This window comes from Stenotrophomonas sp. 62841_Sma (assembly GCF_056482945.1).
The window spans coordinates 4591791-4704247 of sequence record NZ_CM151224.1 but is presented as its reverse complement, the minus strand read 5'-3'; the positions used below and the strand labels follow the sequence as shown (position 1 = coordinate 4704247).

Annotated in this window: 103 protein-coding genes, 1 tRNA gene and 2 pseudogenes (2 of these 106 cut by a window edge); 64 read left to right on the top strand and 42 right to left on the bottom strand. The window is 67.0% G+C overall.

Annotated elements, in window-relative coordinates:
- The 7 genes from ACZK5G_RS21885 to ACZK5G_RS21855 all read right to left on the bottom strand — a co-directional run.
- Nucleotides 1-1439 carry the 5' portion of a hypothetical protein gene (locus tag ACZK5G_RS21885; protein WP_478464818.1) on the bottom strand. Its footprint begins 82 nt before the window's first position, so the window shows 1439 of its 1521 coding nt (coding positions 1-1439); its start codon is at nt 1437-1439; its stop codon lies off the left edge, out of view.
- Between the two features lie 96 nt (nt 1440-1535).
- Nucleotides 1536-2432, bottom strand: a complete 897-nt coding sequence (gene hemF / locus ACZK5G_RS21880; RefSeq protein ID WP_049424225.1) for an oxygen-dependent coproporphyrinogen oxidase — start codon at nt 2430-2432, stop codon at nt 1536-1538.
- Between the two features lie 54 nt (nt 2433-2486).
- A complete protein-coding gene (locus tag ACZK5G_RS21875) occupies nt 2487-4103 on the bottom strand; it encodes a hypothetical protein (RefSeq protein ID WP_478464816.1) in 1617 nt (538 codons plus the stop codon).
- A 37-nt stretch (nt 4104-4140) separates the two neighbouring features.
- A complete protein-coding gene (locus tag ACZK5G_RS21870; RefSeq protein ID WP_478464815.1) occupies nt 4141-5259 on the bottom strand; it encodes a hypothetical protein in 1119 nt (372 codons plus the stop codon).
- A gap of 35 nt (nt 5260-5294) precedes the next feature.
- Nucleotides 5295-5855 (bottom strand): hypothetical protein, encoded by a 561-nt coding sequence (locus ACZK5G_RS21865; RefSeq protein WP_049398641.1) that lies wholly within the window; start codon nt 5853-5855, stop codon nt 5295-5297.
- A gap of 30 nt (nt 5856-5885) precedes the next feature.
- A complete protein-coding gene (locus ACZK5G_RS21860; RefSeq protein WP_277778826.1) occupies nt 5886-6305 on the bottom strand; it encodes an NUDIX hydrolase in 420 nt (139 codons plus the stop codon).
- Nucleotides 6302-8671: a S9 family peptidase gene (locus ACZK5G_RS21855; RefSeq protein WP_478464814.1), complete on the bottom strand. Its 2370-nt coding sequence runs from the start codon at nt 8669-8671 to the stop codon at nt 6302-6304. The genes ACZK5G_RS21860 and ACZK5G_RS21855 overlap by 4 nt, the downstream gene beginning before the upstream one ends.
- Nucleotides 8672-8838: 167 nt before the next feature.
- Here ACZK5G_RS21855 and ACZK5G_RS21850 point away from each other — a divergent pair, with 167 nt between their 5' ends.
- The 31 genes from ACZK5G_RS21850 to ACZK5G_RS21700 all read left to right on the top strand — a co-directional run bounded on the left by ACZK5G_RS21850 (nt 8839) and on the right by ACZK5G_RS21700 (nt 38664).
- A complete protein-coding gene (locus tag ACZK5G_RS21850; protein ID WP_005414880.1) occupies nt 8839-9168 on the top strand; it encodes a hypothetical protein in 330 nt (109 codons plus the stop codon).
- A gap of 36 nt (nt 9169-9204) precedes the next feature.
- Nucleotides 9205-9849 carry an RNA polymerase sigma factor gene (locus ACZK5G_RS21845; protein WP_478464812.1) on the top strand — a complete coding sequence of 215 codons (645 nt, stop codon included), beginning with the start codon at nt 9205-9207 and terminating at the stop codon, nt 9847-9849.
- Nucleotides 9846-10061 carry a hypothetical protein gene (locus ACZK5G_RS21840; protein WP_125893349.1) on the top strand — a complete coding sequence of 72 codons (216 nt, stop codon included), beginning with the start codon at nt 9846-9848 and terminating at the stop codon, nt 10059-10061. The genes ACZK5G_RS21845 and ACZK5G_RS21840 overlap by 4 nt, the downstream gene beginning before the upstream one ends.
- A 279-nt stretch (nt 10062-10340) precedes the next feature.
- A complete protein-coding gene (locus tag ACZK5G_RS21835) occupies nt 10341-10652 on the top strand; it encodes a hypothetical protein (protein WP_180889480.1) in 312 nt (103 codons plus the stop codon).
- A gap of 51 nt (nt 10653-10703) precedes the next feature.
- Entirely contained in the window at nt 10704-11915 is a 1212-nt protein-coding gene (locus tag ACZK5G_RS21830; protein WP_478464811.1) for a hypothetical protein, read from the top strand.
- Nucleotides 11912-12730, top strand: a complete 819-nt coding sequence (locus ACZK5G_RS21825; RefSeq protein WP_478464809.1) for a hypothetical protein — start codon at nt 11912-11914, stop codon at nt 12728-12730. The genes ACZK5G_RS21830 and ACZK5G_RS21825 overlap by 4 nt, the downstream gene beginning before the upstream one ends.
- Nucleotides 12731-12763: 33 nt before the next feature.
- On the top strand, nt 12764-14062 hold the full coding sequence (locus ACZK5G_RS21820; RefSeq protein WP_478464808.1) for an ABC transporter permease: 1299 nt from the start codon (nt 12764-12766) through the stop codon (nt 14060-14062).
- Nucleotide 14063: 1 nt separating this feature from the next.
- Nucleotides 14064-15263, top strand: a complete 1200-nt coding sequence (locus tag ACZK5G_RS21815) for an ABC transporter permease (protein ID WP_478464806.1) — start codon at nt 14064-14066, stop codon at nt 15261-15263.
- 128 nt (nt 15264-15391) lie between these two features.
- Nucleotides 15392-16789 (top strand): cytochrome ubiquinol oxidase subunit I, encoded by a 1398-nt coding sequence (locus tag ACZK5G_RS21810; RefSeq protein ID WP_049462287.1) that lies wholly within the window; start codon nt 15392-15394, stop codon nt 16787-16789.
- A 1-nt stretch (nt 16790) separates the two neighbouring features.
- Complete coding sequence (gene cydB, locus ACZK5G_RS21805) at nt 16791-17804, top strand: cytochrome d ubiquinol oxidase subunit II (RefSeq protein WP_478464805.1); 1014 nt, start codon at nt 16791-16793, stop codon at nt 17802-17804.
- 218 nt (nt 17805-18022) lie between these two features.
- Nucleotides 18023-18766, top strand: a complete 744-nt coding sequence (locus ACZK5G_RS21800; protein ID WP_164080044.1) for a beta-ketoacyl synthase chain length factor — start codon at nt 18023-18025, stop codon at nt 18764-18766.
- Nucleotides 18759-19556 carry a lysophospholipid acyltransferase family protein gene (locus ACZK5G_RS21795; RefSeq protein ID WP_006402207.1) on the top strand — a complete coding sequence of 266 codons (798 nt, stop codon included), beginning with the start codon at nt 18759-18761 and terminating at the stop codon, nt 19554-19556. The genes ACZK5G_RS21800 and ACZK5G_RS21795 overlap by 8 nt, the downstream gene beginning before the upstream one ends.
- A complete protein-coding gene (locus ACZK5G_RS21790; RefSeq protein ID WP_005411610.1) occupies nt 19543-19800 on the top strand; it encodes a phosphopantetheine-binding protein in 258 nt (85 codons plus the stop codon). Before ACZK5G_RS21795 ends, ACZK5G_RS21790 begins: the two co-directional genes overlap by 14 nt.
- A gap of 17 nt (nt 19801-19817) precedes the next feature.
- On the top strand, nt 19818-20075 hold the full coding sequence (locus tag ACZK5G_RS21785) for an acyl carrier protein (protein ID WP_006402206.1): 258 nt from the start codon (nt 19818-19820) through the stop codon (nt 20073-20075).
- A gap of 22 nt (nt 20076-20097) precedes the next feature.
- A complete protein-coding gene (locus tag ACZK5G_RS21780) occupies nt 20098-20649 on the top strand; it encodes a COG4648 family protein (RefSeq protein WP_478464804.1) in 552 nt (183 codons plus the stop codon).
- Nucleotides 20642-22327 carry an ApeI family dehydratase gene (locus tag ACZK5G_RS21775; RefSeq protein WP_478464802.1) on the top strand — a complete coding sequence of 562 codons (1686 nt, stop codon included), beginning with the start codon at nt 20642-20644 and terminating at the stop codon, nt 22325-22327. The genes ACZK5G_RS21780 and ACZK5G_RS21775 overlap by 8 nt, the downstream gene beginning before the upstream one ends.
- The gene (locus ACZK5G_RS21770) at nt 22317-23087 is read left to right on the top strand and encodes a glycosyltransferase family 2 protein (protein ID WP_478464800.1); all 771 of its coding nucleotides are present in this window, start codon (nt 22317-22319) and stop codon (nt 23085-23087) included. Before ACZK5G_RS21775 ends, ACZK5G_RS21770 begins: the two co-directional genes overlap by 11 nt.
- A gap of 1 nt (nt 23088) precedes the next feature.
- Nucleotides 23089-24030 (top strand): LpxL/LpxP family acyltransferase, encoded by a 942-nt coding sequence (locus ACZK5G_RS21765; RefSeq protein WP_014038933.1) that lies wholly within the window; start codon nt 23089-23091, stop codon nt 24028-24030.
- A complete protein-coding gene (locus tag ACZK5G_RS21760; protein ID WP_478464798.1) occupies nt 24020-25570 on the top strand; it encodes an HAL/PAL/TAL family ammonia-lyase in 1551 nt (516 codons plus the stop codon). Before ACZK5G_RS21765 ends, ACZK5G_RS21760 begins: the two co-directional genes overlap by 11 nt.
- Nucleotides 25557-25988 (top strand): acyl-CoA thioesterase, encoded by a 432-nt coding sequence (locus ACZK5G_RS21755; protein ID WP_478464796.1) that lies wholly within the window; start codon nt 25557-25559, stop codon nt 25986-25988. The genes ACZK5G_RS21760 and ACZK5G_RS21755 overlap by 14 nt, the downstream gene beginning before the upstream one ends.
- The gene (locus tag ACZK5G_RS21750) at nt 25985-26614 is read left to right on the top strand and encodes an outer membrane lipoprotein carrier protein LolA (protein WP_032129174.1); all 630 of its coding nucleotides are present in this window, start codon (nt 25985-25987) and stop codon (nt 26612-26614) included. The genes ACZK5G_RS21755 and ACZK5G_RS21750 overlap by 4 nt, the downstream gene beginning before the upstream one ends.
- Entirely contained in the window at nt 26586-28961 is a 2376-nt protein-coding gene (locus ACZK5G_RS21745; RefSeq protein WP_478464795.1) for an MMPL family transporter, read from the top strand. Before ACZK5G_RS21750 ends, ACZK5G_RS21745 begins: the two co-directional genes overlap by 29 nt.
- A gap of 53 nt (nt 28962-29014) precedes the next feature.
- A complete protein-coding gene (locus ACZK5G_RS21740) occupies nt 29015-30265 on the top strand; it encodes an NAD(P)/FAD-dependent oxidoreductase (RefSeq protein WP_478464793.1) in 1251 nt (416 codons plus the stop codon).
- Nucleotides 30253-30810 (top strand): DUF3261 domain-containing protein, encoded by a 558-nt coding sequence (locus tag ACZK5G_RS21735; RefSeq protein ID WP_478464791.1) that lies wholly within the window; start codon nt 30253-30255, stop codon nt 30808-30810. The genes ACZK5G_RS21740 and ACZK5G_RS21735 overlap by 13 nt, the downstream gene beginning before the upstream one ends.
- Nucleotides 30807-31991 (top strand): beta-ketoacyl-[acyl-carrier-protein] synthase family protein, encoded by a 1185-nt coding sequence (locus tag ACZK5G_RS21730; RefSeq protein ID WP_478464790.1) that lies wholly within the window; start codon nt 30807-30809, stop codon nt 31989-31991. The genes ACZK5G_RS21735 and ACZK5G_RS21730 overlap by 4 nt, the downstream gene beginning before the upstream one ends.
- On the top strand, nt 31988-32443 hold the full coding sequence (locus ACZK5G_RS21725) for a hotdog family protein (protein ID WP_032129169.1): 456 nt from the start codon (nt 31988-31990) through the stop codon (nt 32441-32443). Before ACZK5G_RS21730 ends, ACZK5G_RS21725 begins: the two co-directional genes overlap by 4 nt.
- Nucleotides 32440-33171, top strand: coding sequence for a 3-ketoacyl-ACP reductase FabG2 (locus tag ACZK5G_RS21720; protein WP_049398676.1), 732 nt, complete (start codon nt 32440-32442; stop codon nt 33169-33171). The genes ACZK5G_RS21725 and ACZK5G_RS21720 overlap by 4 nt, the downstream gene beginning before the upstream one ends.
- A complete protein-coding gene (locus ACZK5G_RS21715; protein WP_032129167.1) occupies nt 33171-34409 on the top strand; it encodes a beta-ketoacyl-ACP synthase in 1239 nt (412 codons plus the stop codon). Before ACZK5G_RS21720 ends, ACZK5G_RS21715 begins: the two co-directional genes overlap by 1 nt.
- A 62-nt stretch (nt 34410-34471) precedes the next feature.
- Nucleotides 34472-34912, top strand: a complete 441-nt coding sequence (locus ACZK5G_RS21710; protein WP_478464788.1) for an excinuclease ATPase subunit — start codon at nt 34472-34474, stop codon at nt 34910-34912.
- 160 nt (nt 34913-35072) lie between these two features.
- On the top strand, nt 35073-35333 hold the full coding sequence (locus ACZK5G_RS21705) for a YcgL domain-containing protein (protein ID WP_010482302.1): 261 nt from the start codon (nt 35073-35075) through the stop codon (nt 35331-35333).
- On the top strand, nt 35326-38664 hold the full coding sequence (locus tag ACZK5G_RS21700) for an ankyrin repeat domain-containing protein (protein ID WP_478464786.1): 3339 nt from the start codon (nt 35326-35328) through the stop codon (nt 38662-38664). Before ACZK5G_RS21705 ends, ACZK5G_RS21700 begins: the two co-directional genes overlap by 8 nt.
- Nucleotides 38665-38790: 126 nt before the next feature.
- Here ACZK5G_RS21700 and ACZK5G_RS21695 read toward each other — a convergent pair whose 3' ends face one another.
- Nucleotides 38791-40569: a monovalent cation:proton antiporter-2 (CPA2) family protein gene (locus tag ACZK5G_RS21695; RefSeq protein ID WP_049398672.1), complete on the bottom strand. Its 1779-nt coding sequence runs from the start codon at nt 40567-40569 to the stop codon at nt 38791-38793.
- Between the two features lie 346 nt (nt 40570-40915).
- On the opposite strand from ACZK5G_RS21695, the gene mgtE reads away from it, so the two are divergent.
- Together mgtE and ACZK5G_RS21685 are read left to right on the top strand one after the other, a co-directional pair.
- Nucleotides 40916-42286: a magnesium transporter gene (gene mgtE / locus ACZK5G_RS21690; protein ID WP_014038917.1), complete on the top strand. Its 1371-nt coding sequence runs from the start codon at nt 40916-40918 to the stop codon at nt 42284-42286.
- Nucleotides 42287-42429: 143 nt separating this feature from the next.
- Complete coding sequence (locus ACZK5G_RS21685) at nt 42430-45150, top strand: bifunctional acetate--CoA ligase family protein/GNAT family N-acetyltransferase (protein WP_478464784.1); 2721 nt, start codon at nt 42430-42432, stop codon at nt 45148-45150.
- A gap of 63 nt (nt 45151-45213) precedes the next feature.
- Here ACZK5G_RS21685 and ACZK5G_RS21680 read toward each other — a convergent pair.
- Nucleotides 45214-45321, bottom strand: a pseudogene (locus tag ACZK5G_RS21680) (YbjQ family protein); the annotation flags it as partial.
- Nucleotides 45322-46293: 972 nt separating this feature from the next.
- Here ACZK5G_RS21680 and ACZK5G_RS21675 point away from each other — a divergent pair.
- The 4 genes and pseudogenes from ACZK5G_RS21675 (at nt 46294) to ACZK5G_RS21660 (ending at nt 48042) form a co-directional block, all read left to right on the top strand.
- Complete coding sequence (locus tag ACZK5G_RS21675) at nt 46294-46671, top strand: hypothetical protein (protein ID WP_478464782.1); 378 nt, start codon at nt 46294-46296, stop codon at nt 46669-46671.
- A 172-nt stretch (nt 46672-46843) separates the two neighbouring features.
- Nucleotides 46844-46990 (top strand): hypothetical protein, encoded by a 147-nt coding sequence (locus ACZK5G_RS21670; RefSeq protein ID WP_478466554.1) that lies wholly within the window; start codon nt 46844-46846, stop codon nt 46988-46990.
- Nucleotides 46991-47036: 46 nt separating this feature from the next.
- Nucleotides 47037-47294 (top strand): annotated as a pseudogene (locus tag ACZK5G_RS21665) (ATP-binding cassette domain-containing protein); the annotation flags it as partial.
- Nucleotides 47295-47334: 40 nt separating this feature from the next.
- Nucleotides 47335-48042: an alpha/beta fold hydrolase gene (locus tag ACZK5G_RS21660; protein WP_478464781.1), complete on the top strand. Its 708-nt coding sequence runs from the start codon at nt 47335-47337 to the stop codon at nt 48040-48042.
- A gap of 113 nt (nt 48043-48155) precedes the next feature.
- Here ACZK5G_RS21660 and dkgB read toward each other — a convergent pair whose 3' ends face one another.
- Together dkgB and ACZK5G_RS21650 are read right to left on the bottom strand one after the other, a co-directional pair.
- Nucleotides 48156-48965, bottom strand: coding sequence for a 2,5-didehydrogluconate reductase DkgB (gene dkgB, locus ACZK5G_RS21655; RefSeq protein ID WP_478464780.1), 810 nt, complete (start codon nt 48963-48965; stop codon nt 48156-48158).
- An 88-nt stretch (nt 48966-49053) separates the two neighbouring features.
- Nucleotides 49054-50268 carry an MFS transporter gene (locus tag ACZK5G_RS21650; protein WP_478464778.1) on the bottom strand — a complete coding sequence of 405 codons (1215 nt, stop codon included), beginning with the start codon at nt 50266-50268 and terminating at the stop codon, nt 49054-49056.
- 107 nt (nt 50269-50375) lie between these two features.
- Here ACZK5G_RS21650 and ACZK5G_RS21645 point away from each other — a divergent pair, with 107 nt between their 5' ends.
- A complete protein-coding gene (locus ACZK5G_RS21645; RefSeq protein ID WP_423164268.1) occupies nt 50376-51278 on the top strand; it encodes a LysR substrate-binding domain-containing protein in 903 nt (300 codons plus the stop codon).
- 197 nt (nt 51279-51475) lie between these two features.
- Here ACZK5G_RS21645 and ACZK5G_RS21640 read toward each other — a convergent pair whose 3' ends face one another.
- Nucleotides 51476-53596, bottom strand: coding sequence for a methyl-accepting chemotaxis protein (locus ACZK5G_RS21640; RefSeq protein WP_478464776.1), 2121 nt, complete (start codon nt 53594-53596; stop codon nt 51476-51478).
- 183 nt (nt 53597-53779) lie between these two features.
- On the opposite strand from ACZK5G_RS21640, the gene ACZK5G_RS21635 reads away from it, so the two are divergent.
- Nucleotides 53780-54235, top strand: a complete 456-nt coding sequence (locus tag ACZK5G_RS21635; RefSeq protein WP_033833804.1) for an Rrf2 family transcriptional regulator — start codon at nt 53780-53782, stop codon at nt 54233-54235.
- Complete coding sequence (locus ACZK5G_RS21630; RefSeq protein ID WP_049398662.1) at nt 54225-55130, top strand: NAD(P)/FAD-dependent oxidoreductase; 906 nt, start codon at nt 54225-54227, stop codon at nt 55128-55130. Before ACZK5G_RS21635 ends, ACZK5G_RS21630 begins: the two co-directional genes overlap by 11 nt.
- Before the next feature lie 151 nt (nt 55131-55281).
- Here ACZK5G_RS21630 and ACZK5G_RS21625 read toward each other — a convergent pair whose 3' ends face one another.
- The 4 genes from ACZK5G_RS21625 to ACZK5G_RS21610 all read right to left on the bottom strand — a co-directional run bounded on the left by ACZK5G_RS21625 (nt 55282) and on the right by ACZK5G_RS21610 (nt 59750).
- The gene (locus ACZK5G_RS21625) at nt 55282-56502 is read right to left on the bottom strand and encodes an RtcB family protein (RefSeq protein WP_478464774.1); all 1221 of its coding nucleotides are present in this window, start codon (nt 56500-56502) and stop codon (nt 55282-55284) included.
- Nucleotides 56503-56558: 56 nt separating this feature from the next.
- Nucleotides 56559-57683 (bottom strand): slipin family protein, encoded by a 1125-nt coding sequence (locus tag ACZK5G_RS21620; protein WP_478464773.1) that lies wholly within the window; start codon nt 57681-57683, stop codon nt 56559-56561.
- 357 nt (nt 57684-58040) lie between these two features.
- Nucleotides 58041-58114 (bottom strand) — tRNA-Thr (locus ACZK5G_RS21615).
- Nucleotides 58115-58793: 679 nt separating this feature from the next.
- Complete coding sequence (locus tag ACZK5G_RS21610) at nt 58794-59750, bottom strand: aldo/keto reductase (RefSeq protein ID WP_478464771.1); 957 nt, start codon at nt 59748-59750, stop codon at nt 58794-58796.
- A gap of 169 nt (nt 59751-59919) precedes the next feature.
- On the opposite strand from ACZK5G_RS21610, the gene ACZK5G_RS21605 reads away from it, so the two are divergent.
- From ACZK5G_RS21605 to ACZK5G_RS21595, 3 genes are all read left to right on the top strand, one after another.
- Nucleotides 59920-60777: a class I SAM-dependent methyltransferase gene (locus tag ACZK5G_RS21605; protein WP_478464769.1), complete on the top strand. Its 858-nt coding sequence runs from the start codon at nt 59920-59922 to the stop codon at nt 60775-60777.
- Nucleotides 60778-60872: 95 nt separating this feature from the next.
- Nucleotides 60873-61139: a hypothetical protein gene (locus ACZK5G_RS21600; RefSeq protein WP_012481577.1), complete on the top strand. Its 267-nt coding sequence runs from the start codon at nt 60873-60875 to the stop codon at nt 61137-61139.
- A 64-nt stretch (nt 61140-61203) separates the two neighbouring features.
- Complete coding sequence (locus ACZK5G_RS21595; protein ID WP_049460607.1) at nt 61204-61743, top strand: pseudouridine synthase; 540 nt, start codon at nt 61204-61206, stop codon at nt 61741-61743.
- A 94-nt stretch (nt 61744-61837) separates the two neighbouring features.
- Here the strand turns inward: ACZK5G_RS21595 and ACZK5G_RS21590 are convergent, their stop codons facing one another.
- Both ACZK5G_RS21590 and hrpB read right to left on the bottom strand, forming a co-directional pair.
- On the bottom strand, nt 61838-62212 hold the full coding sequence (locus tag ACZK5G_RS21590; protein ID WP_019336760.1) for a hypothetical protein: 375 nt from the start codon (nt 62210-62212) through the stop codon (nt 61838-61840).
- A 155-nt stretch (nt 62213-62367) separates the two neighbouring features.
- On the bottom strand, nt 62368-64872 hold the full coding sequence (gene hrpB / locus ACZK5G_RS21585) for an ATP-dependent helicase HrpB (protein ID WP_478464767.1): 2505 nt from the start codon (nt 64870-64872) through the stop codon (nt 62368-62370).
- A gap of 67 nt (nt 64873-64939) precedes the next feature.
- On the opposite strand from hrpB, the gene ACZK5G_RS21580 reads away from it, so the two are divergent.
- The gene (locus tag ACZK5G_RS21580) at nt 64940-65737 is read left to right on the top strand and encodes a TatD family hydrolase (RefSeq protein ID WP_478466549.1); all 798 of its coding nucleotides are present in this window, start codon (nt 64940-64942) and stop codon (nt 65735-65737) included.
- Between the two features lie 89 nt (nt 65738-65826).
- Here ACZK5G_RS21580 and ACZK5G_RS21575 read toward each other — a convergent pair whose 3' ends face one another.
- The 5 genes from ACZK5G_RS21575 to ACZK5G_RS21555 all read right to left on the bottom strand — a co-directional run bounded on the left by ACZK5G_RS21575 (nt 65827) and on the right by ACZK5G_RS21555 (nt 70857).
- Nucleotides 65827-66696 carry a Rossmann-fold NAD(P)-binding domain-containing protein gene (locus tag ACZK5G_RS21575; RefSeq protein ID WP_478466547.1) on the bottom strand — a complete coding sequence of 290 codons (870 nt, stop codon included), beginning with the start codon at nt 66694-66696 and terminating at the stop codon, nt 65827-65829.
- A 50-nt stretch (nt 66697-66746) separates the two neighbouring features.
- Nucleotides 66747-67685 (bottom strand): 2-dehydropantoate 2-reductase, encoded by a 939-nt coding sequence (gene panE / locus ACZK5G_RS21570; protein WP_110714088.1) that lies wholly within the window; start codon nt 67683-67685, stop codon nt 66747-66749.
- Nucleotides 67686-67985: 300 nt separating this feature from the next.
- On the bottom strand, nt 67986-68753 hold the full coding sequence (locus ACZK5G_RS21565) for a hypothetical protein (protein ID WP_478464765.1): 768 nt from the start codon (nt 68751-68753) through the stop codon (nt 67986-67988).
- Between the two features lie 347 nt (nt 68754-69100).
- Nucleotides 69101-69892, bottom strand: a complete 792-nt coding sequence (locus ACZK5G_RS21560; RefSeq protein WP_010482250.1) for an ABC transporter permease — start codon at nt 69890-69892, stop codon at nt 69101-69103.
- Nucleotides 69889-70857 carry an ABC transporter ATP-binding protein gene (locus ACZK5G_RS21555; RefSeq protein ID WP_049400895.1) on the bottom strand — a complete coding sequence of 323 codons (969 nt, stop codon included), beginning with the start codon at nt 70855-70857 and terminating at the stop codon, nt 69889-69891. The genes ACZK5G_RS21560 and ACZK5G_RS21555 overlap by 4 nt, the downstream gene beginning before the upstream one ends.
- A gap of 84 nt (nt 70858-70941) precedes the next feature.
- Between ACZK5G_RS21555 and ACZK5G_RS21550 the strand changes: the two genes are divergently transcribed.
- Entirely contained in the window at nt 70942-71691 is a 750-nt protein-coding gene (locus tag ACZK5G_RS21550) for a ferredoxin--NADP reductase (protein ID WP_080291795.1), read from the top strand.
- Nucleotides 71692-71804: 113 nt separating this feature from the next.
- Here the strand turns inward: ACZK5G_RS21550 and ACZK5G_RS21545 are convergent, their stop codons facing one another.
- The 3 genes from ACZK5G_RS21545 to ACZK5G_RS21535 form a co-directional block, all read right to left on the bottom strand.
- A complete protein-coding gene (locus ACZK5G_RS21545) occupies nt 71805-72947 on the bottom strand; it encodes a lytic polysaccharide monooxygenase auxiliary activity family 9 protein (protein WP_478464763.1) in 1143 nt (380 codons plus the stop codon).
- A 178-nt stretch (nt 72948-73125) separates the two neighbouring features.
- Complete coding sequence (locus ACZK5G_RS21540) at nt 73126-74298, bottom strand: lytic polysaccharide monooxygenase (protein WP_478464762.1); 1173 nt, start codon at nt 74296-74298, stop codon at nt 73126-73128.
- A 233-nt stretch (nt 74299-74531) separates the two neighbouring features.
- Nucleotides 74532-75017 (bottom strand): DUF1203 domain-containing protein, encoded by a 486-nt coding sequence (locus tag ACZK5G_RS21535; protein ID WP_478464760.1) that lies wholly within the window; start codon nt 75015-75017, stop codon nt 74532-74534.
- 155 nt (nt 75018-75172) lie between these two features.
- Here ACZK5G_RS21535 and ACZK5G_RS21530 point away from each other — a divergent pair, with 155 nt between their 5' ends.
- The 4 genes from ACZK5G_RS21530 to ACZK5G_RS21515 all read left to right on the top strand — a co-directional run bounded on the left by ACZK5G_RS21530 (nt 75173) and on the right by ACZK5G_RS21515 (nt 79894).
- The gene (locus ACZK5G_RS21530) at nt 75173-76375 is read left to right on the top strand and encodes a GGDEF domain-containing protein (protein WP_478464759.1); all 1203 of its coding nucleotides are present in this window, start codon (nt 75173-75175) and stop codon (nt 76373-76375) included.
- A gap of 68 nt (nt 76376-76443) precedes the next feature.
- Complete coding sequence (locus ACZK5G_RS21525; RefSeq protein ID WP_197615696.1) at nt 76444-77970, top strand: alpha/beta hydrolase; 1527 nt, start codon at nt 76444-76446, stop codon at nt 77968-77970.
- Nucleotides 77967-78713 (top strand): ABC transporter ATP-binding protein, encoded by a 747-nt coding sequence (locus ACZK5G_RS21520; RefSeq protein WP_012512433.1) that lies wholly within the window; start codon nt 77967-77969, stop codon nt 78711-78713. The genes ACZK5G_RS21525 and ACZK5G_RS21520 overlap by 4 nt, the downstream gene beginning before the upstream one ends.
- Nucleotides 78710-79894 (top strand): ABC transporter permease, encoded by a 1185-nt coding sequence (locus tag ACZK5G_RS21515; protein WP_478464758.1) that lies wholly within the window; start codon nt 78710-78712, stop codon nt 79892-79894. The genes ACZK5G_RS21520 and ACZK5G_RS21515 overlap by 4 nt, the downstream gene beginning before the upstream one ends.
- 34 nt (nt 79895-79928) lie before the next feature.
- Here ACZK5G_RS21515 and ACZK5G_RS21510 read toward each other — a convergent pair whose 3' ends face one another.
- Nucleotides 79929-80627: a transposase gene (locus tag ACZK5G_RS21510; protein WP_478464756.1), complete on the bottom strand. Its 699-nt coding sequence runs from the start codon at nt 80625-80627 to the stop codon at nt 79929-79931.
- 101 nt (nt 80628-80728) lie between these two features.
- Nucleotides 80729-81526, bottom strand: a complete 798-nt coding sequence (locus ACZK5G_RS21505) for an AraC family transcriptional regulator (protein WP_478464754.1) — start codon at nt 81524-81526, stop codon at nt 80729-80731.
- Nucleotides 81527-81603: 77 nt separating this feature from the next.
- Between ACZK5G_RS21505 and ACZK5G_RS21500 the strand changes: the two genes are divergently transcribed.
- A complete protein-coding gene (locus ACZK5G_RS21500) occupies nt 81604-81858 on the top strand; it encodes a hypothetical protein (protein ID WP_478464752.1) in 255 nt (84 codons plus the stop codon).
- 84 nt (nt 81859-81942) lie between these two features.
- On the opposite strand, the gene ACZK5G_RS21495 is transcribed toward ACZK5G_RS21500, so the two are convergent.
- Both ACZK5G_RS21495 and ACZK5G_RS21490 read right to left on the bottom strand, forming a co-directional pair.
- On the bottom strand, nt 81943-82944 hold the full coding sequence (locus tag ACZK5G_RS21495; protein ID WP_132810991.1) for an energy transducer TonB: 1002 nt from the start codon (nt 82942-82944) through the stop codon (nt 81943-81945).
- 201 nt (nt 82945-83145) lie between these two features.
- Nucleotides 83146-83775 carry a TIGR00645 family protein gene (locus tag ACZK5G_RS21490; RefSeq protein ID WP_032129129.1) on the bottom strand — a complete coding sequence of 210 codons (630 nt, stop codon included), beginning with the start codon at nt 83773-83775 and terminating at the stop codon, nt 83146-83148.
- Between the two features lie 110 nt (nt 83776-83885).
- Here ACZK5G_RS21490 and ACZK5G_RS21485 point away from each other — a divergent pair, with 110 nt between their 5' ends.
- From ACZK5G_RS21485 to ACZK5G_RS21475, 3 genes are all read left to right on the top strand, one after another.
- Complete coding sequence (locus ACZK5G_RS21485) at nt 83886-84575, top strand: glutathione binding-like protein (RefSeq protein ID WP_032129128.1); 690 nt, start codon at nt 83886-83888, stop codon at nt 84573-84575.
- 144 nt (nt 84576-84719) lie between these two features.
- The gene (locus ACZK5G_RS21480; protein ID WP_121504164.1) at nt 84720-86945 is read left to right on the top strand and encodes a S9 family peptidase; all 2226 of its coding nucleotides are present in this window, start codon (nt 84720-84722) and stop codon (nt 86943-86945) included.
- A gap of 25 nt (nt 86946-86970) precedes the next feature.
- On the top strand, nt 86971-87486 hold the full coding sequence (locus ACZK5G_RS21475) for a cytochrome c oxidase assembly factor Coa1 family protein (protein ID WP_032129126.1): 516 nt from the start codon (nt 86971-86973) through the stop codon (nt 87484-87486).
- Nucleotides 87487-88114: 628 nt separating this feature from the next.
- Here the strand turns inward: ACZK5G_RS21475 and ACZK5G_RS21470 are convergent.
- Nucleotides 88115-88669 (bottom strand): DUF6990 domain-containing protein, encoded by a 555-nt coding sequence (locus ACZK5G_RS21470; protein ID WP_478464750.1) that lies wholly within the window; start codon nt 88667-88669, stop codon nt 88115-88117.
- A gap of 159 nt (nt 88670-88828) precedes the next feature.
- Here ACZK5G_RS21470 and ACZK5G_RS21465 point away from each other — a divergent pair, with 159 nt between their 5' ends.
- The gene (locus tag ACZK5G_RS21465) at nt 88829-89146 is read left to right on the top strand and encodes a hypothetical protein (RefSeq protein WP_478464748.1); all 318 of its coding nucleotides are present in this window, start codon (nt 88829-88831) and stop codon (nt 89144-89146) included.
- A gap of 38 nt (nt 89147-89184) precedes the next feature.
- A complete protein-coding gene (locus ACZK5G_RS21460; RefSeq protein WP_478464746.1) occupies nt 89185-90984 on the top strand; it encodes a DUF885 domain-containing protein in 1800 nt (599 codons plus the stop codon).
- A gap of 1134 nt (nt 90985-92118) precedes the next feature.
- Here ACZK5G_RS21460 and ACZK5G_RS21455 read toward each other — a convergent pair.
- Complete coding sequence (locus ACZK5G_RS21455) at nt 92119-92583, bottom strand: hypothetical protein (RefSeq protein ID WP_014038879.1); 465 nt, start codon at nt 92581-92583, stop codon at nt 92119-92121.
- A 184-nt stretch (nt 92584-92767) separates the two neighbouring features.
- On the opposite strand from ACZK5G_RS21455, the gene ACZK5G_RS21450 reads away from it, so the two are divergent.
- The 4 genes from ACZK5G_RS21450 to ACZK5G_RS21435 all read left to right on the top strand — a co-directional run bounded on the left by ACZK5G_RS21450 (nt 92768) and on the right by ACZK5G_RS21435 (nt 95367).
- Nucleotides 92768-93016 carry a hypothetical protein gene (locus ACZK5G_RS21450; RefSeq protein WP_006475755.1) on the top strand — a complete coding sequence of 83 codons (249 nt, stop codon included), beginning with the start codon at nt 92768-92770 and terminating at the stop codon, nt 93014-93016.
- Between the two features lie 122 nt (nt 93017-93138).
- Nucleotides 93139-94056: a bestrophin family protein gene (locus ACZK5G_RS21445; RefSeq protein ID WP_010482217.1), complete on the top strand. Its 918-nt coding sequence runs from the start codon at nt 93139-93141 to the stop codon at nt 94054-94056.
- A 19-nt stretch (nt 94057-94075) separates the two neighbouring features.
- Nucleotides 94076-95065, top strand: a complete 990-nt coding sequence (hemB, locus tag ACZK5G_RS21440; RefSeq protein ID WP_164162331.1) for a porphobilinogen synthase — start codon at nt 94076-94078, stop codon at nt 95063-95065.
- A gap of 32 nt (nt 95066-95097) precedes the next feature.
- Nucleotides 95098-95367 (top strand): hypothetical protein, encoded by a 270-nt coding sequence (locus tag ACZK5G_RS21435; protein ID WP_049400875.1) that lies wholly within the window; start codon nt 95098-95100, stop codon nt 95365-95367.
- A 150-nt stretch (nt 95368-95517) separates the two neighbouring features.
- Here ACZK5G_RS21435 and ACZK5G_RS21430 read toward each other — a convergent pair whose 3' ends face one another.
- A complete protein-coding gene (locus ACZK5G_RS21430; RefSeq protein WP_478466545.1) occupies nt 95518-96390 on the bottom strand; it encodes a TolB family protein in 873 nt (290 codons plus the stop codon).
- A gap of 48 nt (nt 96391-96438) precedes the next feature.
- Between ACZK5G_RS21430 and aroE the strand changes: the two genes are divergently transcribed.
- From aroE to dinG, 3 genes are all read left to right on the top strand, one after another.
- Complete coding sequence (gene aroE, locus ACZK5G_RS21425) at nt 96439-97284, top strand: shikimate dehydrogenase (protein WP_071228545.1); 846 nt, start codon at nt 96439-96441, stop codon at nt 97282-97284.
- A gap of 3 nt (nt 97285-97287) precedes the next feature.
- Nucleotides 97288-97641, top strand: a complete 354-nt coding sequence (locus ACZK5G_RS21420) for a hypothetical protein (protein ID WP_279912895.1) — start codon at nt 97288-97290, stop codon at nt 97639-97641.
- 167 nt (nt 97642-97808) lie between these two features.
- Nucleotides 97809-99911: an ATP-dependent DNA helicase DinG gene (gene dinG, locus ACZK5G_RS21415; RefSeq protein ID WP_478464744.1), complete on the top strand. Its 2103-nt coding sequence runs from the start codon at nt 97809-97811 to the stop codon at nt 99909-99911.
- A gap of 151 nt (nt 99912-100062) precedes the next feature.
- Here the strand turns inward: dinG and ACZK5G_RS21410 are convergent, their stop codons facing one another.
- Nucleotides 100063-100680: a hypothetical protein gene (locus ACZK5G_RS21410; RefSeq protein ID WP_478464742.1), complete on the bottom strand. Its 618-nt coding sequence runs from the start codon at nt 100678-100680 to the stop codon at nt 100063-100065.
- Nucleotides 100681-100818: 138 nt separating this feature from the next.
- Nucleotides 100819-102657 (bottom strand): dihydroxy-acid dehydratase, encoded by a 1839-nt coding sequence (gene ilvD, locus ACZK5G_RS21405; protein WP_478464740.1) that lies wholly within the window; start codon nt 102655-102657, stop codon nt 100819-100821.
- Nucleotides 102658-102969: 312 nt separating this feature from the next.
- Here ilvD and ACZK5G_RS21400 point away from each other — a divergent pair, with 312 nt between their 5' ends.
- Together ACZK5G_RS21400 and ACZK5G_RS21395 are read left to right on the top strand one after the other, a co-directional pair.
- A complete protein-coding gene (locus ACZK5G_RS21400; RefSeq protein WP_014038869.1) occupies nt 102970-103542 on the top strand; it encodes a DUF1190 domain-containing protein in 573 nt (190 codons plus the stop codon).
- Between the two features lie 7 nt (nt 103543-103549).
- Entirely contained in the window at nt 103550-104728 is a 1179-nt protein-coding gene (locus ACZK5G_RS21395; protein ID WP_478464738.1) for a glutathionylspermidine synthase family protein, read from the top strand.
- A gap of 760 nt (nt 104729-105488) precedes the next feature.
- On the opposite strand, the gene ACZK5G_RS21390 is transcribed toward ACZK5G_RS21395, so the two are convergent.
- From ACZK5G_RS21390 to ACZK5G_RS21360, 7 genes are all read right to left on the bottom strand, one after another.
- Nucleotides 105489-106787, bottom strand: a complete 1299-nt coding sequence (locus tag ACZK5G_RS21390) for a DUF58 domain-containing protein (RefSeq protein ID WP_478464735.1) — start codon at nt 106785-106787, stop codon at nt 105489-105491.
- Entirely contained in the window at nt 106784-107770 is a 987-nt protein-coding gene (locus ACZK5G_RS21385) for an AAA family ATPase (protein ID WP_005411535.1), read from the bottom strand. The genes ACZK5G_RS21390 and ACZK5G_RS21385 overlap by 4 nt, the downstream gene beginning before the upstream one ends.
- Nucleotides 107767-108951, bottom strand: coding sequence for a DUF4350 domain-containing protein (locus ACZK5G_RS21380; protein ID WP_049461684.1), 1185 nt, complete (start codon nt 108949-108951; stop codon nt 107767-107769). The genes ACZK5G_RS21385 and ACZK5G_RS21380 overlap by 4 nt, the downstream gene beginning before the upstream one ends.
- Nucleotides 108948-110564, bottom strand: coding sequence for a DUF4129 domain-containing protein (locus ACZK5G_RS21375; RefSeq protein WP_478464733.1), 1617 nt, complete (start codon nt 110562-110564; stop codon nt 108948-108950). The genes ACZK5G_RS21380 and ACZK5G_RS21375 overlap by 4 nt, the downstream gene beginning before the upstream one ends.
- Nucleotides 110554-111546 carry a stage II sporulation protein M gene (locus tag ACZK5G_RS21370; RefSeq protein WP_032129115.1) on the bottom strand — a complete coding sequence of 331 codons (993 nt, stop codon included), beginning with the start codon at nt 111544-111546 and terminating at the stop codon, nt 110554-110556. Before ACZK5G_RS21370 ends, ACZK5G_RS21375 begins: the two co-directional genes overlap by 11 nt.
- Nucleotides 111543-112232 (bottom strand): RDD family protein, encoded by a 690-nt coding sequence (locus ACZK5G_RS21365; protein ID WP_049400866.1) that lies wholly within the window; start codon nt 112230-112232, stop codon nt 111543-111545. The genes ACZK5G_RS21370 and ACZK5G_RS21365 overlap by 4 nt, the downstream gene beginning before the upstream one ends.
- A 123-nt stretch (nt 112233-112355) precedes the next feature.
- A protein-coding gene (locus ACZK5G_RS21360; RefSeq protein ID WP_478464731.1) for a gamma carbonic anhydrase family protein crosses the window boundary here: on the bottom strand, nt 112356-112457 show its final stretch. It continues 429 nt past the right edge of the window; the window shows 102 of its 531 coding nt (coding positions 430-531); its start codon lies beyond the right edge, outside the window — the gene reads right to left on this strand; it ends in the stop codon at nt 112356-112358.

Below are 112457 nucleotides of genomic sequence, written 5' to 3'. Positions count from 1 at the left end.
TTCGCGCAGATCGCTGCCATGGCCTGCGGGATCTTCGGGTCGGCGGTATGCGAATACACCGCTGCCAATGCCAGGCACCCTTCGCGGACACCGGCGCCGCACAGCGTCTCGAAATAGGGCAGCGACGCGGCCCATTTCTCGGCCTCGAACAGCGCTTCGCCGGCAACCTTGCAGCCGAGCAGCTTGCCCCCGGTGCAGCAGGCCTTGGCGCCGTCCTTGCGTGCCAGGGTGGGGCAATCCAGTGGCAGCGGGATTTCCACGAACGTCACCGGCGGCGTGCAGCTGGCATTGCCTGCGGCGGGCTTGCGCTCGTAGTAGGCGAAGCGGTTGCCGCCGTCGACGCTGGCGAGGTTTCCGTTCTTCAGCGGTTGCAGCACGAAGTCGCTGCCGACATCGGGACGGATGAGGATGCGGCCGTCCTGCAGGCGCGCGCGCAGGCGCTGGTCGCGGCCCTCGGCCTCAACCAGGCCGCCATCGAGGAAGCGCAGCTGCGAGAGCACACCGTACTCGGCTTCATAGCTCCCACACGGCAGCGCAGTGGCCGGCACCGGAGCCAGTGAAGCGACCGGCGCAGCGGCCAGGCTGGCAAGCGCCTTGGCGCGGCCGCAGGCCACGCCGTCCGCGCGCTGCGCGCACGACAGCTGCAGCGCTTCGTGGGCCTGCAACAGGCGCCCGCCACTCCACAGCACCTCGGCAACGTCGGCACAGAAGGTCTCGCCGTGCTGCTGCCGGCACAGTGCGGCCAGCTCATCGAGCTGCGCGGACGGCAACACGGGATCAACCGAATGCTGCAGCCCGAGCAGGGACTTGCCGATCATCTCCAGCCCGACCACCTCGGCGATCGCCCTGCAACCCTCGGCGTTGAAGGACGCGGAATCCTCCTTGCAGATCTCCGGCTTCGGCGGCTCGGCCCGTGCAGGCGCCGGGGCAGCGTCCTTGGCCTGCTGCTGGTAGGTCTCCAACAGCTGGGAGCAGGCCGCGCCCACGCCCTCGACGCACCAGGCGTGCAGCTTCACCGGTGCGGCCTCCGGCAGTGCCTCCAGGCACTCGGAGGTGTTCATCACGCAACCATCTTCGATGGGCTCGGGCATCGTCCTGCAGGCGGCGGCGTGCTCACGGGTGAACTCGCGATAGGGCGTGTTGATCGTGCGGTCGTTGTCCGAGAAGAACCAGTTTTCCAGGCGTCCCGTGGACAGGTTGCCGGTGCCGAGCACGTCTTCCTGGCGGGCGATGCGCAGCTCCTCGGTGGCCTGGTAGGGGCCGGACAGGAAGGCGTGGCCTTCGCTCTCGATGGTCAGCGTGATAGTGCCGCCGCTGTCCTTGTAGGTGCCGCAGGCCATCGACTGCGCGGCAGCCGGCAGACTGGCCGAGGCCAGCGCGAGCAACAGCAGGGAGCGCCAGCCCGCAGCGCGGGGGCGGAGGGAAACAGCAGCAGGCATGGGGTCATCCTTGAAGGAGGCAAAGCAGGACCTGTCCGGTGCAGGGCGCACCACAGGCAGGAGAAAACGCCACGCGTCAGGCGTGGCGCTGGAAGGTCAGAGCCAGTCGCGCGGCACCAGGTAATCGGCCAGGCGTGCCTCGGCGCTACCCGCTTCCGGGGTGAAGCCGTACTCCCAGCGCACCCGCGGCGGCAGGCTCATCAGGATGCTTTCGCTGCGGCCACCACTCTGCAGGCCAAACAGCGTGCCGCGGTCGTAGACCAGGTTGAATTCCACATAGCGGCCGCGTCGGTACAGCTGGAACTCTCGCTCGCGCTCGCCGTAGGCGGTGTCCTTGCGCTGCTGCACGATCGGCAGGTAGGCATCCAGGAAGCCATCGCCGACCGCACGCAGATAGTCGAAATCGCGCTCGAAGTCGCCGTGCAGGTCGTCGAAGAACAGGCCGCCGACGCCGCGCGTTTCATTGCGGTGGCGCAGGAAGAAGTACTCGTCGCACCAGCGCTTGTGCGCGGCATAGCGTTCTTCGCCGAACGGGGCGCACAGGTCGCGCGCGACCCGGTGCCAGTGCTGCACGTCCTCGTCGAACGGATAGAACGGGGTCAGGTCGAAGCCACCGCCGAACCAGCTGGCCACCACTTCGCCGTCGCGCTGCGCCTGGAAGAAGCGCACGTTGGCATGCGTGGTCGGCACGTAGGGGTTGAGCGGGTGGAACACCAGCGACACGCCAGTGGCACGCCAGGAGGCGCCAGCCAGTTCCGGACGGTTGGCCGAGGCCGATGGCGGCAGGCGGCTGCCGGCCACGTCGGAGAAGCCGATGCCGGCCTGCTCGAACACCGCACCGTCGCGCAGCACGCGGGTACGCCCGCCACCGCCCTCGGCACGCTGCCACAGGTCTTCCTGGAAGCGGGCCTGGCCATCGACGGCCTCGATCGCCGCACAGATGCGGTCCTGCAGGTCGGTGAGGTAGGCGCGCACGCGCTCGAATTCGTTCATGGCGCGTACTTTACCGCAGGGCCCGCCCGAAGCTGCGGGCAGGCCCTGGCCGGCTCAGCGCTTGCGGTTGGAGTTGCGCGGCGCCGGAGCGTCGTCCTCGGCTGCCTCGTCAACCGCCTTCTGCAGAGCACCACCCAGCGTGATCAGCTCCCAGTTCTGGGTGCCGAGCACGTCGCAGGCCACGTGCAGGCCGCTGCGGTCGGCCTTGCAGAGCTGCTCCAGGGTTGCCCGTGCGTCCAGTTCCGCGCCGTTGCCCTGCGCGGTCACCAGGTTCTCGCACCCTTCGCGCACGCCGGCGCGGCAGACCGTGGTGTAGTGCTCGGCAGCCTGCAGCCAGTCGCCGGACAGCGCAAGGCGGTTGCCGAGAATGTTGCAGCCCTGCAGTTTGCCCTGCGCGCAGCAGGCTTCGGCACCGCCCTCGTTGGCCAGCGCCAGCGGGCAATCCTGCGGCAGTGGCAGCACCTTGAACCGCTTCGGTGCACTGCACCGGGTCGGGCCCTCGCCGGTGGGGACGAACACCTGGAAGCGGGTCCAGTTATCCAGGCCCAGCAACTGGCCGCCGGGCAGCGGGCGCAGCACGAAGTCGCCGTCCCGGTCGTGATGGATGCGGATGTCGCCCGCTTCGACGCGTGCGCGAAGATGGCTGCTCCAGCCCACACCGACCAGGCCGGCATCGCCGAAGTCCAGCGTGTCCATCAGGCCGCCGTCGGACCGGTAGTTGCCGCAGGGTAATGCAGTTGCGGGCTGCGGTCGCAGCGATGCGCCCACCGCCTGCAACGCCGGCAGGCGCTCGCAGGTGGCGGTGTCATTGCCGGGGGTGCAGGCTGCAGCCAGGGCCTGCACCGCCTGCTGGGGATCTCCCGCGTCCCAGGACAGCTCAGCCACGCGGGTGCAGAAGCCGCCGTGCGCTACCTCGCGGCACAACCGCAACAACTGTTGCCGCCGCTCAGCTGGAATGATCACCGGCACGGTCGGCGCCGTCATCGTCACCATGGCTTCGGTCATGGCGGCCGTCATCGCGGCCTTGACCAGCTGCTCCTGCACTGCCGGGTCGGCCTCGAGTGCGGCGGCACACGCCGGGGTTCCCTGTTCGAAGCCACCGTTGTCACAGGCGGCGGGGAGTTTGATGCCGGACAAGGCGGCGTCGAGCGCTGCCTTTGCCAGGGCGGGATCGGCCTCGACCGTGGGTTTGGCCTCCTCGTGCCAACGATCGGCCAGTTGCAGGCACATGCCGGGCACGCCTTCCCGGCACCCTGCTTCCAGCGCGGCCGGGGTCGCTTCGCGACGGTTGTCCAGGCACGCGGCCGCATCGGCCAGGCAGCTGCCATCAGCCGGCGTGGCGGCTGCGGCGCACTGTGCGGGGGCCTGCAGGAGGTAGACCGTGCCATCCACCTCGACCGTGCGGCCACGATCGCGCACCTGCAGCGCGCTGGGCAGGCCGTACTCCAGGTTCACCAGCTGCAGCTTTCCGTCGATCTGCTGGAACGCGACCGGAGACGGCGCACTGCCGAAGTGCTTCTGCTCGCCGCGGTTCGGTGAGCTGATGCGCAGCGTGCCGCTGCCTTCGTCGGCCTTGAACAGGCCGCATTGCGGCGATTGTGCGGCAGCCATCGGCGCGGCCAGCAGCAGGACCCAGGCCAGCCAGCGGCGGCGCGGTGCGGGTGAATGCATATCGTCTCCTTGACGATCGAACGGGAAGCTCCTGGCGCTACGGCGAACCCTGGCCCTCGCGCGGGGGCGTGCATTGTGCCGTGCCGGGCACGAGCTGGTAACGCTGGTAGGCCGTCTGGTTGTCCATGCCGAGCAGGTCGCCGTTGCCGAGCTGGCGCAGCACAAGGGTTTCGCCGTTCTGCTGCAGCTGGACGGCGCCTTCATGCAGGCGGGCATGCGCGCCATCACCGAAGTCGAGCATGTCGATCACGCCACCGTCGGCCTGGTAACGGCCGCACGGCACCTGCTGCAGCGGAACCAGGCGCAGGTCGGTGCCGAGTTCACGCAGCGGCGCGGTACGTCCACAGGCACTGACGCGGCCCGCATCGCAGACCACCTGCAGGGCCTGCACCGCCAACGCAGGTTCCAGCGCGTTCAATTGCTGCGCGGCCACTTCCACGCAGAAGCGGCCACTGCGGTGCTGCAGGCACAGTTGCTGCAGCTGATCGCGTGCAGCGGCCGGAAGCGGCGAACCCAGTGTGTCTTCGTCTTCCTGCTGCAGGCGTTGATTCACCCGCTGCATGGCGGCAGCCAATGCATCATTGGTCAGCGCCTCGCAGGCCTGCGGGTCATGCCCGGGCGTGTGTTCGCGGCAGGCAGGCGGGCGTTCAAAGCCCGTGGCACCGACGTCGTCGGTGGCCTTTGCTGGGCTGCCATCCCGCAGTTGTCGCAGCAGCGCCGAGCAGCCCGCGCCAACGCCTTCGTCGCACGCGCGCTGGATCTGGCCGGGCGAAGCCGCGGGCAGCTGCGCAATGCAGTGGCTGCCGGCGGCGCGGCAGCTGCCGGCAATCGCGGCGGGTTCGCTGGCGCAGTCCCGGGACTGGCGCAGCGTGTAGACCACCACGTCGTCTTCGATGCGCTGCCCATCGGCGCTGATCCGGACCGGCAGTGCCACGCCATCGTCGAGCATGACCAGTCGGGCCTGCGCCGCACTGCGATCGACCCACAGCGGCTCCGGCTCGCTGCCGTCGTCGCGGCGGTAGCCGCTGCTGGGTGATGTGAATATCAGCGCCATGCCACCGTCGGTGCTGCGGTATTCGCCACAGCGCAGCGCATCGGCGGCGGCAGGCAGCGCGGCGAACAGCAGCAGCGCGGGGAGAAGGGTCAGCAAGCGCATGCGACGGTCCTTGTCGTGCGGAAAAGGGGTGTGGCTCAGTGGAAGCGCGAGCGGATGTCTGGTCGCAGCAGTCGCCAGGCCAGCCAACCCTGCAGGCCGAGGAGTACGAATGACATGGCCACCATGGTCAGCGTGATCAACCAGCGCTTCAGATGGAGTTCCTGTTGCAGGACGGCGTCGTCGGAGAGAAACGGGATGACGTCGCGCATGAACACGTCCAGCCACCCGGCGATCGCAAAGTTGGTCAATGCACTCATCAGCAGGATCGCCACAAAGCTCCACAGGCCCCAGCTGCGCTCGCGCAGCAGTCCCCAGCTGGCCAGTGTCGAGGCAAGGCACAGCAGTGCGACGATCATCGACGCGGCCACCGGATGCGCCAGAAGCCAGATCAGGCTGTGCAGGTGCTGGAGTTGTACTTCCCTCTCAACCAGGTGCCAGATCGGAAGGTTGTGCAGCGGCCACAGCAGCAGTCCCTGCATCACGAAGTAGACCGTGAGCAGCAGTGACAGCCAGAACGAGGCGTGTGCGATCGGGCGCACCCAAGCGTGATAGGTCGGTTGGACCAGCGAAGGAATCGGCGGGATCGACATTGACATCCGGTGTCCTTGCAGTCGGTGCCCGCGCGCTCAGCGGGCCGTCACCCGGGTGGCGACGGCGGGCAGGATATGGTGTTCGCTTAGCGGTGCCAAGGGCAGGCCGTGCGGTGGCTGCAGCGGCACCCAGGCCAGTTCGGCGATCTCCGCGCGTGCCTGTGGCATGCCGTCCACCTGCACCCACCAGGCCTGGGCCTGCACGCGGTGGCCGGGCTCGTTCACCGCCCAGTCTTCGAACGTGCCCAGCGCGACGGCGGTCTCGACGCACAGCTGCACGCCGAGTTCCTCGTCCAGCTCGCGGGCCAGCGCCTGCAGCGGTGCTTCGCCGGCTTCGGGTTTGCCGCCCGGCTGGATGAAACGGTCAGCGCCGTGCTTGCGCACCACCAGCGCCCGGCCGCGGTCATCCAGGATGACCGCGGCCACGATGTGGATCGTGGCCGCGGCGTTGCTCACTTCAGGTTCTGCTCGAACAGCTTGAGGATGCGCTTGTACTGGTCCAGCCAGGAATCGGCGCGGACGTAGCCGTGGCGCTCCAGCGGGTACGGAGCGATCGACCAGTTGTCCTTGTGCAGTTCTATCAGGCGCTGGGTCAGGTTCACCGAGTCCTGGAAGAACACGTTGTCATCCATCATGCCGTGGGCAATCAGCAGGTTGTCCTGCAGGTTCTGCGCGTACTCGATCGGCGAGGACACGCGGTACGCCTCCGGATCGATGTCCGGGGTGTTGAGGATGTTGCTGGTGTAGCCGTGGTTGTACTGGTGCCAGTCGACCACCGGGCGCAGCGCGGCGCCGGCCTTGAACGTGCCCGGCGAGCGGAACAGCGCCATGAAGGTCATGAAGCCGCCGTAGGAACCGCCGTAGATGCCGGCGTGGTCGCGGTCACCCTGCTGGGTGTCGACCAGCCAGTCCAGGCCGTCCTTGTAGTCTTCCAGTTCCGGGTGGCCCATGTTGCGGTAGATCGCCGTACGCCAGTCGCGGCCGTAGCCCTCGCTGCCGCGGTAATCCATGTCCAGCACGATGTAGCCCTTCTGCACCAGCAGGTTGTGGAACATCTGCTCGCGGAAGTAGGCCGGGTAGCGCTGGTGCACGTTCTGCAGGTAGCCGGCGCCGTGCACGAACATCACGATCGGGTACTTCTTCCCCGGTTCCTTGTTTTCCGGTTCGTAGTACTTGGCCCAGACCACGCCGGCGCCATGCTTGGACGGCACTGCCACCAGCTTCGGCTGGATCCACTGGCGCGCCTTGTAGTCGGCGGTACGGGTGTCGGTCAGCACGCGGGCCTGGCCACCGGTGCTCGGCAGCACGGCCAGCTGCGGCGGCAGGTAGGCGCCGGAGTAGCGCACCAGCAGCTGCTGGCCGTCCGGCGACAGCGAGAAGTCTTCCACGCCGTTGAGGCTGGTCAGCTCGCGCACCTGGCGGCTGCCGGTATCGACCGCGCAGACTTCGTAGTCATGCGGCGCCTGCTGGTTGCACAGGAAGTAGAAGCCCTTGCCATCGGCCGACGGCACCGGCGCCGAGGTTTCCCACTTGCCGCTGGTCAGCGCCTGCGGCTTGGCCGTGCCGGCCTGGGTGTACAGGTGCGAGAAGCCCGATTCCTCCGACAGCAGCCACAGCGTGCGGCCATCGGCCATCCAGCCGAAATCATTGAAGCCCCAGTTGATCCAGCCGTTGTCGGTCAGGCGATGACGGTTCTGCACGCGGCCATCGGCAGCGTTGACGCTGATGATCCAGCGGTCCTTGTTGTCGTTGGCACGCAGCATCACCGCGGCCTGCTGGCCGTCGGCGCTCCAGCGGATGCCACCGCCCATGAAGTCGCTCATCACCTGCACGCTGCGGTCGCCCTTCAGCGCATCCTTGCCGGCCTTGCGGCGCAGCTCGGCCAGCGGGTCGGTGGCGATGCCGGGCAGGCTGGACAGCGAGACCTTCTCGGCCTTGCCGGTGCGCACGTCCACATACCACAGGGTGTGCGGTTCGAAGCCGTTGCGGCCGACGCGGGTGCGGGTGTCTTCGGTTTCCTCGTAGCCCGACTCGGTCACGTACAGCGGCATCTTGCCGCCGCGGCCGTCATCGAAGTCCTTCGGCTTGGTCACCACGATCAGGTGGGTCAGGTCCGGCGACAGCACGCTGTCGGCGATCTCCACGTCGGTGCCCAGGTACACCGGGCCCGGCGCGCGGGTCGGGTCGGCCTGGCGCCAACGCTGGTCCTGGTCCTTCAGTGCTTCGCGCTGGTCACGGTCGCGGCGCAGGGTTTCCAGCGTGCGCAGCTGCTGGTCACGCAGCACGTCGGCCTTCGGCGGCGTGCGCGGATCCTTCTCGGCCTTCAGGCTGGCCACCTGCTGCACGCCGCTGGCGGCGGTCCAGTGGAACCAGTTCTGGCCAACGCGCCAGATCACGCCATTGTCGGCAGCAAAGTTCACGTTGCCCGCGCGCTCGTTGCTGCGGGTCAGCTGGGTCAGCGCGCCGCTGCGCAGGTCGCGCACGAACACGTCGCCATTGCGGACGAAGGCGCTGCGGCTGCGGCTGCGGTCGTAGACCGGCTCGGCCACGTCCAGGGTGCCGCGCTGGTCATCGGCCACCTGTGCGGCCACGCCACCCGCCACCGGCTGGCGGAACGTATCGCGCACCGGGCTGCCGTTGCGCTTGAGCTGGTATTCCACCTGCTGGCTGTTCCACGACCACCAGGCCTTCTCGACCGGCGGACCGATCCAGTCCGGGTCGGCCATGGCCTGTTCGATGGTGATCGGCGTCGGCGCGGCATGCGCAGCCGGTGCGGCCAGCACGGCCGACAGCAGGAGGGACAGGGGCAGCACTCGGGACATGGGCGGACGGCACCAGAAGAGGAAACCGGCCAAGCGTAGCAGCCGCAAGGGCCCGGGGCAGGGGCCACAGGTCATGGCAGCGGGATTGGCAAAGTGGTGCAACCGGTAACCGGCCTCGCGCATCCATTCTCCTGAACCCGCATCATCCACCGAACAGGAGCCCGACCATGCAGGAACTGATCCCGATCACTCTCTTCATCTGCATCGCCTACGCGATCCACGCCATTGCCGATGCCCGCGCCCGCAGCAAGCTGGTGGCCCCGCACGTGCCGGAGGAAGTGATCCGCTCGCTGGCCGTGCTGGAAGAAGAACGCCGCCGCCAGGGGGCGCTGCGCTGGGGCATCAGCCTGGTCTGCCTGGCGTTGGCCATGGCCCTGCTGGAAGCCATCGGTGCCCGTGACCTGACCTTCGGTGCCGCCGCCGCGCTGGTCGGCAGTGCTGGCCTGGGCCAGCTGCTGGCCTGGCACTTCACCCGCCCCGCCGCGCGCAAGGGCTGAGGCAGGCATGCCACGGGCACAGGGGGCGCCCCGCGCATGAGCCTGCTGGGTGGAGCATTGGCTGCATTGCGGGGGCGTCGCCGCGACGTCCCCGCCGAGCTCATACCCGACGCAGATGACGACCGCGCTCTGGTCCGCGCCATCATCGATGGTTCGCAGCCGGCGTTCGCGCAGCTGGTGCAGGCGCATCAGCGCACCTGCGCGCACGTGATCGGGCGCATGGTTGGCGACCGCGATCAGGTGGCCGACCTGCTGCAGGAAACCTTCCTGGCCGTGTTCCGCCAGCTGCACCGCTTTCGTTTTGAATCCTCGCTGCGCACCTGGGTTTCCCGGGTGGCCTACACCACCGCGCTGCAGCACCTGCGACGGCGACGCCTGGAAGCGCAATGGATGGTTGCGGTGGAGGTGCCGGAAGAACTTGGCATCGGTGATGAAGGCCCGGGCCCGGCCGAACTGAGCGAGGCGCTGCAGGCGGGGCGCCATCTTGGCGTGGCGCTGGAGCGGCTGAGTGCACTGCAGCGCCTGATCGTCGGCCTGCACTACCTGGAGGACTTCGACCTGGCCGAGATCGAGCAGGTGACCGGGCTGGCACGCGGTACCATCAAGAGCCACCTGCACCGCGCGCGCCAGGTCCTGAAGCAGGAACTGACGCGGCATGCCGCCGCCGGAGAACTGCTGTGAGCCCATCGACCGACCCTCGCGATGCGGAAGAACGCGCGCTGGCGCAGGCGTTGCGTGAGCAGACGCAGCAGGAAGAGACGCCGGATGTGAGCGAGGCGCTGCAGAAGCGCATTGCCGCTGAATCGCGCGATAGTGGCGTGGGCTATGTGGTGGTGCAGGTGGTGTTGTTGGGGGCGTTGGTGGCGGCGGCTGTCTGGTATTTCTGGCATTAAGCGATTTTATAGACCGACACCAGTCGCATACGGCGTGAATCTTCCTATGCCATTCCCGAGGTCGCTGACTCGGATAATCCCCCACACCCGACGGATTGCGTCAGCTCCAGACGCTACGTGACGGTCTCCGCACTGAGGATAGTTGCAAAGAAATCTGCTGCTATTGATGTCGATGACCCTGCTGGAAAAATCTAAATCGTCAGCAACCGCTGACGTTGGCCAGGAGCCGCGCAAGCTCACGGTCATATCCAGCAGTATCAACTTCAAAGGAGCTGAACAATGTCGAAGATCTGCAAATCCGTGCTTCTCCCACCGGCACTCATTGCAATGCTTGGTCTATCCGGAATCGCATCTGCTGCGCAGGAAAGTGCGACCAATGATCTCACGCAGATCCAGAACGTCTCTGTGCTGGACATCAACCTCGTCAGCGGGGCGGAGCTGCAAGAAGGAATCAGCGATAGCGAGATCGCGGGTGTGCAATGTACCAACTACTCAAGCGGTGGAACCCACTGCGGTCACTACTCGTCGGGTGACGCAGAAGAGCTCCAGTTCGCGCATGTCGTTCCTGAAGTACAGAAGTTCAACGTCTAAGAACGCGGACGGCCGCCCTTGGGGCGGCCGTCCGCCACCAAGGAGAGGTTGATGAGAACTTCCGTAGAGGAAATCAGGAGAGCGATTGAGGATCCGCGTAGAACGGTTGACGTTTGCTCGGTACTTCTGGATGCATGGTTTGAAGCTGCTCCGCGTCGTTTGGGCGAAGCTCTTTCGAAATTCAGAGCGAAGAAGCTCGAGAACCACAAATGTGTGGAGAAATTTGAAAGAACGTTCAAGAACCTGGATCCTGCGGCAAGAAGAAGATTGCTTGGGTCCCCGTGGGTTTCTGGATTCATGGATGATCCAGATGGAGTCTCGCATGAAGATCCAGATGGAAGGCCCGTCTCGACCATCGAAGCACTTCATCTCGCCGCAAGGGCGGAGTGTCAAATTTCTCCAAACCATGAAGAAGCGGGAGGGTTGGACCATGGGAAGGAAGTCGAAAGCCCACTAGGGGAGTGGGTGGTAAGGCAGCGTGATTTCGGATTTGAAAAGGTTGAGCGGGCAAAAGTGGGGGGCGTGATCGCTCTGGACGTGGATAGTGGACTGGCACGCCGGAACGAACCTGAGAGCGGAACGTTCTGCAATCCATTCATGAGTATTTCACCAGAAGAGCTTGGGGTAATCCAAGAGAAGCTGGAAGCCGCCATAGAACTCGTGGATAAAGCCACTCCACATCTGGGTCTGCTGATTCGAATATTCACAAGGCGTGTGTTTGTGAGGAAGTCGATCCAGTTGGGTGATCAGGTTTCACCACTCAATCTTGGATCCGAGTATCGGCCTATTCATGTTGGTTGCATCCGAATTCTCAATGTTCACAGGCCAGAAATGACCGTGGATCTTTGCGCAGAGGCAATTCTGCATGAGTCCGTACACTCGTATCTCTCTGCCTATGAAGAGGTGCACGGGAAGTTCATGTCAGGTGCAATCAGGGTGCGCCCGGTTTCACCATGGTCAGGAAATTTCATTCCCAACCATTCGCTGGCACACGCGGTTTTTGTTTACTACGCCATCCATCAGCTTCTCGGGAGATTGGTTGGTGTCGGCGGCGAGATTGGAGAAGGAGCCGGGAGGAGAATGAAGCGACGACTGATGCACGTAGCGGGCGGATTCTTCATCGAACGGAAGATCTCGACGCTATTCGTACTGGAGTCACCCGCCTCATTGCAGCTGATGGCGGTCGTGGATGAAATTCAGGAGGAGATCAGGGCCCAGTACGGCCGAAAAGTGCAAAGGGAGATGCTGGAGAGCGTGGCATGAAGATTCCAACCATTGTCATCCACTCCGACCCGGAAGACGTTGTCGCAACCGTGCTGAGAGATGTCGAGGGTGTGAGTGTGATGCATCTGGACGAGCTGACTCAAAGTTGGTGCGTTCAGGAGGCTGAGATCATTGAACCCATAGTGGAAACGTCGATTCCTAACATGTGGTCCGCCTACATCATCAACAGAGTCTTCGATCTCTCTTGCACCGAGATTGGCAAGCGTCTTCGTGCATTCGGATTGCATGAGAACTGGGCACACACAGCTTTGGGTTCGGTTCTATCGCGAGCGCACACACTGACGTATGGAATTGGTCCTCGCGGAGTGAGTAGATCGCTTCTCCCCTTGAATGTGCAGTGGAAGCTTCTTTCCGAGCGTATTCCAGGCATTAGAACGCCACGTTTTGCTTTTGGGTTCGGTCATCGAATGCCTGATATGTCGCATCTGGACAAATTCGTACAGAAGTCAGTCTGGTCCTACTTCCGTTGGGACGGTGATTCTGATGTCGCAGAAGGGGAGCAGCAGTGGCATCCATTCTTCGTCGAACAGCCGCAAGGCATCCCAATCATATGTAGCTATCACGGAGAGGCGTTTGCACTGAGTTTCCCTAGGGGGCGACCCAAGGCGGATCTCGGGGCCTTTCCCGCTCTCATATGCGCATGCCGGGAACTTTTCGACAGCAGGATGGGCGAGATTCTGGTGTACCAAGAGAACGAAATCCTGACCTTCTGCGCCTGCAGCCCATACATGGCTGGAATAGGTGAGCTGGGAGAAAGGGAGCAACTTCTTCTACGGGGAGTTCCTTCGAGTTGAAGTTGAGGGCTCTGCAAAGGCCAAGGAGGGTACGTGCACGGTTACTACATCAAGATGTCGTTGATTCGATTCAAGCAGCGAGTCGGCACTCATCTGTCAATCGCTCTCATGCTGGGTGCGGGGGTAGGGATCACCACCGTGATGCTTTCCATTGTTCTCCAGGCATCGTCGGATCCCGCTCCAGGCCGGAGCTCGGCATTGTTCCGCCCTTACCTTGACGCGCGTCCAGATGCACTGCGCAGTGGCTCTCCGGATCCTGGTCAGTCACTGACCTGGCCAGACGCGAAGGTGCTTCTGAACCAAGGCCGGACGTGGAAGCAGGCAGCAATGGCAGGGGGCGCGGTGACGCTCTCCCGGCCGGGACAGCCCAGCGCAAGATTGCGCGCCAGGTTCGCCACGTCCGAAGTCTTCAGTGTCCTCGGCATTGCCGTTGTTCAAGGGCGCGCATGGACCGCCGAGGAGGGGCATGCTGCGAGTCGAATCGTGGTTCTGTCGCGTGCGCTCGCAGAGCGCGAGTGTGCACAGGACTGTGTTGGTCATCAGTTGGACCTGGGCAGACGCACCTATACCGTGGTGGGTGTCGCGGAGGATTGGCATCCGGTGCCTATGTTTCAGGGAGACCTCACACGCAGGCCGTTTGTGGAGCCTGACGAGATCTACCTGCCGCTTGAAACCGCAATCGCAGACAAGCTGACTGTTTTGGACGGGACTGCGATCTGGGGTGGTGACCAGGACACGGATCCTGCAGGGGCCAATGTTTCCTGGCTTCAATTGTGGGCGTGGCTGCCCACCGCAGATGATGTCGCCGCTTACCGCGCGAATCTGAACGCCTATGCGCATGAAAAGGGGCTTCGGATCGAGCCAGGCGCCCAGCAGGTGGCACTCTGGCCGTTGATGGATTGGCTGGACAGGCTGGGATTGGTTCCGGAGCAGGCCAGGATGCAGCTTCGGTTGTCGCTGATCCTGCTCGGCGTTTGCATCGTCAACGCGGCGGCGCTGCTGAGCTTCAGTCTGGGGCGCCGTCGGCGGGAGCTCGCGATACGACGTGCACTGGGAGCACGACGCCGAGACGTGTTCATCCAGCTCATGTGGGAATCCATCGCGGCGGGCGTCGCAAGCGGTGCGCTCGCTGTCGTCACCTATACGCTGGGAATCCGGGTGGTTGCTGCGGGAGACGTTCTGCCCAGCGCGATAACAGCGATGCATGCCGGGGCAATGCTGATGGCGGCTGGTCTGGGAGTCGTCACGACGTTGCTCTGTTCATTGGTCCCATCGTTTGAAATCTGCAGGGTCAGCTCACTGTCGAGTGCCTTCGCGAAGGGGGCTGCCTGAAATGTTCGAATCAATGAGGGAGACTCGACGACATCTGGGAAGCGCCGCACTGCTTGCAGTGCAGGCTGCGCTTGCAAGCCTGGCATGTGCGTTCGCACTGCAATCTGTGCTGGACAGCTTCGCCAGATTGAACACCCGCAGCATCCGGGACGCAGTATCGATTGGTGTGGTCAGGGTCTCGGATGTCGAAGAAGGCGCTGATGCTGCAGTGCTGCGGGCAGACCTGTCCGCGATCCGGCTGCCCGGTGTTCAGGGCACGGTTGTGAGCGACGCTGTTCCGTTCGGGGGAAGAGCCCATCGATACGGCGTGTGCACCAGCGAGTCGGCCATGGCGTACTCGATGAACGCGGGTACGACAGACGTTGCTGGATGTGATCGCATTCCCGTGGCAACTGCCAGCTCTGGCTTGCTGGCGATGCTGGGCGCGGGAATCGTCCTGGGACGGGATGCCACAGAGGACGACATGGCTGAAGGTGCTCCGGTAGTGCTGATCAGTGAAGCGCTGGCTGCCCGTCTGTTCGGAACGGAGAGTGCTGTTGGCCGCCACCTGTATTTCGGCCCCGGCAGCAGCCGGGTCATCGTGGGCGTATTTGCGTCTGTTGCTGGACCGGCACCAGGAGGCAATGAGCGGGACTCGCAATGGGCGCTGCTTCCGGGCCTTCCCACGGGCGCCAGTCGCTATTATCTGGCGAAGTGGAAGTCGGAGGTTGATCGTTCATCGCTTGATCGCACTGTCGATGCGCTGCAGCGGCCCTATCGGATCGTGAATTCGACCGGTGTCGAGACGCTGGCGGGATATCGCGACGCCTACGTCAAAGCTGATCGCTTCGCTACGACCGTGCTCGCGGTCATGACGGCCATCGTTCTCGGTGTGCTGATGGCCGGGGTTTCCGGAGTCGTAGGCGCCTGGCTTGATCGGCGCCGGCACTCCATTGGGGTTCGACGGACACTCGGTGCTCGCGGCTCAGTGATCTTTGCCGAAATCATGTTCGAAGTTTCACTGTTCACCACACTGGGCGCCCTGCTCGGCGCGTTGTCGTTGCAGTGGCTAGGGCCGCCACAGGATGGCATCACAGGTTCACTGTGGTTCTCGATATCGAGCGCTGTCGTGCTGGTGATGGCGGCCTGCTTGACTGCATTGGCACCCCGGGCCCGGCGAATCGCCAAGGAGCCGCCCTTGACCCTGCTGAAGCCCCTGTAGCCCGTTCATCCTGTCATCCAGCTTCCCTGCGACAAAGTGAAGCAGCGCGTCACCCGGTCGCATCCCACCTTAACGAAATCCTCCTAAAGTGGTCCGGTATCCCACCGGTCACAGGCAGGAGGCGTCCCTTGGACGCGTTGTTGTTGTCCCGGATCCAGTTCGGATTCGTCATCAGTTTCCACGTGCTGTTCCCCGCCTTCACCATCGGTACGGCCAGCTGGCTGGCCTTCATCGAATGGCGGTGGCTGCGCACGAAGTTGCCCGTGTGGCGCGAGCTGTATTTTTTCTGGCAGAAGATCTTCGCCGTGTCGTTCGGCATGGGCGTGGTCAGCGGCATCGTCATGGCCTTCCAGTTCGGCACCAACTGGCCGCGGCTGAGCGAGGTGGCCGGCACGGTCATCGGTCCGTTGCTGACCTATGAGGTGCTGACCGCGTTCTTCCTGGAAGCCAGCTTCCTCGGCGTGATGATGTTCGGCTGGGGCCGGGTCTCGCCGCGCCTGCATTTCTTCTCCACCTGCATGGTGGCGCTGGGCACGCTGTTCTCCACGTTCTGGATCCTGTCGTCCAACAGCTGGCTGCATACACCGGCCGGCTACGAGATGGTCAACGGCATCGTGCATCCGGTGGACTGGTGGCAGGTGGTGTTCAACCCCTCGTTCCCCTATCGCCTGGCGCACATGGCGCTGGGCTCGTTCATCACCACCTGTTTCGTGATCGGTGGCGTGGGCGCGTGGTACCTGCGCAAGGGCACACATGTCGAGGCCGGACGGCGCATGCTGATCGCGGCGGTGGCGTTCGCGGCGCTGACGGTGCCGGTACAGATCTTCGTCGGCGACATGCATGGCCTGAACACGCTCAAGCATCAGCCGATGAAGATCGCGGCGATGGAAGCGCACTGGCATGAAACCCAGGAAGGCGAGGGCGTGCCGCTGGTGGTGTTCGCGCTGCCGAACGAGAAGGAAGAGCGCAACGACTTCGAAGTCGCCATCCCGAAGCTGGGCAGCGTGATCCTCACCCACAGCCTGGACGGCACCTTCGATCCGCTCACCTCGGTGCCGGCCAGCGAACGTCCGCCGGTGACGCCGGTGTTCTTCGCCTTCCGCATCATGGTCGGGCTGGGCACGTTGATGCTGCTGCTGGCCTGGGTGTCAGCGTTCCAGCTGTGGCGCAGGAAGCTGCTGGATTCGCCGTGGCTGCTGCGCGGTTGGAACTGGATGCTGCCCAGCGGTTTCATCGCACTGCTGTCCGGTTGGTTCGTCACCGAGATGGGGCGCCAGCCGTGGGTGGTGTATGGCGTGCTGCGCACCGCTGATGCGGTCGGCCCGCAGAGTGCGTGGATGACGGCGTTGTCGCTGGGTGTCTATGTGGTTGGCTATGCCTTCGTGTTCGGCTGGGGCATCTGGTACCTGGTGAAGATCCTGCGCCACGGGCCGCAGCCGTATGCCGAGGGGCCGTCGCTGGACCATGGCAGCCATACCCCGGCACGTCCGTTGTCGGCCGCCGATGAACCGCTGGAGGAGCGCTGACATGGACCTGATGACCTGGCTGCCGGTGGCGTGGTTCGCGGTGATCGGCTTCGGCGTGCTGATGTACGTGGTGCTGGACGGCTTCGTGCTCGGCATCGGCATCCTTGCCCCGTTCGCCGAGGACGAGGAACAGCTGGACCTGATGATGAACACCGCCGCGCCGATCTGGGACGGCAACGAGACCTGGCTGGTGCTCGGTGGCGCCGGCCTGCTGGCGGCCTTCCCGAAGGCGTATGCGGTGCTGCTGTCGGCGCTGTACCTGCCGGTGCTGCTGCTGGTGGTGGCGCTGGTATTCCGCGGCGTGGCCTTCGAGTTCCGCTTCAAGGCGCATCGATCGCGCCGGTTGTGGAGCGTGGCGTTCGGCCTCGGTTCGCTGCTGGCCACGTTTGCCCAGGGCGTGATCCTCGGCACCCTGGTGCAGGGCATCCCGCTGGTGGACGGTGTCTATCAGGGCGGGCCGTTCGCCTGGTTCAGCCCGTTCGCGATGCTGACCGGTGCCGCACTGGTGGCCGGCTATGCGCTGCTGGGCAGCACCTGGCTGATCCTGAAGACCGAAGGGCGCGTGCAGGCGCTGGCGCGGCAGATGACCCGGCCACTGGTGGTGGCGGTGATCGCGGCGATGGGCCTTGTGAGCAGCTGGCTGCCGTTCCTCGATTCGCGGTTGATGGATCGCTGGTTCAGCGACGGCAACTTCTGGTGGCTGTCGCCGGTGCCGCTGCTGACCCTGACGGTAGCCGCCGCGCTGTGGCGCAGTGCCACCCACCCGCGCCGTGACCTGCCGCCGTTCCTGCTCAGCCTGGCCCTGTTCGTGCTCGGCTTCCTCGGCCTGGTGCTGGGCATGTGGCCTTATCTGCTGCCACCGTCGATGACCCTGTGGCAGGCCGCCGCGCCGGCGTCGTCGCTGGGCTTCACGCTGGTCGGGCTGGTCATATTGCTGCCGGTCATCCTCGGCTATACGGCGTGGTCCTACCGGGTATTCCGCGGCAAGGTGCACGCCGACACCGGTTACCACTGATCGATTGAACACGGGGCCTGCCGGTGCCGGGCCCCGTGTTGGGGAATGTGAAACCTGCACACCCTGCGCGGGACGTGCTAGCGTGCGCTCCTTTCCGGCGGCCAGGGGGGCAGCCGGCGACGTCCTGGACGGACGCACGGCTGCAGGAACGGGGGGGCCGCCGCGCGTCGCCGTAATGGCTCGTGCCTATCGTTCTCCCGTTGAAGCACCATCGCTAAATGATCGAATTCTCCATCGTCGACTGGGCCGCCTGGGCGCCCGGCCTGAGTGAGCGTAGCCAGTGGCTGGGCTGGGCCGATGCGCCGTACCCGCCGCATGGCGCGGACACGCCGGCGCTGGCCGAAGTGCCGGCGATGCAGCGCCGCCGCATCGAGCGGCTGGGCCGGATGGCGATCCAGGCCGCGTGCTGGTGCGAGGACGGGCAGGGCGCCGACAGTGACGTGCCGCTGGTGTTCGCCAGCCGCCACGGCGACGTGGCCCGTTCGATGGACCTGCTGGGCGCGCTGGTCGGCGACCAGCCGTTGTCGCCGACCGGATTCGGTCTGTCCGTGCACAACGCGATCGCGGCGCTCTACTCGATCGCTCGCGGCCACCGCGGCAACTACCTGGCGCTGGCGGCGGGCCAGGCCACGGTGGAGACGGCTTGCCTGGAGGCCGTCGGCCTGCTGGCCGACGGTGCCCGCGAGGTGCGGGTGGTGGTCTATGAGTCGCCACTTCCGGAAATTTACGCGACGTTCGCCGACGAACCCGACCCGTTCTTTGCCTGGTGCTGGCGCCTGACCGCCCCGGCAGAGGGCCGACCGACGCTGTCGCTGCAGTGGCAGCCGGCCGACGCCCAGGCCAGCACTGCGCCCGGCCTGCTGCCGCATGCGCTGGACCTGCACCGGTTCCTGTTGTCCGGCGCGCCGGCGCTGGAACACGTGGCCCACGGCCAGCGCTGGCGCTGGAGCCGCCGTGGCTGAGCTGCTGCGCCGCCTCGACCATGCCTGGCGGGTGTTTGGCACCGGCCTGAGCTTTGTCGCATTTGGCCTGGGCGGCCTGCTGCTGGGCGTGCTGGTGATGCCGGTGCTGTTGCTGATGCGCGACCCGGTGGTCCGCCGCCGCCGGGCCCGCCGCGTGGTCCAGGCCGCCTTCGCCAGCCATCTGCGGCTGATGCGCGGGCTGGGGGTGATGACCTACGAGATCGAGGGCGGCGAACGCCTGCAGCGCGACGGCCTGCTGGTACTGGCCAATCACCCGACCCTGATCGACGTGGTCTGCCTGATCTCGCTGCTGCCCAACGCCGACTGCGTGGTCAAGCGGGCCGTGGCCTGCAACCCGTTCATGCGCGGTCCGGTACGGGCCGCCGGCTACATCTCCAATGACGATGGCGCCGGCCTGGTCGATGACTGCGTAGCGGCGGTACATGCCGGCGGCACCCTGGTGATCTTCCCGGAGGGCACCCGCAGCGTGCCCGGGCAGCCGCCGCGGCTGCAGCGTGGGGCCGCCAACATCGCCGTACGGGGCCGCCTGGACGTCACCCCGGTGCGGATCACCTGCAGCCCGCCAACGCTGACCAAGGGGCAGAAGTGGTATCGTGTCCCCTCACGTCGCTTTCACGTTCGGCTGCAGATCGGCGAAGATATCCCGATCGCGCCATTTCTGGCCGAAGACGACTCGCCAAGGGGGGATGCCTTGGCAGCCCGTCGCGTCACCGAGCACCTTTCTCGTTATTTCGACCTGTCTGGAGATCCGAACCGTGCAAGCACTTGAGCACGAGATCAAGGAATTGATCATTTCCTCCCTTTCGCTGGAGGACATCACGCCGGAGGACATCGATCCGACCGCCCCACTGTTCGTCGAGGGCCTCGGCCTGGATTCGATCGACGCGCTGGAGCTGGGCCTGGCGCTGCAGAAGAAGTACGGTGTGAGCCTCTCGGCCGATTCGGAAGAAACCCGTCGCCATTTCTCCAGCGTGCGCGCGCTCGGCGAGTTCGTCGCCGCCCGCCAGTCGTAACGGTGCCAGGACCTGCCATGACCAAGAATGAACTGTTCGAACGCATCGTCAGCATCCTGACCGACAGCTTCGAGATCGAAACCGCCCGGATCACCCCCGAGGCCCGCCTGTACGACGACCTGGACATCGACAGCATCGACGCGGTCGATCTGATCGTTCAGCTGAAGCCGTTGCTCGGACGCAACCTGCAGCCGGAAGCGTTCAAGGCCGTGCGTACCGTGCAGGACATCGTCGATGTGGTGCACAGGCTGCTGCCGGACCAGGCAGCCGCCTGACCGCAGCGCCGGCGGCTCCACCATGGCACGCGCACGCACGGTCGTGGTGGCTGCGATCTCGCTGGCCTACCCGGTGCTGGTGTACCTGGCGATGGGCCGCTTCGAGCCACGCTGGTTGTCGCTGCTGCTGTTCACCCTGGCCCTGCTGCGCGCGCTGAGTACGCGCCAGCCGCTGTGGTGGGCCGCGTCCGCCGGCACCGGCCTGCTGGCGGTGCTGGCCACTGTGCTCAACCAGGCCCTGCCGCTGAAGCTGTACCCGGCGCTGGTCAACGCAGTGATGCTGGCGGTATTCGGCACCAGCCTGCGTTTCGGCCCGCCGCTGGTGGAACGCCTGGCACGGCTGCAGGAACCGGACCTGCCCCCGTTCGCGGTGGCCTATACCCGCCGCGTCACCCAGGTGTGGTGCGGCTTCTTCGTTCTCAACGGCAGCCTGGCCCTGCTGACCGCGCTGTACGCGTCGGACCGGGTCTGGATGCTCTACAACGGATTGTTGGCGTACGTGATGATGGGCGTGTTGTTTGCAGGTGAGTGGCTGGTGCGGCGGCGGGTGAAGGCGGCGCACGCGCATGGCTGAGTGGATTGCCCTGGACCGGCTGCTGCTGGAGGCGCGGCCGCATCGAAGCGTTGGCGTCTGCGATGGCGAGGTGATCGACCACGCCCGCTTCCGCCAGCGCGTACTGGCCTGGCGCGCCGCGTTTGCGGCGGCCGAAGGCCGTGACTGGGCCCTGTATTTCGATGATGCGGTGGCCTTTGCCGCTGCGTTGTTCGGTGCCTGGCATGCCGGCAAGCGGGTGTTCCTGGCTGCCGACAATCTGCCGGCCACGCTGCAGGCGCTGCAGCCGCAGGTGAGTGGTTTCGCAGGCGACGTGTCCGCCGATTATCGTGCGCTGGCGGCGCTGGACGCCGCACCGGACGAGGGTCTTCAGGCGCTGGACGAGCGCGCCTGCGAGCTGTGCGTGTTCACCTCCGGCAGCACCGGACAGCCCAGTGCGATCAACAAGCGCATGGACCAGCTGACGCGCGAGGTGGACGCACTGCAGGCTGCGTTCGGCACGCAGCTGGAAGGCGTGCAGGTGCATGGCACGGTGTCGCACCAGCACATCTATGGCCTGCTGTTCCGCGTGCTGTGGCCGCTGGCTGCCGGCCGCCTGATCCATCCACGCCGGTTCTTCCACGAAGATCTGGTGGGTGCGCTGGCCGGTACCGATACGGTGCTGGTCGCGACCCCGGCCCACCTCAAGCGCCTGCCCGAGCAGCTCGACTGGGCCAGCCTGCATGGCCGCCTGCGCGCGGTATTCTCCTCCGGTGGCCCGCTGCCGGAAGAAGCCGCACGCCAGGTGCGGCAGTGGCTCGGCGTGGCACCGACCGAGGTCTATGGCAGCAGCGAGACCGGCGGCATCGCCTGGCGCCGCTGGGACACCGACCTGCCGCCGTGGCAGCCGCTGCCCGGCGTGCAGTGGCGCATCGAGGAGGGCTGCCTGGCGGTGGCCTCCGCACATCTGGAAACCCCGGATTGGTGGCGTACCCAGGACCGTGTTGAAGCGTTGGCCGATGGCCGCTTCCGCCTGCTGGGCCGCGCCGACCGCATCGTCAAGATTGAAGAGCGCCGCGTTTCGCTGGATGCACTGGAACGTGCGTTGCGCGACGACGCCGAAGTGGATGACGTGCGCGTGCTGGTGCTGCCCGGGCAGCGCGAGCAGCTGGCCGCGGTGGTGGTACCGGCCGACCCGACGCTGCTGGAGGGCGGTGAGGCCGCGCGCCGCGCGCTGGGCCAGCGCCTTGGCACACGCCTGGCACAGGCTCATGACGCGGTCACCCGACCGCGCCGCTGGCGGCTGGTGCCGGCGCTGCCGATCAACGCACAGGGCAAAGTCACCCAGGCGGCACTGGCAGCGCTGTTCCAGCCGCTGATGCCGGTGCCGGTCTGGGATCACCGCGATGCGGCCAGCGCCACGCTGCGGATGACCCTGGACCCGGCGCTGCGGCCGTTCCAGGGCCAGTTCCCGCAGGCGGCGATCCTGCCCGGCGTGGCGCAGCTGGACTGGGCGGTGCGGTTTGGCCGCCAGGTGTTCGCCATGCCGGCAGTGTTCCTGCGCATGGATGCGGTGAAGTTCCAGCACGTGGCCCGCCCGGGCGATGAGCTGACCCTGCAGCTGGACTGGGATGCCGCACGCAACGTGATGGCCTTCCGTTACACCTCCAGCCACGGTGTGCATGCCAGCGGCAAAGTGGTCTTCGCCGATGCGGACTGATCCGGCCGGTGCCGGTGCCGCGTTCGCGCCACTGGTGGTGATTCCCGTCTACGACCACGAGCACGCCATCGCGGCGGTGGTCGACGGCGTGCAGGCCGCCGGCCTGCCATGCCTGCTGATCGACGATGGCTCGCATGAGGCGTGCGCGGCAGCATTGCGTTCGCTGGCACAGCGCCAGGGCGTCGACCTGCTGCGCCTGGACGTCAACCAGGGCAAGGGCGGGGCGATGCTGGCCGGTTTCGCCGAAGCCGGCGCGCGAGGCTACAGCCACGTGCTGCAGATCGATGCCGACGGCCAGCACGATACCCGCGATCTGCCACGCTTCATCGAAGCGGCGCGCGCCCATCCCGAGGCGGTGATCTGTGGCATTCCGGCCTACGACGCCAGCGTTCCCAAGGCGCGCCTGTACGGCCGCTACGCCACCCACATCTGGGTCTGGATCAACACGCTGTCGCTGCATCTGCGCGACACCATGTGCGGCTTCCGCGTGTATCCGCTGCCGCCAGTGCTGCGCCTGGTCGGCGAAGAGACCATCGGCCGGCGCATGGATTTCGATACCGAAGTGATGGTGCGCCTGTACTGGCGGCACCTGCCGGTCGAGCACCTGGCCACGCGCGTGACCTATCCATCCGATGGCGTCTCGCACTTCGATGTGTGGCGCGACAACGTGCGCATCAGCCGCATGCACACCCGCTTGTTCTTCGGCATGCTCTGGCGCGCACCGCGCCTGCTGTGGCGCCGCCTGCGGGGGCAGCGCTGAGATGGCGGCCGCGCAGGGGGCCCCGCACTGGGCCGACATCGGCGAATCCACCTCGGTGGCCGGCGTGCTGTTCCTGTGCTGGGTGCACCGCTGGTTCGGGCGCTGGCCGTTCCGCCTGTGCGTGTGGCCGGTGGTGGCCTGCCACTGGCTGGGCAACCGCGTCGGCCGCCAGGCCTCGATGCAGTACCTGCAGCGGCTGCAGGCATACAGCGGCGTGCTCGGCCGCACGCCGACCCGGCGTGACAGCCTGCGCCATTTCTTCGCCTTCGCCGATACGATGCTGGACAAGATCCTCGGCCTGGGCGGGCGCTATCCGGCCGAACGCATCCACCTGCATCGCGACCTGGTGCTGGAGAAGATCGCGCGCCGCGAAGGCGGGCTGATCCTCACCGCGCACATCGGCTGCCTGGAGCTGTGCCAGGTACTGGCCGAACAGGTACCGGGGTTCCGCATCACCGTGCTGGTGCACACCGCGCATGCGCAGCGCTTCAACCGCCTGCTGCAGCGGCTGGACCCGCTGGCGGCGGTGGAGCTGGTGCAGGTAACCGAAATGGGCCCGGCCACGGCAGTGATGCTGGCCGAGCGCGTGGCGGCGGGTGGCTTCGTTGCCATCGTCGGCGACCGCACGCCGGTGCAGGGCGGACGCAGCGTCACCGCCGATTTCCTTGGCCACCGCGCCCCGTTCCCGATCGGCGCCTATGTGCTCGCCGCCGCGCTGGGTTGCCCGGTCTACACGATGGCCTGCCTGCACCAGGGCGAGGGTTATCGCGTGGCGTTTGAACAGTTCGCCGAACGCATCGTGCTGCCGCGTGGCTCGCGCGATGCCGCACTGGCCGAACAGGCACAGCGCTTCGCGCGCTGGCTGGAACTCCAGGTCATCCAGTCCCCGTTGGACTGGTTCAACTTCTTCCCCTTCTGGGATCAGGCTCCGCATGACGACTGACGCCGTACCCGTGTGCCGCTTTGGCGATGCACCGTTGACCATTGAAGACGTGGTTGCCCTGGCCCAGCGCCAGTGCGACGCCGCCCTGAGCGACGCGCCGGCGTTCCGCAAGCACATCCAGCGCGGTGCCGATTTCCTCGACCGCCTGCTGCGCGAGGACGGGGTGATCTATGGCGTGACCACCGGCTACGGCGACTCGTGCACGGTGAACATCCCGCCGGCGCTGGTGGCTGAGCTGCCGCACCACCTGTACACCTACCACGGCTGTGGCCTGGGCCGTTACCTGGACCCGGTCGAGACCCGCGCGGTGCTGGCTGCGCGCCTGGCCTCGCTGGTGCGTGGCATGTCCGGTGTCAGTGTGCCGCTGCTGGAAGGCCTGGCCACACTGCTGCAGCACGACGTGCTGCCGATGATTCCGGCCGAGGGCTCGGTGGGTGCCAGCGGTGACCTGACCCCGCTGTCGTACGTGGCCGCGGTGCTGTGCGGCGAGCGCGAGGTGCTGCACGACGGCCGCGTGCAGCCGGCGGCGGATGTGCTGGCGAAGATCGGCATGACCCCGTTGAAGCTGCGGCCGAAGGAAGGCCTGGCGATCATGAACGGTACCGCGGTGATGACCGGCCTGGCCTGCCTGGCCTGGCAGCGCGCCGATTACCTGGCGCGCATGGCCACGCGGCTGACTGCGTTCAACGTGCTGGCCAGCGACGGCAACGCGCATCACTTCGACGAAACCCTGTTCGCCGCCAAGCCGCACCCGGGCCAGGGCCGCATCGCCGCGCGCCTGCGCAGCGACCTGCACAGCGAGCGTCCGCCGCGCAATGAACAGCGCCTGCAGGACCGCTACTCGCTGCGCTGCGCGCCGCATGTGATCGGCGTGCTGGAAGACAGCCTGCCGTTCCTGCGCCAGCTGATCGAAACCGAACTGAACAGCGCCAACGACAACCCGCTGATCGATGCTGACGGCGAGCGCATCCTGCACGGCGGTCATTTCTACGGCGGCCACATCGCGCTGGCGATGGACACCCTGAAGAACACCGTGGCCAACCTTGCCGATCTGCTCGACCGGCAGCTGGCGCTGGTGGTTGATGCCCGCTACAACCATGGCCTGCCGGCCAACCTGTCGGCGGCCACCGGCCCGCGCGCGGCCATCAACCATGGCCTGAAGGCGCTGCAGATCAGCGTTTCGGCATGGACCGCCGAAGCGCTGAAGCAGACCATGCCGGCCAGCGTGTTCTCGCGCTCCACCGAATGCCACAACCAGGACAAGGTCAGCATGGGCACCATTGCCGCGCGCGATTGCCTGCGCGTGATCGAGCTGACTGAACAGGTAGTGGCCGCGATGCTGGTCGCTGCCCGCCAGGGCCTGGCGCTGCGCGAACGGGTTGGCCTGAACGCGCAGCTGCATGGCAGTCTGGCCGACATGTACGCCGACCTGGGGCAGCGCATCGCCCTGGTTGAAGAAGACCGCGCGCTGGATCGCGAACTGCGGGAACTGCTGGTGGAGATCCGCGCGCAACGTTGGGAGCTGTATGCCGGTGAATGAAGCAATCGAACGGGTCGGCGAGATTTCGCTGACCCCGGCCTTCCATGACTGCGATCCGATGAACGTGGTCTGGCATGGCAACTACTTCAAGTACTTCGAGATCGCGCGCTGCGCGCTGCTCGGGCGCTACGACTACGACTACCCGCAGATGCTCGAATCGGGCTACCTGTGGCCGGTGGTCGATGCCCGGGTGAAATATGTGCGCCCGCTGCTGTTCAACCAGGCCCTGCGCGTGATCGCGCGCATCGTGGAATGGGAGAACCGGCTGAAGATCGAGTACGAGATTCTCGATGCGCAGAGCGGCCAGGTGCTGACCCGCGCGATGACCATCCAGGTTGCGGTGGACGCTGCCAGCAAGGAAATGCTGTACCAGTGCCCGCCGGTGCTGTGGGAACGCCTGGGAGTGCCTGCGCCATGAACCGAGCGAACCGTTTCGCCCGTGCGCTGCTGTGCGCGCTGCTGCTGCTGGCCGCACCGCTGGTGCAGGCGGCCGACCCCGCCATCGATGCGATCACCCAGGCGGTGGCGCGGCCGGATGTGCTGCGTGGCCAGTTCAGCCAGGAAAAGCAGGTCAGCGGCTTCAAGAACCCGCTGCGTTCGCAGGGCCGGTTCGTGGTCGCGCGCCAGCACGGCGTGATCTGGAGCACGCTCAAGCCGTTCCCCTCCGAAGTGGTGGTCACCGCCGACCGCATCCTCAGCCGCCAGCGCGATGGCAGCACCCGTGTCGAGCTCGATGCGCGGCAGCAGCCGGCGATGCGTTCGGTGAACGCGATCATGTTCGCGCTGATGAGTGGCGACGTGCAGGCGCTGTCCAGCCAGTTCAACGTGGCGGCCAGCCGTGAAGGACAGGGCTGGCGGCTGCGCCTGACGCCGAAGTCGGCGATGCTGGCCAAGGCTTTCGAATCGCTGACCCTGCAGGGCGACCGCTACGTGCGCCAGGTCGAGATCGTCGAGGCCAACAAGGACCGCACGCAGATCCAGTTCAGCGCGTTGAGCGAGACGCCGGCCACGCTCAATGCCGACGAGGCCCGCCGCTTTGAGTGAGGCCGCGGCATCGAACGCACCGGACCGGTTGCGGCGCTGGTGGCACTGGCTGGGCATCGCCTGGCTGCTGGTGCTGCTGGTGATGGGCGCGCAGCAGTGGCGCCTATGGAGCCAGCAATCGCGGATCGACACCGACATCCTCGCCCTGCTGCCGCAGGATGCACAAGACCGCCTGTTGAGCGATGTCACCCGGCGCATTGCCGATGGCAGTTCGCGGCAGGTGGTGGTGCTGCTGGGCAGCAAGGACGGCGCCGGCGCCAAGCGTGCGCAGACGGCTTTTGCCGCGGCCATGGCCAAGGACGCCGATCACGCCCTGCTGGTACCCAGCGGCTCGATCGAAGGCTGGTTCGATGAGGCGCGCGCGTTCTACGCGCCGTACCGTGACCGCCTGCTGACCCCGGCCCAGCGCGAGCAGCTGCAGGGCAGCGAGCCGGGCGCGCTGGCCGAACAGGCGTTGGCCGCGCTGTACGGCCCGATGGGCGCGCCGCGCCTGACCGACTGGCGGCAAGACCCGTTGTCGCTGTGGCCGCAATGGTGGCAGCAGCAGGCGCAGGGGTCGGGGCTGCGGTTGGGCGATGACGGCCTGCTTGAAGCCGAGGGCAGGCACTGGGCCGTGCTGCAGTTCGATACGCCCGGCTCGGCGTTCCAGCTGGATGGCGAGCGCCATCTCGATGGCCTGCTGGAACGTGCCGGGCAGGCCGCAAAAGCAGCGGCGCCGGAGCTGGAAATCCTGCACGCCGGCGTGCCGCTGCATGCCGAGGCCGCCGCGGTGCAGGCCAACCAGGAGATCAACACCATCGGTTGGGGGTCGCTGGCGGCGGTGCTGCTGCTGGTGTGGCTGGCATTCCGCTCGCTGCGGCCGATCCTGCTGGTCGCCGCCTCACTGCTGATCGGTTGTGGCGTGGCGCTGGCGGTGACCGTGCTGGTGTTCGGCAAGGTGCACGTGCTGACCCTGGTGTTCGGTGCATCGCTGGTGGGCGTGGCCGAGGACTACGGCATTCACTGGTTCGCCTCGCGCCAGGCCGAGCCGGCCGATCGTCGCTGGAAACTGCTGCGGCATCTGCTGCCTGGCCTGTGGCTGGCCCTGCTGACCAGTGCGCTGGCCTACCTGGCTTTGGGCCTGGCCCCGTTCCCGGGCCTGCGCCAGATGGCGCTGTTCTCGGTGGTCGGCCTGGCTGCCGCCTTCCTCACGGTGATCTTCTGGTTCCCGTGGCTGGATGGTGGCGAGATCCGCCAGACCCGCTTCTCGCAGTGGCTGGGCAACACGCTGGAGCGTTTCCCGCGCCTGCATGGCCGCCGCGCGGTGACGATGTTCGTGGTGATCACGCTGGCACTGTCTGCCATCGGCATCGCGCGCCTGCAGAGCAACGACGACCTGCGCAGCCTGCAGTCGTCGCCGCCGGCATTGATGGCGCAGCAGATCCGCCTGAGCCAGTTGCTGGGCATGCCCAGCCCGGCGCAGTTCTACCTGGTGCAGGGTGCCGATGCCGCGCAGCTGCTGCAGCGCGAAGAAGCGCTGACCGAACGCCTGCGTGTATTGGCCAACGACAAGCGCATTGGTGGCTATCGCGCGATCAGCGATTGGCTGCCGTCGCCGTCGCGGCAGCAGGCCGATGCCGCGCTGACCGCGAAGGTGGAACCCGGCGTGCTGTCAGCCGTGTCCGAGGCCGTGGGCGAGCCGCTGCAGCGACCGCAGTTCGCGGCAGCGCCGCTCAGCGCCGAAGCCTTCCTGGCCTCGCCGGCGTCGCAGCCGTTCCGTCATCTGTGGGTGGGTGAGGTCGGTGGGCAGATGATCAGCGTGGTGATGGTCGATGACCTGTCGCGCGCCGATGCGCTGGCCACCCTGCAGGGCGCGGCCGAAGGCCTGCCGGGCGTGCGCTGGGTGGATCGCACCGCCGACTTCTCCATGCTGCTGGGCCACTACCGCAAGCTGATGGGCGGGCTGCTGCTGGTCGGCATCGTGCTGGTGTTCGGCGCGCTGTGGCTGCGCTACCGCCGCCAGGCCTGGCGCGTGTTTGCGCCGACCCTGATTGCCGGTGCGCTGACCCTGGGCCTGCTGGGCCTGTTCGGCCAGCCGCTGCAGCTGTTCAACGTGCTGGCTTTGATGCTGCTGCTGGGCATGGGCATCGACTACGGCATCTTCCTGATCGAGCACCGCGGCGATGCCAGTGCCTGGCTGGCGGTGTGCGTGGGCGCGGCCAGCACCTGGTTGTCGTTCGGCCTGCTGGGCCTGTCGCAGACCCCGGCGCTGCGCGCGTTCGGCCTGACCCTGCTGTTCGGCATCGGCCTGGTCTGGCTGATCTCGCCGCTGTTCAGGCCGCCGCCGCACGACCTGCCGTCGGCCTGAGCCTGTTTCCCGACTTCCTTCTTTCCACTTGATCGAGCAACAAGGACGCACCGATGAATACTGCTGTGGATGCTGTCGAACGTACTGAAATCCTGATCATTGGTGCGGGCCCGGCCGGCTCGGTGGCCGCCGCGATGCTGCGCCAGCAGGGTCGCCAGGTGCTGATGCTGGAGCGTCAGCAGTTCCCGCGCTTCTCGATCGGTGAAAGCCTGCTGCCGCAGAGCATGGAGTACATCGAAGCGGCAGGCCTGCTGCAGGACGTGGTCGAGGCCGGGTTCCAGCACAAGAACGGCGCCGCTTTCGTGCATGGCGAGGCGCGTACCGCGTTCGACTTCAGGAAGAAGTTCTCGCCGGGTTGGGGTGCCACCTACCAGGTGCAGCGCGCCGACTTCGACAACGTGCTGGCGCGCGGTGCCGAGCGCATGGGCGCTACGCTGCGCTTCGGCGATGAAGTGCTTGCGGTCGAGCCGGGCGAGCAGCCGGCGGTCACCGTGCGTCGTCCGGATGACAGCGAGTACCGCATCGAGGCCGATTTCATCCTCGACGCCTCCGGCTTCGCGCGCCTGCTGCCGCGCCTGCTGCAGCTGGAATCGCCGTCCAACTTCCCGGTGCGCGGGGCGATCTTCTGCCACGTGCGCGACAACATTCCGGCCGAAGCGGACTTCGATCGCAACAAGATCCTGATCACCACCCATCCCGAGCACATCGACGTCTGGTACTGGACGATCCCGTTCTCCAACGGCTGCTGCTCGCTGGGCGTGGTCGCCGAGCCGTCGTTCTTCGAGCGCTACGAAGGCGACGACCTGCAGAAGCTGCAGGCCATCGTCGGCGAGGACCCCAACCTGACCCGGCTGCTGGCCAACGCCGAATGGGCGGTGCTGCCGGTGCGGCGGATCACCGGTTACTCGGCCAATGTCAGTTCGCTGTGGGGCCCGGGCTACGCCCTGCTGGGCAATGCCGGCGAGTTCCTCGACCCGGTGTTCTCCTCCGGCGTCACCATCGCCTTCAAGTCCGCGCAGCTGGCCAGCGAGTGCCTGGCGCGCCGCTATGCCGGTGAAACCGTCGACTGGGAAGCTGAATTCTCGATCCCGCTGCGTGCCGGCGTGAAGACCTTCCGCCGCTTCGTTGAAAGCTGGTACGAGGGCGGCTTCCAGAAGATCATCTACCACCCGCAGCAGCAGCCCGAAGTACGCGACATGATCAGTTCCATCCTGGCCGGCTACGCCTGGGACACCAACAACCCGTATGTGGCCGACGAAAGCGGCCGCCGCATGCGCGTGCTGGAGCAGCTGTGCAGCGCCTGATCGCCCGTACCGCGGCCGTGCTGCTGTGCCTGCTGCTGGCCGCCTGTGCCGGCCGCATGCCCAAGCCATTGGTGGAACTGCCGCCGCTGCGCCTGTCGCCGGCCAGCCTGCCGGCGCCGCTGGCATTGCAGCAGCAGCTGCATTTCCGTTTCGGTACGCATGAGCGCGACCTGGATGCTCTGCTGGAAGCCGATGCGCAGCAGGTGCAGCTGGCGGTGCAGGCGATGGGCCAGACCGGCGTGCGCCTGCAGTGGGACGGCCAGCAGCTGACCCAGCAGCGCGCGCCGTGGCTGCCGCCGCAGGTACGTGCCGAGCGTGTGCTGGATGACCTGCAGTTCGCGCTGTGGCCGACCGAGGCCATTGCCGCCGCGTTGCCGGCAGGTTGGCAGGTCAGCGATGACGGCCGGCAGCGCAGCCTGTCGCGCGACGGCACGGTGTGGCTGCAGCTGCAGCGCCTGGACGATGGCAGCGTGCAGCTGCACAACCGCGCCGAAGGCTATGCGCTGCGCATCGAATCGATCGACATGGCCGGGCAGGACCGATGAGTGCACCGATCTACCTGAACGACCTGGGCGTAGTCTGCGCGCTCGGCGATGGCCGCGCCGCGGTCGCGTCGGCGATGGTCGCCGATGTGCCGGGCGGGCTCAGCGACAACGACAGCCTGCTGCCGGGGCGCACCCTGGCGCTGGGAGAGGTGCGCACGCCGCTGCCGGCGCTGGAGGACCTGCCGGTGGCCCTGCGCGGGCGCAACAATGCCCTGCTGGACGTGGCACTGGCGCAGATCGCACCAACGGTGGCCGCCGCGATCGCCCGCCATGGTGCCGAGCGTGTGGCGGTGGTGCTGGGCACCAGCACCTCGGGCATCGGTGAGTCCGAGCAGGCCCTGCGCACCCACGCCGAACAGGGCCAGTGGCCGCAGGGCTTCGATTACGCCCAGCAGGAAATGGGCACCGCCGCGCAGTTCGTGCGCCAGCGCAGTGGTGCACAGGGGCCGGCATGGACCCTGTCCACCGCCTGCTCGTCCAGCGCCAAGGCGCTGATGTCGGCCGCGCGCATGCTGCGCGCCGGCATCGTCGACGCCGTGATCGCAGGCGGTGCGGACTCGCTGTGCCGCTTCACCGTGGCCGGCTTCAGCGCGCTGGAATCGGTGTCGGCCCTGCGCTGCAATCCGTTCTCGCAGCACCGCTCCGGCATCAACATCGGCGAGGGCGCCGCGCTGTTCCTGCTTACCCGCGAGCCGGGTCCGGTGTGCCTGGCCGGGTGGGGCGAATCGGCCGATGCCCATCACATGTCCGCCCCCGATCCGCAGGGGATGGGGGCCATCGACGCCCTGCAGCAGGCGCTGCTGCGCGCCGGCTGGGGCGCCGACGAAGTGGATTACGTGAACCTGCATGGCACCGCCACCGGGCACAACGATGCGATGGAAAGCCTGGCGGTCTCGCAGGTGCTGGGCAATGGCGTGCCGGCCAGTTCGACCAAGCCGCTGACCGGCCATACGCTGGGTGCCTCGGGCGCGATCGAGGCGGCGCTGTGCTGGATCCTGCTGGCCGAGAACCCGCAGCAGCAGCTGCCACCGCACTGGTGGGACGGCGTGCCCGACCCCGCACTGCCGGTGCTGCCGCTGGTCGCGCCGGGCTCCTGCCTGGCGCAGGCGCCGCGGCGGGTGCTGAGCAATTCGTTCGCCTTCGGCGGCAGCAATGCCGTGCTGGCACTGGAGCGTCGATGAACACGCTGTACGCGATCGAGGACGTGGTGCCGCACCGCCAGGACATGTGCCTGCTGGAGCGCATCACGCAGTGGGACCAGGACACCCTCGAGGCTGAACTGGTGGTGCCCGAATCCGGCCTGTTCGTGGAGAACGGCGAAGTGCCGGCGTGGGTCGGCATCGAATACATGGCGCAGGCCATCGCGGCCTGGGCCGGCTGCCGCGCGCGTGCGGCCGGCAAGCCGCCGCAGCTGGGCTTCCTGCTCGGCAGCCGCCGCTACAGCAGTGCGCGCAGCAGCTTCCCCAGCGGTTCGCGGCTGCGCGTACAGGCGCGCTGCGAGCTGTTGGGTGACAATGGATTGGGGATGTTCGCCTGCCGCATCCTGGCGGGCGAGGACGAATGGGCGACAGCCAACGTGTCGGTGTTCGAACCGGCCGACGCGATGGCCTATCTGGAGAGTGGACAGGCATGACAGGGAATCGAAGCGTGCTGGTGACCGGCGCCAGCCGGGGCATCGGCCGGGCCATCGCGCTGCGCATCGCGCGCGATGGCTTCGACGTGGTGGTGCATTGCCGCAGTCGCCTGGAAGAGGCACAGGCCGTGATGGCCGAGATCCAGGCCTTGGGCCAGCAGGCCCGCGTGCTGGCGTTCGACGTAGCCGACCGCGAGGCCGCACGCGCCGCGCTGGAGGCTGATGTCGAAGCGCACGGCGCGTACTACGGCGTGGTCTGCAATGCCGGCATCGCCCGTGATGGCGCCTTCCCGGCGCTGTCGGCGGAGGATTGGGACCAGGTCATCCACACCAACCTGGATGGCTTCTACAACGTGCTGCATCCGCTGATCATGCCGATGGTGCGGCGGCGCAAGCCGGGCCGCATCGTCACCCTGTCGTCGGTGTCCGGGCTGGCCGGCAACCGCGGCCAGGTCAATTACAGTGCCGCCAAGGCCGGCATCATCGGTGCCACCAAGGCGCTGGCGCTGGAACTGGCCAGCCGCCAGATCACCGTCAACTGCGTGGCCCCGGGCCTGATCGAGACCGAAATGCTCAACGATGAAGTGATCGAACACGCGCTCAAGCTGATTCCCGCCGGCCGCGTCGGTCGTCCCGACGAAGTGGCGGCCACGGTGGCGTTCCTGCTGTCCGAGCCGGCCGGCTACATCACCCGCCAGGTGATCTCGGTGAACGGAGGCATGCTCTGATGGCTGCCGATCGTCGCGTGGTGGTCACCGGTGCCGCCGCCATCAGTCCGCTCGGCCACGACTGGCCCACCATCGAAGCGCACCTGCGCAGCTGCCGCAATGCCGTGCGCACGATGCCCGAATGGGATGTCTATGCCGGCCTGAACACCAAGCTGGCCGCGCCGGCGCAGGACTTCGAGCTGCCGCCGAACTACAACCGCAAGACCACCCGCTCGATGGGCAAGGTCGCGATCATGTCGGTGCGCGCCACCGAGGTGGCACTGCGCGAGGCTGGCCTGCACGAGCACCCGGTGCTGCGCAGTGGCCGTACCGGCGTGGCCTATGGTTCGTCCTCGGGCAGCCACGAGGCCACCGGTGAATTCGGCCGCATGCTCAACGAGTTCACCACCGACGGCATCAGTGCCACCACCTACCTGAAGATGATGAGCCACACCGCGCCGGTCAACATCGGTGTGTTCTTTGGTTTGTCCGGGCGCGTCTACACCACCTCCAGTGCCTGCACCTCGGGCAGCCAGGGCGTGGGCGCGGCCTACGAAGCGATCCGCAGCGGCAAGCAGACGGTGATGGTGGCTGGCGGTGCCGAGCAGCTCGATGCCACTGCCGCGGCAGTGTTCGACACCCTGTTTGCCACCAGCGTGCGCAACGACGCGCCGCAGACCACGCCGCGCCCGTTCGATGCCGGCCGTGATGGCCTGGTGCTGGGCGAGGGTGCCTGCACGCTGATCCTGGAAGATCTGGAGCACGCGCAGGCGCGCGGTGCCACCATCCTTGCCGAGGTGGTCGGCTACGGCACCAACAGCGATGGCCAGCACGTCACCCAGCCCAGTGCCGACACCATGGCCCAGGCCATGCGCCTGGCGCTGGAGGATGCCGGGCTGGACGCGGCGCAGATCGACTACGTCAACGCCCACGGCACCGCCACCGACCACGGTGACATCGCCGAGACCCAGGCGACGGCGCAGGTGTTCGGCAGCCGCATGCCGATCAGCTCGCTGAAGAGCTACGTCGGCCACATGCTGGGTGCCTGCGGTGCGTTCGAGGCCTGGATGAGCATCGAGATGATGCGCGCCGGCTGGTTCGCGCCCACCCTGAACCTGGCCGAGGTCGATCCACGCTGCGGCCAGCTCGACTTCATCACCGGCCAAGGTCGCGAATTGCAGGCCGAGTACGTGATGAGCAACAACTTCGCCTTCGGTGGCATCAACACCTCGCTGGTGTTCCGCCGCTGGCGCGAGTGATCCACCGCCCCACCGCCGCTGTTCCCGCAACCTACCCGCACCCTCGACAAGGAGATGTTCCGATGCGCCGCATCCTGATGATCGCCACGGCCACCGCACTGCTGGCCCTGGCCTCCACCGCTTCTGCCCGCGATACCCGCGTGGAGCAGTCCCTGCAGGAACTGGTCAGTTCGCAGGCTGCCAAGGACGCCGGCATCGACGGCAGCGTCCGCTTCTACCTGGCCGGCCAGCCGGTCAGCGTGCAGCAGCGCCTGGGCGAAGACGTGACCAACAAGAAGACCAACGCCGCCAACAAGAGCGATGCCGAGGCCTGCCGCTGGGTCGCGCTGTCGGCGCTGCGCGCGCTGCAGGACGGTGCCAAGTCGCGCGGCGCCAACGCCGTGGTCGACATCGTCAGCTACTACAAGAAGAACGAGTTCAAGAGCAGCACCAACTACGAATGCTATGCCGGTGCGATCCTCGCCGGTGTCGCGCTGAAGGGCACCTACGCCAAGGTCAAGTAAGCGCCCGTGCGGCGGCGGCGTTGGCTGAACGCCGCCGCCACATTGCTGAATCCCGCCGGGGAAACGCCGCCGATCACGCCGCCATCGTCGGCTGACGGCTTTCCCCGGTGTCGGCTTTCCGACACAATCATGGCTCTTCCCGGGTTATCGTCCCGCGGACATGCACGCCTACGTCTATAAAAGCCAACTCAAGCCGGACACCTACGTCTACGTTCCCCGTCGCGATGATTTCAGCGCGCTGCCTGCGCCGCTGCTCACCTCGCTGGGGACGCTCGCCTTCGTCCTGGACGTGGCCCTGGATGCCCAGCGCCGCCTGGCCCAGGCCGATCCGGAAAAGGTCCGCAGCGAAATGAGCGAGCGCGGGTTCTACCTGCAGGTGCCGCCATCGGTGGCCAGCCTGATGCCGCGCCACTATGACTGACACGTCCCGTCCGCGCGCCCTGTCGATCGCCTTCGCCGTGGGCGCCGTGCTGGCGCTGGGCGCCGCCGTGGGCGGCGTTCCAGGCGCCATCCTTGCGGCACTGGCGCAGCCGGCGTTCGCGCTGGGTGTGTCGTGGTGGCGTCGCAGCCGAGCGCTGCTGCCGCTGAAGATCGTCGCGCGCCAGGACCTGCCGGCGCTGCTGGCGTTGTGGACGGCAGCGCCGCTGTTGCTTGCGTTGCTGCTGGCCTGGCCGCTGGCGGCGCTGCGTGACAGCGGCAGCCTGGCCGCGGTGCTGGGCCTGAGCGTGCTGGTCAGTGCCGGCCTGCTGGCGGCCTGGCGCACCTGGCCGTTGTGGAACGACGTTGAACGGCTTGATGGCAGCCTGGCCCAGCATTGGCAGGCACTGGCCGGGCGCGACCTGACCGCCTGGCGTGGCCTCGGTGTGGCCGCGCTGGTGATTGCCCTGGCGGCACTGGTGGTACTGCCGGCCTGGCCGGACCTGCTGCCGGAAAGCGCGCGCTGGCCCGCCACACTGGCAGTGCTGGTGCTGTCGCCGCTGCTGCACCTGTTGTTGCAACGGGTGGCACCGGCGCCGTTGGTGTCACTGCGTGCGAGCCCGTTGGCCACCGCCAGCAACGAGCACGAACCGATGTTCGCCGCCGCAGTCGAAACCACGCCGCTGGAGGCGATGGCGCCGCAGGAACTGACTCCGGCCCTGTATGAAGCCGCCCGCCATGGCCGCATCGACCGGGGCCTGCAGCTGCTGCAGGCCGGTGCCGATCCGTATGCGCTGCCGGACCCGAACTGGCGCGACCAGCGCAGCCTGGCAGTGCTGGCGGCGGTGCTGCCGGACCTGCGCCTGCTGCGCGAACTGATCGCCCGCGGCGTCGATGTGAATGCGCCGCACCGGGGCATGACCCCGCTGCTGGCCGCCACCCGCGACAGCTGGCACGGCCGTCCCGAAGCGGTGATGACCCTGCTCGCCAACGGTGCCGATTCGCGTGCCATCGACAGCGATGGCAACACCCCGCTGCACCATGCCGCGCGCAGTTCCGACCCGGGCGTGGCCGCGCTGCTGCGCGATGCCGCCGCCGAAGTCGACGCGCTGAACAACGAGGGCTGGTCGCCGCTGGCCGTGGCCTGCCAGGTCGGCAACTGGCGCCTGGCCCGCTTCCTGCTCGAACGCGGTGCGCGCAGCGAACCGGCCGAGGGTACGCCGGTGCTGCTGGCCGCCGCCGCCACCGAAGACGACGATCCGGCCGGCGTGCAGCTGCTGCTCAAGCACAAGGCGCGGGCTGACGCGCGTGATCGCCAGCGCCGCAGCGCGCTGCATGAGGCCGCACTGGCTGGCCACGTCGAGATCATCGGCGTGCTGCTGGGTGCCGGTGCCAATCTGGAAGCGCGCGATGCGCTGGGCCGTACGCCGTGGCTGGAAGCGGCCCGTGCCGGCCGCGCTGCCGTGGTCGAGCATCTGCTGCCGCACAAGCCGGATCTGGTTGCGGTGGACGGCGAAGGCCGCAATGCGGTGCAGCTGGCGGCGATGGCCGAGGATGTCTCGCCATTGCTGATCAAGCGCCTGGTCGAGCTGGGCATCGCCGCCGACGCCACCGATCCGGTTGGCCGCCGTGCGGTGGACTACGCCGCCGAAGCCGGTCGCTGGGCGATTGTGGCCCTGCTGGACCCGTCCTATCCGTTGCCGGCCGCCGTCAGTGATGGCCTGGCCGAGCGCGGCGAAGCCGCCAGCGCCAGTGGCCTGCTGCCGGACCGCCCGCCGCTGACCCTGCTGCGCGAAGCGCTGGGCTTCGGCAACACCGATGGCATGGCCGCGCTGGCCAAGCTGTGCCAGCCGGAAGAACTGGGTGGCCTGCTGCTCGATCCGGAACTGGCACTGGAGCCGCGTGCGGTCGATTGGCTGCTGGGCCACGGCGCCGATCCCTACGTGCGTGACGCCTGCTCCGACACGCCGATGTTCGCGCTGCTGTCGCGCGGCATCGATGCAGTGCCTGCGCTGCAGGTGATGCTGCAGCGTGGCCTGTCACCGGCCGGCCGCGGTGGCCTGGCGCGCTTCCTTGCCGCCTGCGCGCAGCACGACCAGGCCGCCCGTGGCCTGGAACAGCTGGCGCTGGAACTGCTGGAACGTGGCGCCGATCCGTTCGCGGCTTCGCCGGCGGGTGACCCGCCGTTGTCGCTGGCGGTGCGCCTGGGCTGGCTGCGCCTGCAGCAGGCCCTGCTCAAGGCCGGGGTCGACCGCGAAGCGCGCGACAGCCACGGCATGACCGCATTGCATCTGGCCACCGCATTGGCCCGCGAAGGCGCGCTGAAGCTGCTGGTGCAGCACGGCGCCTCGCCGGAAGCACGCGCTGCCGATGGGCAGACACCGCTGGGCGTGGCGCTGTCGATCGGTCGCCGTGACCTGGCCGACTGGCTCGACTGGCGGGTGTGGCCGTTGCCGCGCCGCACCCTGCGCGAGGCCGATCTGCCGGCCGCTGCGATGGCCGGTGACGTGGATGCGGTGCGCCGCCTGATCGATCTGGGATTTGCTGTCGACGCGGTTGATGCACAGGGCTGCACCGCGTTGCTGCGTGCGGCCGGTGGTGGTCACCTGGCGGTGACCGACCTGCTGCTGGCGCGTGGCGCCGATCCGCAGCACGCCGCTGCCAGTGGCGCGACGCCGCTGTCGGCGGCGGTCAGCATGCGCCAGGTGGACATCGTTTCGGCCCTGCTCGACGCCGGCGCCAAGCTGGAACACCGCCTGCCGGGCGGCGTGACCGTGCTGATGCTGGCCTCGGCGCTGGGCCTGCCGGACATCGTCGCGCGCCTGCTCACCGCCGGTGCCGACGTGCATGCCGGTGACGCGCAGCAGCTGGGCCCGCTGCACTGTGCCGCGCTGTACGGTTTCAGTGCCCGCGACCGCTCGCGCCTGCTGGCCCTGCTCGACACCCTGCTGCTGGCCGGCGCCGAACCGGACCAGGCCGCCGCCGGTTCGGTCACGCCGCTGCTGCTGCTGCTGGGTGCGCGTGCCGAGCCGGGTACCGCCTGCGACGAGCAGGTGGTGATGGCGGCGGTAGAGCGCCTGCTGGACGAGGACGTGAGCCTGGACGTGCGTGATCCGCGCGGTTTCGGCCCGCTGCATCTGGCCGCCCTGCACGGCCTGCCACTGCTGGTGCAGCGCCTGCTGCGCGCCGGTGCCGATCCGGAAGTGCGCGACAGCCTCAACCGCAGCCCGCGCGAAATCGCGGTGATGCGTGGCTTCATTGATGTGGCCGGCGAGTTCGAGCCGCGCGTGCCGGGCGTCTCGTCGATGGCGCGGTTCCTGCGCGACAACGGCTGATCCCTGGAAATGGGTAGTGCCGGCCGCTGGCCGGCAACCTCATGAAACCTCCGGGATCCCGAGGCTGCCGGCCAGCGGCCGGCACTACCGCAATCTGTGGTGGGTGCCGACCGTTGGTCGGCACGCCTACTTGCCGTCGCTTTCCGCGTCGGCCTCGAACAGGTGCATCAGGTCGTTGCGTGCATCGCGCGAGGTCTGGATCACCGCCGCCTCGTCGTCGTACACCAGGTACTGGTCGCGCAGCAGCTGCTCGTCGTGCTCACGGAAGCGCTGCACGTGGCGTTCAGCCACTTCAGGTGCAACACCCAATGCAGTCAGCACGCGCCCGCTCATTTCCAGGCTGGTGCCGAACACTTCGCGGAACGGCTCAGCCGACATGTCCATCAGGCGCCACGCATGCTGGCGGTTGCGTGCGCGCGCCAGCACCTTCGCGTCCGGGTACAACCGGCGCACCATGCGCACCGCGCGCAGGTTGGTCTCCGGGTCGTCCACGGTGATCACGAACACATCGATGTGCTCGCCGCCGGCCGCGCGCAGCATCTCCGGCCGGGTCGGGTCGCCGTAGTACAGCTGGTTGCCGAAGCGGCGCAGGTCGGCCACGGTATCGGGGTTCGCTTCCAGTGCCACGAACGGCACCTTCTGCGCGGTCAGCAGGCGCGCGATGACCTGGCCGAAGCGGCCCATGCCGGCAATCAGCACCTTCGGCCGGTTGTCCGGCGCCACCTTGTCGGCCTCGGCTGCCTCGCGCGGCGTTGCCTTCTCCTGGCCGAGCAGCTTGAGCAGCGCGATCATCAGCAGTGGCGTGATCGCCATCGACAGGCCGACGATCGCCACCAGGCGGTCATGGTTGGCGTTGCCCAGCAGGTGTGCGCGCTGCGCTTCGTTGAACACCACGAAGGCGAACTCGCCGCCCAGCCACAGCACGCTGCCCAGTAGCAGCGAGTGCCGTGAACTGAGCTTTGCGATGCGCCCGATCACGTACAGCAGGCTGAATTTGACCACCAGCAGGATCGCCACGCCGGCGGCGATGAGCCACGGCTCGGCAACGATGCGGTCGAGGTCGATGCCCATGCCCACCGCAATGAAGAACAGGCCCAGCAGCAGCCCCTTGAACGGCTCGATCTGCGCTTCCAGTTCGTGCCGGAACTCCGAATCGGACAGCAGCACGCCGGCCAGGAACGCGCCCAGGCTGGGGCTGAGGCCGGCCTCCTGCATGAACCAGGCGGTGCCCAGCACCACCAGCAGTGCGGTCGCGGTGAATACTTCCGGGCTGCGGGTACGCGCGATGATGCCGAACACCTTGCGCAGCACCGGTCGCCCGCACAGGATCACCACCGCCAGCGCGCCGAGGGCCACGGCGGCGTCTTCCCAGCGCAGGGTCTCGTTCTTTACCCCGCCCAGCAGCGGGATGGCCGCCAGCAGCGGAATCGCGATCAGGTCCTGGAACAGCAGGATGGCGAACCCGAGCCGGCCATGGTCGCTGTTGATCGCCTTGTGTTCTGACAGCAGCTGCAGGCCGACCGCGGTGGATGACAGCGCCAGCGCCACGCCCACCACCAGCGCGCTTTTCCACTGGAAATGGTCGAGCAGCAGCAGGCCGCCCAGCACCAGCCCGGACAGCGCCACCTGTGCCGCACCGGCACCAAACACCGAGCGCCGCATCACCTTCAGGCGGGCCGGCGACAGTTCCAGACCGATCACGAACAGCAGCATCACCACGCCGATCTCGGCGGCGCCGAGGATGCGGTCGGCGTCCTGCACGAAGCCCAGCCCGTCCGGGCCCAGCACCACACCGGCCGCCAGGTAGCCCAGCACCGCGCCGAAGCCGAACTTCTTGAACACCGGCACGGCGATGACCGCCGCCAGCAGCAGCACCAGGGCCAGTTCCAGACCACCGCTATGCATGGGAATACCTGGTCATCGGAGAAGCCCGCGGTGCGTCCGTTCGGGTGGGGGAAGGGGAGGCGAGTGCCACCGCGTCATTATGCGCGCCGGCCCGTGTATGCACGAGAACAACCTGCCGGGCAGGCGCCCTGCGCAAGGCTGCCGGGTTGACCTGCATGGCCCACGGGTCCAGACTGCCCGCCGCTGGCGGCGCGTCCGCCGGCACACGCATCCCGGAGTCCCCAACCCATGTCCAGCGACAGTAGAAGTCGACCTCGTTCGACGCCAGCGATGGCCACCGCCTGACATCGGGACGGTTTGCCTGCGTTGGTGTTGCGCGAGGTCGCACCCCCACAAGGCAAAACCGATGAACCAGAAGCAATTGCTGCGCCCGGTGGCCGATGCCGCCGCACTGGCCGCACCCCTGGCGAACTACAACACCGCCGACGCGGTGGAATTCCTCAATACGCTGGAACTGACGCGCGCTGCGGAAACGCTGGCGGCGCTGCCGTTGCCGCGCGCGGTGAAGATGCTCGAAGCACCGGAGCTGCACCGCAGCGGCGAGCTGGTGGCCGCGCTGCCGCCGGCGCGGGCTGCGGCGCTGCTGGGCCTGATGGCCGATGACCGCGCCACCGACATCGTCCACGAGCTGGATGAGGAAGAACGCGCGCGGCTGATCCCGCTGCTGGGCACCGACGCCCGCCAGGCCATCCAGAAGCTGCTCAGCTACCCACCGAACACTGCCGGTGCGCTGATGACCACCGAGTACGTGGCGGTGCCTGCCAGCTGGACGGTGGCGCAGACCCTGCAGCACATCCGCCAGGTCGAGCGCACCCGCGAGACGGTGTACGCGATCTACGTGCTGGAGCCGGCCAGCCAGCAGCTGCAGCAGGTGGTGACCATGCGCCGGCTGATCACCGGCCTGCCCGAGGAGTCGATCCTGGATGTGGCCCAGGTCAATCCGCCGGTGACCGTGGATGCGCTGATGGACCAGGAAGAAGTAGCACGGCTGATCCGCCGCCACGATCTGCTGGCGATTCCGGTGGTCGACGCGCAGCAGCAGATGCTTGGCATCGTCACCGTCGACGACGTGCTCGATGCGCTGATCGAAGAGTCCACCGAAGACGCGCACAAGTTCGGCGGCATGGAAGCACTGGACAAGCCGTACATGCAGATCGGCTTCTTCGAGATGCTGCGCAAGCGCGCCGGCTGGCTGAGCGTGCTGTTCCTGGGTGAGATGCTGACCGCGAGCGCGATGCAGCACTACGAGGATGAACTGGCGCGCGCCGTGGTGCTGACCCTGTTCATTCCGCTGATCATGAGTTCGGGCGGCAACTCCGGCTCGCAGGCTACCTCGCTGCTGATCCGCAGCCTGGCGCTGCGCGAACTGCGCCTGCGCGACTGGTGGAAGGTGGCCCTGCGCGAGATTCCGACCGGCATGGTGCTGGGCGCGATCCTTGGCTGCCTGGCCATCGTGCGTATCGTGATCTGGCAGCTGGGCGGCCTGCACGACTACGGCGAACACTGGATCCTGCTGGCGATCACCATCGGCGCGGCATTGGTCGGCATCGTCACCTTCGGTTCGCTGTCCGGTTCGATGCTGCCCTTCATCCTGAAACGGCTCGGCTTCGACCCGGCCAGCGCTTCGGCCCCGTTCGTGGCCACCCTGGTGGACGTGACCGGCCTGGTGATCTACTTCAGCATCGCCGCGATGATCCTGCACGGCACGCTGCTGTAGGCCGGAACCACCGTGCTCCGGTAGGTGCCGACCTTGGTCGGCACGCAGAACAAAAAGGGGACGGAGGGGATTAAGTCGTTTAAGGCACATGAGGCACAAACGACTTAATCCCCTCCGTCCCCTTTTTTGGGTACCGTAGGCGCATGAGTACCTACCACCTGCAGTCTGTGTTCCGTCCGCAGTCGGTCGCGGTGATCGGCGGCAGTCCACGTGAGCGTTCGGCCGGGCGCGCGGTGATGCGCAACCTGCGTGGCACTGGCTTCCCCGGCAAGGTGGCGTGGATCAACCCGCGACACGCCGAGATCGATGGCATCCGCACGGTCAAGCGGTTGAAGGACCTGGACTGGGTGCCCGAGCTGGTGGTGATCACCGCACCGGCGGCGATCGTGCCGCAGGTAGTGCGTACCGCCGCCGAACGCGGCGTGCAGGCCGCGATCATCCTCACCGCGCACCTGGGCGAAGGCCCGGGCTCGTTGTCGGAACAGGTGGAAACGGTGGCGCGCAAGCACGGCCTGCGCATCCTTGGCCCGCACTGCCTGGGCGTGATCGCACCGCATGCGCGGCTCAATGCCAGCATCGCCGCGCACTTCCCACAGGCCGGCGACCTCGCGCTGATCTCCGAATCCTCGGCGATTGCGGCGGCGCTGGTGGAATGGGGTGTGGCGCGCTCGGTCGGCTTCTCCGCCGTGGTCTCGCTGGGCGACACGATGGACGTCGACTTCGGCGACCTGCTCGACTACTTCGCCACCGACTATCGCACCCGCGCCATCCTGCTCTACGTCGAGCAGATCAAGGACGCGCGCAAGTTCATGTCGGCCGCGCGTGCCGCCGCCCGCGCCAAGCCGGTGGTGGTGGTGAAGTCCGGCCGCGCCGAGCGCGTGCAGCCGGGCAGCCGCGATACCCATGTGCAGGCCCTGGCCCGTGCAGATGATGTGTACGGTGCGGCCTTCAACCGCGCCGGCCTGCTGCGCGTGGGGGCGCTGGACGAGCTGTTCACTGCCGCCGAATCGCTGGGTCGGTTGGGGACGTTCCCCGGTCGCCGCCTGGCCATCCTCAGCAACGGTGGTGGCGTGGGTCGCCTTGCGGTGGACCAGCTGATCGCATTGCGTGGCACGCTGGCCAACCTGTCCGACAGCACCATCGAGAAACTCGACGCGGTGCTGCCGCAGGGCTGGTCGCGCAGCAATCCGGTGGACATCGTGGTCGATGCCGATGGTGACCGCTATGCCGCGGCCATCGAAGCGCTGCTGGCCGACAACGAGAATGATGCGGTGATGGTCGTCAACGTACCGACCGCATTCACGTCATCGGCGGACGCGGCGCAGGCGCTCACCCGCACACTCGGCCTGCGCCCGCGCCATCACCGCGACAAGCCGGTATTCGCGGTGTGGCTGGGCAACGACGACCAGGCCACGGCCACGCTCAACGCGGCACGCGTCCCGACCTACCCGACCGAGGCCGAAGCCGTACGTGGCTTCCAGCACCTGGTGCGCTACCGCGAAGCGCAGAACGCGTTGATGGAAACGCCGCCCAGCCTGCCGCAGGATTTCAGTGTCGACACGGCCGCCGCGCGCGCACTGGTCGATGCCGCGCTGGCCAACGGCCAGCAGTGGCTGGACCCGCTGGCCACCCATGAACTGCTCAAGGCCTATGGCATTCCGTCCGCGCCGGTGATGCATGCGCGCGATGCGCACGAAGCGATGGACCTGGCGCAGCCGCTGCTGGAACGCGGTGCCACGGTCGCACTGAAGATCCTGTCGCCGGACATTCCGCACAAGTCGGAAGTGGATGGCGTGCGCCTGAACCTGTCCACGCTGCCGGCGGTGCAGAGCGCGGCCAACGCGATCCTGTCGCGCGCACGCCAGCTGCGGCCGGATGCACGCATCGATGGCCTGCTGGTACAGCCGACCATCGTCCGCCCGAAGGCGCGCGAACTGATCGTCGGCATCGCCGATGACGCGACGTTCGGTCCGGTGATCGTGGTCGGTCGCGGCGGCACTGCCGTCGAAGTGATCAATGACAAGGCGCTGGCGCTGCCGCCGCTGGACCTGCGCCTGGCCCATGAGCTGATCGGCCAGACCCGCGCCTCGCGCATCCTCAAGGCTTACGGTGACGTGCCGGCGGCTGACGAGCGCGCACTGGCGCTGGCGCTGGTGAAGCTTGCACAACTGGCTGCCGATATCCCCGAGGTGCGCACGCTGGACATCAACCCGCTGCTGGTCGACGGCAAGGGCATCCTCGCCCTCGATGCCCGCGTAGCGGTGGCGCCGTCGCGCATCCTGCACAAGGGCCGCGGCCATCCGCGTTTCTCGGTGTTCCCGTACCCGAAGGAGTGGGAGCGCACCATCGAGCTGTCCGATGGCGGCCGTGCCTTCGTGCGCCCGGTGCGGCCGGAGGACGACGCACTGTTCCGTGCGTTCTTCGCCCGCGTCAGTGACGAGGACCTGCGCCTGCGTTTCTTCCAGTCGGTGAAGCACTTCAGCCACGAGTTCATCGCGCGCCTGACCCAGCTCGATTACGCACGCTCGATCGCGCTGGTGGCGATCGAACCGCGCAGCGGCGAAATGCTCGGCGCGGTACGCCTGCACGCCGATGCCGATTACCACCGTGGCGAGTACGGCATCCTGATCCGTTCGGACCTGAAGGGCCACGGCATCGGCTGGCGGTTGATGGCGATCATGATCGAGTACGCCAAGTGGCTGGGCCTGGACGTGGTCGAAGGCCAGGTGCTGCGCGAGAACAGCACCATGCTGGCGATGTGCCAGAGCCTGGGCTTCAAGACCAAGCTGGATCCGGATGACCCGACGGTGATGATGGTGACCCTGCCGGTGCAGCAGGTCGAGGTGCCGGCACCGGACTTGTAGAGTCGAGCTTGCTCGACTGTCGCCATCGGGAAGCAGTCGAGCTAGCTCGACTCTACGGCCAAGTTAGCGGAGGGGCTCCACCACCACCGCCGTGCCATAGCACAGCACCTCGGTCAGCCCGGTCATCACATCGGTGGCGTCGTAAAGCAAGCTCATGCTGATGATTGCGCTGCTGTCAGTCGTTCTGACGATTGAATACAGACTACAACGATGGCTTGTACCCTGCACCAGTGACGTCCGAATGGTCCCCGCATGTCGGCGTACCGGGTGCCTGCTGTGTCTCTTGCGTAGGAGTGACTGAATCACCAGAAGGAAAGAAGCGGCTACTGACGCATTTCGCTCTTCAACTCAGCGAAGAAGCAACGCTACCATTGCGCCACTTCGTGGCGGCGACCCTTCGTGACCTTACTGAAAGAAGATGTTTCCCGATGTTGCAGGCATGAGGAAATTTGTGAGGATCCAAGGTATCAACGAAAAGACCTTCGCCAGCTGCGTGTGCTGCCTAGCTATGGTGGCCGCAACTGCAGGCGGTCGGATCTTGACGTTCTTGTTCATAGGAGCGGTTGTCATTGTGATAGCCAGGCGTGCCGACGTCAGGCGCGAGCGGATTCGGGAAGAGCACGCGTCGAAATGATCACTTTGCAAGGATGCCGCTTGAGCTGCTCCTGCGGCTGATTCCCACAAGGACGCCAAGTCCGTACTGGTTTCAATGCGGCAGCTGATGGACCAGAGCAATCGTCATGACTCTTCTCGACGCTTGGCATGGAGTCCGCGCGAGTCATGCAGGGTATCTTGACCTGAGAACGACTGATGAGCCGGTCGAACAGCCGCATCGAATCAATCTCGTGCAGCGCTTGCTACACGCCGGATCGCTCAAATGCATTTCACTGCTGCAGCAGGTGGGTGCATCTCGTAAAGGAGAATCTCGCGCCGGGTCTGCTTGGGCTTGCCCAGGCCCTGCGCATCCCCAAATGTCAGTCGTATGATGTATTCCACTATGCGACTTAATAGTGTCCCCCAACGCCGAAATCCGTGGCGGGCACTGCTGCACAGTTCGCAGGGAGCCGTTCAGAACATCCCTAGCTCTGGTAAATCATTAGCTGGATCGCGGCGCTTTCGCCCTGCGATCCTTTGAGGGTCGATATGAAGATTACTGATGGATTTGATGGGCGGCATGGCAGGTTCTATTTCATTTCCCTGGTAGCAATGGCGTTTGCCTCAGCGCTGATGCTGGTGGCGGCGCTTCGGGGTGCTGAGCCTTTGCAGGTTCCTCAGGAGGTCGGAGTTTTTGTTACCGCATTTTCGCTGTTGTGTTCGACGGCAAGTTACCTGTTAATAGGGAAAATTAAGTTCTCGTTCCTGCTGCTTGGAATTTCGGCTGCCGTATTTTCTGCCGCTCTATGGTCGTTCGGTGCGCCTTTGTCGTTCGTGCTGCTTTTGGCACTTCCAGCTCTGCTCTTGTCTTTCATTTCAGTTATTTTTCGGGATAAGGTGGATGTGCAGATCGAGAGGGATGACTAGCGCTCTGTATCTATAGATTGGTTTGTTTCTAGTCCATCGATGACTGATAGCTGTGCGAGATTTGTCGTCCTCATGGCCTGCATCTACGGACGTTCTGAACAACTATTTCGGTAGTACCGTCCGCTGGCCGGCGGCCTGAGAGAAAATTGAGGCACACGTTGAGAAGCCATCCATGCAGCTGACATTTGGCGATACGCAGGGTCTGGGCAACCGCAAGCAGACCCGGCGCGAGATTTTCCTTTACGAGATGGACCCGCCTGCTGCAGCAGTGATGCGCATTGAGCGATTCGCGCATGTAGTTGGCGCTGCACGAGATTGATTCGATGCGGCTGTTCGACCGGGTCAGCGAGCTTGATGCGATCCCGGATGACCAGTTGTTTGCCGTAAGCATTGCCGACAACATCAGCGGCTTCGATGAACAGCGCATCGAGGAAGCTGCTCGGATGGCACCCGTGCACGACGATATCGCGGGGCTGCCGATGGGTTATCACGGTCTTATCGGAGACATGGGCAACTCGCTCTCAGGCGGTCAGAAGCAGCGCGTGATTCTGGCCCGTGCCCTCTGGCCTCGGATTCTGTTTCTGGATGAGGCCGCCAGCCATCTTGATGTCATGCGCGGTCGCTGGCATGGCTCCGTCACCGTGATGGCGCGACAATACCCCCATGACCAACCGTATCCCCCTGTTGCTGCTGCCCGGCCTGCTCAACGACGCCGAGCTGTGGCGCTCACAGTTGGCTGATCTTGCCGACATCGCCGATTGCACGGTGGGCGACCAGACCCGCGGCGAAACCCTGCAGGGCGTTACCGAGGACGTGCTGGCTCAGGCGCCGGAGCGCTTTGCGCTGGCAGGTTTCTCGCTCGGCGGCTTCGTCGCTCAGCAGATCCTGCGCATCGCGCCCGAGCGCGTGCTGCAGCTGGCGTTGATCGATACCTCGATCCATGCCGATTCGCCTGAACGTGCCGAGCAGCGCCGCAGCCAACGTGCCAGCGTGCGCCTTCCGGGAAAATTCCACGGCTTCGGTGACGCGTTGATGCGCAGCTACATCGATGCCTCGCGGCTGGACGACTACGTGCTGGTGCAGCGTGTGCGCGACATGACCGCGCGGTTGGGCGCCGAAGTGTTCCTGCGCCAGAGCGCGCTGGAGCGCCGCGATGGCCACGATGTGCTGGCCGGCTACCGCGATCCGCTGCTGATCGTCTGCGGCGCAAACGACCGCATCACGCCGCTGGCGGTGAGCGAGGAGATGCACGCCCTGGTGCCGCACTCGCAGCTGGTGGTGGTGCCCGATTGCGGGCACCTGGCACCAATGGAGAAACCGGACGAAGTGAGTGCGGCGATGCGTGGGTGGTTGCTGCAAGGCGAGGGATAGCGCTGCCTTTGGTAGGTGCCGACCCTGGTCGGCACGATGTGTCATCGACTGACCAGAGGCCAGTGCCGACCAAGGTCGGCACCTACGATTCCGATACGTAACCGCAGTTGGGATCAATCCCAGGCCGGGGCAATCCCTTCCGGATTCGCCAGGCGATGGCCGCGATCCAGCTTGGCGATCTGCGCCATGTCTTCGTCGGTCAGGCGTACGGCCGCTGCTTCCAGGTTGGCTGCCAGGTTTTCGCGCTTGGTCGACGACGGAATGACCGAGAAGCCCTGCTGCAGCGCCCAGGCCAGCGCAACCTGCGCCGGGGTGGCCTGGTGACGGCCGGCAATGGCCTGGATCACCGGGTCCTTCAGCACTTCGCCATAAGCCAGGCTCATGTAGGCGGTGATGTGGATGCCGTTGTCCTGCAGGAACTTCACCAGCAGGCGGTTCTGCAGGTACGGGTGGATCTCGATCTGGTTGGTGGCGATGGCTTCGGCACCGAGGATCTCGATCGCCTTGCGGCTCTGCGCGATGGTGAAATTGGAGATGCCGATCTCGCGGGTCAGCCCCTGCGCCTTGGCTTCGGCCAGTGCCGGCAGGTATTCCTCCATCGGCACATCGACCTTGTCATTCGGCGACGGCCAGTGGATCAGCGCCAGGTCGACGCGGTCGGTGCGCAGCTTCTCCAGACTGGTACGCAGGCTGGCCAGCAGCGCATCGCGCTTGAACTCGGTGATCCACACCTTGGTGGTCAAGAACAGATCATCACGCGGCACGCCCGACTCGGCGATGGCCTGGCCGACTTCGGCTTCATTGCCGTAGATCTGCGCGGTATCGATGGCGCGGTAGCCGACCTCCAGCGCATTGCGCACCGAGTCGATCACGGTCTGGTCTTTGAGGCGGAAGGTGCCGAGACCGAAAGCGGGGACAGTCATGGGAAGCTCCAACGGGGGGAAGGGAGTAGCAGAGGGAAGAGGGTAGGACAGGCACCGTATGCATGCCGGCAACGGTGCATTGCATGGATCAATGCGCGGTGGCGGCAATGCCGTCGGCGCGGTGGTCGACGCCATCGCGGCGGTCGAGGCGGCCACTGAGCACGGTCAGCGCGTAGGCCAGTACGACCACCAGCGCGCCCAGCCATGGGGTATGCATCAGGCCGATGTGCTCCACCACCAGGCCACCCAGCGAGGCGCCCATGGCGATGCCGACGTTGAACGCGGCAATGTTCAGGCCCGATGCCACGTCGCTGGCCTGCGGTGCATAGCGCTGCGCCTGCTTGACCACGTAGACCTGCAGGCCGGGCACGTTGCCGAATGCCACCGCACCCAGCGCCAGCACCGTCAGCAGCATCAACCAGGTGTTGTAGGCCGTGAACGTGAGCACGAACAGCACCAATGCCAGCAGTCCGAAGATGCGCTTCAGCGCGGGCACCGGACCCAAGCGGTCGGCCATGCGCCCGCCCCACAGGTTGCCGATCGCCACCGACACGCCGTACACCAGCAGCACCAGGCTCACGGCGTTGGCCGGCAGGCCGGTGACATCCTGCAGGATCGGCGCCAGATAGGTGAAGGCCAGGAAGGTGCCACCGTAGCCCAGCGCGGTCATCGCATAGACCAGCAGCAGGCGTGGCTGGCCGAGCACGGCCAGCTGCTGGCGGAGGCTGGCCGGCGCACTCTGCGGCAGGTTGCGCGGTACGAACAGCAGCGCGCCGATCAGGGCGACCACGCCGAGGCCGGCCACTGCCAGGAAGGTCGCGCGCCAGCCCAGATGCTGGCCGATGAAGGTGCCCAGCGGCACGCCGGTCACCAGCGCCACGGTCAGGCCGGTGAACATGATGGCGATCGCGCTGGCCGCCTTCTCCTTCGGCACCACGGCGGTGGCGATGATCGCGCCGATCGAGAAGAACACGCCGTGCGCCAGGCCGGTGAGGATGCGGGCGATGATCAGCGAGGTATACCCGGGTGCCATCCAGGCGACGACATTGCCGAGCGTGAACAACACCATCAGCGCCACCAGCAGTTGCTTGCGCGGTACGCGTCCGGTCAGCGCAGTCAGCACCGGCGCACCGATGGCCACACCCAGCGCGTACAGCGAGACCAGCAGGCCGGCCGAGGGCAGGCTGACCTGCAGGTCGCCGGCGATGGTCGGGATCAGGCCGACGATGACGAATTCGGTGGTGCCGATGGCAAAGGCACCGAGGGTCAACGCCAGCAGGGCGAGGGGAATGCCACGGATCATGACAGGGTCCAGCAGGAGGAAGAGGCTGCGCAGTCTGCGCCGCCGACCTTTGCTGAAAAACCGGTCTTCACGCCAATCACTATTGCCGTGCAGTCAATAATAGGGGCATGAAGACCACTCTCGATGAAATGCAGGCGTTCCTTTCGGTGATCGACAGCGGTTCGATCAGTGCTGCCGCCGAGCAGCTGGGGCAGACGCCCTCGGGTGTGAGCCGCGCGCTGGGGCGGCTGGAGGACAAGCTGGGGATCACCCTGCTGACCCGCACCACCCGCCGCCTGCACCTGACTGCCGAGGGCGAGGCGTTCCTGCGCCATGCGCGCGCGATCATCGATGCGGTGGAATCGGCCGAGGAACAGATGGCGGCGCGCCGCGAACGCCCGGCGGGGCGCCTGCGCGTGGATGCGGCGATGCCGTTCGTGCTGCACGTGATTGCGCCGCTGGTGGCCGGCTATCGCGCGCGTTACCCGGAAGTACAGCTGGAGTTGAACAGTTCCGACCGCTACATCGACCTGCTCGAACGGCGCACCGATCTGGCGATCCGGATCGGCCCGCTGGCCGACTCCACCCTGCATGCGCGGCTGCTGGGCCGCTGCCAGCTGCGGCTGGTGGCCAGCCCGGCCTACCTGGCCAGGCACGGCGAACCGGCCAGCGTCGCCGCGCTGGGCCAGCACACGCTGGTCAGCTTCAACGAGCCGGAATCACTCAACCGTTGGCCGCTGCCCGGAGAGTCGGATGGGCTGCTGCTGGTGCGGCCGGATATCGCCGTGTCCAGTGGCGAGACGTTGCGCCGGCTGGCGGTGGAAGGTGTGGGCATCACCTGCCTGTCTGACTTCGTCACCGATCGCGACCGCAGCGCCGGCACCCTGGTGCAGGTGCTGGCGGGGCAGACGCTGGATGTGTACCAGCCGATCCATGCGGTGTACTACCGCAACACCGCCGTGTCGTCGCGGATCAGCTCGTTCGTGGATTACCTGGCCGACGCGATGGCGCAGAGCGATTACGTGCGCTGAGGTTGCCGGCCAGCGGCCGGCACTACCGCATGCGCCGGTGGGCGCGGCCGCTCTGGTGGGTGCGGACCGTTGGTCCGCACTGATCCTGCCGTCGCCCGACCAATGGTCGGGCGCTACCCATGTGGCGGCGGACGCTGCCGGCCTGCGGCCGGCACATCGCGCGGGTAGTGCCGGCCGCTGGCCGGCAACCGGATCAATCAGGCCGCGCGCGCCAACGCGTCCTTCGCTGCCGCCGGGGTCGACAGGTCGAACACATCCACCGCGTCGATCAACCGGCTCGCCTGTTGTTCCAGGCTGCGTGCGGCGGCACTGGCTTCCTCCACCAGCGCGGCGTTCTGCTGGGTGGTGCCATCCATCTGGATCACGGTCTGGCTGACCTGTTCGATGCCCGCGCTCTGCTCCTGCGAGGCCGCGGAAATCTCGGCCATGATGTCGGTCACGCGCTGCACCGACGCCACGATCTCGGCCATGGTGTCACCGGCCTCGCGCACGCGCTGTGCACCGTGCCCGACCTGCTCAACCGACGCTTCGATCAACGCCTTGATCTCCTTCGCGGCCGCCGCCGAGCGCTGCGCCAGCGTGCGTACTTCACTGGCAACCACCGCGAAGCCGCGGCCCTGTTCGCCGGCCCGCGCCGCTTCTACTGCCGCGTTCAGCGCCAGGATGTTGGTCTGGAACGCGATGCCATCGATCACGCTGATGATCTCGGCGATCTGCCGCGACGAGGTCTCGATCGCGCCCATCGTCGCCACCACCTGGCCGACCACGCTGCCGCCCTGCGAGGCGACCGTGTGCGCGCCGATCGCCAGCTGGTTGGCCTGGCGTGCATGCTCGGCGTTCTGGCGCACGGTGGAGGTCAGTTCTTCCATCGACGCGGCGGTTTCTTCCAGATTGGCCGCCTGCTGCTCGGTACGGCGCGACAGATCATTGTTGCCGGCGGCGATCTCTGCAGCCGCAGTGTGGATGTTGCCGGAGGCGTGCTTGATGTCGGTGACGATGGTCGCCAGCTGCGCGGCGGTGGTGTTGGCATCGCCGGCGATGCGCGCGAACACGCCCTGGAAATCGCCATGCATGCGCGCGCCGAGGCGGCCATCGGCAATCGCGCGCAGCATGCTGGAGACCTCGCCGAGGTTCAGTTCGGTCGTCTGCATCAATCGGTTCAAGCCGTCGACCATCGCGCGGAAGTCATGCTCGAAGCGCGCGCTGTCGCCACGCTGGCCGAAGTCACCCATGGCAGCGGCTTCGGCCAGGCGGCGGATCTCGCCATTGATCATGCCGAGATTGACCTTGGCGGTATCCAGTGCGTCGGTGATCACTGCCTTCTCGCCGGGCAGGCGTTCCATGTCCTGGCTGAGGTCGCCGATGGCGTAACGGCCCATGATCGCAATCGCGCGCAGCTTCACCTGGATGTGCGCATCGACCAGCGCGTTGCTGTCGGCCACCATCGTGCCGAATGCGCCGGGGAAGGCACTGGCATCCATGCGGTGGCTGATGGTGCCGGCGTCATGCGCCTGTGCCATCGTGGCCTGCGCATCGAGCACGCCGCGCAGTGTGGACTGCACCGCCTGCATGGCCTGCGCGAGCCGACCGATCTCATCGCGGCTGCGCACCTGCACAACATGCTGCAGATCACCGGCGGCCACTGCACGCGCAGCGGCTTCCACCGCCAGCACCGGCTGCACCACCGCACGCCGCAGCCACCAGCCCAGGCCCATCAGCAGCAGCACGGCGGCCAGCACGGTCAGCGCCGCGCACAGCAGCAGCGTCTGCCGCGCCTGCTGCGAACGGGCCGCTACCGCCGCTTCGGCCACCTGCGTGGCGTGCGTACTCAACGCATCCAGCGCGGTTGCCACCAGGCGGTCCTTGCCGCGCACGAGGTTGTCGCCGGCGGCGGGATCGTAGCTGGCCTCGGCGAACGCCTGCAGCGCCGCGTGATAGTCCTGCTGCAGCTGCGCATGCAGGCCGATGAAGGCCTGCGCCAGTTCGCGCGTGCGTGCATCCGGGCTGCTGACCAGGCCCTTGGCCAGCTGCTCGACCAGACGGCCCTCGCTGTCGAAGGCGTCCAGGTGGCGTTGGCGCAACGCGTCGTCGTGGCCGCGCAGCAGCACGTTCTTCCATTCCTGCACCTGGCCGCGGAACTCGCGCTGCAGGCGTTCGGCATCGCGGCTGTGCGCGACTTCGGGTGGAACCTCGGTGGACAACTTCAACCAGGCGGAGGCGAGGCCGGCCAGAGCGCACAGCAGGACCACAGCCAGACCAACAGAAACCGCGCCGAGCAGCTTGGACTGCAGGCGCGGAGCACGGACAGACGCATTCATGTGGAAGGACTCTCGGGAAGGGGCAATGCGGTATCGACCCGCTGCGCACGCCCTGAAGTGGGATGCGCATCACATTCGCGTTTCGTTTAGTGATGTGAAGAAACTATTTCATAGGACAGATGTGTCCATATGGAACGAAAGCAGACCCTCGACAGAGGAATTAAATGTAACTAATGTTGTTACATGAAATCCGCGAACCCGCTCTCCGACGCCCTGCACGTGATGGCGCACCTGGTCGGCCATGCCGCCCCGCGCACGTCCGAACAGCTGGCGTCCTGCCTGCCGACCCATCCGGTGGTGATCCGTCGTCTGCTGGCACAGCTGCACAAGGCCGGCCTGGTGCGCAGCACCCGTGGTCACGGCGGCGGCAGCCTGCTGGCACGCGATGCCGCGGCGATCACCCTGCATGACATCTATCTGGCGGTGGGAGCACCGCCGCTGGTCCAGGTCGGCGCTCGCGATTCCGGCGGTGGCTGCCCGATCCAGCAGCTGGTCAACAGCGCCCTGCTCGAAGGCGCGCGCGAGGCGCAGCGGCTGCTTGAGCAGCGCCTGCAGGCGACCACGCTGGACCAGCTCGGCGCCGACTTCGCCCGCCATCTTGCCCATCACCGTTCCCTGGAAGGTCACCATGAATCCTGATGTGCTCATCGTCGGCGGCAGCTACGCCGGCATTGCCGCCGGCCTGATCCTGGCCCGTGCCCGTCGCCCGGTCACCGTCATCGATGCCGGTTCACCGCGCAATCGCTTCGCCAGTCATTCGCACGGGGTGCTGGGGCTGGATGGCATCAGTGGCGCCGAGCTGCTGAAGACCGCGCGTCAGCAGCTGCTGGACTACCCCACGGTGCGTTGGGTGCATGCCGAAGTGGAGCACGCCCGCACCACCGCCGAAGGCGTGGAAGTGCGTACCGCCGATGGCCAGGTGCTGGCCGCGCGCAAGCTGCTGCTGGCCAGCGGCATCGCCGACCAGCTGCCGGAACTGCCCGGACTGGCCGAGCGCTGGGGCAGCACCGTGCTGCACTGCCCCTACTGCCACGGCTATGAAGTCGGTGGTGGTGCCATCGGCCTGCTCGGCGGCCATCCGATGTCCGCCAGCAAGGCGCCGCTGTTTGCCGACTGGGGCAATGTCACGTTCTTCAGCATGGGTCTGGAGATCACCGATGAGGAACGCGCCGCCATGCAGCAGCGTGGCGTGCACATCGAGACGTCACCCGTGCTGGGTGTGCAGGGCGACCAGCCGACCTGGCTGGAAGTGGAGCTGGCCGACGGCCGCCGTATCGCACAGCGGGCGTTGTTCGTGCCGGCTACCCAGGCGATGGCCACGCCGCTGGTGCAGCAGCTGGGGTGCACATTGGTCGAGAGCCCGCTGGGGGTGCTGATCGAGGTCGACATGATGAAGCAGACCTCGGTGCCGAACGTGTACGCCGCAGGCGATGCGACCACGGTCGGCAACATCACCCTGGCCACCGCCGAGGGCGTGCGTGCGGGGATCGGCGTGCATCATGCGCTGGTGGCCGAGGACAGCGTGCCGCGCTGATCGCAGCACCGGTAGCCGCCGACCTTGGTCGGCGCCGCTCCATCCACGCATGGCGTGGAAGAGCAGTCGAGCAAACTCGACGCTACGGATCCCGGGCATCCATTCGCCCGTGCCCGTCGAGCAGGTGCCGGCCGAGGCCGGCACCGTTCCATCACCCCTTTACGCACAGCACCTGGCGCAGGGTGTGCACCACGTCGACCAGGTCGAGCTGTGCGGCCATTACATCGTCGATCGACTTGTACGCGGCCGGCGACTCGTCCAGCACGCCGCTGTCCTTGCGGCATTCCACGTGTGCGGTGGCTTCGCGGTGCTGGGCCAGCGTGATCTGCTGCCGCGCAGTGCCACGGCTCATCACCCGGCCGGCACCGTGGCTGCAGCTGTGGAAGCTGTCCGCGTTGCCCTTGCCACGCACGATGTAGCTGCGCGTGCCCATGCTGCCGGGAATGATGCCCAGCTCGCCTTCGCGGGCGCTGACCGCACCCTTGCGCGTCACCAGCAGCTCCTGGCCGTGGTGCGTCTCCTTCTGCACGTAGTTGTGGTGGCAGTTCACCGCCATCGCCGCCAGCTGGAACTTCGGCAGCCGGTGGCGCATCTCGGCCAGCACCCGCGACATCATTGCCTCGCGGTTCTGCCTGGCGTAATCCTGCGCCCACGACACCGCTTCAACGTAGTCATCGAACAGCGGCTCGCCTTCCATGAAGAACGCCAGGTCCTTGTCCGGCAGGTGGAAGCCGAGCACACGGCGCGCAAGATCTTCGCGCGCCTTCTCGATGAAGTAGGTGCCGATCAGGTTGCCGGTGCCGCGCGATCCGCTGTGCAGCATCACCCACACCGTGTCCGTTTCATCCAGGCACAGTTCGATGAAGTGATTGCCACCGCCCAGCGTACCCAGCTGGCGGTCCAGCTTGTCGGTGCGGATCCGGCGGTGCTTGTCCTTGATCTTCTCCAGGCCGGCGGCCAGCCCGGATTGCACCAGCCGGGTGTGGATGCTGTCGGGCATGCGGTGGTGCTCGCCGCCGCGACCGTTGCCGACCGGGATGCTGCGCTCGATGCTGTTGCGCAGCTGCCGCAGGTCATCGGGCAGATCGTTGGCGCGCAGCGTGGTACGCACCGCCGCCATGCCGCAGCCGATGTCGACGCCGACCGCGGCCGGGATGATCGCACCGCGGGTCGGGATCACCGAGCCCACGGTCGCGCCCTTGCCCAGGTGAACGTCCGGCATCACCGCCACCCACGGCCCGACGAACGGGATCGCGGCGATGTTGCGCAGCTGCTCATGCGCCTGTGCTTCCAGCGGCACACCGTTGACCCAGCCCTTGATCGGCGTGGTGCCCTCGGCGTGCAGCCATTGATAGTTGTGTTGAGTGTCCATGTCTTCGTGTTTGTCCTTGATGGGCCGGTGGCGCGTCCCTGCGCCACCGCTACCCCCTACCTGATCGTCACCAGCTGCTTCAGCACGCCATCCAGGCCGCCGAACACGGTGAGCTTGTCGATCTTCTCGGTGACCTTCTCCAGTGCCTCCAGCTCCTTCAAGCGCATCAGCACCGGGTTGTCCTCGATCAGCTTTGCGGTGTTGAGCTGCGAACGCGTGGCGTTGGCCTCCTCGCGACGGCGGATCACGCTGGCCTGGGCCTGCTTCTCGGCCAGCACCACACCGTTGAGGATCTCCTTCATCTCACCCGGCAGGATCACGTCCTTGATGCCCACGCCGAGCAGCCGCACGCCGTGGCCCTCGATCGCTGCCTGCACATGGGCGGCGATCTCGCCGTCCAGTGCCGCCTTGTCACCCAGCAGCTCGTCCAGGCTGCGCGCGGCAATCGCCTGGCGCAGGCCGAACTGCAGCTGCCGGTAGACGAACTCGTCGGCATTGCTGAGCGTACGGTGTGCACGCACCGGGTCGACCACCTGCACGGTCGCGGCCAGGTTCACCCGCAGGGTCACCTTGTCGCGGCTGAGCAGTTCCTGGCCGGACACGTCCAGCGAACGCGCACGCAGCTCCACACGCTCCACCGATACGTTGCCATTGAAGTTCCAGAACGCGTGCAGGCCGGCGTCCAGCGTCTGTCGCAGCGTGCCATCGATGAACAGCAGGCCGACCGACTCGCTCGGCACGGTGCTGATCACTGCCACACGCGGCAGCACGCCCAACTGGCCCAGGCGCTGCTGCACGTCCGCCGGAATGCGCGGCTCGTCACCCAGCGCCATCACGCGCACCTGGGTGTCGACCGAACCCCGCCAGTACAGACGGCGGCTGCCCGGCGGCAGCACTTCATCGATGCGGCCATTGCGCAGCAACAGGCCGACCTCGATGGCACCGACATTGGCCAGCACGAAGTGCGTGTCCAGTCGTGCGCCCAGCGCCTCGATCAGGCTGTCCTGGTCGCTGCCGGTGTAGGCCGCGCCCTTGGATGCGGTGTGAATGTCCACGTGCGGGCGGCCGCCGAACGGCGACAGGCGGTGCACGCCCGGCAGCAGGATCTGCTGGAAACGACGGTTGCGATACACCAGGCCGCGCTCGCCGTCGCCGATCACGACCTTGATGGTCCAGAACATGGGAGTCTCTCCTTGTATGGCTCTGGTGGTTCGACCCGTTGCGGATGAATCGCCATGACCCGGGTCGATCAGGTCGTGGCGAGGCTGCCTGCACACCACGTGCAGGCAGCGGAAGAGGGCGGCCATCGGCGGACGGTCCACGCGCGGAGCCTTCGGTGCACCGGCACGGCTGCCATCGTCGTTCCCGGCAGGCAGCACCGGTGCGGAACGTGGCTGGCAGTGGCGGCGGGCCGGGGCCCGGCGTGCGGTCCGTTGCCTTCCACGTTCCTGCCCGAAGGCGTTGTCTGTGGACGGCGACGATGGCCGCTGGGGCTTGCGCCCCGGGTGTTGCTTCAAGTCATGACGTGACAGGTCATGTGGTTTGGAGTGGGAATCGAACCCACGACAGACGGATTACGGATCCGTTGCTCTGACCAAGCTGAGCTATCCAGTTGGGGACCGCGCGGAATCGAACCGCGTACCGGCGAACCGATGCCTGCTTCCAGCAGGCGATCCAGGCGATGGCATGTCCGCGACCTCCGGCATACGCCACGGCAACGCCGTGCGCACCAGCCCGTGGTGGAAACGGGACCGTTGGAGAATCGAGGGTGCAGGCCATCGACATTATCGCGAGCGATAATGTTTTGATGCGATGCAGATAATGTCCAGGCGTCGCCACTCGCGCGAAGTAAATCCTTCGGCGGAGCGGAAAAAACCTGTGTCAGTGAGCGGCGGGTTGCCGCGCGGGGTGAAGTTCTGGCATCGCGGGTCCTTGTGCCGACGCAAACGAAAACGCCCCCGGGACTTGCGTTCCGAGGGCGTCGTCAAGCCTCGGAGATCGGGGTGGCCGATCTCCGCAGGGCGGGTATCAGGCCGTTGTCAGCTGGACTTCCTTGCCGAACGCGCGCGCCAGCACGTCCATGCGCAGGCATGGCAGCAGTTTGGCGATGGCGACGGAATGCGCGTTCAAGGGAAGTTTCCAGTGGTTGTTGAAACGAGGTGCGCACGATAAACCACGATTTACTCGTGCGCAACCATTTTGTTCAATTATTTTCTTCTTTACCGCGCAATGCCGGCCAGCGGCCGGCACTACCGGACTGTGCGATGCCGGCCAGCGGCCGGCACTACAACTCAGCCTTCTTCGCTAGCGGCGTCGAGTTGCGCGACATCCTGCACGCTCAGCGACACGTTGGCTGCGGCCAACAGATCGTGCAGCTGCTCGACGCTGGTGGCGCTGACGATCGGCGCGGTGATCGACGGCCGTGCGATCTGCCACGCCAGTGCGATCTGCGCGGCACTGGCGCTGTGCTTGCTGGCCACGTCATCCAGCGCCTGCAGGATGCGCAGGCCACGTGGATTCAGATAGCGCTTCACCACGTTCTCGCCACGTGCCGGGCTCTTGGCCGCATCGGCCGGCGTGCGGTACTTGCCGCTGAGGAAGCCGCTGGCCAGGGCGTAGTAGCCGATCACGCCGATCTGTTCGCGCTGCACCAGCGGTTCCAGCTCCTTCTCGTAGCCGGCGCGGTCGTACAGGTTGTACTCGGGCTGCAGGGTTTCGTAACGCGGCAGCTTGTAGTCGGTGGATACCTTCAGCGCATCGGCCAGGCGCGTGGCGCTGTAGTTGGACGCACCGATCGCACGCACCTTGCCGGCTTCGATCAGCCGGCCGAATGCAGCCAGGGTCGCTTCCAGCGGCGTTGACTCGTCATCCTCGTGGGCCTGGTACAGATCGATCACGTCGGTCTGCAGGCGGCGCAGCGAATCTTCCACCGCGGCGTTGATGTTGTCCGGGGTCAGGCCGGGGCGCTCGGCCCACTTGGCCACCTTGGTCGCCAGCACCACCTTGTCGCGCTTGCCGCTGCGGGAAAACCACTTGCCGATCAGCGTTTCCGATTCGCCGCCGGCATTGCCCGGCACCCAGGCCGAATACACATCGGCGGTGTCGACCAGGTTGAAGCCGGCATCGACGAAGGCATCGAGCAGGGCGAAGCTGGCCTTCTCATCGGCGCTCCAGCCGAACACGTTGCCACCGAAGGCGAGCGGACGTACATGCAGGCCGGAACGGCCCAGTTCGCGGGTTGCCGTCATGGGCACGGACTCCTTGGGGGAAGTGCTCCAGAATAAAACGCGTTGTGTGACCGTGCTGCGGCGGTGACCACAAAACAGTGTTCCGCGATGCGCACGCAGCTAACGTTTTGTGAACACCTGGGACGCCGCGGCTGCTAGTCTCGCCGCATCTTCCGCTGGAGTCGCTCCGATGATGCCTGCTTCGTCCCTGCGTGGTTGCCGCCTGCTGCTTGCTTCGGCCCTGCTTGCCGCTGTTCCCGCGTTCGCCGCACCGGCCACGGTGGCACCGGCGAAGATCCAGGTATCACCGGCCATCGATGCGGCGGTGAAGGCGTCGACCCGTGATGCCAACAACGTCAAGCGCGATGGCTTCCGTCATCCGGCGCAGACGCTGTCGTTCTTCAAGGTGACGCCGGAAAAGACCGTCATCGAGATCACCCCCGGCAACGGCTGGTACTCGGAAATCCTGGCGCCGCTGCTGCAGGACAAGGGCCACTATGTTGCCGCCGTGGTCGACCCGATGGCGGTGCCCGAGGGCCGCGGCCGTGACTACCAGCAGCGCAGCCGCGACAGCCTGGAAAAGAGGTACGCCGGTGCGCCGGCACAGTTCGGCAAGACCGCCGTGGTCGCCTACGATCCGGCCAAGCCGGTGTTCGGCCCGGCCAGTTCAGCCGACGTGGTGCTGACCTTCCGCAACGTGCACAACTGGCGCAAGGCCGGCCAGGCGCAGGGCATGTTCCAGGGCTTCTTCAACGTGCTCAAGCCGGGCGGCGTGCTGGGCGTGGTCGAGCATCGCGCCAAGGCCGACGTGGCCGACGACGATGACACCGGCTATGTCGGCCAGCAGCAGGTGATCGCGATGGCCGAGGCCGCCGGCTTCAAGCTGGATGCGCGCAGCGAGGTCAACGCCAACCCGCGCGATACCAAGGACCACCCGAACGGCGTGTGGACGCTGCCGCCGACCAACCAGCATGACAAGGCAGATGATGCGAAGTACCAGGGGATCGGCGAAAGCGACCGCATGACCCTGCGCTTCATCAAGCCGTAAAGGGGGGCGCCGGGCCGTGCCTGGTGAGCGCGCAGCGCGGTGTCGGGCGGAATGGGTAGCGGCCGGGCAATGCCCGGCGCTGCCACCAATGGAGTGTGCTGTTGAAGAAAGTGCTGTACTTCGCCTTCGCATTGATGGCGCTGCCGCGGTTGTACGACTTCGTGTTCCATGCGGGTCACGTGCATGATCTCGTGGCAGCGGCAGGTTTTGCGGTGCTGCTCGTGGGTTGCCTGTGGGACGAACGTGCGCGCAGGGCCTGCCCGCCGGTAGCGCGGCTACGGTATCGCGCCAACGCTGCCGCCACGTGCGGCGCCGTGGTGGTGCTCGTTGCGCTGTTGATGGAAAGGAAGGTCTTCGGCTGAGTGGTGATCGCGGCGGCGATGCGGGAATGGGACAATGCCCCACCCGCCGACTGCCGTGCCCGCAATGCTGATCGCCTTCAACAAGCCCTTCAACGTGCTCTGCCAGTTCACCGACCGCAGCGTACCGCCGCGGCCGACGCTGGCCGGGTTCGGCCTGCCGCCGCGCGTGTATGCCGCCGGTCGCCTGGACCATGACAGCGAAGGCCTGCTGCTGCTGACCGACAACGGTACGCTGGCGCACAAGCTGACCGACCCGAGGCACAAGGCTGACAAGACCTACTGGGTGCAGGTGGAAGGCATGCCCAGCGACGAACAGCTGCAGCAGCTGCGCACGGGCGTGGTGCTCAATGACGGGCCGACCCTGCCGGCGAAGATCGAGCGCCTCGATCCGGCGCCGTCGCTGTGGACACGCGATCCGCCGGTACGCTTCCGCAAGACCGTGCCCGACGCCTGGCTGGCGATCACGATCCGGGAAGGCCGCAACCGGCAGGTGCGGCGGATGACCGCGGCGGTGAACCTGCCGACGCTGCGGCTGGTCCGCGTGTCGATGGGGCCTTACCGGCTGGACGACCTGCAGCCGGGGCAGTGGCGGCAGATCGGTTGATGCAGAAAGGGCCGGATACCTTCCGGTGTCCGGCCCTCATGTAGTGCCTTGGGGTCAGAGTCCTTCCTGTGGAAAGGATCCGACCCCGGCAGGCTCAGGCGTCGCTGCCGATATCGCTGTGCTCGTCCACCACGGTGTCGTTGCGGCGGTCACGTGCGTTGATGCGCTGCGCCTGGCCATTCACCACGTGGCCATTGGCGGCCTTCTTCTTCTGCTGCTTGCGGTACAGCGCGTAGCCGAGCAGGCCTACACCGACCGCAGCGGCGGCCACGGCCACTGCCGGATTGCGGCGCACGAACTTGGTTGCGGCCTTGCCGCCGGTCTTCACTGCGCCGATGGCGGCGCCGGTCTTGATCCAGTCCGCATTGCGCAGGCTGCCACCGGCGCTCTTCAGGCCATCGCCGGCGGTGTGGGCCAGCTCCAGGGCGCGCTCCAGAGCGCGGTCGGTGATTACGGTCAGCTTGCTCATGCGGGGGTCCTTTGCCTCGGGTCGAAGTCCAGTGTCGCGTGTTGCCCGTAAACGGTATGTCAGTCGAGGTCACACGTGGCGTGACTTTACCGCAGCCATTCAGGATCAGGCAGGGTCCGCAGCCGGTAGTGCCGTCCAGCGGCCGCCATTACCGGTCAGGTGCCACGCGGCTTGGCCCGATGGGTGGCCGTCGCCGTCCACGGGTCATCCGGCCACGGATGGCGCGGGTAGCGGCCCTTCATTTCCTTTTTCACTTCCGCGTAGGTGTTTTCCCAGAAGTTGCGCAGGTCCTGGGTGACCTGCAGCGGGCGGCCACCGGGCGAGAGCAGGTGCAGGGTCAGCGGCACGCGGCCATCGGCGATGCGCGGCGTGTCAGCCAGGCCGAACAGTTCCTGCAGCTTCACCGCCAGCACCGGCGGCAACGGTTCGCCGCTCTCGCTGTCCAGCGCATAGGTAATTGGCCGCTCCAGTCCGGACGGCACGGTGATGCGGGTGGGCGCATGACGTTCGACCAGCTGCCGCTGCGACCATTCCAGCGGCGACTTCAGCGCTTCGCCGAAGCTGGACTCGTCCAGCGCATCCAGGCGGCTCTTGCCGGCGAACGCAGGCTGCAGCCATTGCGCGCACGTGGCCAGCAGGGCGTCGTCGCTGCAATCGGGCAGGCCGAGCTCGGGCATCCAGCGCCGCAGCGATTCCACCCGTGCCTGCCACTGGCGCAGGCCTTCGGTCCACGGCAAGGCCTGCAGGCCAAGTTCGGCGACCGCATCGGTCAGGGCCTGCGCGGCGTGCTGCGGATCGACCCGGCCGGCCGAGCGGCTGTCCAGCATGATGCGGTCGAAACGGGTCTCGCGCAGTGCCACCAGGGCGCGACGCTCGCTGTCCCAGCGCACTACGTCCTCGGTCACGAAGCGCTCCGGCCACGCCTTGCGCAGCTGGCCCTCGTCCACCGGTACGGCACGCAGCAGCAGCGCGTCGCGTGCCTCGAAGCGCAGTTCACTGGCTACCAGCCACGGCTCGCCGCGCAGGTCACTCAATTCGTGCAGGCGCGTGCTGCGGCCATTGGCCAGCAGGTAGCGCAGCGGATCGCTGGGATGCTGGACACCGATGCGGTCGGGGAAGGCATGTGCGAGCAGGTCGCCCATTTCGTGCGCTTCGATGCTGGCCGGTGGTGCGGCCTCGCAGCGCAGGCGGCGACGCCACTGCTTGGCGGCGGCATCGATCGCGGCCAGGCCGCTGCGGTTGGCGTCGCCCGGTGCGCGGCCATTGCGGAATGCCGCCAGCGCACGCCAACGCGCGGCCAGCGCATCACCGCCCTGGCGCAACGGATCGCGCGCCTCCAGCAGGGCGGCCAGATCGGCGGCCAGCGCCTGTGCGCGGGCATCGGGCGCGGCCAGCAGCATCGCCGCCATCCGCGGATGCGTGCCCAGCGCCAGCACACGGCGGCCAAGTGCGGTGATCGCACCGCTGCTGGACAGCGCGCCGAGCCGCTGCAGCAGTTCGCGGGCGGCACCCATCGGGCCGGCCGGTGGCGGATCGAGGAAGCGCAGGTCGCTGCTGCCCCAGGCGGCCAGTTCCAGCGCCAGTCCGGCCAGCTCGACCTGATCGATTTCGGCGCGGCGCTGCGGCTCCAGCCGCTGCGACTGCGGCCACAGCCGCCAGGCCACGCCTTCGGCCACGCGACCGGCGCGACCGGCGCGCTGGTCGGCCGACGCTTGGGCGATGGCCACCACGTCCAGCCGGGTGAAGCCACTGTTGGGGTCGTAGCGCGGTTCGCGCGCCTGGCCGCTGTCGATCACCACGCGCACGCCGGGCAGCGTCACCGACGACTCGGCCACGTTGGTGGCCAGCACCACGCGCCGACGACCATCACTGGCCGCCTGCAGGACCCTGGCCTGCTGCTCCACCGGCAGTTCACCGTGCAGGGCCAGCACTTCGACGCCGGCATCCAGCGATTCCTGCAGCCCGGCCTGCACCCGCGCGATCTCGCGCTGGCCGGGCAGGAACACCAGCAGGTCACCGGGATGTTCAGCCAAGGCCTGCTGCACCGCGCGGCGAACCTGCAGTTCCAGCGCCTCATCGCGGCGCGCCGGGAAATGGCTGACCGTCACCGGGTAGCTGCGGCCTTCGCTGCTCAGCCGCGGCGCATCGAGGAAGCGTGCCAGCCGTTCGCCATCCAGCGTTGCCGACATCACCACCAGGCGCAGGTCATCGCGCAGCTGTGCCTGCACATCCAGCGCCAGTGCCAGGCCGAGATCACCGCTGAGATGGCGCTCGTGGAATTCGTCGAACAGGATCGCACCGACCTCTTCCAGCATCGGGTCGTCCTGCAGCATGCGGGTCAGGATGCCTTCGGTGACGACTTCAATGCGGGTGCGTGCCGAAACCTTGTTCTCGAAGCGGATGCGGTAGCCGACGGTGCCGCCCACCTCTTCGCCCAGCTGCCGCGCCATGAACAGCGCGGCGCTGCGCGCTGCCACCCGGCGCGGTTCCAGCAGGATGATCTTCCGCCCCTGCAGCCACGGTGCATCGAGCAGCGCCAGCGGCACCTGGGTGGTCTTGCCGGCGCCGGGCGGTGCCTCCAGCACCAGTCGTGGCTGCGCGGCGAGGTGCTGCTGGATCTGCGGCAGCAGCGGGGAAATCGGGAAGAGCGGGGCGTTCATGTGCAAAGGATAAAGGGCCATGGCAGCCGCAGGTACAATGCGCGGGCACTTTTCCCCCGCGATGACCATGCACCTGATTGATATCGGCGCCAACCTGACCCACGACTCCTTCGACCGCGACCGCGATGCCGTGCTGGACCGCGCGCGCCAGGCCGGCGTGGTGCAGATGGTCATCACCGGTGCCAGCCGCGAGCACTCGCCGCTGGCCGTGCAGCTGGCGCAGCAGCACCCCGGCTTCCTGTACGCCACCGCCGGCGTGCACCCGCACCATGCGGTGGAGTACACCGAGGAATGCGACGCCGAGATGCGCGCGCTGCATGCCCACCCGGAAGTGGTGGCAGTGGGCGAGTGCGGGCTGGACTATTTCCGTGACTTCTCGCCGCGCCCGGCCCAGCATCGCACGTTCGAGCGCCAGCTGCAGCTGGCCGCAGACAATGGCAAGCCGCTGTTCCTGCACCAGCGCGACGCGCATGCCGATTTCATGGCACAGATGAAGAACTTCGAGGGCCGCATAGGCCCGGCAGTGGTGCATTGCTTCACCGGTGAGCGTGACGAGCTGTTCGACTACCTGGACCAGGACTGGTACATCGGCATTACCGGCTGGTTGTGCGACGAGCGCCGTGGCGGGCACCTGCGCGAGCTGGTGAAGAACATCCCGGCCAACCGCCTGATGATCGAGACCGACGCGCCGTATCTGCTGCCGCGCACGCTGAAGCCGATGCCGAAGGACCGTCGCAACGAACCGATGTTCCTCTCGCACATCGTGGAAGAACTGGCGCGCGACCGTGGCGAAGACGTGGCGGTGACCGCCGCGAATGCAACTGCCGCGACGCGTGCGTTCTTCCGCCTGCCGGACGCGGGTTGATTCCCTTCGTCGCGTCGAACGCGGCGACCGTGTGTCGTAGAGTCGAGCTTGCTCGACTCCCGTGCAAAAGCAGTCGAGCAAGCTCGACTCTACAGAAGCGGTGGTAGCGCTGGGCCATGCCCGGCGAACGCGGCGGCCAGATCTTCCAATCCTTCCCGATACGTCGGGAAGCGCGGCTCCCAGCCCAGCGCCTCGCGCGTACCGGTGCTGTCGATGCGCTTGTTGCTCTCGTAGAAGCGCCGCAGTGTCGGGCTCAGCGCCGGATCGTCCCAGGGCATGGCAGGTGGCATCGCAAACCCGCCCAGCTGCGCGGCGAAGGCCAGTACCTGCTGCGGCGGTGCCGGCTCGTCGTCGGCCGGCAGATACAGCCCATTCACACACGGCCGCTGCATCGATGCGGTAACGACCGTTGCCAGGTCATCCACGTGCAGTCGGTTGAACACCAGCCCAGGACGCACTACGTGGCGCGCACGTCCCTGTGCCAGCTGCAGCAGGGCATTGCGTCCGGGACCGTACAGGCCGGGCAGGCGGAACACCGCCGAGGCGATGCCGCGCTGCTCCGCCAGCGCACGCCACTGGTCCTCGGCGCGTCTGCGTTGCATGCCGGTCGTTTCAGTAGCATCGGCCACGCTGGTTTCGTTGATCCAGCCGCCGGCCCGATCGGCATAGACCGACGTGGATGACAGATAGCCCACCCAGCGAAGTGCTGGGCTTTCCTGCAGTGCCGGCAGCAGCTGACGCAGTGTAGGGTCACCCTCGGCATCGGGCGGCACGCTGCACAGCACGGCCTCGGCCTGCGCGATCTCATCGAGCAGGGCGGGCGACGGTGGCATGTCAGCTCGCAGCTGATGGCGCGGCAGGCCATCGTGCGGTGCCGACGCCGGGTCGCGCACCGTGCCGGCCACGTGTACGCCCAACGCCCGCAGATGCGTAGCCAGCACGCACCCGCTCCAGCCCATGCCGAGGATCAGCACCCGCGCCGGCAGCGCGTTGGTCTGAAACGCGGCGCTCACGCGCCGCGCAGCGCCTGGTAGGCCTGCAGGCTGCTGTAGGCGACCTGCAGCAGCAGAGCTTCCTGGTCGGCCTTGCGCGCGCGCGCCAGCATGTCGCCGACGATCTGTTCTGCCTCCACCTGCTGGCCGGCTTCCAGATCGCGCAGCATCGAAGCCTTCAACGCAGAGCCGGCCTGGGTCAGGGTGCCGCGTGCGGTGTCCTGCGCGGCATCAGGAATCGGTTCACCGGCAGCCTCGGCCACGGCCAGGCACTCGTCGTACAGGCCACGCACGATCGCCTCGCCATCATCGGTGGCGACGATGCTGCCGATATCCGCGCGCAGCAGGCAGGTCGCGGCGGCCAGCGCGGTCAGGAAGGTGTACTTGATCCACTGTTCCTGGCCAATGTGCTCGCTGGCCAGGTGATCGAGGTTGGCCTGCGCACAGGCGGCGGCGAAGGCACGCACGCGCGTGGAGATGGCACCGCCGTCGCGCTCGCCGAAGGTGAGCTTGGCCGGCTTGCCCAAGTGCAGCACGGCGCCGTCGGGGGCCTTGGTGGCACTGATGAAGCACAGGCCGCCGAGCACGGCGTCGCGGCCGAAGCGCAGGTCCAGCGCGTTGTAGTGATGCAGGCCGTTGAGGATCGGCAGCACGGTGGTGTTCGCACCGACTGCCGGCGCGATGGCATCGATCGAGCTGTCCAGGTCGTAGGCCTTGCAGCTGAGGATGACCAGGTCGAACGGCTTCTGCGCGGCCAATGCCGGGAGCGCATCGGCGGTGACGTGCTGCACCGGGAAGCTGGCGTCGCCGAGCGGGCTGCGGATGACCAGGCCATCGCGGTCCAGCTGGGCGGCGCGTGCGGGGCGCACCAGGAAGGTCACGTCCACGCCAGCCTGAGCCAGGCGACCGCCGAAGTAACCGCCGGTACCGCCGGCGCCGAGGATCAGGATGCGCATTGCACGTTCACCGTTTTCTGGGGAATCAGGAGTGCGATTGTGCCGGAGATTGCGGCCAACGGCGGAGCCCCTCGTGGTGGTTCGCGGAATGCACTGTTCACTGGGGTTGGCCGGGCGGGTAGGCCGCGCAGGGGACGCTGCAAGTACATCCATGTAAGCTCGGTCGCCGCATCCATGCGGCTCACGCCCCTGCGCAACCTACCCGCCCGGCCACGGACATGTTCCGGTTGCGGCCACCACGGAAGACAGATCAAGAGCGGAAGCGGGTCGCTCGCTGCGCTCGCTCGTGTAGAGTGGTGCTCAGGGTAGTTGTTCGCTGAAGTCTTCGGTGTAGCCCAATAGCAGTGTGGTGCGGGTGGCCAGCGTTGCAGCCAGTTGTGACCACGTGTCGTGCGTTCCGGCCGCGTAGATGCGCTGCAGGTCCGCGACCAACGCGCTCGCCTCTGCAGGCGACGGTGCGCGGTCGCGCTGGAAACCGAGCCACGATGCGCCGAGTCCGAACAGACGGTAGTCGTAGCGCTCCTGCAGATGCCGGATCAGGGCGTGGTTCTGGAAGAGGTCCCAGTCCGCGCTGAAGTAGCCGTTGGGCAGGGCGGCGATCAGCAGGTCATCACGGGTCACGGGCACCTGCTGCACGCAGACCGCGTCATCGATGATGAGATCAGGTGTCGCATTGGCAGCGACCAGCGCCTCGATGTCCTCGTCGCTGCACATCAACGTACCCGCCAACGCGGTCCACTGCAGCCGATGCGTGGAATGCTCAAGCTGCGCGACGACGTGCGCCAGCAACCGCTCGCGTGCCGCCAACGCATCTTCAGGCGTCGCCGGGTCTTCGTCCTCGTACAGCGCGATGCGCTCGTCGTCGGACGCGTGCATGCTGGTGTAGCGGCACTGGCCGACTTCGTCGAGCGTGCACAGATAACGATGAAGGGGATCAGCCACGTGCAGCGAGGCCAGGCAATCCAGCACCTCATCCAGCATGGGCGAATCGCTCAGCAGGACATGGCTGAAGGCATCGATCGGACCATCCGACACGGCCTTGTCCAACGCAATGGAAGTGATCTTCATCTCTACAGCCTAGCCGTAATCCGAAACGAAAAGAGCCAAGCATCGGCCTTACCGTGAACGCTCCATCCACGCATGGCGTGGATCCATCGTGTCGACCAAGGTCGACACCTACCAACAGCGACCGGAAACTGTCAGGGGTGGGGCGGTGTGGGGGTGCAGGACCGTTGGCGCCATGGATGGCGCCATCGAGCCCCCACGGACGGGTTTACGGCGTGTCCTGCACCCTCACACCGCCCCGCCCAACTCGTGATGCTTCCGCCTTGGCTGTTGCTGTTGCCGGCCAGCGGCCGGCACTACCACTGCAGGTGCAGGTGCAGGTGCAGGGCCGCAGGCCCTGCAGGCAACCCTCAGCTGCGCATGCCCACGCCACGGCGCAGCAGCCACAGCGCCAGCGCCGTCAGCACCACCACGAATCCGATCATCAGCCCGTAGGCCACCGGCAGCGGCACATCGCTGCTGCCCAGCAGGCCATAGCGGAATGCATTGACCATGTAGAAGATCGGATTCGCGTGCGTGGCGGCCTCGGCCCAGCCCGGCAGCAGCTTCACCGAATAGAACACGCCACCCAGGTAGGTCAGCGGGGTCAGGATGAAGGTCGGCACGATCGCCACGTCATCGAACTTCTTCGCATACACCGCGTTGATGAAACCGGCCAGCGAGAAGATCGTCGCACCCAGGATCACCGTGGTCAGCATCACCAACGGGTGCGGGATGCGCACCGGGGTGAAGAACATCGCGATGATCAGCACGATCACGCCCACCATCAGGCCGCGCAGCACCGCACCGGCCACGTAGCCCCACAGGATCACCCAGTTCGGCATCGGGCTGACCAGCAGCTCTTCCACGTGGCGGCCGAACTTGGCGCCGAAGAACGAGGAGCTGATGTTGCCGTAACTGTTCTGGATCACGCTCATCATCACCAGGCCCGGCACGATGAACTGCATGTAGGTGTAGCCGCCCATGTCCCCCACGCGCGACCCGATCAGGTTGCCGAAGATCAGGAAGTACAGGGTCATGGTGATCGCCGGCGGCACCAGGGTCTGGCCCCAGATGCGCATGATGCGGGCGACTTCGCGGCGCACGATGGTCATCAGTGCGACGCGGTTGCGCTGGCCGTCGGTCAGCTCGGTGGTGCTCATGCAGGCTTCTCCAGGTTGCCGGTGAGGCGCACGAACAGCTCCTCCAGGCGGTTGCTCTTGGTACGCATCGAACGCACGCGGATACCGGACTCGTTGAGCGTGGCAAACACGCGGTTGAGGTCCATTGCGCGCGGCATGTCGATGTCCAGCGTGTGCGGGTCCGGTGCGGTCAGCGTCGCGCCCTCGATCACCGGCAGCTGCGCCGGCAGGTCACCGTCGATGTCCAGCAGGAAGCCTTCCACGTCCAGCTTGGCCAGCAGGGTGCGCATCGGCCCCTGCTCGACGATCTGACCATGGTTGATGATCGCCAGGTGGCGGCACAGGTACTCGGCTTCTTCCAGGTAGTGCGTGGTGAGGATGATCGTGGTGCCGGCGGCGTTGATCTCCTTCAGCACGCGCCACATGTCGCGGCGGATCTCGATGTCCACCCCGGCGGTCGGCTCGTCCAGGATCAGCAGGCGCGGGCGGGTCATCATCGCGCGGGCGATCATCAGCCGGCGCTTCATGCCACCGGACAGCGTACGGCTCATCACCTGTGCCTTTTCCCACAGGTGGGCGCGCTTGAGTTCCTCTTCGGCACGCTGCTCGGCTTCCTCGCGCGGCACGCCATAGAAACCGGCGTAGTTCACCAGGATGTCGAAGGGCTTTTCGAACAGGTTGAAGTTGATTTCCTGCGGCACCAGCCCGATCAGGCGCATGGTGGCGCTGCGGTTGCGCACCAGGTCGCTGCCGAACACTTCCACCTGGCCCTCGCTGAGGTTGACCAGGGAGCTGATGATGCCGATCAGGGTGGACTTGCCGGCACCGTTGGGGCCGAGCAGGGCGAAGAAGTCGCCCGGGGCCACTTCCAGGGAAACCCCCTTCAGGGCCTGGGTGCCGTTGTCATAGGTCTTGCGCAGGTCGCGCACGCGCAGGGCGGGCGCCGTATCGTTCTGGGATGCCAAGCTCGAAGCCTTCGCGCCCATGGGCTGGCGCTGGAGAGGGGCGGGGAGGGGCTATTATAGAAGACCCCGAGGGCTTGCCCCGGCTACACACTGTCCCGAAAAGTCGTGCCTGTTCAATTCCCCCTCAAGCTGGTCGGCTGCCGCATGCTGGCCCCGACCGTCGGCCACTACCAGTTCGTGCGTGACGATGGACAGCCGCTGGATTTCCAGCCCGGTCAGTTCATCCAGGTCCATTTCAGCTACGCCGACGGCACCGAAACCAAGCGCAGCTACTCGCTGGCGACCATCCACGACCACGCGCTGGGCCCGGGCGAGGCGGTGGATATCGCGGTCAGTTTCGTGCCCGGCGGCGCCGCCACGGCCCTGTTCGAGGCGCTGGAGCAGGGCGGCCAGATCAGTGCGTCCGGCCCCTATGGCCGGTTCTGCCTGAATCCCGGTGATCACAACGCCCGCTACCTGCTGATCGCCACCGGTACTGGCGTTACCCCGTACCGCTCGATGCTGCCGCTGCTGGAAACGGCCATGGCCGAGCGCGGCGTGCAGATCGTGCTGCTGCAGGGCGCGCGCAGCCCGGGCGAGCTGCTGTATAGCGAAGATTTCTACAGCTTCGCCGAAAAACACCCGAACTTCCGCTATGTTCCATGCCTGTCGCGCGAACTTCCGGCTGATCCGCACCCGGACGTGCAGCACGGCTACGTCCAGCAGGCGCTGGCCGGCTTCACCCCGGACCCGGCCACCGACATCGCCTACCTGTGCGGCAACCCGGACATGGTCGATGCCTGTGCCGAACTGCTGAAGGCCGCTGGCCTGGGCAACCCGCAGATCCGCCGCGAGAAGTACGTCAGCAGCAAGTAAGTCAGGGTAGTGCCGGCCGCTGGCCGGCAACCGCGTGGACCCTGGTAGTGCCGGCCGCTGGCCGGCAACCCCATGAACCGGAGGCGGCATCACGCCGCCCCCGGTGCCCTGCCTCAGTATGGGATCCAGGCATCGCGCCAGGCGGAGCCGGTGCCCGGGTGGTAGGCTTCGGCATTGATTTTGCACCATTCGCCATGAGGGAACGGGCGGCAGGCATACAGCTTGCCGTCGGTGCCCTTCACCACGGTCTCGCCCGCCTTGTAGGAACCGATACCGGCCGGGTAGACGAAGTCGAAGTCGCCGCCCGGCAGGTGGGTATCAAGCTGGAATCGATGGCCCGGTTTCAGATAGACGCGGTTTTCGGTGGCCGAGGCAACCGGAGTGATCACGCCGTTGTTCATCACGCCTACGCGCACTTGCTGTGCACTGCTGTTTACCTTCTTGGCCAAGGCTAGTGGCCACTGGTTGGCAGCCGTCTGGCCGGTGGCCAGAGTGATACTTGGGCTTTCCAGGTCATTGCCAGTGGCGTTGAACGTGCGCAGGGTCAGGGTGGTGCCCGTTTCCAAGGCACCGCGGGCGGTTACCGCGCCGGCATCCTGCCACTGCGGCGGCGGAACCACGCCACCGCCACCTTCGAAGCGCACGTCCATGCAGGTGTAGAACGCTTCCTGCGAATCCGAGCGCTGCCAGGTGTTGTAGATGATGTGCTGGCCAGTGCGCTTGGGCAGCGGGCAGTCCAGCTTGTAGACACCGCCTTCGGACAGCGGCACGTTGCCCAGGGTGCAGAATTCCTGCAGGTCGGCCCAGCGCAGCGGGCTGCCCGGCTGCCAACCGTCACGGGTGACGTAGAACTTCCACTCGCGGGTGGCGTGCGGCGCCGGCGCCAGGAATTCGAAGGTGTAGCGGCCACGCGAATCGGCGCGCACCGGGGTGGTCGGCCAGTCGCTGCGATTCAGATCGAGGCCGCGGTACTTGGGGATGCTGGCGCTGCACAGCTCGCCATCGCGCACCAGGTCGCGGTGGTTGCCATTGGCGTTGCCGTGGGCGATCGCGCTCCAGTCATAGAACGGCTGCGCGCCGCCGATGGCCTTGGCCGCGGCACAGGCCGGGTTGGTCGGGTTTTCCGGATTGCCTTCGTGGCACTGCTTCACGCGGCTGAGCGGCTTGGACATGGTGCCGTGGGCGAGGGCGCTGCCGGACAGGGCCAGGCCGGCAACGACGGACAGAGCGAGGACTGCCCGGTGGGACAGGTGCATGCAGGAACTCCTTTGCGAAGTGTGGGAAACCTCGCGCAGTCTTCACATGCAGGGCCGTCGGCAACATCGGACAAGTTTGAAATCGATGGCGGCTGTGTTCGATCTGCAACACGGTGCTCACTGTGCCGCCTTCCGGGCGAAAGGCGGTGCACTGTGCACCGCCTCCCGCATCACTGCCTCAGTACGCGATCCACGCATCACGCCAAGCCGCGCCGGCACCCGGCCGATAGGCTTCGGCGTTGACGTTGCACCATGCACCTTCCGGGAACGGGCGGCAGGCATACAGCTTGCCGTCGCCGCCCTTCACCACGGTCTGGCCCGGCACGTAGCTGCCGATACCGGCGGGATACACGTGGTCGAAATCACCGCCCGGTGATGGCGTGCCGGGGTCGGGCACCTGGGTATCGAGCTGGAAGCGGTTGCCATCCTTCAGGTACACGCGGTTGTCGGTGGCCGAGGCGGAGGGCGTGATCACACCGTTGTTGAGCACGCCCACGCGCGCATGCTGGGCGCTGGCATTGACCTTGCGGGCCAGCGCCAACGGCCACTGCGCGGCCGCAGTCTGGCCACTGGCCAGGGTCGCTTCCACGCGTTCGACGTCATTGCCGTTGGCGTTGAACACGCGCAACGCCAGGGTGGTGCCGACCGGCAGCTCGCCGCGCGCGGTGACCGGGCCGGCATCCTGCCACTGCGCTGCGGGCGGGGTGCTGCCACCGCCTCCTTCAAAGCGCACGTCCATGCAGGTGTAGAACGCTTCGGTCGAATCCGAGCGCTGCCAGGTGTTGTAGATCACATGCTGGCCGCTGCGCTGTGGCAGCGTGCACTGCAGCTTGTAGGTGCCATCGGCCGACAGCGGCGTGTTGCCCAGCGTGCAAAACTCCTGCAGGTCGGCCCAACGCAGCGGGCTGCCCGGTTGCCAGCCGTCGCGGGTGACGAAGAAGCGCCAGTCACGCGTGGCGTGCGGCGCGGTCGCCTTGAACACGAAGGTGAACTTGCCGCTGGCGTCTGGCTGGATCGGTGTGGTCTGCCAGTCGCTGCGGTTAACATCCAGCCCGCGGAAGGTCGGGTTGTTGCCGCTGCACAGCTTGCCATCGGGCACCACGGCCTGGTGGTTGCCGTTGGCGTTGGCCTGGTTGATGCCATTCCAGTCGTAGAACGCCTGCGAACCGCCCACCGCTTTCGCGGCAGCACAGGCCGGGTTGGTCGGGTTCTCCGGATTGCCCTGGAAACAGGCATAGACGCGGCTGACCGGCGTGGTCATGGTGCCGTGGGCGAATGCGTTGCCGGCCAGGCACAGGCCCGCAGCGGCGAACGAGGTGGCCAGCAACAGCGGTGTGGATCGGAATGACATGGCGCTTCCTTGTGGTCGTCGAAAGAGAACGGTGACCGCAGGAGCTGCGCTGCACGGCGGACTTTCGGCGGCACCACGGCGAGTATCGAGTCGCGATGCAGGCTGAGGAACCACGGAAGCGCCGATCCGTGACTGGGGGTGTGAAGCCCTTCCCGCAGGCTTCACGCGGGACTGAACGGATGCGTTGGCGATCACGTCTTCGGCGTGGCATCGATCACGTCGTGGAGATCCTGCTACGTCGGCGCCATACCCACCCGGTCTGCCTGGCACGAGAAGCAGCCGTGGGCCGCGTTGTGCAGCTGCACGAAGGCCACGGCAGGGTCGGCAAACAGCGCATCCAGCCGGGCGGCAACATCAGTGCCCGCGCTGATCTCTGCGGCCAGCATCAATGCAGCGTGGTCATAGGCGCGCAACGAGATCGTACGGCGCTGTACATAGGCGGGTACCTCACCCGGCGGCAGCACGCAGCGCGTTACGCCACGCTGCACGAAGATCGGGCCCGAGGCGTGATAGGGCGAGTGCAGCGGCAGGTGCACATGGGACAACAGCAGCAGCTCGCTGCCGCTGGGCGGATCGCTCAGGCCGATCCGGCAGGGGTGTCCTCCTGTTTCGCCGGCCCAGCGACGCTGGATGCCCAGCGCAGCCAGCGCGGCGTCACTCTTCTCGAACAGGTGCTGGAAGGGGCGGTGGTCGAGGCCACCGAGGTACCACGCATGCATGGGCGTCTCCTAGGGTTGTCCACGGATTCTGCGCACGCACCGGCCGTCATGCTCGCCGTTTTCAGACCCGGCATCGCCATCGGGCCAGGCAGTGCCACGGGGATCGCACCGCAAGGCGCTAAGATGCGCGCGCCGCCCCGGCCGATGAGCGCCGCATGTCCCTGGATTTCCCCACCATCACCGTGCTTGGCTTCCTGCTCTGCATCGGCATCGCCGTGGGGTTCTCATTGCTGCTGGTGGTGCTGCGCGGGCAACCGGTGCTGCGCCAGTGGACCGCCAGCCTGTGGCTGCTGACCCTGGGCGTGACCCTGCTTGCGCTGCGCCCCTACCTGCCGTTGGTGCCGGCCATACTGGCCGGGAATGCGGCGATGGCCGGTTGCGCGGTGCTGATGCTGCGCGGCGTGGCGCTGCATCTGGAACAGCCGCTGCCGCTGTGGCGTCCGTTGTTGATGGCAGCCGCGTTCATGGCCTGCATCTTCGCCTTCCTGGTGCTCTGGCCGGACCTGGGCGTGCGCCTGCAGGTGTTCAGTGTGTTCACGCTGCTGGTCGATGGCTGGATTGCATGGCTGCTGCTGCGGCATGCCCCCGTGCAGCAGCGCACCAGCTGCCGTCTGGCGGCGGCGGTGTTCCTGGCCGAGGCGGCACTGCACGCGGTGCGCCTGTTCCTGCCGGTGGCGCCCGATGCCGGTGAGGACATCATGCGCACCGGCACGCCGATGTTCGTCACCTACATTGCCGGGGTGATGCTGGAACTGGCGCGATGCTTCGCGATGGTACTGCTGCTGGTCGAGCGCATGCTGGTCGATCTGCGGCGTGCGGCACGCACCGATGGCCTGACCGGGCTGCTCAACCGCAGCGCGGTGCTGGCCGACGGCCAGGCGCAGTTGCAGCGGCTGCGTCGGCAGGGCCGGCCGCTGGCCCTGTTGCTGGTCGACGTCGATCACTTCAAGCAGATCAATGACCGCTGGGGCCACCTGGCCGGTGACCAGGTACTGCGTCACTTCGCTGCGCTGCTGCAGCACGGTTTGCAGGGCCACGACACGCTGCTGGGCCGCTACGGTGGCGAGGAGTTCGTGCTGGTGCTGGCCGGCAGCACACAGGGTGAAGCGATGGCGTGGGCCGCCGCGATCCGTACCGCTCTGCAGCAGAAGCCGGCGCGGCTGGGCACCGGGCCGGTGACGGTCACCGCCAGCATCGGCCTGGCCATGGACGACGGCCATGGCGACCTGTCCACGCTGCTGGCAGCGGCGGATGCGGCGCTGTACCGGGCCAAGGCCGCAGGCCGCGACCGCCTGGCCTGCGCCACGCCCGCGGAGATTTCGCGTCTGCCCATCGCCGACGACGCCGTGCCCGTGTAAGTTGAGTCACATCTTCCGCGGCAGCCCGTCGTGGTTGCCAGGAACGTCCTCCAGGGGAAACGAGCACGATGCAAAGACACCACCTCGCGTTGGCCGCGGCGTTGGCCAGCCTGATGCTTGCCGGTTGCAGCCAGTCACCGTCACCCGGCGCCGAAAGCGCCAGCGATGCACCCAGCCGCCGTTTCGGCACGATCGACTTCCAGCCCTGCACGTTGTCCACCGAAGGCGCCAGCGCCAACGTGGAAGCGCAGTGCGCCACCCTGCAGGTGCCGGAGGACCGGGCCCAGCCCGATGGCCGACGCATTGGCCTGCGCATCGCCTGGCTGGAATCGGGCAGCAGCGGCTCCAGCCAGCCCGACCCGGTGTTCTTCCTGGCCGGTGGTCCCGGCCAGGCGGCCAGCGAAGTGGCGGTCATCGTCGATACCGCGCTGCGCCAGGTGCGCAAGCAGCGCGACATCTTCCTTGTCGACCAGCGGGGTACCGGCGGCTCCAACCCGCTCAGCTGCCTCGGCGCGGACGGCAAGGACCTGCAGATGGACGAGGACGCCGCTCCCACCGAGGCGTCGCTGCGCGACTACGCGCAGCGCTGCGCGGCCTCGCTGCAGGGGCGTGCCGATGCCCGCTTCTACACGACCACCGAAGCCATCGCCGACCTGGATGCGGTACGCCAGGCCTTGGGCGTGGACCGGATCAACCTGGTCGGCGGCTCCTACGGTACCCGCGTGGCCCAGCGCTATGCCGGTGCCTATCCGCAGCACACCCGCAGCATCGTCATCGATGGCGTAGTGCCCAATGAACTGGTGGTGGGCGGCGACTTCGCCACGACGTTCGAGGATGCGATCGCCCTGCAGTCGGCGCAGTGCCGCAAGGATGCCGCCTGCAGCAAACGCTTCCCGACCGACACCCGCGCGCAGCTGCGCAGCGTGGTCGAGACCCTGCGCCGTGCGCCGGTCTCGGTGGAGTATCGCGACCCCGGCACCAACCAGACCCGGCAGGATGTGCTGAGTCCGGACAGCGTGATCGGCCTGGCGTTCGCCTTCTCCTATGTGCCGCAGTATTCCTCGCTGCTGCCGCTGGTGCTCGATGAAGCCGCGCACGGCCGCTATGCACCGCTGGCGTCGCTGGCACGCGGTGCGAACCGCAGCATGGATTTCCAGATCAACCGAGGCATGCAGTGGTCGGTGATCTGCAGCGAGGATGCGCCGCGCTACAAGGCGCCGGCCGAGGACCCGGAGCGACTGTTCGGCAACGACGTGGCCAGCGCCTTCTTCGCGGCCTGCCCGGTATGGCCGCACCAGCCGGCGCCAGCGGCCAATGCCGTGCCGCTGCGCAGTGACGTACCGGCGCTGCTGCTGTCCGGTGAACTCGACCCGGTGACACCCCCGCGCTATGCCGAGCAGGTCCTCAAGGGCCTGCCCAATGGCCGCGCGCTGGTCGCCCGCGGCCAGGGCCACGGCACGCTGAGTGCCGGCTGCATGCCGCGCCTGCTCGGCCAGTTCATCGACAAGACCGATGCCAAGGCGCTGGATGCCGGCTGCCTGGACACGCTGAGCTACGTGCCGGCGTTCACCTCGTTCAACGGATGGGAACCATGATCGTCGCCGACAACCTGCACAAGGCTTTCGACACCCGCACCGGCCGCATCCAGGCGGTCTCCAACGTCGGCTTCCGCGCCGAGGACGGCCGCATCACTGGCCTGCTGGGCCCCAATGGTGCCGGCAAGACCACCACCATGCGCATGCTGTACACGCTGATGACCCCGGACCAGGGCAGCATCAGCGTCGATGGTGTCGATGCCGCACGCAATCCGGTGGAAGTACGCCGCCACCTTGGCGTGCTGCCCGATGCGCGTGGCGTCTACAAGCGCCTGACCGCGCGCGAGAACATCGCCTACTTCGGCGAGCTGCATGGCCTGTCGGCCGAGCGCATCCGCGAACGCATCGAAGTGCTGTCGCATGCCCTGGACATGGGTGACATCCTCGACCGCCAGACCGATGGCTTCTCGCAGGGCCAGCGCACCAAGACCGCGATCGCCCGCGCGCTGGTGCACGACCCGCGCAACGTCATTCTGGATGAGCCGACCAACGGCCTGGACGTGATGACCACGCGCGCACTGCGCCGCTTCCTGCTGGGCCTGCGCGAAGAGGGCCGCTGCGTGATCCTGTCCAGCCACATCATGCAGGAGGTGGCCGCGCTGTGCGATCACATCGTGATCATCGCCAAGGGCACGGTGATGGCTGCCGGCAGCGCCGATGAACTGCGTGCGCAAGCCGGCGAATCCAACCTGGAAGACGCGTTCGTGAAACTGATCGGCAGCGAAGAGGGCCTGCACGCATGAGCATGATGTCGACCCTGATGACGGTGATGCGCAAGGAACTGCGCGACCTTTCCCGTGATCGCCGCACGCTGCTGCTGACCCTGCTGTTCGGGCCGCTGCTGTACCCGGTGCTGCTGCTGGGCATGGGCAAGCTGGCCGAGAGCCGGGTACGCACCCAGATCGAACAACCGCTGCAGATTCCGACCATCGGTGCGGACAACGCCCCCAATCTGGTGCGTTTCCTCGCCGCGCAGGGGCTGAACACCACACCGGCGCCGAAGGACCTGGCCGAGGCCATCCGCAGCCAGGACATCGACGTGGCGCTGCGCATCAGCGATGACTTCGGCAAGGACTGGGCCGATGGCAAGCCGGCGCTGGTGGAGGTGATCAAGGACAGTACCCGCCGTGCCGCTGAAGTGCCCAGTGCGCGTCTGGAGGCGGCGCTGGCGACCTACAACGGCCAGGTCGGCGCGCTGCGATTGATGGCGCGTGGCATCGACGCGCAGGTGGCGCGGCCGCTGGACGTGGCACGCCAGGACCTGGCCAGTGCCGAAGCCAAGCGCGGCATGATCCTGTCGATGCTGCTGCCGGTGCTGCTCACGCTGACCTCGTTCATCGGCGGCGCCTATCTGGTGATGGATGCCACCGCCGGCGAGCGCGAGCGGCAGTCACTGGAACCGCTGCTGGCCACGCCCGGCTCGCGCAGCGCGATCGTCAGCGGCAAGATCGCGGCTGCCTGCGTGGTCGGGTTCGTATCGCTGCTGTTGACCCTGGTGGCGTTCAAGGTGAGCGCACAGATCGCGCCCGGCAACATCGGCCGCCAGTTCAACATGAACGTCGCCTCGATGCTGCAGATGCTGCTGGTGATGCTGCCGATGCTGATGATCGGCACCTCGCTGCTGACCTTCCTGTCGGCCGCGGCCAAGAGCATGAAGGAAGCGCAGAGCCACATGACCTGGCTGATGCTGCTGCCGATGATGCCCGGCTACGCGCTGGTGGCCTATCCGCTGAAGAGCGAGCTGTGGCAGTACGCTGTGCCGTTCCTGTCGCAGAACCAGATGCTGTTGAAGGTGATCCGCCACGAGACCATCACGCCGTCGGTCTGGGCCATCTATCTCGGTGCCAGCCTCGGCCTGGCCGCACTGCTGTGGTTCGCCGCCGTGCGCCGTTACCACAACGAGCGTCTGGCGATCTCGGGCTGACTGCAAAAAGGGGACGGAGGGGATTAAGTCGTTTTTAATCCTCCGCCCCCTTCTTCTGAGGGCGCCCCCGCTTGCGCAGCACCACGGGGCGGCCCAGTGTCTGTTCCACCATCCGCAGGTAAGCTGCATTTCCCAACGGATGCTGCCCGGCACTGTGCGCGCGTATTGCCGGCAGGTCGGCGGACGCGTTCACGTCCCGCAGGAACTGCGCATAGAGCGTCGTCCGCTGTCGCTTGGTCGAGGCCAGTGCCTGAAAGGCGGGGTGTTCTGTCAGCATCGGATCATCGCGGCGCTGCAGGTTTCCATGCACGCTCGACCATGGGTGATCTTCCGGGGCGCCTGTCATGCCTGCACGAACCGGATTGAGTTCGATGTAGCGATAAACGCTGAGCAGATAGGCGTCGCTGTCCACCATCGAAGAATGGAAGCGGCCCTGCCAGAGTGGTCCGCTGCGCTCATGCCGCTGATTGAACGCCTGGACATAGTTGTTGCCCTGCATCCGCATCGCGTTGGCCAAGCCGGCCTGAGTGGAGGGTGTGGCCAATAGATGGACGTGATTGCCCATCAATACATAGGCATGCAGCGCGACCTGATGCTTCAGGAAGGCGCTGTGCAAAAGGTGCAGAAACAGCTGGCGGTCGATATCGTCAACGAAGATCGCCCCCTTGTTCACACCGCGCTGGGTTACGTGATACGGCTGTTCGGCCAACATCAGGCGTGCTTGTCGAGGCATGGCAGTTCAGGGGGTTCAAGGAATCATCAGCCTGCCGCCTCCGTGACCGCGAAGGGCATCAGGCGATGCCGCGAGTTGATGTGGGGGAGGGCAGAAGCGACTTAATCCCCTCCGTCCCCTTTTCCATACCGCGCAGGCGTCACCCCCATCTCGCGCTTGAACACGGCGATGAAGGCACTGGGGGTGTCGTAGCCCATCGACAGCGCGACGCTGATCACCGGCTCGCCGGACAGCAGGCGTGGCAGTGCCAGCAGCACCCGCAGGCGTTGCCGCCACTGGCTTGGCGACAGGCCGGTCTCGGCCAGCCAATGGCGGGCGAGGCTGCGGCTGGACAGACCGCTGCTGGCGGCCCAGTCCTCGATGCTGCGGTTGTCGTGCGGTGCGCGCGCCAGTGCGGCGGCAAGTTTCTGCAGTCGCCGGTCACGCGGTTGCGGCAGGGCCAGCGGCAATGGCGAGCTGGCGGCAATCTCATCGGCGATCACACCGGCCAGTCGTGCCTGTGTGGCATCCAGTGGAACATGCGGCCACTGCAGCGCCCGAATCACCGCGGCCTGCAGCAGCGGCCCCGGCTGGAAGATGCGAGGGGCTGCAGGCAGGTCGGTGCAGGCCTGCGCGCTGAAGTACAGGCTCCAGCCGTCGAACGCACTGGTACTGGCCAGTGCGTGGGGCAGCGAAGGTGGTATCCAGGCGACATGACCCGCCGGCAGCAGCCAGTGCAGGTCGCCCACCTCGATCCGCAGCAGGCCCTGATGTGCACCCAGCAGCTGCCCGCGGGCGTGCTGGTGGCGTGCCGTGCGGCGCGGAGCCGGCAGGCGCAGCTGCGCCCCCAGCAATGCAGGCCCGTCGGCGGCATTGGCCAGCGCCGGGTCAATCAATGCGGTGGTTGTCTGATCTGCCATATCAATTGGCAGTTATACGGCAGAAACGTCGCGTCCGGGCTCAGACACTGGAGCCCACTTCAACGGAGCGCTTCCCCATGCAGCCACAGGACATTCTTCCGGACCATCAGAACGAGGTGCAGGTAAATGGCATCACCGTGCGCAAGGGCAGCGTGGGTGCTTTCCTGGCCAGCGTCCGCGACTGGCAGGATCCGTCCAGCGATCACGCCACACGCGCCACTGCCGAAGCCGACCTGCGTGCGTTGCTGCCCGGCCTGCATGCGCTTGGCCTGTTCCAGGTGCTGGCCGCGCGCGATCCGGCGTTGCAGCGCCTGATTGATGGCGCTGCCTGAAACGGACAAGGCCCGGACGGACCGGGCCTTGGCGTCATGGAGGTGGCAGAAACGACTTAATCCCCTCCGTCCCCTTTTTTGCGGTCAGCCGCCCGGTGCGAACACCAGGGTGCGGCGGGTGGTGACCGGCGCGTTGACCGGCTCGAAGCGCCAGCGCTTGACCGCGTTCAGGGCTTCGCGGTCGAAGGTCCGTCCCGACGTCGCGCGCAGCACGCGGGCGCTGACCACTGAGCCGTCGGTACCGACGGTGATCTCCACCAGCACTTCGCCCGACGTTCCCGAACGCAGTGCCTCGGCCGGATAGCGCGGCGCCGGCGTGCTGACCGGGCGGAGGGTGGGAGCTGCCGCGGCGGCTGCCTGGCGTGCGGCGCTGGCCTGTTGGGCGGCGGCCTGCTGCTGTTTCTGTTCGGCATCGCGACGGGCCGCGGCCTGGCGCTCCGCCTCCTGGCGCTCGTTGTCGCGGCGTGCGGCATCCTGCTGCGCGGCAATCTGCTTGGCCGCATCGGCTTCCTTGGCGCGCTGCTCGGTCAGGCGCTGCTGTTCGGCCTGCTGCTTGGTCCGGTCTTCGGCGTCCTTCCTGGCCTTCTCGGCTTCGGTCTCGGTGCGCTTGGCCGCATTTTCCACGCCCTTGGCCAGGCCTTCCTTCAGGCGCGGCAGGGCGGGAGCGGAGGCGTCCACCTTCTCGATCAGTGCCACCAGGCGCTGCGCCTCGGTGTAGTCCTCGCGGCCCAGGTGCTGCTCGGCGGCGATCAGGGTGTAGGGCAGCAGGTCGGTCAGCGCGCTCTTCACCGACGCGTCGTCCGGTGTCTTGTCGCGCAGGGCGAGGTAGTACTCGATGGCGTTGTCGCCGGCCGGCGCGTACATGCGGTTCTCGCGCAGTGCCTGGCTGGCCGATTCACGCAGCTGTTCGGTGCCCATGGACTGCACCTTGGCGGCGACCACCGGTGCGGCCGGTGCAGCGGCGGCGGGTGCGGCGGCCGGGGCCGGTGCTGCAGATTCTTCCTTTCCCGAGCAGGCGGCCAGCGCCAGTGCCAAAGCAACCGGCAGCCACCGGCGCGCGGCGGTGATCGTTGAGACGTGCGACATCCTGCTCCCCTCTAGAAGACGACGTGACGTAAATCATTGATACGCATGGCCGGGACCTGTGGTCCGGGCGCGGAACGATGACGTTTCCCGACGCCACCGCCGGCAACGGCGAGGGTGCAATCTAGCATCCCGGCCACCGCCGCGTACAAGGGGCAGGGGCCGGGATGGGGCAGCGGCGAAGGACCGCTGCCGGTTGCCGCATCAGTGGTCGTGCGACTTGCTGTGGCTGTTGGACATCAGCTTGTCGGTCCAGGCAATACCGATCGCCGACAGGATGAACACGCAGTGGATGATGGTCTGCCACAGCACGCCTTCCTGGGTCATGGTCGTGCAGGTATCGACACCAGCGTTGTAGAAGCTGGTCGAAGCCGACGACACTGCTGCTGCCCATTGTTCCGGCTTGCACAGCGGCAGTCCCTTCAGCGCGCTGGTGGCGATGAAGGTCTTCAGCAGGTGGATCGAGGAGATGCCGATGATCGCCATTGCCAGCTTCACCTTCAGCACGCTGGCGTTGACGTGGCTCAGCCATTCCGGCTGGTCCGGGTGGCCTTCCAGGCGCAGGCGCGAGACGAAGGTCTCGTAGCCACCGACGATCACCATCACCAGCAGGTTGGAGATCATCACCACGTCGATCAGGCCCAGCACGATCAGCATGATCTGCTGTTCGCCCATCGAGACCGAGTGGGACAGCAGGTGCCACAGTTCCTTGCCGAACAGGAACACGTAGACGCACTGGGCAAGGATCAGGCCCAGGTACAGCGGCAGCTGCAGCCAGCGCGAGGCGAAGATCAGCGAGGACAACGGGGACAGGGGGCGAGGACTGTGGCTCATGCAGGACAGTGCGTTTCGGGGGAGCCGCGAGGTTACCGGCCCGTCGTGACGGTGCCAACCCAACTCTCGCACTAGACTTCAGGTTCCTTTCCGCACCCCGAGCCGCCGCCATGATCGACCTGTATTACTGGCCCACCCCGAACGGCCACAAAGTGACCCTGTTGCTGGAAGAAGCCGGCCTGGAGTACCGCATCCATCCGGTCAACATCGGCTCGGGCGACCAGTTCAAGCCGGAATTCCTCGCCATTTCGCCGAACAACAAGATGCCTGCGATTGTCGACCACGCCCCGGCCGATGGCGGCGCCCCGCAGAGCGTGTTCGAGTCCGGCGCGATCCTGCTGTATCTGGCCGAGAAGACCGGCCAGTTCCTGCCCAGCGACCCGCGCGGCCGCGTCACCACTCTGGAGTGGCTGTTCTGGCAGATGGCCGGCCTGGGCCCGATGAGCGGCCAGATGGGCCACTTCAACGTGTATGCGCCGGAAAAGATCCCCTACGCGATCGAGCGCTACGACAACGAAGTGCGCCGCCTGCACGGGGTGATGGACAAGCGACTGGCCCAGCACGCCTTCCTGGCTGGCGACGCGTACACCATTGCCGACATGGCCAGCTACCCGTGGATCGGTGCCTACGACAAGCTGCCGGTGGATTTCGCCGCGTTCCCGAACCTCAAGCGCTGGCACGAAGCGATTGCTGCACGCCCGGCCACCCAGCGCGCCTATGCCCTGCGCCAGCAGGTGAACCCCAACGCCGGCAAGCCGCTCAGCGACGAAGAGCGCAAGCACCTGTTCGGCCAGCGTTGACCCGGAACGGTGGGTGCCGACCGTTGGTCGGCACGCCTCATGGGCAGAAGGTCATGCTGCCTTCCCGCACCGGCTTGGTTAGGATGGAGGCTGACCGCCCCGCGTCCATCGCGGTGGCGGACCTGTCGTTTGCCGGGATCCTCCATGCGCCACCTGTTCGCTTCGCTCGCCCTCATGCTCGCCACCAGTACCGCCGCCCACGCTGAAAAGCTGACCCTGGAAGCCATCACCGGCCCGCTGCCGCTTTCCGGCCCGACCCTGATGAAGCCGAAGGTCGCCCCCGATGGTTCGCAGGTCAGCTTCCTGCGCGGCAAGGACAGCGACCGCAACCAGCTGGACCTGTGGACCTATGACATCGGCAGCGGCCAGACCCGCCTGCTGGTGGATTCGAAGGTGGTGCTGCCCGGCACCGAGACCCTCAGCGATGAGGAAAAGGCCCGCCGCGAGCGCCAGCGCATCGCCGCGATGACCGGTATCGTCGATTACCAGTGGTCGCCGGACGCGCAGCGCCTGCTGTTCCCGTTGGGCGGCGAGCTGTACCTGTACGACCTCAAGCAGCAGGGCCAGGCCGCAGTGCGCCAGCTGACCCACGGTGAAGGATTCGCCACCGACGCCAAGCTGTCGCCCAAGGGCGGTTTCGTCAGCTTCATCCGCGGCCGCAACCTGTGGGTGATCGACCTGGCCAGCGGCAAGCAGCTGCAGCTCACCCGCGACGGCAGCACCACCATCGGCAACGGCGTGGCCGAGTTCGTCGCCGACGAGGAAATGGACCGCCACACCGGCTACTGGTGGGCGCCGGATGATTCGGCCATCGCCTTCGCGCGCATCGATGAAGCACCGGTGCCGGTGCAGAAGCGCTACGAGGTCTACGCCGACCGCACCGACGTGATCGAGCAGCGTTACCCGGCCGCGGGCGACGCCAACGTGCGCGTGCAGCTGGGCGTGATCGCACCGGCCGCCGATGCGCAGCCGCGCTGGGTCGACCTCGGCAAGGAACAGGACATCTATCTGGCTCGTGTCGATTGGCGCGATGCGCAGCACCTGAGCTTCCAGCGCCAGTCGCGCGACCAGAAGCAGCTGGACCTGGTGGAAGTGGCGCTCGATTCCAATCGCCAGCGCGTGCTCGCCCACGAGACCAGCCCGACCTGGGTGCCGTTGCACAACAGCCTGCGTTTCCTCGATGACGGCAGCGTGCTGTGGTCGTCCGAGCGCACCGGTTTCCAGCATCTGTACCGCATCGACAGCAAGGGCAAGGCCACCGCGTTGACCCACGGCAACTGGCCGGTGGACGAACTGCTGGCGGTCGATGAGAAGGCTGGCAAGGCCTACTTCCGCGCCGGCATCGAGACCTCGCGCGAAAGCCAGATCTACGCGGTGTCGCTGCAGGGCGGTGAGCCGCAGCGCCTGTCCAAGGCACCGGGCATGCACAGCGCCAGCTTCGCCCGCAATGCCAGCGTCTATGTCGACAGCTGGTCCAACAGCACCACGCCGCCGCAGATCGAACTGTTCCGCGCCAATGGCGAGAAGATCGCCACCCTGCTCGAGAACGATCTGGCGGACCCGAAGCATCCGTATGCGCGTTACCGCGATGCGCAGCGCCCGATCGAGTTCGGCACGTTGATGGCTGCCGATGGCAAGACCCCGCTCAACTACAGCCTGATCAAGCCGGCCGGCTTCGATCCGTCCAAGCGTTACCCGGTGGCGGTGTACGTCTACGGTGGCCCGGCCAGCCAGACCGTCACCGACAGCTGGCCCGGCCGTGGCGACCACCTGTTCAATCAGTACCTGGCCCAGCAGGGCTACGTGGTGTTCTCGCTGGACAACCGCGGCACCCCGCGCCGTGGCCGTGACTTCGGTGGCGCGTTGTATGGCAAGCAGGGCACGGTGGAAGTGACCGACCAGCTGCGTGGCGTGACCTGGCTGAAGCAGCAATCGTGGGTGGACCCGGCGCGCATCGGCGTGCAGGGCTGGTCCAACGGTGGCTACATGACCCTGATGCTGCTGGCCAAGGCCTCGAACCAGTACGCCTGTGGCGTGGCCGGTGCGCCGGTGACCGATTGGGGCCTGTACGACAGCCACTACACCGAACGCTACATGGACCTGCCGGCGCGCAACGAAGCGGGTTACCGCGAAGCGCGCGTGCTGACCCATATCGACGGCCTGCGTTCGCCGCTGCTGCTGATCCACGGCATGGCCGACGACAACGTCTTGTTCACCAATTCGACCAGCCTGATGAGCGCGTTGCAGAAGCGTGCACAGCCGTTCGAGCTGATGACCTACCCGGGTGCCAAGCATGGCCTGTCCGGCGCCGATGCCCTGCATCGCTACCGCGTGGCCGAAGCCTTCCTGGGACGCTGCCTGAAACCCTGATCCACAGCCGGGAAGGAGCCCGCCGATGACCCTGCCACCACCGATTCCCGCCCATCGACAGACGTCCGCCGGTTGGTGGTGCCGTCATTGGCGCTGGGCGATGCCGTTGACGGTGGTGCTGGTGCTGGGCGGCGCCGGTGGCGTGGTGACCTGGAGCGTGCTGCGCTGGAGCGAGGCGGCACGCGAGAGCCCGCCGATGCGCGAAGCGTTGCGCCGCGCGGGCTGCAGCATCGAACTGGTGGAAGCCTTTGGCGAGCCGCTGCATATCGAATCGATGCCGCTGGGCAGCATGCAGACCGCGATGAACGGCCAGCGCGACGTCGGCCTGACCGTTGCGCTGGAAGGACCGCATGCGCACGGCCGGCTGTTCGTGCAGGGCAGCCGTCGCGATGAAGTCTGGGATTACCCGGTGATGTATGTACTGGCCGAAGACAAGCAGACCTTCGACCTGACTGCACTGGATGACGACGAGGCTGCGGGGGAGTGCGAGCTGCAGGCCTGCCGTGAGCGTGGCGAATGCCCGCTGACCGCCGCGCTATGACCGCACGATCGCCGAGACCGAGGCTGTCGTGATCCGCCACAGTTGAATTCACTTGCCGATCGGGCCTCGGCTGAGCGCGGCATGTCTGGTCTGAGGCCAATCAGTGCCGACACCACACGACGCTGATGAACCAGTTCGCGAGTGGCGAAGCCTTCAATCCTCACTGCTTCGATAGCGTGGATTGATAGTGCGAACGACGTTCCGGATGGGTGGCACAGGTCCCCTCCAATGATTGAGCCGTTGCAGCGCAGATCTGGCTGCAACGATTCACTTCATACTGGAAGGAGCGTGCAATGCGAACGTATGCAACGTATGCGTTGTCCACGATCCTTCCGAACCCCTGTTCGATAGCGTCCAGAATGTGATCTACCGGCCTGCGGGTGACGAAGGTGCACAACGAGAGGAGCGCTCGATCCCAGGCATGTAGTGGGTGGGCAGGGTGAAGCCCGTAGCGTTTGATGTTGAAGGGAAGCCAGGGCAGCCCCCGTACGTGAGAATCTGATCGGACGCTTCAGGAACGCATGCGAGATTCAGCCATGGGTTCTGGCATTACACGCTGGACGGGGATCGACTGGTAAAGCTTGATGTGCGCCGCGCTCTACGAATTGCCGGGGCTATTTGTTATCGGTCAAGCCCTATGTTTTTGGGCTATCGAAATTGCTCTGTCAATCATTTCGGAAGTTATGTATGGAACAAAGCCAAGATGATCACCCAGCTCAAAATGTCTCCGGTACGATTCAAGGCGATCCACCTCCCCGGCAATCGCCAATGCCGCCAAGTGACGAAGCGGCATGGCGCCTTTAGCATCTGTTGGCAGATTTCTATAAGCAGCCAGTCCATCTTCAAGGCTTTGAGCATGCGCCCAAGTGATCGCTTTCTCTGACAATCTGGACACATCATTAGCTGAGAGCTCGACCAACTTCTCAGGGAGTTCATTGCTAACAATTACAGGGACATGATCTCTCCCCTCACCCAGGATTAGTCCAACTGTTGTTGAGAATTCCTCTGATGAGATTGAAGGCATAAGTGAAACGCGAAAATGATCCGACCTTTTCCCTACGTACGGAATAACCTGAACTTGGCGATGACCAAAATTCATTATGCAGAAGTAGTCTCCCACCTCATCTCTCCCACAGACCCAGCCTTGCTCCTTCAGGACTGAAACCACATATTTTTCGTTCATCACTTAGCACCTGGAAAATTCATAGCTTCAATTGGAATGCCATTTGGGTAACCGTGTTCTCTAAGCGGTATCCCGGGTATCAGGCCGAAATCGTCTGCAAATTTCCATCTGGGAATTGAACTGCCATCTCGAATTTGTGGAAGAATTTCAGGCTGTCGAATGCTCAAGTCTGCTCCTCCCGTTTTAACCCAAATGATTTTCAGCTTTCAATTCAACGCGGAAGACGTGCCTGGCTGGCGTACCGTCATGGCCTTGGAGCGCGGCGGCCGGTCCTGCCCGCGGGCGAACATCTGGTCATCTCCGCTCATCCAGCATGAGGGCGTGCCAACGGGATCCGTTGATCTTCACGACAACGCAAGAGTCCTGCGCGAAACGAAGGGCATCGTAGCCAGCTTCTATCCGGATCCGCCATTGCATGATCCCGATGTCCCAGATGTGGTCGCCGTGACCTCCAGCCGATTGTCGCCATCGCCGTGAGCGCGTAAGTTGCGGGCAACCCTTTGCTGGAGTGTCCCATGAAGCCGATCGCGCTGGCCGTTGCCCTGGCCCTGACTGCCGCCCCGTTGCTGTCCGCACCGCCGGCGCTGGCTGCACCCGCCGCCAAGGCCGCGACTCCCGCCAGCCCTGCCTGGGTCGCCCGCAGCAATGCACTGGCGCAGATCCTGCTTGATGCACAGGGTCCGTTCCAGCCGGAGGAAACCGGGTTCTTCGGCGTTCCCGGCTACGACGACAAGGTGGCCGACCTCGGCCCGGACAACGGCAAGCGCTACCGCGCCGCGATGGCCAAGGCCCGCGACGAACTGAAGGCAAAGCTGGCCGCCGAAAAGGATCCCAACGTCCGCCAGGACCTGGAGATCATGATCCATGCCGCCAGCCAGAACATCGAAGGCAGCGAGCTCAACGAGAAGTACCTGTTGCCGTGGAGCGATGCGCCGCAGACGGTGTTCAGCGGCCTCAACCTGCTGCTGTCCGACCAGGTGCCGGCCGAGCGCCGGGCCAAGGCGATCGACCGCCTCAAGGCCTATGCCGGCCTGCAGCCCGGCGGCACCGCGTTCACAACGCTGGCGCGCCAGCGCTATGAAGAGCGCTTGAAGGACAGCAGCCTGCTGCAGCCGACAAAGATCGAAGTGCAGCAGTCGCTGGACAACGTCGAGACCTACATCACCGGCATCGAGTCGCTGCTGAAGAAGTACCAGATCGCCGGTGCCGATGAAGCAATGAAGGCGCTGGCCGGGCAGATGAAGGACTACGCCAGCTGGACGCGCACCACCGTGCTGCCGAAGGCTCGCACCGACGCACGCCTGCCGGCGCCGCTGTACGCCTACCAGCTCAAGCAGGTCGGCATCGACATCGACCCGAAGCTGTTGATGCAGCGCGCGCAGCTGGAGTTCATGGAAACCCGATCGGCGATGCAGCAGCTGGCGCCGCTGGTGGCGAAGGACAAGGGCCTGAAGGTGGCCGACCCGAGCGACCCGGTGGCGGTGATCCGCGCGCTGAAGGCCGACAAGATTGCCGACGATCATCTGGAAGGCCACTACCGCAAGGTGATCGACGCGATCGATCCGCTGATCCGCGAGCACGCCATCGTCGACGTGCCCAAGCGTGCCATGCAGATGCGACTGGGTTCGGCCGCCGAGAGTGCTGCGAGCCCGGCGCCGCATTTCCTGCCGGCGCCGCTGGTCAACAACACCGGGCAGCAGGGCACCTTCGTGCTGCCGCTGGGCAACCCGGCGGCGGGCCCGGGCGCGCAGTACGACGACTTCAATTTCGGTGCGGCGGCGTGGACGCTGAGCGCGCATGAAGGCCGCCCCGGCCACGAGCTGCAGTTCACCGCCATGGTCGAGCGCGGCGTCTCGCTGGCACGCACCATGTTCGCGTTCAATTCGGTGAACGTGGAGGGCTGGGCGCTGTATGCCGAAGCCGAGATGGTGCCGTACGAGCCGCTGGACGGGCAGATGATCGCCCTGCAGTTCCGCCTTCTGCGTGCCGCGCGCGCGATGCTGGACCCGATGCTCAACCTTGGCCTGACCGATCGTGCCAATGGCGAGCGCGTGCTGATGGAGCAGGTCGGCCTGTCCAAGGCGATGGCCACCCAGGAACTGGACCGCTACATGGTGCGCATGCCGGGCCAGGCCGGAAGCTACTTCTACGGCTACACCCGCATTCTGGAACTGCGCATGCAGACCGAGCTGGCACTGGGCGCGAAGTTCGACCGCCTGGCGTTCAACAACTTCCTGCTCGACCAGGGCCTGCTGCCGCCGGACCAGCTGGCCGATGCGGTGAACAAGGTGTTCGTGCCGAAGTACAAGCGCTGAGCATCACCGGGTAGTGCCGGCCGCTGGCCGGCGTCGCGGGTTTCGTGCCAACCAAGGTTGGCACCTACCAGAGCGATGCGTCGGTTGTTGCAGGGGTAGTGCCGGCCGCTGGCCGGAAACCGGTGTTGGTAGATGCCGACCTTGGTCGGCGCTGTGGGTTTCGTGCCAACCAAGGTTGGCACCTACCAGAGCGATGCGTCGGTTGTTGCAGGGGTAGTGCCGGCCGCTGGCCGGCAATTGCCGTTGGTAGATGCCGACCTTGGTCGGCGCTGTGGGTTTCGTGCCAACCAAGGTTGGCACCTACCAGAGCGATGCGTCGGTTGTTGCAGGGGTAGTGCCGGCCGCTGGCCGGCAATTGCCGTTGGTAGATGCCGACCTTGGTCGGCGCCGCGGGTTTCGTGCCAACCAAGGTTGGCACCTACCAGAGCGATGCGTCGGTTGTTGCAGGGGTAGCGCCGGCCGCTGGCCGGCAATTGCTGTTGGTAGATGCCGACCTTGGTCGGCGCCGCGGGTTTCGTGCCAACCAAGGTTGGCACCTACCAGAGCGAAGCGTCGGTTGTTGCAGGGGTAGTGCCGGCCGCTGGCCGGCAATTGCCGTTGGTAGATGCCGACCTTGGTCGGCGCCGCGGGTTTCGTGCCAACCAAGGTTGGCACCTACCAGAGCGACGCGTCGGTTGTTGCAGGGGTAGTGCCGGCCGCTGGCCGGCAATTGCCGTTGGTAGATGCCGACCTTGGTCGGCGCCGCGGGTTTCGTGCCAACCAAGGTTGGCACCTACCAGAGCGATACGTCGGTTGTTGCAGGGGTAGCGCCGGCCGCTGGCCGGCAATTGCCGTTGGTAGATGCCGACCTTGGTCGGCGCCCCGGGTTTCGTGCCAACCAAGGTTGGCACCTACCAGAGCGACGCGTCGGTTGTTGCAGGGGTAGTGCCGGCCGCTGGCCGGCAATTGCCGTTGGTAGATGCCGACCTTGGTCGGCGCCGCGGGTTTCGTGCCAACCAAGGTTGGCACCTACCAGAGCGATGCGTCGGTTATTGCAGGGGTAGTGCCGGCCGCTGGCCGGCATTTCCCTTGGGCAGAGAGGATTCCTGAGGTTGCCGGCCAGCGGCCGGCACTACCGGCGGTGACCCTCTCGGGTCACCGCTGCGGCTGCGGTGTGATCACCTGTGTCGGCAACCGCGCGGGCGGTGCCGGATTCGGCACCCAGATCGCGACGCCGGCGGCGCGCTTCTGCGTGGTCGGAATACCGATGCCGACGCCGCCACCGACGTGCGAGCCGAACGTGCCGGCGCCGACCGACATGCCCACCGGCGAGCCACTGCTGCCCACGCCCATCAACACCACGCCATTGGCGCCGAGCGCGGCGGCCTCACGCTTCAGGCGTGCCACGGCGGCATCGGTCTGGCCCTGGGTGCCGAAGCCGACGGCGGACGCCGATTCCAGCTGGGCGATTTCCTGTGAACCGGCCGGTGGCGTCGAATAGATCTGCACCAGCGCCGGATCGATCGGTGCGCGGGCGCGGCCCAGCATCACCTTGGAGGTACTGGCACAGCCAGCGGCGACCAGCAGGATGGCCGCCAACGCGGCCCAACGGATGTTCATGGCACGACCCCTGTAGGACTGGTTGCGATCATCGGCGGGCCACTCTGAATCGGCGCCAACACCCGGGCCAGGGCACGCACGGCAGCACGCTAGCACGGCGGGGGTGACAGCCCCGCCAATGGCAGTAGGCGGCGGCAGCGGGAACGTCTATGGTTGGGGCAGGAACCAACTGCGGGAGAGCGGCATGGGTGTGATCAGTCTGTTGTGGGGCGTACTGGCGCTGTTGTGGATGATCCTGGCGCTGATTCCACTGCTGGGCTGGGGCAACTGGTTCCTGATCCCGTTCGCTGCGGTGGGCGCGGTGATCGCCGCGCTCGGCATCCTGTTCACCCACCCGAGCAAGCGCGGCCGGGCCTGGGCCGGCCTGGTCCTGAACGGCATCGTGGTGGTGGTCGGCATCCTGCGCCTGGGCCTGGGTGGCGGCGTGATCTGAGCCCGCACCCGGGTGCGACAGGGCGTCGCAGGCGCACGGCCCATGGCCGGGCAGGGGCGTACAATGAATGGCTGCGCGAGCCCCCCGCGTGCCTGTGAATCCGCGCCCGGCGCGGCTGCCCCATGATCATCCGACCCCGTCCCCACGGCTGGCAACTGCTTTACATCCTGCGCGGTTCGATCGTCAAAGCGATCGCGCCCAAGGTGCTGGCCATCCTGATCCTGTCCATTGCCGTGGCTGCGGTGGTGGAACTGGCGCCGCCCACCGGCATCGAACGCGTTTCCGTCACGCCGTTCACCCTGCTCGGCCTGGTCCTGTCGATCTTCCTCAGCTTCCGCAACAGCGCCTGCTACGAGCGCTGGTGGGAAGGCCGCAAGCTGTGGGGCCAGCTGGTCTACGAATCGCGCTCGCTGGCCCGCCAGGTGAACCTGCTGCTGGCCGATGACACCGGCCGCCGCCGCCGCATCGCCTACCTCACCACCGCCTTCGCCCATGCACTGGCCGGTCGCCTGCGCGGGCGCATCGTGGCGCTGATGGCCCTGCCGTGGCTGGACAAGCGCCAGCGCGAACAACTCGGGCAGCGCGAGAACGTGCCCGACGCGCTGCTCTCGATGATCGCTGCGGAACTGGCGCAGGCCCTGCGTGCCGGTGACCTCGACCCGATCCTCTACACCCAGCTGGAAGAACGCCTGCACGCGATGTCGTCGATCCAGGCCGGCTGCGAGCGCATTCTCACCACGCCGCTGCCGTTCGCCTACACCCTGCTGCTGCACCGCTGCGCGTGGATGTTCTGCGTGCTGCTGCCGTTCGGCCTGGCCAGTTCGCTGGGCTGGGGCACGCCGGTGCTGTCGGCGGTGCTGGCCTATGCCTTCTTCGGTCTGGACCAGCTGGGCGAAGAAATGGAAGACCCGTTCGGCCTGGAGCCGAACGACCTGCCGCTGGACGCGCTGGTGCGCACGATCGAGATCGACCAGCTCGACGCGCTCGGCGAACGCCCATTGCCCGAACCCCTGCTGCCGCAGGGCTACCTGTTGCAATAGCCACTCCTCGGAGCCTGCCATGTCCCACCCGCTTTACCGCCCGCGCCGCATGCGCCATGACGAGTTCTCGCGCCGCCTGATGCGCGAGAACACGCTGACCACCGACGACCTGATCTACCCGGTGTTCGTGCACGAACTGGCTGGCCGCACCGCGGTGCCGTCGATGCCGGGCGTGGAGCGGCTGTCGATCGAAGAACTGCTGAAGGTGGCCGAAGAGGCGCTGGAGCTGGGCATTCCGGTGATCGACCTGTTCCCGGTGATCGACCCGTCGCTGAAGTCGCTGGACGCGTCGGCGGCGTGGGCCGAAGACGGCCTGGCGCAGCGTGCGATCCGCGCGCTGAAGTCGCGATTCCCGGAACTGGGGGTGATGACCGACGTGGCACTGGACCCGTACACCACCCATGGCCAGGACGGCATCATCGATGACAAGGGCTATGTGCTCAACGACATCACCGTCGAAGCACTGGTCAAGCAGTCGGTATCGCACGCCGAAGCCGGCGTGGACATCGTCTCGCCGTCGGACATGATGGACGGCCGCATCGGCGCGATCCGCCGTGCGCTGGATGCCGGCAACCACATCAACGTGCGCATCATGGCCTACTCGGCCAAGTACGCCTCAGCGTTCTACGGTCCGTTCCGCGATGCGGTGGGCAGCGCGGCCAGCCTCGGCAAGGCCGACAAGAAGACCTATCAGATGGACCCGGCCAACGGCGATGAGGCCCTGCGCGAGATCGCGCTGGACCTGGAAGAGGGCGCCGACATGGTAATGGTCAAGCCGGGCATGCCCTACCTGGACCTGGTGCGCCGGGTGAAGGAAAAATTCGGCGTGCCGACCTTCGCCTATCAGGTGAGTGGCGAGTACGCGATGATGAAGGCCGCCTTCGCCAACGGCTGGCTGGACGAACGCGCCTGCGTGCTGGAGTCGCTGCTGGGCTTCAAGCGGGCCGGCGCCGATGGCGTGCTGACCTATTTCGCGCCGCAGGTGGCGCGATGGCTGCGCGAGCGCTGACAATAGCGCCACGATAGACGGAGGATTACGCGATGGGACCCGAACTGGGATGGATGCAATGGCTGATCTGGGGCATCGGTACGCTGGTGTTCGGCGCCATCATCGTCGGTGTCTTCATCGCGGCCTGGCGGGCCGGCAAGCGCCCGCCGGAGCAGCTCTCCGCCGCCCGCCATGTCGCCCGTGAGCAGGCCCTGCCGGACAGCGTGCAGGCCGAACTGGCCGCGTTGAACCAGCGCAAGGACAATGGCCAGCTGAGCGAGATCGAGTACGAGCAGCAGCGCGCCAAGGTGTTGTCGCGCTGACGGGTGGGTGCCAATCTTGGTTGGCACTTTCCCGCATGCCAACCAAGGTTGGCATCTACCAAGCGGCCATCCACGCACGGCGTGGATCTACCGCACGCACCTGGCGCCTCCATCGCCCGGGTAGCCGCCAACCTTGGTTGGCATTTGCCGTCACCGTGCGCCCGGTAGGCACCCGGCCACCGCCACCACCTTCGGCACGGCCAACCGGTACACATCCACGCCACCGGCACGCGGTGCCTTCGCCGCACTGCTGGCGACCATCATCTCGCCGGGCTTGGCGTTGTCGATCACCGGCGCGCCGGTCCAGCCGCTGGCCTGGTTGAACGACAGCCCCAATGGCTGCAGCGCCGCACCGGTCCACGCACAGCCGCTGCTCCACACCTGCGTGCTCGTGCCGTTGCCGCGGCTGAACACCACGGCGCCGTCATGCCCCAGCCAGTCGCCGTCGGTCTCGTCGTCGGCGCTGTTCAACGCGCTCAGTGCGCTGGCCGGGCCACGCAGTCCCTGCGCATCCAGCGTCGCCACGAACAGGTCCCAGCCGGCGCCACGGCCCTGCTGGCGGGCAAACAACAGCTGCCTGCCATCCGCGCTCAGGGCCGGCCCACGCTCTTCCCGGCGGCCCGCGTCGCCCGCCAGCAGCTGCGCGGTACCCAGTTGGCCATCGGTGGCGAGAGCGGCCCGATACAGCGCCAGCTTGCCCTCGCGGCCGGCCGCGAACAGCAGCCAGCGGCCGTCGCGGCTGAAGTAGGGATCATGGGCCTCACCGGCCACGCCTACCGGCAAGGCCTGCGCCTGCTGCCAGCGGCCGTCCACCACGCGCGCCTCCCACAGGCCCCAACCGGCCTCGCCACGGCGGGCGAAAACGATGCGCTGGCCATCGGCGCTGATCGTGGCGCGGCCCTCGTCGGCACGGGTCGAGACTACGCCCATGCCTTCGATGCCGTACTCGTTCAACGCCATCGCCACGGGGGCAGAGAGTAGACTGGCGGCAAGCACCAGCAGGGGCGGGGTGATGCGCATCATCCGGGTCCGTGCACGAAAGAGCATCAGTCTAGCCAGCTTGAGGATTCCATGACCGACCGTTACGCCGTCTTCGGACACCCCGTTGCCCACTCGAAGTCGCCGCAGATCCATGCGACGTTCGGTCGCCAGGAAGGCATCGCGGTGGATTACCGCGCGATCGACCTGGCCCCGGATGCGTTCCTGGCCGGCCTGGAAGCCTTCGCCGCCGACGGCGGTGTCGGTGCCAACGTCACCTCGCCGCACAAGGAAGCCGCGTTCTCGGTGTGCACCACGCTGACTGCACGTGCGCGCCGCGCCGGCTCGGTCAACACGCTGCTGCGCAAGGGCGACCGCTGGCATGGCGACACCACCGATGGCATCGGCCTGGTGCGTGACCTGACCGACCGCCATGGCCTGGACCTGCGTGGCCGCCGCATGCTGCTGATCGGTGCCGGCGGCTCCGCGCGCAGCGTCGCTCCGGCCTTCCTTGATGCCGGCATCACCGAGCTGGTGGTGGTCAACCGCACGCCGGAACGCGCCGATGAACTGATCGACGCGATGGGCGAACCGGGCCGCGCGATCAGCCGCTACTGGGAAGACCTGCGCGAGCTGGGCGACTTCGAGCTGATCGTCAATGCCACCTCGGCCGGCCGCGACCGCGACGTCGAGTTCAAGCTGCCGTTGTCGCTGGTCAACTCGATGACCACCGCCGTCGACCTGAACTACGGCGAGGCCGCCATCGCCTTCCTGGCCTGGGCGCGCGCAGCGAACTGCCGCAATACTGTGGATGGCCTGGGCATGCTGGTCGAGCAGGCCGCCGAGAGCTTCCTGCAGTGGCACGGTGTGCGTCCGCAGACCGACGAGGTCTACCAGACGCTGCGGCAGGGCTCGGCCGTGCTGGCCGGCGAGGACTGATCGATGGACAACACGACCCTGATGGTGACGGTGCTGAGCATCGTGGGCGTGCGCCTGCCGGTGCTGATCGCACTGTGCGTGGGCCTGGTCTGGGTGGTCGGCGCACCGCGCGATGCCACCCGCACCGGCGCCCTGGTCGGTCTGGTGCTGTTGCTGCTGTCCAGCCTCGGCGGCATGGCCGCCGGCATCCTGCCGATGTGGTTGATCAACAGCGGCAACTTCGACGCCATCTCGGGCATGAGTGCCATCCTTGGCGTGCTGCATTTCGCGCTGGCGATGGTCGAGGCCATCGGCGTGGTGCTGCTGGTGTGGGCGCTGGTGCGCCTGCTGCGTACCCGTTCGATCCCGGCGTCCTGACCGGTCGCGCCGGGCCATGCCCGGCGTATCTGGCCCATGAGCGGTCCGGCCATCGGACCGTGACCGCCGCCTGGCGTCGTCGCTGGCCCGTTCAGGGTGCCAGCGACGGTGAACGCGGCCGGCCATGCGACAATGACCGGCCTGATCCAGCCACGGTACTTCCCGGCGTGACCGAAACCGTCGCCGCTCCGCGCACGCTCGATGACACCTTGAAGGACGCGATCCGCAAGGCGTACACGACGCTGCAGGCCAATACCCCCGGCTTCTCCACCCGTCGCTCGCAGAGCCAGATGATCGGCGTGGTGTCGCGTGCGCTGTCGAAAAGCGGTGGCGTCGGCGTGGTCGAAGCGCCCACCGGCGTCGGCAAGAGCCTGGGCTACCTCACCGCAGGCGTGCCGATCGCGCTGGCCAGCAAGAAGAAGCTGGTGATCAGCACCGGCACCGTGGCGCTGCAGTCACAGCTGGTCGAGCGCGATATCCCGAATTTCCTCAAGGCAACCGGCCTGGAAGCGACCGTGGCGCTGGCCAAGGGCCGTACCCGCTACCTGTGCACGCGCAACGCCGCCGAGGCGCAGGGCGAGGGTTCGCAGGGCGGCATGTTCGAGGATGACGCGCCCTTGTTCGACCGGCCGCTGGCGCCGATCGAGATGGACATCGCCAAGCGCCTGACCGACGCCTTCACCGGCGGCAGCTGGGATGGCGACATCGACAACGCGCCGGAGACCATCAGCCCCGGCCTGCGCAGCCGCATCACCACGCCGGCTTCGGGCTGCGCCGGGCGTCGTTGTGCCTATTCGGCGCAGTGTGCGGTGCTGCGTTCGCGCAATACGGTGCGCGATGCGCAGATCGTGGTGACCAACCACGCGCTGCTGCTGTCGGCACTGTCGATCGGTGACAGCGACAACGGACAGCCGCTGATTGCGCCGCCGTCGGACATGCTGCTGGTGCTGGACGAAGGCCATCACATCGGCAACGTGGCGATCGACCAGGGTGCGGCCAGCCTGGCGCTGGACGAGATGGCCAAGCGCACTGGCCGCCTGCAGATCCTGATTGCCGGCGCCTACCGCGCGGTCGACAAGGATCGGTTGGGCAACCTGCTGCCGAACGAAGCGATCGACGTCGCCAGCAACGTGGCCAAGCAGCTGCGCGCGTTTCGTGACCACATCGAGCGGGTGTGGATGCCGGCACCGGCCGACGAAGAGCCGATGTGGCGCGCGGCCAATGGCCGCCTGCCCGAGGCCTGGCGCGAGCCGATCGAAGCGCTGGCCGACGACACCCGCAGCCTCTACAACTGGGCGCATGCCGCCACCGCGCAGGTCGCCAAGGGCAAGCCGGACGATGCCGCGCGCGAGCGCCTGCAGCGCAACCTGGGCATGGCGCTGGAAATGATCGAGCAGCAGTACAACCTCTGGCAGGCCTGGCGCCGCGAGGACAAGGACGGCGCGCCGCCGATGGCGCGCTGGGTCACCGCCACCCGCGACGGCGACCTGGTGCTGCATGGCTCGCCGGTGTCGGCCGCGCACGTGCTGCGCAAGCTGCTGTGGGATGAAGTGGACTCGGTGGTGATGACCTCGGCGACGTTGACCGGCGGTGGTGATTTCCAGTCGCTGGCGATCGACAACGGCATTCCGGAAGAGGCCGAGATGGTCTCGCTGTCGTCGCCGTTCGACCTGCCCAACCAGGCCGAGCTGATCGTGCCGAAGTTCCCGGTCACGCCGGACGACCGCGAAGGCCACCCGCGCGAAGTGGCGCGCTACCTGGACACCGAACTGGACTGGGCCAAGGGCTCGATGGTGTTGTTCACCTCGCGCTGGAAGATGGAGAAGGTGGCCGGGCTGATGTCGGCCGCGCGCCGCAAGCAGGTGCTGGTGCAGGGCGAGATGTCCAAGACCCGGCTGATCGACGAGCACCTGCGCCGCGTGGCGGCAGGCGAAGGCTCGGTGCTGTTCGGGCTGAATTCGTTCGGCGAAGGCCTCGACCTGCCCGGTGAGGCCTGCACCACGGTGGTAATCACCCAGGTGCCGTTCGCGGTGCCGACCGATCCGCAGACCGCCACGCTCAGTGAGTGGTTCGAGGGGCGTGGCCTCAATGCCTTCAACCTGATCGCGATTCCGCACGCGCTGCGCACGCTGACCCAGTTCGCCGGCCGCCTGATCCGCACCTCCACCGACACCGGCCGCGTGGTGATCCTCGATTCGCGGCTGCTGACCCGCCGCTACGGCAAGCGCATCATCGACGCGCTGCCACCGTTCAAGCGCGTGATCGGCTGACCGGTAGCAAAAAGGGGACGGAGGGAATTAAGTCGTTTATGGCAAAAACGACTTAATTCCCTCCGTCCCCTTTTTTGCGAGCACTGTACAGATGCCGGCCAGGGGCCGGCACTACCGCACGGGCTGACGATCGGACAGCGGCGCTTGGTGGTTACCGGGTGCCTGTTTCAGGCGTCCGGCAGCCTGGCCCATAGGCCTCCATGTAGGGTTTGCCGAAGCAGCGCAGTAGCCCATCAAGCACATCCAGGTTGGGCGGCCACGGCATCTGCACCTGCTGCCCGCCTTCGGTGGTGAACTGGTAGCGACCGTCCTTGATGTTCTCCACCATCGCGGTGGGCGTCGGTATCGCGACCAGCCTCGCACGAGCCTTCTCCAGGGCGCTGCGGTCCTGGCGCAGGAACGCGACCATGCCGTCCACGTAGGCATTCCAGTAACCCGGGTCGCCCGCGTTCACGGGTTTGTGGCTGCGTTCCATCAGCGTGATCGCCTGCGCGGTCTGCCCCAGCTCCGCGCGCAGCTGGCCCTCGTGCCAGGTGATGATGACGTTGCCTTCTGCCTTGGGCAGAGCGCCGTAGGCGGACAGCAGGTCGGCCGCTTCGCGGGTACAGCCACGGTCGGCCAGCGGGCGCCAGCCACCTGCCAGGTCCTGATCGAATCGGCCAGGTTCCATCGCCAGCATCGCTGCACGGTCGTAGCTGCAGTCGGGGGCTTTGGGCGGTTCTGCAGACATGCCCATGGCAGCGGCCAGCGCAAAGGAAAGCAACATCATCTCAACCTCCGTGTTGGTGACTTCCTGGACCACCATAACGGATCAGGAGGGGTAGCGCCGGCCGCTGGCCGGCAACCTCATTGATGTGGGGCGTCGCAGTGCAGATGCCGGCCAGCGGCCGGCACTACCGCACGGGGGTCAATCGCCCAGCAGGGCGGTGTTGCGTACGGCGCCCTTGTCGGCGCTGGTGGCGAGGAGCGCGTAAGCCTTCAGCGCGCTGGTGACCTTGCGCGGGCGCGGTGCGCGCGGCTTCCAGCCGCGGGCATCGGCGTCGGCGCGGCGCTGGGCCAGCGTGGCCTCATCCAGCAGCAGGTCGATGCGGCGGGCCGGGATGTCGATGCGAATGCGGTCGCCGTTTTCCACCAGGCCGATGACACCGCCACTGGCGGCTTCCGGCGAGACATGGCCGATCGACAGGCCCGAGGTTCCGCCGGAAAAGCGGCCATCGGTGAGCAGCGCACATTGCTTGCCCAGCCCCTTCGATTTCAGATAGCTGGTCGGGTACAGCATCTCCTGCATGCCGGGGCCGCCCTTCGGGCCTTCGTAGCGGATGACCACCACCTCGCCCGGCTGCACCTCGTCAGCGAGGATGCCGGCGACGGCGGCGTCCTGGCTTTCGTAGACGCGCGCGGGACCTTCGAACACATGGATCGACTCGTCCACGCCGGCGGTCTTCACCACGCAGCCATCGATGGCCAGGTTGCCGCGCAGCACGGCCAGCCCGCCTTCCAGCGAATACGCGTGCTGCAGCGAGCGGATGCAGCCCTCGGCGCGGTCCACGTCCAGCGTCGGCCAGCGCGTGGCCTGGCTGAAGGCTTCCTGGGTGGGGATGCCGGCCGGGCCAGCCTTGAAGAAGGTATGCAGGGTGTCGTTGTCACTGCGCACCACGTCCCAGCGTTCCAACGCGTCGGCCAGGCTGGCGCTGTGCACGGTCGGCACCGTGGTTTCGAGCAGGCCGGCGCGGTCCAGTTCACCGAGGATGCCGAACACGCCGCCGGCGCGATGCACGTCCTCGATGTGGTACTTCGGCGTGTTCGGCGCCACCTTGCACAGCTGCGGTACGCGCCGCGACAGCGCGTCGATGTGGGTCAGGTCGAAGTCGACCTCCGCTTCCTGCGCGGCAGCCAGCAGATGCAGGATGGTGTTGGTGGAACCGCCCATGGCGATGTCCAGGGTCATCGCGTTGGCGAACGCGGCCTGGGTGGCGATGCCGCGCGGCAGCGCGCTCGGGTCTTCGCCGCCATACCAGCGGTGGCAGAGTTCGACGATCAGGCGGCCGGCGCGGCGGAACAGCGCCTCGCGGTCGGCGTGGGTGGCCAGCGTGGTGCCGTTGCCCGGCAGCGACAGGCCCAGTGCTTCGGTCAGGCAGTTCATCGAGTTGGCGGTGAACATGCCCGAGCAGGAGCCGCAGGTGGGGCAGGCGCTGCGCTCGAACGCCGCCACCTTCTCGTCGGAGGCGCTGTCATCGGCGGCCACCACCATCGCATCGACCAGGTCCAGCTTGTGCTCGGACAGCTTGGTCTTGCCCGCTTCCATCGGACCGCCGGAGACGAACACCACCGGGATGTTGAGGCGCAGCGCGGCCATCAGCATGCCGGGGGTGATCTTGTCGCAGTTGCTGATGCACACCAGCGCGTCGGCGCAGTGCGCGTTGACCATGTACTCCACGGCGTCGGCGATGATCTCGCGGCTGGGCAGCGAATACAGCATGCCGTCGTGGCCCATCGCGATGCCGTCGTCCACGGCGATGGTGTTGAATTCCTTGGCGACGCCGCCGACCTGTTCGATCTCGCGCGCGACCAGCTGGCCGAGGTCCTTCAGGTGCACGTGGCCGGGCACGAACTGGGTGAAGGAGTTGGCGATGGCGATGATCGGCTTGTGGAAGTCGCCGTCCTTCATGCCGGTGGCACGCCACAGGGCGCGGGCGCCGGCCATGTTGCGGCCGGCGGTGGAGGTGCGGGAGCGGTATTCAGGCATGGCTGGCGGAACGGGCGGGCCGTACAACGTGGGGGTCAGCCGATCATGGCCAATTTTTTCGGTTGCTGCTGCAACCACCCGTTTTCGGTAGATGCCGACCTTGGTCGGCGCCGTGCCGTGTGTGCCAACCAAGGTTGGCACCTGCCAGAGCGGTGCGCCGCCCGGGGTCGGATCCCATCGCGGCGCGATGGGCTCTGACCCCAATGCCCGACGAAAATGAAAGTCCGTTCATCTTTCGGACTTTGCCGATTCCGGTTGCTGGTCCGGATTTGGCATCATTGGGGCATTGATCCGTCGACAGGGCATGAGGCCATGAAACGTTCCCGCACCACCGCGCTGCTGCTGATGAGCGCTGCGCCGCTGCTGTTCACCGCCTGCCAGAAGGAGCCGGAGGTGAAGGTGCAGGAAGGCCTGTACACCTCGGTGGAGGCCTGCACCGAGGCCACCGGCGATCCGTCGTCGTGCCGCAATGCCTTCGCCGAAGCGCAGAAGCAGGCCGCCGATGCGGCGCCGAAGTACGCCAGCAAGGAAGCCTGCGAGAAGGACTACAAGCCGGAACAGTGCGTGCAGCAGCACACCTCGGCCGGTACCTCGTTCATCGGCCCGATGATGATGGGCTTCTTCATGTCGCAGATGCTGAGCAACCGCGGCGGCCTCGCGCCGCAGGCGCCGGCGGCGTCGCCGGCCTACCAGGACAAGAGCGCCGGCTGGGCGCGCCCGGCTCCGGGCGGCAGCGGTGGCCTGAACACCGCCAGCGGCATCGGCGCCGGCAAGGCGGGCCTGGCCCCGGTCACCAGCGAGCCGAACCGTGCGGTCACTGCCAGCCGTGGTGGCTTCGGCAACACCAGCGCGCGCCGCAGCACCAGCGGCAGCTACGGCGGCTGATCGACCCATGCAGCGTATCCGGATTGCCGAGCGTGCCCAGTGGCGGGCACGCGCGGATGAAGCGGGTTTCCGCTTCCACACCATCGACGGCCAGCCGTACTGGGATGAAAGCGCGTACTACGCGTTCACCCTGCGCCAGATCGAGCAGGACATCGAAGACCCCAGCGCCGAGCTGCACCAGATGGCGCTGGACCTGGTCGGTGATGTCATCGGCAGCGAACGCCTGATGGACCAGCTGGCGATTCCGTCGCATTACCGCGACTGGATCACCGACAGCTGGCGCCAGCGCCAGCCGCATCTGTACGGTCGCCTGGACCTGGCCTACGACGGTACCGGCCCGGCCAAGCTGTACGAGTTGAACTACGACACGCCGACCTCGCTGTTCGAGGCCAGCTTCTTCCAGTGGCAATGGCTGGAAGACCAGCGCAATGCCGGTCGCCTGCCGCAGCATGCCGACCAGTTCAACGCGATCCACGAAGCGCTGGTCGAACGCTTCGGCGAACTGGCCACGCAGCTGCCGCCGCCGCTGTATTTCAGCGCCGTGGGCAGTTCGGAAGAAGACCGCGGCACCGTGGAGTACCTGCGCGACTGTGCGTCGCAGGCCGGCCTGCATGGCCAGGCGATCGCCATCGAGGATATCGGCCTGTCCGAGGACGGGCGCTTCACCGCGCTGGACGATTCGGTGATCGGCACGCTGTTCAAGCTGTACCCACTGGAAGACCTGATGGCCGAGGAGTTCGGCCGCGCGCTGCCCGGCTCGGGCGTGCAGCTGCTGGAGCCGGCGTGGAAGGCGGTGCTGAGCAACAAGGGCATCCTGCCGCTGCTGTGGCAGCGCAACGTGGGCCATCCGAACCTGCTGGAAGCGCATTTCGATGACGGCAGCACGCTGGCGTCGGGCTGGGTGCGCAAGCCGCTGTTCTCGCGCGAAGGCGCCAACATCGAGATGCACCTGGCCGATGGCAGCACCCAACGCAGCGACGGTCCCTACGACGGCCCGGCGATCATCCAGCGTGCGCATCCGCTGACCCGCTTCGAAGGCGGCTACCCGCTGATCGGCAGCTGGGTGGTGGGTGACCACGCCTGCGGCATCGGCATCCGCGAGGACGACAGCGCGATCACCCGCGACAGTGCGCGCTTCGTGCCACACGCGATCGTTGATGAGGCACCGACGCGGATCTACGTCTGATGACGGTGCGGCGCCCCCGGGCCGGCGTGGGCAACCGACGCCGGTCGTAGAACAACCGCTGTGGGTAGTGGCCGACTTTGGTCGTCGCTGTGGGTTCGTGCCAACCAAGGTTGGCACCTACCAGAGCGGTGCGTCGGTTGTTGCAGGGGTAGTGCCGGCCGCTGGCCGGCAATCGCCGTTGGTAGATGCCGACCTTGGTCGGCGCCGTTGATTCCGTGCCAACCAAGGTTGGCACCCACCAGAGCGGTGCGTTGGTTGTTGCAGGGGTAGTGCCGGCCGCTGGCCGGCAACCGGTGTTGGTAGAGGCCGACCTTGGTCGGCGCCGTGGGTTCGTGCCAACCAAGGTTGGCACCCACCAGAGCGATGCGTCGGCTGTTGCAGGGGTAGTGCCGGCCGCTGGCCGGCAATCGCCGTTGGTAGAGTCCGACTTTGGTCGTCGCTGTGGGTTCGTGCCAACCAAGGTTGGCACCTACCAGAGCGGTGCGTCGGTTGTTGCAGGGGTAGTGCCGGCCGCTGGCCGGCAATCGCCGTTGGTAGATGCCGACCTTGGTCGTCGCTGTGGGTTCGTGCCAACCAAGGTTGGCACCTACCAGAGCGATGCGTTGGTTGTTGCGGGGGTAGTGGCCGACCTTGGTCGGCGCCGTGGGTTTCGTGCCAACCAAGGTTGGCACCTACCAGAGCGATGCGTCGGTTGTTGCAGGGGTAGTGCCGGCCGCTGGCCGGCAACCGTTGTTGGCACCCACCAGATCGATCGTTGGTATCAGAGCAGCCCTTCGCGCTTCACCGCCAGGTAGCGTTCCACCAGCGCACCGGGCAGGGCATCGGCGGTGACGTCCAGCACCATTACCTTCTCGCTGCGCAGCGCCTCGTGCGCCTTCGCGCGCTGCTGCAGGTACAGCGCCGCTGCACCTGCCTGGGTGGCGTCTTCCAGTGTCTGCACTTCGCTGTCCAGCACGCCGTCCAGCTCACGCTCGCGCAGGCTGGCCACGCATACCAGATGGCGCTGCTGCAGCAGGCGCACCGCCGCCAGCAGGTCTTCGATGTCTTCGTCGCGCACGTTGCTGACCAGCATCACCAGCGCGCGCCGGCGCTGGCGCAGCGACACTTCGGTAGCGGCGGCCAGGTAGTCGGTGGCCACCGCGCGTGGCTGCAGGTCGTAGCTGGCGCGCAGCAGGTGCTCGACGGTGCCCATGCCGCGCTGCGGCGCCACCCAACGGCGCTCGCCACCGGTGGCGAACAGGCCGGCGGCGTCGCCCTGGCGCAGCGCCAGGTAAGCCACCACCAGCGAGGCGTTCAAGGCATGGTCGAAGTGCGAGAGCCCGCCTTCGCTGGCCAGCATGCGCCGACCGCTGTCGAGCATCAGCAGCAGCTGCTGGTTCTTCTCGTCCTGGTATTCGCGCGAGATCAGCTTGCGCGCACGCGCGGTGGCCTTCCAGTCGAGCTGGCGCAGGCTGTCGCCGATGCGGTACTCGCGCATCTGGTGGAAGTCGGTGCCTTCGCCGCGGCGGCGCTTCACGTGTGCACCGACCAGCCGCGAGGCCTGGTCGGCACTGAACAGGGCAAAGCGGGTGAGCGGCACGAAGTTCGGATAGACCCGCACGTCCAGTGCGGGCGGCAGCGTGCGTTGCTGCCACCACAGCCGCCACGGTGAACGCATGCGCAGGTGCACGCCTTCGAAGCGGAAATGCCCACGCTGCAGCGGCTGCAGGTGGTAGTGGAGGGTGGAAGCACTGCCCGCCTGCAGGCGCACGCGCTGCGGCAGTGATTCCAGCGGCCAGCCGCCGGGGACCAGGTCGAACACCTGCACCGTCATCGGTGCGTCCGCCTGCAGCCGCAGTGCAGCCTCGCGGCGCACGCCCAGTGCCAGCGCTTCGGGCAGTTCGCGCTGCACCTGCGGCGACGGGCGCCGCCACTGGCGCCACAGATCCATCAGCGCCGGCGCGGCAATCGCCAGCGCCGCCAGCGCCCAGCTCCAGCGCGGCAGCAGACCGCCCAGCACCAGACCGCCCAGGGCAGCCCAGGCCAGCAGCAGTGCCAGCAGCAGCGGGGCCGGCCTCATCGGCGCGGCGCTTCCACCTTGGCCAGCAGCGCGCCCAGCACGTCGTCGGCGTCCTGGCCTTCGATCTGCAGTTCCGGGGCCAGCGCGATGCGGTGGCGCAGCGCCGGGCGTGCGATGTCGCGCACATCATCCGGAGTGACGAAATCACGACCGGCCAGCACCGCCTGCGCGCGCGAGGCACGCACCAGCGCGATGCTGCCACGCGGGCCAGCGCCGACCGCGATGCCCGGCCACTGCCTTGTGGCTGCCACAATCCGCACCGCGTAGTCGATCACTTCGTCGTCGACGGTGATCGCCGCAGTGGCGCGCTGCAGTTCCAGCAGCTCACCAGCACCGAGCACGCGTGGCACCTGGCTCAGGTCGAAATCGCTGGCGGCGCGGCCGCTGGTGATCGCGGTCACCATGCGCTTCTCGTCCTCCAGCTGCGGGTAGTCGATCAGCACCTTCAGCAGGAAGCGGTCCAGCTGTGCTTCCGGCAGCGGGTAGGTGCCTTCCTGCTCCAGCGGGTTCTGCGTGGCCAGCGCCATGAACGGCGGCGCCAGGGTGAAGGCCTTGCCTTCGATGGTCACCTGGCCTTCCTGCATCACTTCCAGCAGCGCCGACTGGGTCTTGGCGGGTGCACGGTTGATCTCGTCGGCCAGCAGCAGGTTGGTGAACACCGGGCCGCGGCGGATCTTGAAGCTCTCGCTCTTCGGGTCGTACACCGCGTGGCCACTGACGTCGCTGGGCATCAGGTCGGGGGTGAACTGTACACGCCCGTAATCCAGCTCCAGGGCCTGTGCCAGTGCGCGCACCAGCAGGGTCTTGCCCAGCCCGGGCACGCCCTCGATCAGCACGTGACCACCGGCAAGCAGCGCCACCAGGATCTGGTCCAGCACATCGGCCTGGCCGATGAAGGCGTGGCCGACGGCATCGCGGATGGCATCGACGCGTTCGATCAGGCGGGCGTTGGCGGCCGCCGGCAGCTCGGGGACTTCAGTCATAGCAGGGATCTCATCTGGAGCAGCAAGCGGATGCGCTCGCGCAGGGCGGAGGAATCGTGCGGCGGTGGGGGCGTGAGCGCGCTGGCGACGCGGCCCTGCGGCCACTTCAGCAGCTCGGCGATGGCCTGATCGCGCGGCGCACCATCCAGTGCGGCGGCAATCGGTGCGCGCAGGCGCAGGCGGTGCAGGAACAGGGCGAGCACGGCCTCGTACAGGCGTATGCCGTGACCGAAGCGCAGCAGCAGTTCGCCACTGGCACGCACGTGCTCCAGCAGTGAACGACGTTCCAGCACCGGCGACGGCAGCAGGCTGCCGAAGCGCTGTGAACGGCCCCACAGCCAGCCCAGCAGGGCCAGCAGCAACGGCACCCACAACGGCCAGCCCTGATAGAACATGCGCGACCACAGCGATGGCGGGCGGCTGGCATAGACCAGCCAGACCGCACCCTTGCCATAGTTCGGATCGAGCAGGTAGCGGGTCAGGTCGCGATGCGACGCGTCGTGCAGGCCGTCGCTGGCCCCGCCACCTGCCGACGCCAGGCGCGCTGCCGGTGAGTCCACTTCGCTGCGCATGAACTCCATGTCGGCCAGCACGCTCACTCTGCCCTGGCCGTGGCGCAGGCGCGCGAACACCAGGTCGCGATCAGTGCCCCAGCGGCGTTCGGCCTGCGCACTGGCCGCAAACCCCAGGGTGAAGCGGCGGCCACCACAGAATTCGACGTGGCCAGGATCGTCGTCGACATGGAAGGCCTGGCAGTCGCTGCGCTGGAACAGGCTGTCCACGCCCAGCCGGTCCAGCAGGGGGCCCTGTGTGCTGCCGGCATCGTCCTCGGCCGGCGGCGGTGTACGTACCAGCAGGTGACCGCCACCGTCGACCCAGTCCAGCAGTGCGCTGGCGACGGGCGGCGGCAGTTCGCTGCTGTCCTGCAGCAGCACCACCGTGTCGTGGCGCCCCAGCGTCATCTGCTGCAACTCCAGCCGCGGTCGCGAATGCACGTCGATGCCATCGGCGCGCAGGGCCTGGCCGAGCACGTACAGCGGATTGTAGGCGGCCTCGCCCTGTGGCGGCAGCCGGATCGTCTCGGTCACCCGCTCGTGCGTGCGCAGGTAGAGGATGGTCAGCGGTACGCCGAACAGCACCAGCGCACCGAGCAGCAGCGACCAGAACAGGCGCGGACTCATGCCTGCCACCCGTACTGCTGGCGCAGGGTATCGGCCAACGCATCGAAATCGGCGCGGCTGGGCAGGCGGCCACCGTAGGCGGCGTACTGCCACATGCGCACGATGCGCGCGAACAGGTCACGGTCGCTGGCCTGGGGCATGCGTCGCGATGCGCGCAGGCATTGCGCTTCGGTGGCACCGGGTGGAAGCGCGATACCGCTGCGCTCGCCCACCGTGCGCACGCTGGCGCGGTACAGCAGGGCCAGCGCCTGCCGCGGCCGGCCCTGGTCCCAGAGCAGGCCGGCCTGGGTGGCCACGTCCGGCGGCAGCACCACCGGCAACTCCACCTGCTCCTCCAGCACCTTCGGTGCAGCGTCGGCCTTGCGCCGGCCACTGCCACGCAGCCACGGCAGCCACAGCCGCGCGGTCAGCAGCAGCACCAGCAGCAGGATGCCGAGCAGGCCCCACAGGCCCCATTCGGCCAGCCGTGCCAGCCAGGCGATGCCGTCCTTGCGCGCCTTGCGTTCACCTTTGCTGCTGGTGTCACGCTGCAGCTGCTTGTCTTCCTTCTTTTTTTCCTCGGCCTGCTCGATCGGCTTCCAGCGGGTCACCTGGCGGGTCGGGCGCTGCAGCGGGTCTTCATAGGCGCGGTTCACTGCCTGACGGAAACCGGCGGTGTCCACCGGCGCTGTACCGAAGATCATTGCCGGCGTATTGGCGGGGTCGTTGGCCGCGGTGGCCGGTTCTTCCGCACTGTCTTCGTCCTCTTCGGCATCGCCTGCCTGCTCCGCGACCGTCTGCGCGTCCTGCGCATGCACCGGTGCGGACACCAGCGGCAGTGCCAGCCACAGCAGCAGCGCCAGCGTCGATGCTGCCGGCAGCAGCCGCTCGCGCAGGCGGCGCAGGGCGATTTCGACGTCCCAGGCTTCCATCTGCGTTCGACGGTTCAGGTACAGGCCAAAGCCCGCACCGACGAAGAACGGGCCGATCAGCACCGAGGCCAGCCAGCACGCCAGGTTGAAGCCCAGCCGTGCCCATGCCGGCGTGTCCTTGCCAATCATGTCCCACGCCGCACGCCACGATTCGGACATCAGCTCCAGTGGCATGAACATGAACACCGCACCGATCGCGCCGGATACCAACACGGCTTCGAACGCCAGGCAGGTCACCGTCAGTACCAGTGCCGCGCCCACTGCGCCGGCTGCCACCGCACGACGGCGTGGGCCGCGTTGGCCCGGTGTGTTGCCTTCCAGCAGGTTCACCGGCAGGCACAGGCTGCGCAGCACGCTGAAGCGACGCCAGCCCAGGTAGCCCCAGAAGCCGCTGTTGCCCCAGTGGCGCTGCGCGCGCAGCGCGGCCAGCGTGCCGACCGGCTCACCGAAAATGCCGCGCGACAGCACGTACAGCGGCGCGCGTTCGAACAGCGGCTTGCACCACCACATCGCCAGCCAGGCCCAGCCGAAGGCATCCAGCCACCAGCCCAGCGCGTTGAAGATCACGAACAGCGGTGCACTGGCCAGCAGCCAGCTGCCCCACAGCGCACGCGCGTGACGGCGGGACAGGGCGGTGCCCAGCTCCATCGCTTCCCAGCCACTGCGGGCGCGCAGCGCCACGTCCAGGCGGTCAATGCGCATGGCCGCCTCCACGTCCGCCGCGCCACAGCCACAGCAGCACGCCGGCCCACAACACACCGGCCACGCTGAACTTGCCCCACGCCGGTACTTCGGCAAGCGAGGACCAGAAGGCTTCGATGAAGGCGGCCACCAGCAGCATGAAGGCGACGCCGAGGCACAGCCGTGCGCCGATGCGGCCGCCTTCGACCAGTGCATCCAGGCGGCTGCGCCGGCCGGGTGCCAGCAGCTTCATGCCCAGCTGCAGACCGGCACCGCCGGCGATCACGATCGCGGTCAGCTCGAAGGCACCGTGGCCGACCACGAAGCGCCAGAACGGGTCGCCATGGCCGATGTGCTGCAGGTGACCGGCCACCGAACCGATGATCACGCCGTTGAACAACAGCACCAGCAGCGTGCCCAGCCCAGCCAGCAGCCCGCTGGCGAAGGTGCGCAGGGCGATGCTGATGTTGTTCATGATGTAGTGGCCGAACATCATCCAGTCGGTGCCGCTGTCACGCCCCAGGCGCTCGGCGGCGGGATCGTACATGCGCTCCATCTCGGCGATCTGGCGGTTGTCCATCAGCATGTGGATCAGGTCCGGATAGACCTGCACCAGCACGAAGCAGGCCACCGCCGGCAGCGCGAACATCGCCAGCGCCACCCACATGCTGCGCGCCTGGCTGCGCACCAGCAGCGGGAAATCGGCCACCAGGAACTCCAGGGCACCCCGCCAGCGCGTCGGCGGCGTGCGGTACAGCACGCTGTGGCCCTGCTGCATGAGCTGCTGCAGGCGCTGCACCAGCTGCGGGCTGTAGCCGCGTTCGCGGGCCAGCGCCAGTTGCTGGCACAGCCGCCGGTAGCGCTGCGGGAAGGTGGTGTCGTCCAGTGCCAGGCCGCTGGCCTTGCGGCGCGTGCGGCGTGAGGCACCAGCACGCAGCAGCAGCCACTGCTCCAGGTCCTGCCATTCCTGCTGGTAGCGGGCGACGAACTGTTCCTGCTTCATCGCCGCCCCAGCAGCCAGTTGGCCATCGCATACAGGCGCAGCACCCCGACCTGGCCATGGGTGCCGGTCAGTGGCTCGGCAATACCGGCCAGCTCCTGCTGGCGCGCCGCGGACAACCGTGGCGCGCGCTCGGCGAAGGCCATCAACGCAGCCTGTTCCTCTGGTCGCAGGGGCTGCGGCGGGGCCAGCACGCTGTCGATGGTCGGCGGCGGTGGCAGGTACAGCGCGGGTGCGTGCACCACCACGGTGCCCGCCACCAGGTCGCCAAGGCGGCGGCCATGCGGATCGAACAGGCTGCTGATCAGGCCCAGCGCATAGCCGAACGGCAGCATGTCCACCGTGCGCAGCAGGTTGCGGGTGATCGCCGCCATCCAGCCTACCGGCGCGCCATCGCGGGACAGCACGCGCAGCCCCAGCGCACGCTTGCCCAGCGTGCGCCCCCACAACGCTTCGCAGACGATCGGGTAGGCCCAGTAGACCAGGAACATCAGCACCAGGTAGAGGCCGGAGCCGAACTTGTCCAGCAGCGCCAGCGGAATGGACACCAGCACCAGTGCCGCGATGCGCACGCCAAGATCGACCAGCCAGGCCATCGCCCGCGGTACCGGGCCGGCGGCAGGCAACTGCAGCGGCACACCCTCCGGCGTCACCACCTCGCGGTAGGTATCGAGCATCGGTGCGGCCATCAGCGCGATGGCCTTCGTTGTGGGCGCCGGAGTCCTCTCCGGCGGGCAGCCACAGGCATGGGGGTCTCGACAGGTCCTGGTCGGGCCAAGACTTTAGCAGAGCCGCATGGCAGCGTCGGGGGCTCAGCCCCGGTATTCGTCCTTCAGCCGCACGTAGTGGTCGGCCGAGTAATGCAGCGCCTCGATCTCCCTGTCACTGAGCGTGCGTGCCGGTCGTGCAGGGTT

Excerpts from the sequence above, each read along its gene's own strand:
- hemF (WP_049424225.1), bottom strand. The coding sequence starts at position 2,432 with ATGAACGAATTCGAGCGCGTGCGCGCCTACCTCACCGACCTGCAGGAC.
- ACZK5G_RS21875 (WP_478464816.1), bottom strand. The coding sequence starts at position 4,103 with ATGCATTCACCCGCACCGCGCCGCCGCTGGCTGGCCTGGGTCCTGCTG.
- ACZK5G_RS21870 (WP_478464815.1), bottom strand. The coding sequence starts at position 5,259 with ATGCGCTTGCTGACCCTTCTCCCCGCGCTGCTGCTGTTCGCCGCGCTG.
- ACZK5G_RS21865 (WP_049398641.1), bottom strand. The coding sequence starts at position 5,855 with ATGTCAATGTCGATCCCGCCGATTCCTTCGCTGGTCCAACCGACCTAT.
- ACZK5G_RS21855 (WP_478464814.1), bottom strand. The coding sequence starts at position 8,671 with ATGTCCCGAGTGCTGCCCCTGTCCCTCCTGCTGTCGGCCGTGCTGGCC.
- ACZK5G_RS21850 (WP_005414880.1), top strand. The coding sequence starts at position 8,839 with ATGCAGGAACTGATCCCGATCACTCTCTTCATCTGCATCGCCTACGCG.
- ACZK5G_RS21845 (WP_478464812.1), top strand. The coding sequence starts at position 9,205 with ATGAGCCTGCTGGGTGGAGCATTGGCTGCATTGCGGGGGCGTCGCCGC.
- ACZK5G_RS21835 (WP_180889480.1), top strand. The coding sequence starts at position 10,341 with ATGTCGAAGATCTGCAAATCCGTGCTTCTCCCACCGGCACTCATTGCA.
- ACZK5G_RS21830 (WP_478464811.1), top strand. The coding sequence starts at position 10,704 with ATGAGAACTTCCGTAGAGGAAATCAGGAGAGCGATTGAGGATCCGCGT.
- ACZK5G_RS21825 (WP_478464809.1), top strand. The coding sequence starts at position 11,912 with ATGAAGATTCCAACCATTGTCATCCACTCCGACCCGGAAGACGTTGTC.
- ACZK5G_RS21815 (WP_478464806.1), top strand. The coding sequence starts at position 14,064 with ATGTTCGAATCAATGAGGGAGACTCGACGACATCTGGGAAGCGCCGCA.
- cydB (WP_478464805.1), top strand. The coding sequence starts at position 16,791 with ATGGACCTGATGACCTGGCTGCCGGTGGCGTGGTTCGCGGTGATCGGC.
- ACZK5G_RS21800 (WP_164080044.1), top strand. The coding sequence starts at position 18,023 with ATGATCGAATTCTCCATCGTCGACTGGGCCGCCTGGGCGCCCGGCCTG.
- ACZK5G_RS21785 (WP_006402206.1), top strand. The coding sequence starts at position 19,818 with ATGACCAAGAATGAACTGTTCGAACGCATCGTCAGCATCCTGACCGAC.
- ACZK5G_RS21780 (WP_478464804.1), top strand. The coding sequence starts at position 20,098 with ATGGCACGCGCACGCACGGTCGTGGTGGCTGCGATCTCGCTGGCCTAC.
- ACZK5G_RS21775 (WP_478464802.1), top strand. The coding sequence starts at position 20,642 with ATGGCTGAGTGGATTGCCCTGGACCGGCTGCTGCTGGAGGCGCGGCCG.
- ACZK5G_RS21770 (WP_478464800.1), top strand. The coding sequence starts at position 22,317 with ATGCGGACTGATCCGGCCGGTGCCGGTGCCGCGTTCGCGCCACTGGTG.
- ACZK5G_RS21765 (WP_014038933.1), top strand. The coding sequence starts at position 23,089 with ATGGCGGCCGCGCAGGGGGCCCCGCACTGGGCCGACATCGGCGAATCC.
- ACZK5G_RS21760 (WP_478464798.1), top strand. The coding sequence starts at position 24,020 with ATGACGACTGACGCCGTACCCGTGTGCCGCTTTGGCGATGCACCGTTG.
- ACZK5G_RS21755 (WP_478464796.1), top strand. The coding sequence starts at position 25,557 with ATGCCGGTGAATGAAGCAATCGAACGGGTCGGCGAGATTTCGCTGACC.
- ACZK5G_RS21750 (WP_032129174.1), top strand. The coding sequence starts at position 25,985 with ATGAACCGAGCGAACCGTTTCGCCCGTGCGCTGCTGTGCGCGCTGCTG.
- ACZK5G_RS21745 (WP_478464795.1), top strand. The coding sequence starts at position 26,586 with ATGCCGACGAGGCCCGCCGCTTTGAGTGAGGCCGCGGCATCGAACGCA.
- ACZK5G_RS21740 (WP_478464793.1), top strand. The coding sequence starts at position 29,015 with ATGAATACTGCTGTGGATGCTGTCGAACGTACTGAAATCCTGATCATT.
- ACZK5G_RS21730 (WP_478464790.1), top strand. The coding sequence starts at position 30,807 with ATGAGTGCACCGATCTACCTGAACGACCTGGGCGTAGTCTGCGCGCTC.
- ACZK5G_RS21725 (WP_032129169.1), top strand. The coding sequence starts at position 31,988 with ATGAACACGCTGTACGCGATCGAGGACGTGGTGCCGCACCGCCAGGAC.
- ACZK5G_RS21720 (WP_049398676.1), top strand. The coding sequence starts at position 32,440 with ATGACAGGGAATCGAAGCGTGCTGGTGACCGGCGCCAGCCGGGGCATC.
- ACZK5G_RS21715 (WP_032129167.1), top strand. The coding sequence starts at position 33,171 with ATGGCTGCCGATCGTCGCGTGGTGGTCACCGGTGCCGCCGCCATCAGT.
- ACZK5G_RS21710 (WP_478464788.1), top strand. The coding sequence starts at position 34,472 with ATGCGCCGCATCCTGATGATCGCCACGGCCACCGCACTGCTGGCCCTG.
- ACZK5G_RS21705 (WP_010482302.1), top strand. The coding sequence starts at position 35,073 with ATGCACGCCTACGTCTATAAAAGCCAACTCAAGCCGGACACCTACGTC.
- ACZK5G_RS21700 (WP_478464786.1), top strand. The coding sequence starts at position 35,326 with ATGACTGACACGTCCCGTCCGCGCGCCCTGTCGATCGCCTTCGCCGTG.
- ACZK5G_RS21695 (WP_049398672.1), bottom strand. The coding sequence starts at position 40,569 with ATGCATAGCGGTGGTCTGGAACTGGCCCTGGTGCTGCTGCTGGCGGCG.
- mgtE (WP_014038917.1), top strand. The coding sequence starts at position 40,916 with ATGAACCAGAAGCAATTGCTGCGCCCGGTGGCCGATGCCGCCGCACTG.
- ACZK5G_RS21685 (WP_478464784.1), top strand. The coding sequence starts at position 42,430 with ATGAGTACCTACCACCTGCAGTCTGTGTTCCGTCCGCAGTCGGTCGCG.
- ACZK5G_RS21675 (WP_478464782.1), top strand. The coding sequence starts at position 46,294 with ATGAAGATTACTGATGGATTTGATGGGCGGCATGGCAGGTTCTATTTC.
- ACZK5G_RS21670 (WP_478466554.1), top strand. The coding sequence starts at position 46,844 with ATGCAGCTGACATTTGGCGATACGCAGGGTCTGGGCAACCGCAAGCAG.
- ACZK5G_RS21660 (WP_478464781.1), top strand. The coding sequence starts at position 47,335 with ATGACCAACCGTATCCCCCTGTTGCTGCTGCCCGGCCTGCTCAACGAC.
- dkgB (WP_478464780.1), bottom strand. The coding sequence starts at position 48,965 with ATGACTGTCCCCGCTTTCGGTCTCGGCACCTTCCGCCTCAAAGACCAG.
- ACZK5G_RS21650 (WP_478464778.1), bottom strand. The coding sequence starts at position 50,268 with ATGATCCGTGGCATTCCCCTCGCCCTGCTGGCGTTGACCCTCGGTGCC.
- ACZK5G_RS21645 (WP_423164268.1), top strand. The coding sequence starts at position 50,376 with ATGAAGACCACTCTCGATGAAATGCAGGCGTTCCTTTCGGTGATCGAC.
- ACZK5G_RS21640 (WP_478464776.1), bottom strand. The coding sequence starts at position 53,596 with ATGAATGCGTCTGTCCGTGCTCCGCGCCTGCAGTCCAAGCTGCTCGGC.
- ACZK5G_RS21635 (WP_033833804.1), top strand. The coding sequence starts at position 53,780 with ATGAAATCCGCGAACCCGCTCTCCGACGCCCTGCACGTGATGGCGCAC.
- ACZK5G_RS21630 (WP_049398662.1), top strand. The coding sequence starts at position 54,225 with ATGAATCCTGATGTGCTCATCGTCGGCGGCAGCTACGCCGGCATTGCC.
- ACZK5G_RS21625 (WP_478464774.1), bottom strand. The coding sequence starts at position 56,502 with ATGGACACTCAACACAACTATCAATGGCTGCACGCCGAGGGCACCACG.
- ACZK5G_RS21620 (WP_478464773.1), bottom strand. The coding sequence starts at position 57,683 with ATGTTCTGGACCATCAAGGTCGTGATCGGCGACGGCGAGCGCGGCCTG.
- ACZK5G_RS21610 (WP_478464771.1), bottom strand. The coding sequence starts at position 59,750 with ATGACGGCAACCCGCGAACTGGGCCGTTCCGGCCTGCATGTACGTCCG.
- ACZK5G_RS21605 (WP_478464769.1), top strand. The coding sequence starts at position 59,920 with ATGATGCCTGCTTCGTCCCTGCGTGGTTGCCGCCTGCTGCTTGCTTCG.
- ACZK5G_RS21595 (WP_049460607.1), top strand. The coding sequence starts at position 61,204 with ATGCTGATCGCCTTCAACAAGCCCTTCAACGTGCTCTGCCAGTTCACC.
- ACZK5G_RS21590 (WP_019336760.1), bottom strand. The coding sequence starts at position 62,212 with ATGAGCAAGCTGACCGTAATCACCGACCGCGCTCTGGAGCGCGCCCTG.
- hrpB (WP_478464767.1), bottom strand. The coding sequence starts at position 64,872 with ATGAACGCCCCGCTCTTCCCGATTTCCCCGCTGCTGCCGCAGATCCAG.
- ACZK5G_RS21580 (WP_478466549.1), top strand. The coding sequence starts at position 64,940 with ATGCACCTGATTGATATCGGCGCCAACCTGACCCACGACTCCTTCGAC.
- ACZK5G_RS21575 (WP_478466547.1), bottom strand. The coding sequence starts at position 66,696 with ATGGGCTGGAGCGGGTGCGTGCTGGCTACGCATCTGCGGGCGTTGGGC.
- panE (WP_110714088.1), bottom strand. The coding sequence starts at position 67,685 with ATGCGCATCCTGATCCTCGGCGCCGGCGGTACCGGCGGTTACTTCGGC.
- ACZK5G_RS21565 (WP_478464765.1), bottom strand. The coding sequence starts at position 68,753 with ATGAAGATCACTTCCATTGCGTTGGACAAGGCCGTGTCGGATGGTCCG.
- ACZK5G_RS21560 (WP_010482250.1), bottom strand. The coding sequence starts at position 69,892 with ATGAGCACCACCGAGCTGACCGACGGCCAGCGCAACCGCGTCGCACTG.
- ACZK5G_RS21555 (WP_049400895.1), bottom strand. The coding sequence starts at position 70,857 with ATGGGCGCGAAGGCTTCGAGCTTGGCATCCCAGAACGATACGGCGCCC.
- ACZK5G_RS21545 (WP_478464763.1), bottom strand. The coding sequence starts at position 72,947 with ATGCACCTGTCCCACCGGGCAGTCCTCGCTCTGTCCGTCGTTGCCGGC.
- ACZK5G_RS21540 (WP_478464762.1), bottom strand. The coding sequence starts at position 74,298 with ATGTCATTCCGATCCACACCGCTGTTGCTGGCCACCTCGTTCGCCGCT.
- ACZK5G_RS21535 (WP_478464760.1), bottom strand. The coding sequence starts at position 75,017 with ATGCATGCGTGGTACCTCGGTGGCCTCGACCACCGCCCCTTCCAGCAC.
- ACZK5G_RS21530 (WP_478464759.1), top strand. The coding sequence starts at position 75,173 with ATGTCCCTGGATTTCCCCACCATCACCGTGCTTGGCTTCCTGCTCTGC.
- ACZK5G_RS21525 (WP_197615696.1), top strand. The coding sequence starts at position 76,444 with ATGCAAAGACACCACCTCGCGTTGGCCGCGGCGTTGGCCAGCCTGATG.
- ACZK5G_RS21520 (WP_012512433.1), top strand. The coding sequence starts at position 77,967 with ATGATCGTCGCCGACAACCTGCACAAGGCTTTCGACACCCGCACCGGC.
- ACZK5G_RS21515 (WP_478464758.1), top strand. The coding sequence starts at position 78,710 with ATGAGCATGATGTCGACCCTGATGACGGTGATGCGCAAGGAACTGCGC.
- ACZK5G_RS21510 (WP_478464756.1), bottom strand. The coding sequence starts at position 80,627 with ATGCCTCGACAAGCACGCCTGATGTTGGCCGAACAGCCGTATCACGTA.
- ACZK5G_RS21505 (WP_478464754.1), bottom strand. The coding sequence starts at position 81,526 with ATGGCAGATCAGACAACCACCGCATTGATTGACCCGGCGCTGGCCAAT.
- ACZK5G_RS21500 (WP_478464752.1), top strand. The coding sequence starts at position 81,604 with ATGCAGCCACAGGACATTCTTCCGGACCATCAGAACGAGGTGCAGGTA.
- ACZK5G_RS21495 (WP_132810991.1), bottom strand. The coding sequence starts at position 82,944 with ATGTCGCACGTCTCAACGATCACCGCCGCGCGCCGGTGGCTGCCGGTT.
- ACZK5G_RS21490 (WP_032129129.1), bottom strand. The coding sequence starts at position 83,775 with ATGAGCCACAGTCCTCGCCCCCTGTCCCCGTTGTCCTCGCTGATCTTC.
- ACZK5G_RS21485 (WP_032129128.1), top strand. The coding sequence starts at position 83,886 with ATGATCGACCTGTATTACTGGCCCACCCCGAACGGCCACAAAGTGACC.
- ACZK5G_RS21480 (WP_121504164.1), top strand. The coding sequence starts at position 84,720 with ATGCGCCACCTGTTCGCTTCGCTCGCCCTCATGCTCGCCACCAGTACC.
- ACZK5G_RS21475 (WP_032129126.1), top strand. The coding sequence starts at position 86,971 with ATGACCCTGCCACCACCGATTCCCGCCCATCGACAGACGTCCGCCGGT.
- ACZK5G_RS21470 (WP_478464750.1), bottom strand. The coding sequence starts at position 88,669 with ATGAACGAAAAATATGTGGTTTCAGTCCTGAAGGAGCAAGGCTGGGTC.
- ACZK5G_RS21465 (WP_478464748.1), top strand. The coding sequence starts at position 88,829 with ATGCTCAAGTCTGCTCCTCCCGTTTTAACCCAAATGATTTTCAGCTTT.
- ACZK5G_RS21460 (WP_478464746.1), top strand. The coding sequence starts at position 89,185 with ATGAAGCCGATCGCGCTGGCCGTTGCCCTGGCCCTGACTGCCGCCCCG.
- ACZK5G_RS21455 (WP_014038879.1), bottom strand. The coding sequence starts at position 92,583 with ATGAACATCCGTTGGGCCGCGTTGGCGGCCATCCTGCTGGTCGCCGCT.
- ACZK5G_RS21450 (WP_006475755.1), top strand. The coding sequence starts at position 92,768 with ATGGGTGTGATCAGTCTGTTGTGGGGCGTACTGGCGCTGTTGTGGATG.
- ACZK5G_RS21445 (WP_010482217.1), top strand. The coding sequence starts at position 93,139 with ATGATCATCCGACCCCGTCCCCACGGCTGGCAACTGCTTTACATCCTG.
- hemB (WP_164162331.1), top strand. The coding sequence starts at position 94,076 with ATGTCCCACCCGCTTTACCGCCCGCGCCGCATGCGCCATGACGAGTTC.
- ACZK5G_RS21435 (WP_049400875.1), top strand. The coding sequence starts at position 95,098 with ATGGGACCCGAACTGGGATGGATGCAATGGCTGATCTGGGGCATCGGT.
- ACZK5G_RS21430 (WP_478466545.1), bottom strand. The coding sequence starts at position 96,390 with ATGATGCGCATCACCCCGCCCCTGCTGGTGCTTGCCGCCAGTCTACTC.
- aroE (WP_071228545.1), top strand. The coding sequence starts at position 96,439 with ATGACCGACCGTTACGCCGTCTTCGGACACCCCGTTGCCCACTCGAAG.
- ACZK5G_RS21420 (WP_279912895.1), top strand. The coding sequence starts at position 97,288 with ATGGACAACACGACCCTGATGGTGACGGTGCTGAGCATCGTGGGCGTG.
- ACZK5G_RS21410 (WP_478464742.1), bottom strand. The coding sequence starts at position 100,680 with ATGATGTTGCTTTCCTTTGCGCTGGCCGCTGCCATGGGCATGTCTGCA.
- ilvD (WP_478464740.1), bottom strand. The coding sequence starts at position 102,657 with ATGCCTGAATACCGCTCCCGCACCTCCACCGCCGGCCGCAACATGGCC.
- ACZK5G_RS21400 (WP_014038869.1), top strand. The coding sequence starts at position 102,970 with ATGAAACGTTCCCGCACCACCGCGCTGCTGCTGATGAGCGCTGCGCCG.
- ACZK5G_RS21395 (WP_478464738.1), top strand. The coding sequence starts at position 103,550 with ATGCAGCGTATCCGGATTGCCGAGCGTGCCCAGTGGCGGGCACGCGCG.
- ACZK5G_RS21390 (WP_478464735.1), bottom strand. The coding sequence starts at position 106,787 with ATGAGGCCGGCCCCGCTGCTGCTGGCACTGCTGCTGGCCTGGGCTGCC.
- ACZK5G_RS21385 (WP_005411535.1), bottom strand. The coding sequence starts at position 107,770 with ATGACTGAAGTCCCCGAGCTGCCGGCGGCCGCCAACGCCCGCCTGATC.
- ACZK5G_RS21380 (WP_049461684.1), bottom strand. The coding sequence starts at position 108,951 with ATGAGTCCGCGCCTGTTCTGGTCGCTGCTGCTCGGTGCGCTGGTGCTG.
- ACZK5G_RS21375 (WP_478464733.1), bottom strand. The coding sequence starts at position 110,564 with ATGCGCATTGACCGCCTGGACGTGGCGCTGCGCGCCCGCAGTGGCTGG.
- ACZK5G_RS21370 (WP_032129115.1), bottom strand. The coding sequence starts at position 111,546 with ATGAAGCAGGAACAGTTCGTCGCCCGCTACCAGCAGGAATGGCAGGAC.
- ACZK5G_RS21365 (WP_049400866.1), bottom strand. The coding sequence starts at position 112,232 with ATGGCCGCACCGATGCTCGATACCTACCGCGAGGTGGTGACGCCGGAG.